This window comes from Pseudomonas sp. rhizo66 (assembly GCF_031931925.1).
GTDB lineage: Bacteria > Pseudomonadota > Gammaproteobacteria > Pseudomonadales > Pseudomonadaceae > Aquipseudomonas.
Genome location: NZ_JAUJWZ010000012.1, coordinates 1 through 113,685 on the forward strand (window position 1 = coordinate 1; position 113,685 = coordinate 113,685).

Sequence of the window (113,685 nt, forward strand, 5' to 3'; positions counted from 1 at the left end):
CATTTATCTCTACCCGTTTACTCTCGCTATTTTTACGCCGCCCGCCCCTAGATGATATCTAAACTCACTTATCCAGGTAACCTTGCACAAGTGTCCTGTCATATAGGATCCAGAAATTCTTCGCCCTCTAGTTTTTCAAAATATCGAGAATTCCGAGCGAATATGTTCTGTCAGCCTGGCCAAATCCTTGTATGCCAACGGACCAAGTAAAGGCTCGTGAATAGATAAATACACTGCGGCAGAAATATTCGATTTAAACGCGCATTCTTCCACCTCCCACAGCCTGGAGGGCGCGATCATCCAATTAATCCCAGGTAGTCCCTCGCGCGACCGCCCAACAAGAGACCATGACAACGCCCCCTTGTAGCCTTCCACTGTGGACCTCAATTTATCAATAGCATCCTCGCTAATAAACTTGAATCTGAAAGCGATAAATGGAGGAAGCCCAGAATGATCTTCACGCCGTATTTCATTACCAATCTTCACTTCAGGAAATCGCTGCTGATATTTCCGCCATTCCAAGACGCCTATATCAGCAATAACATTGAGAAGAAGCCCTTCTTGATTCTCAATCTTCATAAACTAAAGACCTTTTAAGTTATCTGAAATCTTAACACCTTCGGGATTCATCCCTTTGATGTGCTGCTCCCAATCTCCTTTTGGAATCGGGTTCGAAGACAGACGCGGATCATATACATAGCGGCCATCTGTATAAACCTGATGGTATATCTGATCTGCTTCGATTTTGCCATTTTCAAATAGCGTTAACTTCCCAGACTGCACGGGCCTAACTTCTATAATTTTCCCTTTGCCTTCAGCGGCGTCAAAGAGTTTTATCGCAATTTCCGAGCAGTCGACGCTATCGCACGCTACCATTTTTTTGATCAGTGGGCTTTCCATTGCATCAACCACAGATTGGATAGGTGGATGTTCGGGATTTACTGGCCTGAATGGTCGATCCATTCCTGGTGGAATAAATTCGTCAGGGACCTTTTCAGGAGGTGGCGGCTCAACCTCCGAAGGCTTGACGCCATCTTTAGGAGGCAGATCGCCATCCTTAGGGACTGTCGTATCTACCTTCGGAGGCGTGACGTCAGTTTTTGGCGGGGTTACCGGTTTAACCGGATCAATGATCGGTACATCTGTGTCCCGTACGACGCTTGGCAGCTTAGTGATTTGAGTTTTAACAACGTCGAGATCAAACGAAGCTCCAATTTTCTTGACCGTATTCACCGAGACGTCGATACCCATTCTCGACAAGATCAATGCACTATTTGCAGAGCTGCTGCCTCCGCCAATCAGAAGCTGGATAACAAGCGCAACGGACTGGCCCATCTGCCGTCCGAGGTTTTCAGCGTTGGCATCGCCGCCTTCGACAGTTGCCTGCTTAATCTGGTCGATTTGAGATTTGAACGCGTCGGCAACAGCCTTACCCAGAAGCGCTTGGGCTTCATCGGAGCCTGCGAATTCCTCGATAGCCTCCCAGCTTTTCATAGGATCCCGCATAAGCATGACGGCGCTATCCAGAGTTCCCAAGCCCGCTCCGGCCATGCCATCTGTGAAACCCTTCATGACTCCAGCCGTTGTCAGGAGATCTTGACGCAGTGACGTCACCCCCCACTTTTCGATGATCGCCAACTTCTTGAGCACATTAGGCTCAGCATCAATTTCTTTCTTGGCCTGCACATACTGCTGCGTCGCTAACCAGTTGTTATCGACGTTTGCCGCAGCCGCGTTGTTCGCGGTGGCGGCACCATTCGGAGTACTCATGGCCGCAATGCCGGTCACGATGCTGGTGATGATGTTGCGTTTGGCCTCTCTCGATTCAGCGGTTTCGTTCGGATCGGCGTCAGCGAACAGGCCGGCCAGCAGACTGGCGGCAGATCCGCCCAAGGCACCTGCCGCGCAGCTCTGGCTGCTTGCGGCGGCGCCGGCACAACCGAGAATTGCATGCAGCGCTGCGTGTTCAGGGCTGCCTTCCTTCAAGCCTTTTTTCACGAGGTCGCCGATGTACGCCGAGCCTTGTTGCTGGACGTAGTTGACCACCATGTTTTGCGCGAACTGAGCGCCGCTCCCAGCCACGTTGCCGCTGATACCGGCGACCAGCGCCGTTGCGATTTGCCGGTAAGTTCCACCGGCGCCCCAGTTATCGCCAATCTCCTTGATCTGCTGATTGAGCTGTAAATAATTTTCGTGGTGCGCTATTCGATCGCTGAGAGACAAACTCTCATTGTCAGCAGCGGCTTTTTCAGCGTTGGCCTGCTCCTTTTTCTGATCGATTTCCCGCGCACGACTATCGATATACTGGGAAACGTTTTGCACAAACTTGCCGACGATCTCGAAATCCACGCCGATTTCCTGGGCGTCGAAAATCGGTTTTAGTTTGTTGCTGCCGTCACGCTCACTGGAGACATCGGTATTGATCGCGGCGATGGCCTGCTCCGCCGTCTGACCGGTCAACTCCTGCTGTTTGGTGCCATTGGTAATAGTAACGGCCGCACCGCTAATGCCACTGTGGGTGGTGCTACTGGAACTGTCTCCGGCGTATAGCACCACCGGCGTGGACATACTGACGCCACCTTTATTGGGCACCTTGGGACCATTGGGGTTGGCCGTAGCGCTGGCATTACCGTTGCCGTCACGACCGATACTGCCACCATAGCCACCGCTCAGGTTGATGCTGGTTGCGTCGTACTCAGCCTTGTTCTTGATGTCAGACGTGGTCAGCGTTCCAGTACTCAGGGTGTTCTTGCCATCGGCTACCGCTTTGTCGGTGCTGGCAATGACCGCACCCACAAGGTCGGTATTGCCTTTGACCTCAACCTGGAAGCCGCCATTACCGGCCTTGATTCCTGATTGCTCGCTGACACTGGCGTACTCACTGTTCATGTTCTGCGCAGCGATGCCTCCACTGATCGTGCTCATGCCTGCACAGATCGGTGGAACGCAAATATTGACGCCGATGTTTGCGCTCAATTGTTTGGAGGTGTAGGTACTGGTGTCCTGCTGGCTCTCAATATTGAGATCACCGCCCACGTTGACCTTGACCTGATCAGCCGAAACGACGCCGCCTTTGATGTTGGTGTCGCCACCACTCTCCAGTTTGACGCTGTTGCCGCCCTTGATATACGTGTTGGTATGGGTGACATCGTCCCCATCTGCCATACCACGTCCCGCGTTGGCAGCCAGCTCAAACGAGACACCGTTTTGTGCCCCGCCAAAGCCGATGCCGATCCCGGCGCTCCAGCCAGAATTGCTGTTGGTGCTTTCCTGATGCGCGGTGTTTTGTGCCGACAGCAGGTTGATCTCACCGTCGGCTTTAAGGCTGACGTCCCCGCCACCTTCAATCCGGCTGCCGATTACGTTGATATCACTGTTGGCACCATCACCTGTGGCAACGATTTTTACATTGCCGCCTGCCACGACATCGCTGCCCACCACGTTGCGCCCACTTTGACTGCTTTCGCTGTGGCTGCGACTGTCGCTCAGGTTGACACTGATCTTGATCCCGGCGTTCGGCGAGTTCATCAACGCCTTGCCCGCATCAACCGCCTGGTTGGCACTCATTGCCGCATTCACGGCAGCCAGCGCGACCATCCGGTCATCACTGGTTTTCTGCGCAGCTTCGCCCATCTGCTGAATACCCCGCAGAGCATCAAGCAATGGAATACTCACCGACCCGCCAATCGCGGTACGGCTGGTACTGGCGGTTCTGCTCGAATTGAGGGTATCGAAACCGGCCTCAATATCGACATGCTTGGCAGTGATGCTCACATCACCCAATGGGGTGACTAACTGGCTGGCGGATTGGGTGTAATGATCGCCCGCTGTGAGGCTGACATTGCCGCCCAGCGAGGCGATCTGACTACCCGATTGCCGAGTAGAATCATACTTCTCGCCTTCTTTTTGCTTGATGACACCTGTCGCGCCCTGCCACCAAGAGCCAATTTCACCAACCTTTTTGCTGCCGGATTTGGCGCTTGAACTCTCAGTGTTTTCAGCGCTGATAATTTCCAGATTGCGACCGGCATCAATCCCGATATTTTTGTCGGCAACCAGCGTGCTGCCCTCGACAACTGTATCGCGGCCACTCTTGATCTGAATGCTGCCGCCACTGATATCGCTACCAACCATTCGCGTCGAGGTCGTTTGCCGCTCCTGAGATTTCTGCGCGGAAGTCAGGTAGCCGGTGAGATTCGCACTGGTTTTGCTGGAGCTCTTCGATTGAGCTGTTGTTTTAGTTTCCTCACTGGCGCCTACCAATATGTCGTTGGCGGCCGTAAGTTTTATCTCCTCCTTTGCACGCAATGCCGCAGCCGCCAGCGAAATATCATGGTCAGCCTTCAGTTCGATATTTTTCGCGACCAGCTCCGTACTGTTCAAACGGGATTCAGTGACTTTCGATGAGCTGGACTTGCTAGAAGTCCAACCCTTCTTGGACGAAGCACTAGCGGTACTCGCGTAGTCTTCCGCAGCATCAAGATTGATATCGTGACCCGCAGTGGCGAGCAATGTGCCATCGCTTTTCAGCTTGGCGCCGGTGGCGTTGAAATCCTCTCCGGCAGAAATCGCCAGCTTGTTGCCTGCTTGAACAACGGAGCTGACCGAAACGGCGCTTTCGCTTTCAGACATCGTCGACTTTTTCTTGCCGAACGAGCCTTTTTTGGTCTTCGAGTAGTATGAGTGATCGAGGTTATCCGCGGTTTCCAGATTTACATTGTTGCCAGCAAACAGATAAGCCTCATCCCCGGCACTGACTCGACTGGCAATCAGTTCCAGATCCTTGCCGGCATTCAACGTCATGTCACCGCCGGCAGTAATACCGGACATCACCTGTCTGACCTGATCATCCTGACGCGACATTTTCTTGTTTGCAGAACGCGAATGCTCCTCGTCAGCCGCCGAACTGATCACCAGATTCTCAGTCGCCGACATCGACACATTTCGTTTGGCATCGATCTCACTGGCAATCACACTGATGTCACGCTTGGCATCAGCCTTGAAATCACGCCCGGCATCAATATCGGCGCCGAGTTGCGTAACGCTGCTGACAGCTCCCCTCCAACCCAGCGAGGCACTGTCGTTGACCTGCACGGAGGCCACGTTGACGTCGCGACCGGCGTTCAACGCCATGTCCTGGCCGCTTTTCAGGACGCCACCGATGACGTTGATATCCTTGGCCGCGTTAACGGTCAGGTCATTGGCAGCCTCAATCCGCGCTGCGTTGTCGGCAAAGTCCTGATGCCGGGTGACGGTGCCGTACTGGTCGTCCATCGAGGTGATGGTTCGTTCGTTGATCACATCGCCGGTGCGGGTCGTCAGGCTGACGTCCTTGCCGGCAATGATGCCGCCGGCCTTGTTGACGATGTTGTTGGTGGCCAGCAAGTCCAGACGGTTGCCCGCCTCGATCGAACCGCTGTTGACCAGATCCTTGCCCGCCGTGGCGGACAGATTATTGGTGGCCTTGAGCGTCCCGACGTTATCGAGGTTTTCACCGGCGATCAGCGTCACATCATTACCGGCAATCAACGCCCCGGTCGGGCCCAAACGGCCATTGGCTTGCGCCAGATACACCACCGGCACCAGGACTTTTTCGCCATTCACTTCGTGCTCTTCGAGCCAGACGATGTCGTGGGTCAGCGCGGCGACTTGCTGCGATGTGAGGCCGACGCCGACCGACAGGTTGAGCGCGTCCTTGCTGGCGATGGCGTTGTTCATCAGGTACTTGAACATGCCCTCGTTGGAGGTCTGGCCGTCGAGGAAAGCCTGACCGGTGCGGGCGGTGACGGCTTGCTGGATCAGTCGCTGTTCATAGAGACCATCGCCCAGGCGTTTGGCGCTCTGGTCGGGGTTGTAGCCGAGTTTTTCCAGCAGGTAATCGGAACTCATGAACGACTTGAGGTCGGTGAGTACCGGGTTGGTTTCGATCAGGTATTTGTGCGGATTCGAGGGCGCAGTGGTGTCTGGCAGGCCAGTGACACGCGTGACCGGACGGGTGTCGATCGACTCTTTGATGTCGTTACCGCGGCCGGGCTTGCCCGTGCCGACAGAGCTCTCCGGCACTTTTGCATCGACGTTACTGGCGACTGCCTGAACCATGCTTGGCGTGCGGTGGAATGTATCCACGATGCGGGTGCTGTCGGACACCTGCGCAGGTGCATCGATGAACAGGTTGCGCGGTCCGCCGCTGCTGGCGGCGACCATATGGTCCTGGGCATTCACCGACTCACTGCCGACTGTCCACGTCGGTGCCGGTCCAATGTTGCCGGCAGTGACGCCACTGCTGCCCTGCCCGCTCAGACGGAACAAACCGTTCTCGCCCGTCGGCAGAGAGAAGCCAGGCAGGCTCAGCGGATTGACTTGCTGTTGCGCAAGGTCCGGCGGCAACTGGCTGTTGATGCGCACAACGACGGTGCCGCTGTTTCCGACCGAGGTATTTGCAACTTTGTTGGTGCCACCGGTTGAGCTGTAGTCCTGATGGATAACGCTGTTTTCAACTTCTCGGGTGGCGGTGATCGAGACGTTGCCGCCTGCCTGAATCACTGCGTTGCGCGAGTTGGTGGTATCGGCAGCACCGGTGCTGTTGACCGGTTTCTCGACAGCAAGGCCTTTTTCGAACGGTGCCAGTTCACTCGGTATGGCCATCAGGTTATTCGGGTCATACAGCGATGGCGTTGAGGTTTCGAAGCCCGCGGTATACCCAGACATGGCTCGGCCATATTTGCGACTACCGACGTTTTCGCCCGTCTCGGCGTCGACGATAACGATGCCATTGCCCACGGTTTTGGCGATCGCTTTACGGATCAGGCCTTCCGGCGCGATGACGTAATACACGAAAGGGAAATCAGGGTTGTTGCGCTGGTTGTACGGCAGGATCACGTTGGCCATGAATTGCGCCGTGGTGCCCGTGCCCATCTCGAAGTTGTATTGGCGCGTGACTTCGACGGTCCCGCTTTTGGCACCGATATTCTTCAGGCTATCGGCGGTGATGGTGATGTTGCCGCCCGCCGCTACCGTGCTTTTGCTGTTGAGGAACGTGCCGCCGGTGAACGTAAAATCCTTGCCGACGTTGAACATCGCCGAGGCGCTGGTATCGGTGTCAAAGAATTGGTAGGTCTCGCGAGTGGCGAGGAAGTTGTTGAAGGTGCCGCCAACACAGTCGCCACAGCTGGCTGCAATCAACCCGGAGACCAATTTGCGTTCGACCGACGCCGTCGGCCCTTCTGTGCGGTTTTCAAACACATCGGCACTCAGCGTAAACCCGCGCCCGCTCTCCATCGAGCCGGAAATGTTGTACACCCCCGCTGCCCGTGCAGCGCCGCCATACCCGCCCATCACCACATCGCCCAGACCGTAGAAATCACCGTGCTGGTTGGTCAGCGTGCTGACGCCGAGGGTCATGTTGTTGCCGCTGAAAATCAGCCCGCGATCGTTGAGCAACGAAGGCGTGTTGATGATGAGGTTCTGCGCCGCACCCAAGGTGCCGTAGTTGGCAACGCTGCCCGCGTTGATCGTCAGGTCTTCGCTGGAGGTCATGCGTCCGGCGTTGCTGAGTTGCCCGCCGATATTGACGGTCGACGTGGCGCCCACCGCGAAGCTGCCGGCCGCCGCGACGTTCATCTGCGCGACGGAAAGGTAAGCGCCGCGCTGACTGGTCAAGCGGCCGCTGCCTGCGTAGGTTCCGCCGATTTGCATATCGAGGATGCCGTCACTGGCGATCAAGCCATCGTTGGTCCAGTTGCCGCCACGGATCTGCAGAGAATCGGAAGCCAGCAATTTGCCGCTGGCGGTCTGGCTGAATTGGCCGACGTTGACGTTCAGGCGACCGGCCTGAATGACGTTGGAGTTGCTCCAGCTGTCGGCATTGAGTTCCAGCAGCCCGCCGGTGACGATGCTGCCGCCAGCGCCGATGACATTGGCGGTGGAGATGTCGAACTTGCCGCGCCCGACGTGGTTCAGTTGCCCGCCGGCATTGAGCAGACCGCCAACGGCCAGGGTCATGTCGACGTTGGCGGTTTCCAGCACGCCGTTGCGGTTGTCGAGCACACCGCCGATCTGGAACAGGGTCTTGCCGGTATTGCCCAGCGAACGCAGGCGACCGTTCTGGTTGTCGACACTTGCAGCTTTTACGCTCAGTTGGGTATCGCTCTCGATGACACCCGTGCCGTTGCGCAACGCGCCGCTGAGACCGAAATCGATGCGGTTGGCAGCGATCTGCCCGCCAGCATTTTCCAGACTTGTGCCGGTAACGCCCAGCAGTCCTTTCGAATACAGCACTCCACTGCTGTTGTCCAGCGCCGCCGTGGTAATGCTGCTGTCGGCCGACTGCGCGGAAATGCGTCCGCCATTATTGTTCATCCCAGCCAATGCAGTAAGCGTCAGGCTCTGCGCCTGAATGATGCCGCCCTGGCGATTGTTGTTCAGGTCGAAACCGTTGCGCAGCACGCCGACGGTGCGCGCTTCCAAGGCGCCTTTGATGCTGGAAAGCGTGCCGCCACGGTTATCGATGTTCGCCGCTGTGACAAATACATTGCCATTTTGCGCGATGACCTTGCCGCTCTGGTTGTCGAATTCACCGCTAACTTCAAGGGTCAACGCGCCTTCGCTCTGGATCGAACCTTTACCGTTGCGCAGGCTGGCTGCGTTCAGTTGCACGCCGGCTTTCTGGCTGTAGATCAGACCGTCGGCGCTGTTGTTGACGGCGCCCGTTGCGGTGATCTGCAATTGGTCGTTCGCCGCGACGGTGCCCTTGTTGCTGTTGTCCAGAGAATCGGTGTGCGCTTCCAGTGTTTTCTGGCTGGCGATCTGGCCGTTCTGGTTGCGCAGATCGCTCACGCCTTTAATCAACATCGCGCCGCTGCTCGCCAGTTTGCCGGCGTTGTTGTTCAGCTCTCCGCTCAGGTTGAGGTTGATCGCAGCGTTGCTGGCGATCTGGCCGCCGTTGTTGTCCAGACGAGTGGCCGTGGCCGTGAAGGCCTGTTCGGCATTGATTGAGCCGCCAGCATTGGTGAATGCCGTGCTGACGAGATCCAGCGCCGCGCCACTGAAAATCAGGCCTTGGCTGTTGTTGAGTGCGCCGCCCAGCGTCAGGATTTGCCCTGCGCCACTGCTCAGGTTGCCCTTGTTGCGGTTGTCGAGACTACCTGCCTTGACGACCAGATTGCCTTGAGCAACTACAGCCCCGGCGTCGCTGTTGAGCAGCGCATCCTTGAGGTCGACCGAGACATCGGCGAACTTGCTGGAGAGCGTGCCGCTGTTGCGGTTGTCCAGGCTGTCGGCGTTGACGGTGAGTCCTTGCCAACCGGAGATCAGGCCTTTCTGGTTGACCAGCTCGGTGCCACGCAACAGCAGTTTTTCACCGCTGATGATTTTGCCGGAGCTGTTGTTCACGGCTCGGGCAATCAGCTCGAAACCGAGGTTGCTGGAAATCTCGCCGCTCTGGTTGTTCACCTCACGCAGACGTTTGAGCGTCAATGGCCCTTGCGCCGTGAGCACGCCGCGCTGGTTGTCGAGAACACCATTGGCCAGATCAAGGGTGACGCCTTTGTCACCCACCAGGCGTCCGCCGTTCTGGGTCAGGGACGTCAGATTCAGGTCGATGTCACCGCTGGCGGATACTTCGCCGCCATCGCTGGAATTCAGCCCACTGGCGTTCAGCGTCAGGTTGCCTTGGCTGTTGATCAAACCACCGTCACGGTTGTTCAAATCGGCACTGGTGATCTCAAGGGTTTGCGCCGCACTGATCAGCCCGTGGCCGTCATTGCGTAGCAGACCGTCCACGGACAGGCCGAGGTTGTCCCGGCTGACCAGGTTGCCGCTGCTGTTGTTCAGGCTTGCGGCATGCGCGTCGATGGTCGCTGCGCCGATCATGCCTTTGACGTTATCGAGGGCAGCTGCGATGCGCAGGGTCAGGCCTTGATTGCTCAGGAGCTTGCCGTTGCTGTTGTCGAGGCTTTGCGCGGTCAGGGTCAGCGCTTCGGCACTGGAAATGGTGCCGCCCTGATTGTTGACGCCGTTCAGTTGCTTGAGCAGCAGCGTGCCCGGAGCGTTGATCAAGCCACCGATGTTGTTCAACTGGCCGTGGTTCAAATCCAGACTCAGTAGCGTGTTGCTGAACAGTTTGCCGCCCTGTTGATCGAGGCCGCTGACCGAAGCGGTCAGCGCGTTCTGACTGCCGATACTGCCATCGCCACTGTTGGTGACCTGGCCGGCAGTGAGGTTGAGTGTGTCGGCGCTGCTCAGGCGACCATTGCTGTTATCAAAGGCACCGGTGGTGACCGTGACGGCACCTTTACCGCTGAGCGTACCCTGCTGGCGGTTGTCGAGGCTGGTGCTGTTCAGTACCAGCACGCCGTCGGTGACGATCTGGCCACCCTGGTTGTCGACGCTGGCCTCGCTGTCCAGCGTCAGGTCCGCAGCACTGGACAGGCTACCTTTGACGTTGGTCAATTTCGCGTTGTTGACCGTCAGCGTGCCTTCGCTGCTGACCTTGCCCGAGGTGTTGTCAAAGGCGCCGGTGAGATGCAGCAGCATGCCTTGCTGACTTAGCAATTGGCCGCCATTGTTATCCAGCGAGCGCCCCTGCAGGTCGAACTGCGAGCCCGCATCGAGCAGACCTTTAGTGCGGTTGAGCACTTCGTCGACGGTCAGCGTCAGGGCCGTGCCAGTGAAGACTTTTCCGCCGTCGCTGTTATCGAGTTTGTTACCCGTAACGCGCAAATCGCCTTTGCTGCTGATCTCGCCGCCACGGTTGTCCAGGTCAGCGACAGTCAGTGTCATGTCTTCGCTTGAACCCAGCAGACCGTTCTGCCGGTTATCGAGTTGATCACCCTCAATCTTGAGCACACCGATGGCGATCAACTGACCCTTCTGGTTGTTGACGGTTTTTGCCTGCACGCTGGCATCGGCCTTGCCGGTGATATTGCCTTCACGGTTGTCCAGTTCGTCAGCGCTGACGGTGAGTTGGCCGTCAGCGATGACGGTACCGAGCTGGTTATCCAGGGTCTTGTCGGTGGTGAGCAACAACTCGCCGCGACTGCTGATCAGGCCTTCGTGGTTGTCCAGACTGCCACTGTGGCTGTCCAGCGAGGTGGCGGAGATGACGCCATTGAGGTTGTTCAATGCCGCCGCAATGCGCAACGTCAGACCCTGCTGGCTGAGCAGTTTGCCGTTGCTGTTGTCGAGGTCGTGCGCGGCGAGCGTGAAGGCTTGCTGGCTGGAGATTTCCCCGCCCTGGTTGCTCACGCCGTTGAGGTTTTTCAACAGCAGCGTGCCGGGCGCATTGATCAAACCGCTCTGGTTGTTCAACTGGCCGTGATTCAGATCGAGGGTCAGATCAGTCTTGCTGAACAGCTCACCGCCCTGTTGATCCAGCCCGGTGAGCGAGACATCCAGCGCTTGCTGGCTGGCGATGCGGCCAGTGGCGTTGATGACCTGCCCTGCCTTGAGCGTCAGCGCCGCGCCGCTGGTGAGTTTGCCACCCTGGCTGTTGTCGAATCCGCCGGTCTCGACCCGGCTGCTGCCTTGGCCGTAGATCACGCCTTTGCGGCTGTTATCAAGACTGCCGCTGTTGACGGTCAGCAGGCTGTCGCTGTTGATCGAACCGGCCTGATTGAGCAAAACGCCAGTGCTGGTCAGTTTCAGGTTGCCGGCACTGCCGAGGCTGCCGTTACTGTTGTCGATGCGCGCAGCATTGACGGTCAGCGTGCCGTCGCTGCTGATCGCGCCGAGCGAATTGATCAGCGCGTCATCGAGGGTAATCACCAGACCGTTGAGGCTGCTGAGATTGCCGCCGCTGTTGTCCAGCGTAGTGCCGGTAACCGTTACCGCGCCTTTGGCGGCGGCGATCAGGCCTTTGCTCTGGTTGATCAGTTTGGCGACGCTCAGACCAAGGTTACTGCCGGAGAGAATTTTGCCGCCGTCGCCGTTATCCAGACGCAAGCCCTTGACGTTCATCAGCAGGCTGCTGGAGATTTCGCCACTGCGATTGTCGACATCGTCTACTGAGAGTGTCAGCGCTTTTGTCGTGCCGACCAGCCCGCCGTTGCGGTTGTCGAGGGTCTTGCCAGTCAGGCTCAGATTGCCTTGGGCAACCAGCGCGCCGCCCTGTTGTTGCAGCAGACCGATGGTTGCCAGCAGGTCGCCCTGGCTGGAAATCCGTCCGGCCGTGTTTTGAATTTCCTCAGCCGTAAGGTTGACGGGGCCGACCGCACTGACCAGGCCACCACTGTTATCCAGCCGGGTGCCGACGTAAGTCAGGCCAGCCTTGCCGCTGATCACGCCTTTTTCGCGGTTATCCAGTTGCGCAACATTCAAGGTCAACTGCTGGTCGGCTTGAATCAGCCCGCCCCGGTTGTCGACGACATCACTGCGCACGGCCAGCGTGCTTTTACCGATGACTTTACCGTCGCTGTTGAGCAAGGTGCCGGCCTGCAGATCGATGGCGCCTTTGGCCGAGGTATCACCCTTGTTGCGGTTGTCGAGCGTGCCACTGATGCGTGCAGTCAGGCCGCCATCGCTGACCAGCGCCCCGGCTTCACGGTTGTCCAGGCTGGCAGCTTTGAGAGTCAGCGAACGCCCCGAACCGAGCACACCGTCGCGGTTATCCAGCGCACCGCCGAGATCGATATTCAGGCCCAGGTCACCGAGAATCTGCCCGCTGCGGTTATCGAGCTTGCCGCCGGTTATAGTGATGTTCTGACCGCTGAGCGTGCCGCCCTGATTGTTCAGGGTTTGCGCGGTGCTGACCGTCAGGTTGCGGCTGGCGGTGAGGCTTTTGCCGGTGTTGTCGAGGTGCTGCGCAGTGAGGCTCAGGTCGCCACTGGCATTGCGGCTGCCGTCGGCATTGACGCCGGCTTCGATGGTGCCGGCGTTGGTCAGTTGGCCGCCGGCGCTGAGGATGAGGCTGTCGCGGGCCGCGAGGGTCTGGCGGTTGGTCAGGTTGCCCTGGGTTTGCACGTTCAGCGCGGTGCCGGCGTAAACCGGGCCGCGTGCGTCGAGGCTGGCCGCCTTGACGTTGACCGCGCCGGTGGCCGAGGTATCGACCAGACTCAGTTGGCCATTGGCGTCGAGCTGAATATCGCCGCCACTGGCAATCAGTTTGCCGTCGAGTTTCACCCCGACCCCAGCCTCGGTGCCGACCAGTTTGATCGCGCCGGCGTACATGCCGCCCAGCGCCGAGGAGTCGATGGCCAGTTGCGGCTTGGCGCTACCGTCATCGGCGCGGGCGGTGGCATTCAGGGTTTGTGCGTTGACGTCGTTGCGACCGGCGACGATCGTCAGGTTTTGCGCCTGAAGTTGCGCGTTGATCTTTGCGCTGCGGGTGATGATTTCAAAGCGGTCGACGTTGGTCGCGTTAAGGCCCGCGCCTTCGATGGCCACCGAGCCCTGATCGACCTGAAAACGATCCAGCCGACCGTTGTCGAGCACCGGTTTACCGGTAGTCAACGTCACACGCGGGGTGTTGATGAAACCGCACCCGTTGCAACTGATGCCGTAAGGGTTGGCGACGATGACCCGCGCCGACTGCCCCGCCACTTCGGTGTAACCGCGCAACTGGCTCGGGTTGCCGCTGATGACTTCGTTGAGAATCGCCTGTGCCGAACCGCTGTTCTTCAGGTTCGGGTTGCCAATGACGTGCCCGCCCAACTGCGTGTTCGAACTCTGCGCCGCGCCGTTATTGAGGATGACACCCTGCGCACCGACGTTGTAATCGTGAAACTGGTTATGCGACAGCCCGCTGGCATTGGGCGTGGCGATGTTGATGATGGGCACGCCATTGCCGGCGCGATCCAGCGAGGTATTCGGGTTGGCCACCACAATGCCGTCGGCCTGCGCCCACATCGGTTGCCAGAACATGACGTTCGCCAAGAGAAACGCCAGCCCGCGTTTCGGCATGCCCAGGAAAAGTTCGCGGTTTTTTAGGGCAGCAGCAGGCTGGCTGGCCAGAGGGGCCAGTTGACGAATGTCCATTTCAGAATCTCGGGGCGGGCGGTATTAGAGGAAGAAATCCAGACGGAAGTAGATCGGCGCTTCACGCTCGGTCAGCGCATCCGGGCGTTCCAGGGAATGGGCAAAGGTCACGCTGGCGGCAACGTGCTGACCACGGGCAAACAGATCCAGCGAACTGCTCGACATACGCCCGTGCTGATCGCCGTTATAGCGGCCGTTCTGGATAACACCCTGGTCATAACCGAGGCTCGTGCCGTATTCGGAGAACACCGGTTGCAACCACTCGACAGTCACCGGACGCGACCAGCGCAGATCGTTCCGCCAGTAACCACCGCTGTCACCGGACAATGATTGGTCCTTGTAACCACGAATCGACGACGAGCCGCCAAGGCTGGTGCGCTGCGGACTGAACAGCACGTCTTCACTGCGCTGGCCGGTCATCAGGCTGCTGAAGCTGAAGGACTCGCCCCACAACTTGAACGGCTGCAGGTAACTCAGGGTGGCGGTGTATTTGCGATAGCGCGCATTCGGCTCACCGGGACCCGGATCATGGCTGCCTTGAGCGTCGAAGGCGCCAATGCCCTCTTGCATACCGGCGTCAAAGTTGACGAAGGCACTGCCAACACGGCGACCATGGTTGAAGCCAAACTGCGCTTCGCTGATGCGGTTGCTGCTCAACTTGAGCTTGCTGTCTTCGATGAAGTTATTGGTGCGCAGGTACGACAGGCCGGCGCTGAGCGAGGTTTTGCTGACGGCGTCGCGGTGGATCACCCGCTCGGCGCGCAACTGATGGTTTTCGCTGTCGCCGGTCTGCTTGAAGTTGTAGCCGTTGGCGGCGATCTGCGAGCGGTATTCGCTCTGGCTGTAGGTGTAGCTGAAGGTCCACCAGCCCCACGGCAAGCTGTAGTTGAGCATGGCGTTACGCGAGGTGTGCTGATGATCGGTCATCGCATCGTGACCGCCGCGCAGGCTCAACTGATCAGCCAGGCCGAGCGGGCTGTCCCAGTCAAACGTGGTGCCCCACTGCTGCTCACCGGTGCTGCGCTGGCCGTCGTTGTTGCGTGACAGCCCGACTCGCCATGGCTTTTGCGGGGTGTTGTTGACCAGCACTTCGCTGCCACCGACGTTCTGGCCGGGCGCCAGCTCCATTTTTGCCTGGTTCGAAGGCAGACGATTGAGTTGATCGACCATTTGCTCGATTTCGCGCAGGTTGACCAGTTCACCGGTTTTGCCGGGAAAGGCCATTGCCAGTTCGCGCTCCGAGAGCTGGCTGTTTTCCGCACCCTTCATGCCTTCGAGCTTGCCTTCGACCACCAGCACTTGCAGGTGGCCGGTGGACAGATCCTGCTGCGGCAAGTAGGCGCGGCTGGTGACCAGACCTTTCTCGATGTAGTGATCGGTGATGACTTTGAGCAGCTCGTTGAGCTGAGGCACGCCCAGGCATTCGCCGATGTAGGGTTTGAGCAGGCGGGTTTTATCACGCTCGGAAAGACTGTCGGCGCCCTTGAGCTCGATGTCTTTGATCGGGAAACAGCGGGTATCGGTGGGGGCTGTTGGCTGCGCAGGCTTGGCGTCTTTGCCGGGCAGGTCCTTGAGTTCTTCGAGACGCCGCTGCTGCTCTTCGAGCAGGCGGTTCTGGCGATCACGGATAAGGTCAGTGTCGCCGGGTGTAGGGGCCGCAACGGCAATCTGGAGTGGAGACAGGCACAGCAACGCTACGCACAACCTCGCCACGAGGGCGGGTGAGGACATGTTCGATCCCTCGATACGAAAGTGACATCAAAATAGTGGCGCGATATTAGATGGCCATCATTTTGACGTCAAACAATCGTTTCAACCTTTTGTCGGGTTTGTATCAAGGATTGAACAAACGGGGCCGTTGCAGCCCCGCAATGCTTCTGACTGGCTTACCCGCGAATACGGTGCTCATCAAAGGCATAATCTTCCTGGCAATCCGCCGAAGGACCTTTCTCCACATTGACGTAATGCACCGTGTCAGCATCAGTAAGCTTGTAGGTGTAAACATCAGGCGCAGCGACGCCATTGGTTCTCAGCACACTCTTGCCATTGGTAGCTGTCCAGGTGCCATGCTCGGTTTGCACCTTCTGTGTCTGCTTGGCGTCGCGGAAAAAGGTTATGGAGAAAGTACCGTCGGCGTTGAACTGGTTTTTCCAGGACATGAACTGGCATTTGCCGTTTTCGTCGCGCTGACCTTTCCATGAACCGACCAGCGATGGGTCAACGACCGGCTTATTAGTGGCGCAGCCAGACAATGTGGCGGCCAGAATGATAAGTGCCAGGGAGAGATTCCGTTTCACAGAGTATTTCCTTTTTTTCGATAAATTCAGTGCGCTGTGCGTGCCGACTCAACTCTTTACGAGCGTGCGCTGCCGGGGCTGAGTAACGTCATAAACATGCTGTTCGCAATGCTCACCGCTGAACTGGAACTCCACCTGGTAGACCTTGCCACGCTCAGGAGTGAAAACAGTGGTCAGCGGCCCACAGGTATAAATACCCGCCGTAACCCGGCTGTTCGAATACCCCGAAACCTCAAAGGGCTTACCGGCATCCGCTTGTGCCTCCACTTGCGGGAAGCGCTTGACCGTGGCGCTGTTGGCCACTTCATTGAGTTTGGCGATCCAGCCGAAAACGTGGCCCCGACCTGAATCGACGACGGTGCCAAGCACTTCCATTCGGCGGTCAGGGTCATCCGCACGCCGGATGGAAAACTCCACCGGATTGGTGCCACCGGAGGCTTTCATGATGACCTTGGCGTGCTGGTCATCCGTTGCCACTTTGTTCTGGCCCAGTTGAACACCATCTTTCAGCAGGCTTGGAGAGGAATCCCGAACATTGGAATGGCAGCCTGCAAGCGTGAAAATCACAGTCAGAGGCAGTAATGCGCGTTTATTCACGGACGAAGTTTCTCGATTAAGGACAGGAGCCAGGAATGACATTAAAATAGTGGCTCGATATTAGTTGGCCATCATTTTGGCGTCAAACCTTTGTTCGTCAGTGCTCAACACCCCGTCGCGTCGCGACGCCATCGGGTGCAAGCAGGCGACCATCGGCCGACATCAACTCCAGCTTGCGAATCGGCTGCCGGTTTTGCGCATCAACCATCACCGACCCCGGCTCACCCGGCGCGTACATGAATTCACCGCCCCACTGCGACAGCGCGACGATCACGGTCTGCAAGGCTTTGCCGCGCTCGGTCAACACGTATTCCTTATAGGCGCCGCCATCGGCCGCTGGCAGCGCTTGCAGGATCCCCTGCTCCACCAGCCCTTTGAGGCGCGCGCTGAGCATGTTCTTGGCGATATCCAGACTCTTCTGGAAATCATTGAAGCGGCGAATCCCGTCCAGCGCATCACGGATGATCAGCAGCGACCACCAGTCACCAATCAGGTCCAGTGTCCGGGCAACCGGACAGGCATTGCCCTGCAGACTTTTGCGTTTCACGTAAACGTACTCCCTCGATTCAGTGCGCGGCCGGGCGGCTTTGAGTTGCATCATACAACTCTGCAGCCGATCGACGATTGCAGCGACACAAAACCAGCACCTGCATACAAGTAGCCGGCGCGCTTTGCGCTGATAGTGAATGTCGCCATTTCGGCATCACGTGCGATCCCTGACGCAGGAGTTTCCATGAGCACCTTCACCACGCAAGACGGTACCGAGATTTACTACAAGGATTGGGGCAGCGGCAAACCTGTGCTGTTCAGCCACGGCTGGCCGCTGGATGCCGACATGTGGGAATACCAGATGGAATACCTGAGCAGCCGTGGCTATCGCACCATTGCGTTCGATCGTCGCGGTTTCGGCCGGTCCGATCAGCCGTGGACCGGTTATGACTACGACACCTTTGCCGATGACATCGCGCAACTGATCAACCACCTGGACCTGCGCGAAGTGACGCTGGTGGGCTTCTCCATGGGCGGCGGCGATGTCAGCCGCTACATTGCCCGGCATGGCAGCGAGCGTGTTGCCGGTCTGGTGTTGTTGGGCGCGGTGACACCGCTGTTCGGCAAGAAAGCCGACTTCCCGCAAGGCGTCGATACCTCGGTGTTCGACGGCATCAAGGCCGGTCTGCTGCAGGATCGTGCGCAGTTCATCGCCGATTTCGCCGCGCCGTTCTACGGCACCAACCAAGGCCAGAAAGTCTCTGACGGCGTGCTCACGCAGACGCTGAATATGGCCCTGCTCGCTTCGCTCAAGGGCACCGTGGATTGCGTGACCGCGTTCTCGGAAACCGACTTCCGCCCGGACATGGCCAAGATCGATGTGCCAACCCTGGTGATCCATGGCGACGGCGATCAGATCGTGCCGTTCGAAACCACCGGCAAACAGGCGGCAGCGCAGATCAAGGGCGCTGAGTTGAAGGTCTATGCAGGTGCGCCGCATGGGTTTGCGGTAACGCACGCGCAAGCGTTGAATGAGGATCTGCTGGCGTTTCTGAATCGCTGAAACCAGCGCAGTGGTGAGGGGAAGATTCTGCTCACCACTGCACGTCACGCCATCCTGTTTTTTTACCTCGCAACCCCGAACCGATGCTCTGAAAGCCCCGTTTTTCAGGAGTTTCCCGGCCCTGCATCAGAATTTTATCTTCACATCCCAGCTTAATAATATTTTACCGATAACCCCCTCCTCCCTAGTCTGACCTCAAGCCAAACGGACAAGCCAACAGCGGCCCGAATCCCACTGCCTTGCTAGGAAGGATGTAGAGATGACCCCTGAAATAATAAAAACAGACACGCTGATCGTGGGTGCCGGCCAGGCAGGCGTCGCCATGAGCGAGCACCTGAGCAAACTCGGTGTGCCGCACCTCGTGCTGGAGCGCAATCGCATTGCCGAACGCTGGCGCACCGGGCGCTGGGACTCGCTGGTGGCCAACGGCCCGGCGTGGCACGACCGCTTTCCCGGACTGGAATTCGATGACGTCGATCCCGACGGTTTCGCCCCGAAAGAACGTGTGGCCGATTACTTCGAAGCCTACGCGAAGAAATTCAATGCACCGATCCGCACCGGTGTGGAAGTGAAAAGCGTGGTACGCAATGTCGGTCGTCCGGGGTTCACCGTCCAGACCTCCGAAGGCGTGATCGAGGCCAGCCGTGTGGTCGCCGCGACCGGGCCGTTTCAGAAACCGGTGATCCCGGCGATTGCCTCGCAAGACGAACGACTGTTGCAGATCCACTCCGCTGACTACCGCAACCCGCAGCAACTGCCGGCAGGCGCAGTGCTGGTGGTCGGTGCCGGCTCTTCCGGCGTGCAGATCGCCGATGAGCTGCAACGTTCCGGCAAGCAGGTTTACCTGTCGGTCGGCGCCCATGACCGCCCGCCGCGCGCTTATCGCAACCGGGATTTCTGCTGGTGGCTGGGCGTGCTCGGCGAGTGGGATCAGGCGGCAATGAAACCCGGCCGCGAACACGTGACCATCGCGGTCAGCGGCGCCCATGGCGGTCGCACTATTGATTTTCGCGGTCTGGCCCATCGCGGCATGACCCTGGTCGGCGTGACTGAATCGTTCAAAAACGGCGTGGTGACCTTCAAGCAAGACCTGCTCGGCAATCTCACTCGCGGTGACGAAAACTACCTGGCACTGCTCGATGCTGCTGACGCCTACATCGAACGCAACGGCCTCGACCTGCCGGAAGAACCGCAAGCGCGCGAAACCTATCCGGATCCTGAGTGCGTGAAAAACCCGTTGGTCGATCTCGATCTGGCCAAGGCTGGCGTCACCTCGATCATCTGGGCCACCGGGTTTGCCGTGGATTATTCCTGGCTGCAAGTTGCGGCGTTCGATGACAAGGGCAAGCCAGTGCATCAGCGCGGCGTGTCGAGTGAGCCGGGGGTGTATTTCCTCGGTCTACCGTGGCAGTCGCGCCGTGGCTCGTCGTTTATCTGGGGCGTGTGGCACGACGCCAAACATGTCGCCGACCACATCGCCACGCAGCGCAAGTACCTCGACTACCGCGATGCCGAACAGCGCGAGGCCGAGTTGCACCAGAACAGCCACAGCAAAGCCGCCGACACCGTCGACGCTTGATAGCCCTTTTCGCCCCGGCGCCGATTGCGCCGGGCAAACCTTCTTCAGGAGCCCTTCATGAGCCAGCCCACCCACACCCGTATCCGCATGTTCAACACCAAGGACACCTACCCGAACCAGACGCTGGACAACGATCTGTGCCAAGCCGTGCGTGCCGGTAACACCGTGTATGTGCGCGGTCAGGTCGGCACTGATTTCGACGGCAATCTGGTCGGTCTGGGTGATCCGCGTGCGCAGGCTGAACAGGCCATGCGCAACGTCAAGCAACTGCTCGAAGAAGCCGGCAGCGACATGAGCCATATCGTCAAGACCACCACGTACCTGATCGACCCGCGTTATCGCGAGGCGGTGTATCAGGAAGTCGGCAAGTGGCTCAAAGGCGTGTTCCCGATCTCCACCGGGCTGGTGGTGTCGGCGCTGGGGCAGCCGCAGTGGTTGATGGAGATTGATGTGATTGCGGTGATTCCTGAGTAAGTCAGGAAACCGAGTCGCGGCGATCGCTGGCAAGCCAGCTCCCACAGGGATTTGAGTTGTTTGCAGATTTTGTGATCAACCCAATACCTGTGGGAGCTGGCTTGCCAGCGATGAGGCCCTCAAGGACAACATCTTCCTAGAAAGGAGTAAGCAGATGACCTTTTCAATCACAGCCCGCTGCGCCGAAACCGGCCAGTTCGGTGTCGCCATCAGTTCCTCCAGCATCGCCGTCGGCGCCCGTTGCCCGTGGCTGCTGCCCGGCGTTGGCGCGGTGTCGAGCCAGAACATCACCCTGCCGTCCCTCGGCCCGGAAGTCCTCGCGCTGATGGAGCAAGGCCTGGCGCCGGACGATGCGCTGGACAAAGTCCTCACGCGCAATGGCTACAGCCAGTACCGCCAGATCACCGCGATCAACCACCTCGGCCAGACCGCGCATTTCAGCGGTGCGCAAACCCTCGGCGTGCACAATGCCGTGACCGGCGAGCAGTGCGTCGCCGCCGGCAACATGCTCGCCGGGCGCTCGGTGATCGAAGCGATGGTCAGCGCCTTTGAGGACGGCGAAGGGCAACTCGCTGATCGCCTGCTCAGAGCCCTGCACGCCGCGCAAGCCCTCGGCGGTGAAGCCGGCCCGGTACATTCGGCCGCTGTCGTGGTGGTCGGCGAGCAGACCTGGCCGATCGTCAACCTGCGCGTCGACTGGGCCGATGAAGACCCGATCGGCCAGTTGCAAAAGCTCTGGGACGCCTATGCGCCGCAGCTTCAGGATTATATCGACCGCGCCCTCGATCCGGCCAAAGCGCCGGGCTATGGCGTGGCTGGGGATGATCGATGAACAGTGTCGAGTTGCTCAAGGCGCTGGTGGCGTTCGACACCACCAGTCGCGAATCCAACCTGCAACTGATCGAATTCGTCCGCGATTACCTCGAAGGTTTCGACGTACCTTGCGCGCTGATCTACAACGATGAGCGCAGCAAAGCCAACCTGTTCGCCACGATCGGCCCGGTGGATCAACCGGGCATTGTGCTGTCCGGGCATACCGATGTGGTGCCGGTCGATGGCCAGCCGTGGACGTTGCCGCCGTTCGAACTGACCGAGCGCGACGGCAAAGTGTTCGGGCGTGGCACGGCGGACATGAAGGGCTACATCGCCTGCGTGCTTGCCCTGGTGCCGTCACTGGTTAAAACGCCGCTGCGCATGCCGGTGCACATTGCCTTGTCCTATGACGAAGAAGTCGGCTGCCTCGGCGTGCGTTCATTGCTCAAGGTTTTGCAGCAACGCCCGATCAAACCGTTGTTGTGCATCATCGGCGAACCGACCGAACTGAAACCGGTGCTCGGTCATAAAGGCAAACTGGCGATGCGCTGCGATGTGCAGGGCCATCCGTGCCATTCGGCGTATGCGCCGCTCGGGGTCAATGCGATTGAATACGCCGCCGAACTGATCGCCGAACTGGGCCGCCTCGGTCAGCAACTGAAAGCGCCGGAGCATCACGATACGCGCTTCGATCCGCCCTACAGCACGGTGCAGACCGGGGTGATCAGCGGCGGCAAGGCCTTGAACATCGTGCCCGCCGATTGCCGTTTCGATTTCGAGATCCGCGCCCTGCCCTCACAGGATCCGGCCCTCGTCGCCGAAGCGCTGCAAGCCTATGCCGAACGCGAAGTGCTGCCGCGTATGCGCGCGGTCAGTGCGCAGAGTGATATTCGCTTCAGCGCCCTGTCGGCGTATCCGGGGCTGGCCACCGATGCGCAAAGCCAGGCCGCCGAGTTGATCTCTGCGTTCTGCGGTTCGAAGGATTTCGGCACCGTGGCGTTTGGCACTGAAGGCGGGTTGTTTGATGCAGTGGGCATTCCCACCGTGGTGTGCGGCCCCGGCAGCATGGATCAGGGTCACAAACCCGATGAGTTTGTCAGCCTCGATCAACTGCAGGCGTGCGATGACATGCTTCAGCGCTTGCTGGCGTTTATCAGTCTTTGACAGGCGGCTCGGCGGCACTCACGGGTGCAGTCGGGCCAGCTCTTCGCGGCAGTGATCGACAAACAACTGCGCCGGTTTGGTCAGTTGCACGCGACGCAGCCAAGCCGCCGACAATCCCGAACCGGTGACGTCTTCCGCCAGCGGCACACAGACGACTTGCTGACCATCGTAGGTGTAGTCACTGAACGGTTTGGTCACCAGAATCGAAAAGCCGAAACCGTTGCCGACCATGCCGCGCACCATCTCGATCGACGGTGAGCTGAAGACAATGTTCGGCGTCAGCCCGCGCTCTTCGAAGATGCTCACGAAATAGGTTCGGCTCGGCACCACGTCGAGCAGGATCATCGGTTCCAGCACCAGATCATCCAGCGAGACCTTGGCCTGTTGCGCGAAGCGATGGCTGGCCGGCAGCAATGCGTAAGGCTGTTGCGGCGGCATCAGTGGTGTGGTTTCGATGGTGCTGTCCAGGTCGTGTTCGAACATCATCGCCACGTCAATGCTGCCGGCGGTGAGGGCCTGCACCAGTTCTTGTTGTTCGCCATCACGAATGCGGATTTCCACCCCCGGCCAGCGCGCCTTGAAACCGGCGATCAGGCGCGGCAGGTACAGCGGCGCGACGGTTTCGAAACAGCCGATATCGATCTGCCCCGCGACCACATCGTTATCGGCCAGCGCGTTCTGCTCGAACTCGTGGGCCACCCGCAGCAGCTCCAACGCCTTGCGATAGAACCGCGAGCCACTGGGCGTCAGCGAGACGCCCTGGGCGTGGTGGCGGATAAACAGCTGCACACCGAAACTTTCTTCCAGGTGCTTGATGGCGGTGGAGACCGACGGTTGCGCGATGTAGAGCTTGCGCGAGGCTTCGGCGACGCTGCCGCAGTCGGCGGTGGTGACGAAGTATTTGAGCTGGCGCAGGTTGTAGGCGGCCATGTGAGTCTCCCAAAGAGCGCGGGTGTTCGCCCTGTTTCCCTGGCGCACGATCAAGCTTGAACATACCGGAGGCTGGCGCCAGCCCAAGCATATTTTTTTTAAGGTCTGTAGCAACAAACTTACTAATTTATCTATCCCGACGCTTTGCACATGATCACTTCAACAAGAAATGCGCCGCCCGTGCCGGCGCTTGCCGAAGTACGTCCACGTACTCATCCTTGCCTTGGAGTTCGTCATGGCTACCCCTGCAGCATCCTCCGCTCCGCTGATTGAAAAACACACGATAGGCTACGTGCCCCCCGAAGATCGCCATGGAAAGGTCAGGGATCTGTTCACCCTCTGGTTCGGCGGCAACATCGCGCCGTTGCCCATCGTCACCGGTGCGCTGGGCGTGCAGTTGTTTCACTTGAATCTGCTCTGGGGCATCGTCGCGATTCTGGTCGGCCATCTGGTCGGTGGTGTGCTGATGGCACTGCATTCGGCACAGGGCCCACAGATGGGCATCCCGCAGATGATCCAGAGCCGCGCGCAATTCGGCTCCCTCGGCGCGTTGCTGGTGGTGCTGATTGCCGGCGTCATGTACATCGGTTTCTTCGCCTCCAACATCGTGCTGGCCGGCAAGTCGCTGCATGGCGTGGTCGACAGCGTTCCAGTGCCGGTCGGCATCGTCATCGGCGCGGTTGGCTCGGGGATCATCGGCATCATCGGCTACCGCTTTATCCACGTGCTCAACCGCATCGGCACCTGGGTGCTGGGGATCGGCATCGTTGTCGGCTTCGGCTACATCTTCACCCACATTCAGACTGACGACTTCCTCACCCGGGGCAGCTTCAACCTCTCCGGTTGGCTGGCCACCGTGTCGCTCGCCGCGTTGTGGCAGATCGCGTTTGCGCCGTACGTGTCCGACTATTCGCGCTACTTGCCGGCGGACGTGAAAGTCTCGTCGACATTCTGGACCACGTATCTGGGCTCGGCGCTGGGTTCAAGTCTGGCGTTCATCTTCGGTGCCGTCGCGGTGCTGGCCACGCCCGTGGGCATGGACACCATGGACGCGGTGAAACTCGCCACCGGTTCCATTGGCCCGCTGATGCTGGTGCTGTTCCTGCTCAGCGTGATCAGCCACAACGCCCTCAACCTCTACGGCGCGGTGCTGTCGTTGATCACGCTGGTGCAAACCTTCGCCTACCGCTGGATCCCCACCGCCAAAAGCCGCGCAGTGATCTCGATCATCGTGTTGCTGGCCTGCTGCTTTGCCGCCGTCGGTGCCTCGAAGGACTTCATCGGCCACTTCGTCGACATGGTGCTGGTATTGCTGGTGGTGTTGGTGCCGTGGACGGCGATCAACCTGATCGACTTCTACGCGATCCACAAAGGCCAGTACGACATCCAGTCGATCTTCCAGGTCGACGGCGGCATCTACGGGCGCTACAACCCGCAGGCGTTGCTGGCCTATGCGATCGGCATCGCCGTGCAGATCCCGTTCATGAACACGCCGCTGTACGTCGGCCCGGTGTCGGCGCATATCAACGGTGCGGATCTGTCCTGGCTGGTGGGACTGCTGGTGACCTCGCCGTTGTATTTCTGGCTGGCCAACCGCGACACGTCCTATCGCCGGCGGATGATGGGCGGGAAACTGGCGAGCAGTCTGTGAGATTGATGCGCTGAAAAACGAAGGCCCGCACTGTGCGGGCCTTCTCTGTTGCGGTGTGGTATTTCTTTACACCTGACAACGATTGGGTAAGGGACATCCAATGCTGCGAATACTCGGTAAAGCCTCATCGATCAACGTGCGCAAGGTCTTGTGGACATGCGCTGAATTGCACATTCCTTTCGAGCGTGAAGACTGGGGATCGGGGTTCAGATCGACCAACGATGCGGAATTTCTCGCGCTCAATCCCTGCGCCATGGTGCCGGTGATTCAGGACGGCGATTTCACGTTATGGGAATCGAACACGATCATTCGTTATCTGGCGTCGCGCTATGACGGTTCGCAGCTCTATCCGAGCGAACCGCAAGCCCGGGCGCGGGTTGATCAGTGGATCGACTGGCAAGCGTCGGAGCTGAATCGCTCGTGGTCGTATGCGTTTCTGTCACTGGTGCGCCAATCACCGGAGCATCAGGACAACGCCGCACTGGCAGCCGGTTGCCGCGACTGGGCGCGGAACATGGCCATCCTCAACCGGCAACTGGACAAGACCGGTGCCTACGTCAGCGGCGCAGAGTTTTCCCTGGCGGACATTCCCATCGGGCTGTCGGTAAACCGCTGGTTCGAAACGCCATTGGCTCACCCGGACTTTGCCGCGGTGACAGCCTATTACGAACGCTTGAGCCTGCATCCCGGCTACAGGCTGCACGGTCGAAACGGCACGCCGTGATCAAGGTTACTTGCTTTTGAACGCCTCACGCCGCGCCTGCCGTTCGGCGGCGTAGGCTGCCTGTGGCTGGCTGATCAGGTCTTCCCGACGCAACGGTTCGCCGCAGTGTTCGCACAGTGGCCCGAGGCCGGCGCCGTGGTTGCAGCTTTTGTGGGTCATGTTCACCGCCAGCCCCTCCTCCGGTGATTTGCACCAGGTCTCTCCCCACGCACGCAACGCAATGATCACCGGGTAGAACGCCTCGCCTTTCGCGGTGAGGTGGTACTCGTAGCGTTTCGGCCGCTCGTTGTATAACCGGCGTTCAACCAGCCCATCCGCTTCCAGACATTTCAGACGCGCGGCGACCATTTGCGGCGTACCGCCGGTCTGCGCCTGGATCTCGTCATAGCGATGATTGGCCATGAACAACTCGCGCAAAACCAGCACGGTCCAGCGGTCGCCGACGATCGTCTCGGCCCGTGAGATCGGGCACAGCGTGTCGGGAAGACTATCGTTTACTGCCATCAGGGCTTGCCTCTTTTACAGTTACTATGATTATCATATCTACAGGATGCCGGGACAAGCCCTGTGCACCGATAATCCCATTGCCGGAGCAAGCCGCCATGTCGAATACCCCCTATCCGCTGGACAGAACCGCCTACCTGTTGGTCGATCCGTACAACGATTTTCTTTCGGACGGTGGCAAGATTTTCCCTCTGATCAAACCGATGGCCGAGCAGAACGGCCTGCTCGACAACCTGCGCAAACTCGACCGCACCGTTCGCGACTTGAACATTCGGGTGGTCATCGTACCCCATCACCGCTGGGAAAAAGGCGACTACGAAACCTGGGACCACCCGACCCCGACCCAATGCAAAATCATGCACATGCATCATTTTGCCCGTGGCGAATGGGGCGGCGAATGGCACCCGGATTTCGCCCCGAAGGATGGCGATATCGTGGTGCAGGAACACTGGGGGTCCAGTGGTTTCGCCAACACCGACCTGGATTTTCGCCTAAAACAGCAAGGTGTCACCCACGTGATCGTCGTCGGCCTGCTGGCCAACACCTGCATCGAAGCCACCGCCCGCTATGCCTCGGAACTGGGCTACCACGTCACCCTCGTCCGCGATGCAACAGCAGCCTTCAAAGCGGAAATGATGCACGCCGCCCACGAACTCAACGGCCCGACATTCGCCCACGTCATTGCCAGCACCGACGAACTGATTGCCAACCTCAAATCACAAGGTGAAGCGCAATGAATCTGACCGGCCATTTGCTGATCGGCGAGACGGATGTCGCCGCCACCGAAGGCACGATGAAAGCGCTGAATCCGGCCACTGATCAATTGATCGAACCGGACTTCGCCTTCGGCGGTGCCGCACAGGTTGATCAGGCTGCAACACTCGCCGATACAGCGTTCGACCACTACAGCCACACCTCACTGGCCGAACGTGCCGCATTTCTCGAAACCATCGCTGACAACCTTGATGAGGTGCGCAGCGAACTGGCCGTACGCGCTGCGCTGGAAACCGGACTGCCCGAAGCTCAGCTTGAGGGCGAAGCGTTGAGAGCCGCCACCCAGTTCCGCCAGTTCGCGGATGTCGTGCGCAAGGGCCGCTTCCTGCAACTGGCGATCGACCCGGCGCAGCCCGAGCGTCAGCCGCGCCCACGGATGGATCATCGTCTGCAAAAAATCGCCATCGGCCCGGTGGCGATTTTCGGCGCGAGCAACTTCCCGATTGCCTACTCGGTGGCGGGTGGCGATACCGCGTCTGCACTGGCGGCCGGCGCCACCGTGATTCTCAAGGCCCACAACACACATCCCGGCGCCTCGGAAATCCAGGCGCGGGCCATTCGTAAAGCCGTGCAGGCCCATGGCTTGCACGAAGGTGTTTTTTCGATGGTGCGTGGCGGCGGTAATGCCATAGGCGAAGCGCTGGTCGATCATACGCTGATCAAGGCGGTGACCTTCACCGGCTCCGAACCCGGTGGCATGGCGCTGTATCGCCGCGCGCAATTGCGCCCCGAGCCGATCCCGGTGTTCACCGAGATGACCAGCGTCAACCCGACCTTCATCCTGCCCGATGCGCTGGCGGCTCGCGGCGCCGAGATCGGTGACGGCTTTATCGAGCGCATGCTGGTCAACGTTGGTCAGGCCTGTTTGTGTCCTTCGATCCTGATCGCCATTCGCGGTGCGGGGTTTGAGGCGTTGCGCAGCACCATGCGCAAACGGGTCGGCGAAGCACCGGCGCGGACAATGCTGACGCTGGGTATTCATGGCGCCTACGTCGAGGGTCTGATGGCCTTGGAACGTGCCGGCGCGCAGGTGATCGCGGCAGGCACGCCGGCCGAAGCCACGCTCGCCGGACGTGCTGCGTTGCTGGAAGTCGAGGGACAGCAATTGCTCAGCGAACCGGCATTGGCCCATGAAGTGTTTGGCCCGTCGGCGCTATTGGTTGCGGTCAACGATGAAGCCGAGTTGCTGGCCGTCGCCCGTTCGTTCAAGGGTCAGCTCAGCGCGGCGATTCACCTTGAAAGTGTCGATCTGGAATTGGCGCGGTGCCTGCTGCCAATCCTCGAACGCCGCACCGGACGCATCGTGGTTAACGCCTTCGCCCACCCACAGGAAGTGACCTTCGCCACCGTACACGGCGGGCCGTTTCCGGCTACATCGGACAGCCGTTTCACCTCGGTCGGCATGACCTCGATCGAACGCTTCTTGCGTCCCGTGGCGTATCAAGGGTTTCCCGATGAGTTGCTGCCAGAGGTGTTGCGCGAAGGGAATCCGCTGAATCTGCCGCGCAGTATTGACGGGGCGTTTTTTACTGCCCTCATCCACGCCTATAAGTAAACCCATGCATCAACTCCAGACTTTACTGGAAAAACGTGCCGGGAATCTCGTCCGCCGGGTTGCCGCTGATGTGAATGATCGGGTAATGGGTTTAAAGCGGGTAGCGAGCACCGTGGGATAGATGATCTCGACCATCTCCTATTTATAGCCCGGCAGATTGTCGAGGAATGACTTTGCAACTCGCGGCCACGATTGGATAGTTGCACAGCGCGATCCTGCAAAGTGCCGTAGGAAAACAACACGGCGTGTAATGTCAGGGTGGTCATGGCGCATCGTTACTTGGCCAACCGCGTTCATATTTTTTACGAAAAAACAACTGTCACTTATGACAGTTACGAATAGAAAATCCTTTGTTAATCTGTGGTCCGGGTAAATACCCATTACAGAACATTTTTCATTTAATCAATCAAGGAATTTAAAAATGAAAACTTCCGACCAGAAATTAGAGTTTGCTGCTAGCAATCCGACCCATAAAAAACACCCCAACGACTCATTCACGGCAACTTTAACGCCTCCACGAAGATACACAGGCGAACACTTTGAAGCCGACTGGATTCAATGCATCCCCTCTACTCAAGACGGGACCTTCCTTATCACGGGTCGCTACGATGAAGGAGGTGGTGATGCTTATGTAGGCATCCAAATTATCTTCCAGAAAGACCTACCAGACGGTGAACATGAAGTGGGACCAAAGGGAAGCGCCGTCAGTGGAAACCTCGCCTTCCTGTCATCATGGTCTATCAATACCGAAATCCTCAGGGCAAAAAAAGGAAAATTTCATTTACAGAGAATCGCCCATAACTCTATTAACGCAACCATCGATATGGAGTTCGAGTACAACAACGAAACCATTAAAGTTTCAAATGGGAAGGTATTCGTTACAATCGACACTCCAGTTTAATTTTAGTTGATAGTTATGCAGCCCAGGTGGTTTGAAATAAACGTGCTGCCAGTCGCGATTTTAAGTATTCACCGCGACTGGTACGCACGTTGCTAATCGAAAATTTTTCCACCACAGAAACACTCAAAAACCTGCCTCATTCCTCAGCCCGCACCACCCCGCGCTCTTCGAGCAAACGCACAAACATGCTCAGGCTGCGCGACACCGTGCCCCGCCGCCACACCAGCCATGTAGTCAAATAGCGAAAATCCGCCGCCAATGGCCAGACGCTGACGGTCGCACTGCCGGGCATGCTCTGGAGCATTTTGCGCGGCATCAGCGCCAGGCCGGCACCGGCGCTGACGCAGGCGAGCATGCCGTGGTACGACTCCATTTCGAAAATCTTGCCCGGTACGGCCGCGTCGGTGCTGAACCATTTTTCGAAGTGATGACGATAGGAGCAGTTGGAACGGAAGGCATAAATGTTCTCGCCGTTTACGTCCGCCGCGCGCTTGACAGGCGCGTGGTTGATCGGGGCGATGATGACCATTTCCTCCTCGAATGCCGGCACGCCCTCCAGCGTCGGATGCAACACCGGACCATCGACAAACGCTGCGGCGAGGCGCCCAGAGAGCACGCCGTCGATCATGGTGCCGGACGGTCCGGTGGACAGGTCCAGATCGACTTTCGGGTGCAATTGGTTGTACGCCGCCAGCAACTCGGGAATGCGCACCGCTGCCGTACTTTCCAGTGAACCCAGCGGAAACGCGCCCTGCGGTTCCTCGCCCGCCACCGTTGCCCGGGCCTCTTGCACGAGGTCGAGAATCCGCCGCGCGTATTCAAGAAAACTCCACCCGGCCGGCGACAAACGCAAACGACTTTTCTCACGGATAAACAGATCAACGCCCAGATCCTGCTCAAGTTGCTTGATCCGCGTGGTCAGGTTCGACGGCACGCGATGGATCTGCGAGGCGGCGGCGCTGATGCTGCCGTGCTCGGCAACGGCTTTGAAGATTTCCAGTTGCACCAGATCCACAGTCATTCTCCAATCGTGAAAGAAACGATCTTTATTATTCAGTTTCCAGAAAACAAACACCACCCTACTCTAGGCTCATCCGACGAACCTGCAGGACGATGCCATGAGCCAGATTTCCAGCCAGACCCACGCCATCTCGATCAACCCCGCCACTGGCGAGCAGATCGGTCACTACGCGTTTGAATCCGCGCAAGCGCTCGACGCCGCACTGACCCGCGCCGCTTATGGCTTCGGCAAATGGAAGCGCAAGCCGTTGCAGGATCGCTCGCGTTTGTTGACCACCCTCGCCGGTGCGCTGCGCGAAACCAGCGAAGCCATGGCCACCATGATCACCCTGGAAATGGGCAAGCCAATCGCCCAGGCCCGTGGTGAAATCGAGAAATGCGCCAAGCTCTGCGAGTGGTACGCCGAACACGGCCCGGCCATGCTTGACGCTGAACCGACCCAGGTTGAAGGCGGCAAGGCGCGCATCGAGTACCGTCCGCTCGGCCCGATCCTCGCGGTGATGCCGTGGAACTTCCCGATCTGGCAAGTGCTGCGCGGTGCCGTTCCGGCGCTGATCGCCGGCAACACTTACGTTCTCAAACATGCGCCGAACGTGATGGGCAGCGCCTACCTGTTGCGCGATGCCTTCACCCGCGCCGGTTTCGCCGAGGGTGTTTTTGAGGTGATCAACGTCACCCCGGAAGGGGTTTCCACCGCGATCGCCGATCCGCGCATTGCCGCTGTGACCCTGACCGGTAGCGTGCGTGCCGGTATGGCGATCGGCGCTCAGGCCGGTGCCGCGTTGAAGAAATGCGTGCTGGAACTGGGCGGCTCCGATCCGTTTATCGTCCTCAACGACGCCGATCTGGATGAAGCGGTACAAGCGGCAGTCATCGGTCGCTACCAGAACTCCGGTCAGGTCTGCGCCGCAGCCAAGCGCCTGATCATCGAAGCAGGCGTGGTCGAAGAATTCACCCGCAAGTTCGTCGAGGCCACGCGCAAGTTGAAGGTCGGTGATCCGCTGTCTGCCGAGACCTACATCGGCCCGATGGCACGTTTCGACCTGCGTGAAGAACTCGACCAGCAAGTGCGCGACACCCTGGAAGAAGGCGCAACGTTGTTGCTCGGCGGCGGTAAATCCGAAGGCACGGGCAACTACTACGAGCCGACGGTGCTGGCCGATGTCACCGACCGCATGACCTCGTTCAAACAGGAACTGTTCGGCCCGGTCGCGTCGATCATCACCGCCCGCGATTGCGCGCATGCCGTGGCCTTGGCCAACGACAGCGAGTTCGGCCTGACCGCCACGATCTACACCGCCAACGTGGCACTGGCCCAGCAACTGACCAGCGAACTGGACACCGGCGGCGTGTTCATCAACGGCTACTCCGCCAGCGACCCGCGCGTGACCTTTGGCGGCGTGAAGAAGAGCGGTTTCGGTCGTGAACTGTCGCACTTCGGCGTACGTGAGTTCTGCAATGCACAGACCGTGTGGCTGGATCGCAAATAATCCAGACACCGGAAAACCCTGTAGGAGTGGGCCTGCTCGCGATAGCGGTGCATCAAGCGATGAAGATGCTGAATGCACCGGCCCCATCGCTGGCAAGCCAGCTCCCACAATGACTGCGGTGTAACCACTGATGCTGCAGACGCCTTTGGACCCTGTGGGAGCTGGCTTGCCAGCGATAGCGGCGCATCAGTCAACACTTATGCCGACTGATACTCCGCTTTCGCCAGCAGGTTCGCTCCCACATTGGGTTTATGCGGCAGTCTGTTGTGGCTCGGCGACGCTGCGATCTTTGCTCAACAATCCCAGCACCACCGCCGCCGACACCAATGTGATCACCGTCAGAATGTGCAGCAGATACTGAAACGCCGACGCATAACCTTGCACCAAACGCTCGTTGGCCAGCCCCGGAACGCTGTTGATCGCATGGGCCATATCGCCCGTGGTCACCCGGTGCGCGGTCTCGGCGATCAGCGACGCCTCGGCACTGCCTGTCACCACGTGCACGGCACTCGACAAATCAGCGTGCAGCAATGACGCCAGCACTGCCGCGACAATCGCCAAGGCAATCCCCTCACCCGCCACGCGCACGGTGCTAAAGATACCCGCCGCCATGCCAGCGCGTTCTTTCGGCACGACACTGACCGACAAACCATCCATCAGTCCCCAAGGCAAACCGGCGCCCATACCGATCAGCAACATCGGCACCAGCAGCGCGAACTTCGGCTCACCGACGTTGTACAGACTCAGCCAATGCAAGCCCACGGCGGCAATCAGGAACCCGGCACCGGACAAGATACCGGCGGAAACCAAGCGCGCCAGCGACGCGGCCAGCATCGGCACCACCAGCATCGGCGCCGACAACGCCAGCAACAGCAGACCGGCATCGATCTCGCTCAGACCCTCAACGCCGATGAAGCGCAGCGGCAACATCACCACCAGCACGATGTAGCAGAAACAGGTGCCGATCGGCAGCATCTGCACGCCAATGAAGCGCGGATAACGAAACAAGGTCAGGTCCAGCATCGGCCGTTCGACACGCATTTCGACGATCACGAACGCTGCCAGCAACACGGCCGAAGCGCCCAATAGACCGAGCACCAGCGGACTGTCCCAACCACTGTCCGGCGCCTGGATCAGGCCAAACGTGAACAGCGCCAGCATTGCGCTGAACACCAGCGTGCCCGGCCAGTCCAGCCCTTTGGCCTGCGGGTCGCGGGTTTCGCGCATGCGCGGCACCCCGAAAACCAGCGCGATGATTCCAATCAACGCGGTGAAGATAAAAATCGCCCGCCAGTTGAAGACCTCGATCAGCGCGCCGGCGACCAGCGGACCGAAGGCCAGACCAATGCCAAACGTAGTGCCGAGCACGCTGTACGCCCGGGTCCGGGCATGCCCTTCGAACTCTTGCGCCAACGCCGCCGAACCGCTGGCCAGCGCCGCCGCCCCCGCGACACCTTGAACCGCGCGCAACACGTCCAGCCAGAACACCGAAGGCGCCAGACTTTGCGCGATCGACGCAACGGTGAACAGCAGCATGCCGAAGGTGAACAGGCGTTTACGTCCGTATACATCAGCCAACGCCCCGGCGGCCATCAGCAAACTGCCGAACGACAACATAAACGCATTGGTGATCCAGGTCAGCGCCACCGGGCTGCCGCCCAAGGCCCGGCCGATGGCCGGTGTCGCCACCGCACCGCCAGTAAAACTTAACGGCAGGACCAGTGCCGAGAGACACACTGCGGCCAGTATGAGCAACTTGTCTCGCGCTCCGTGCGGCTGAGTCATAGAAATCATTCGTTCCATCCTTTGAGAAATCACAAAGCTGCGTTGCGCAGCGAATAAGGCGCGAAATACACAGAAAAATCCACCGAAGTTTGCGCACGAAAAAGATGAGAGCGAGCAGCCTCGCTCTCACAGCTCCGGCGTTCAGTTGGCGAAATCGGTAGACAGCGCCAGCTCATTCCACTCGGCCAGTTCTTGCGCCACCCACCGATTCTTCGCCTCGATCCGCGCAACCGTGTCACTGCCCAGCGCCAGGCGCAGCGGCGGATTCGGCGCATTGACCAGCACCAGCATCGCCTCGGCCAACTTCAACGGATCACCCGGCTGCGCATGGTTGGCCGCCTCGGCGAAAGCACGCATCTTGCCAACGGTTTCGTCATAGTCCGCCAGCTCAAGCCGGGTTTTGATCAGCGACTGTTCATCAAGGAAATCCGTGCGGAAGAAGCCCGGCTCGACCACCGTGGCTTGAATGCCCAGCGGCGCCAGTTCCTGATGCAATGCCTCGGTAATGCCCTCGACGGCAAATTTGGTCGAGCCATACACGCCCCAGCCCATATAAGCCTGGTAGCCGCCGATCGACGAGATGTTGATCACCCGACCACTGCGTTGCGCCCGCATATGCGGCAACACCGCGCGGGTGACGTTGAGCAGGCCGAACACGTTGGTGGCAAACAGACGCTCGGTCTCGCTGGCACTGGTTTCTTCGACGGCGCCGAGCACACCAAAACCGGCGTTGTTGATCAGCACATCGATACGGCCAAAACGCTTGATGCCTTCGGCAACCGCTTGGTGCGTTTGCTCCTCACGGGTGACGTCGAGACGCACCGCCAGCAGGTTCGGCTGATCGCCGAGGCGGTCGGTGATGTCTTGCGGGTTGCGCGCGGTAGCGATGACCGCGTCACCGGCACGCAAGGCCTGTTCAGCGATGAGGATGCCAAAACCACGGGAAGCGCCAGTAATGAACCAGGTACGCATATCAACTCCTCCGGTCTGCAAGCCCGGCAACGGTGCCGGGTCTTGTTAATGAGTTGATGCGACTTTAAGGCCGTGCTACTGATGCGATAATCCCAACAAATTTGCATGACTTTGTGAAAGGCATTCACAGATGAAATCACCTTCAGCGGCAGATCTGTCCGTGTTCCTGTGCACCGCGCAGCACTTGAATTTCAGCAAAGCGGCCATCGAACTGGGCCTCACGCCCTCCGCTTTGAGCCATTCGGTAAAGGCCCTGGAAAACCGCCTCGGCGTGCGCCTGTTCAATCGCACCACCCGCAGCGTGGCGTTGACCGAGGCTGGCGAGCGTCTGTATGCGCGGCTGAAACCGGCGTTTCGCGACATCGACGACGCCTTGGAAGACCTCAACCATTTCCGCGATAAACCCTCGGGCAACCTGCGCATCACCTGCGGGCGGCAAGCCTGCGAACTGGTGTTGCTGCCGATTGCCAGCGAGTTTTTGCAGGCATATCCGGACGTTCATCTGGAAGTGGTCGAGAGCGATGCACTGTTGGATATCGTCGCCAGCGGGTTCGATGCCGGCGTGCGCTTCGGCGATCGCCTCGAAGCCGATATGGTGTCGTTGCCGATTGGCCCGACAATGCGTTCGGTGGTGGTCGGCTCACCCGCGTTTTTCCAACGCCATGCGGCACCGCAAAAACCTGCGGACCTGCACGGTTTGCCGTGTATCCGCCACCGTTTCCCGAGCGGCTCGCTGTATCGCTGGGAACTCGAACGTGGTGGCGTCGCCCAGGAAATAGAAGTCAACGGGCCGCTGACCCTCGGCGATGTCAGCCTGATGGTCGGGCCCGCACTGCAGGGGCTGGGACTGGCTTATGTGTTCGAAGACATGGTCAGCGAACACCTCGCCAGCGAGCGGCTGGTGCAAGTGCTGGCAGACTGGTGCCCGTACTATCCGGGTCTGCACCTGTACTACCCGAGCCGGCGCCATGTACCGGCGCCGCTGAAGGCGTTTATCGACTTCGTGCGCAACCGGCGGTAGGCATCTACAGATATTTCAACCAGGCCATGTCGCGGCGCCGGGCCTTCAACGCCGAGAACCAGCGCACGGCCGGGAACAGCGCAACCGCCAGAATCACCGACGCCAACCAGATCGCCGCCACCGACGAAAAGCCGAAATAGCTGCCTTGATTCAGCCCGAACAGGGCCACACCGATCAGGTACAACACCTTCAACGTGTACAGATGCAGCAGATAGAAAAACATCGGCGCCGAACCGAACACGGTCAGCCAACGAATCCAGCGACGATCCTGTACACGCTCGAACGCCAGTAGCAGTAACAGCCCGGCGCTCACGGTCAGCGCGATAAACAACAACGACGGTGGGTACTTGGTGATGTTGAAAAAGCTCATCAGGGTTTTCACCGACGTGTCGCCCACGGCCCATGGTTTTTCGCCATAGCCGTTGATCAGCCGTAGCCCGACAAAACCCAGCAGCCCCGCGCTACCCGCGATCAGCAGGTGGCACTGACGCAAACCCGCTTCAAAGCCGCGAGCAAACCATGGCCCCAGCGCATAACCCAGACCGATCACACCGATCCATGGCAGCAACGGATAGGAAGTGCGCAGGCGCAGATTTTCGCTGATTTCGATCCAGCCGCGATCATGCAAAATCGCCCATGGCACGTGCAGCGCCGACTCCACTGGAAAATGCACCGCGTCGAGCAGGTTGTGTCCAGCGATGATCGCCAGGCTCAACGCCAGCAACAGCCAGCGCGGCAGCCAGACCAGCAGCGACAGGGCGATCATGCTCAAGCCGATCGCCCAGATCACTTGCAGATAAATCACGCTCGGCGGCAGCTGGAACGTCCAGGCGAAGTTCACCAGCGTGAACTCCAGCACCACCAGAAACAGGCCGCGCTTGAACAGAAACGCACTGACATCGGCCTTGCCCGCGTACTTTTCGCCGAACAACCACGCCGACAATCCCGTCAGCAGCACGAATACCGGCGCACACAGATGCGCCAGGGTGCGACTGAAGAACAGCGCCGGCTCGGTGCTGGCAATGTCCATCGGATCAGCGACCTGGCGATGCAGCAAAAAGGTTTCACGCACGTGGTCCAGCAGCATGAACAGAATGACCAGGCCTCTGAGGGCATCGATGGACAGCAACCGGCCAGTCAACGGGGCAGAACGGGGAAGCACAATCGTCATAAGCGTTTCGCAATCGAAGGGATAACAGCGGGCGCCGACAAGGACTGCCCTGAAAAATTTGCGTTACCTTATAACACCAAAAAGCAAATTCCCAAGCCCAATCGATAGCAGTTCTCAGAAAACCCTGCCGATCACGCCGCCCGGGTTGCCCTCCGGCCTCAGGCTTCTATAGTGATCAGGTCCCCCTGCCCTTGCGGCGTGCTGTCGAGCGTTGTCCATGGTCAACACCGAACACCTGATCATCTGCGAGCACTGCGACTGCGTGTACGAAAAAGCCGTGCTGGGCAAACACCAGAAAACCTCGTGCGTGCGTTGCGGCGGCGTACTCCAGCGTTTCAACGGTTTGACCGTCGAACAGCGTCTGGCCCTGACCTTCACGGCGGCGATGCTGTGGCTGTTCGCCAACTTTTATCCGGTGATGAGCATCAGCCTCAAAGGCCTGAAAAACAGCGCGACGCTTTGGGATTCGGTGCTGGCGCTGAGTCAGGGGCCGATCACGTTCATGGCGATGGTCGCGGCGATCTCGATCATCATTGCCCCGGCGTTTCAACTGGTGCTGCTGGTCTGGGTGTTGAGCTTTGCCTTGGGTGAAAGGCGCGCACCGGGCTTCAAGTTGTGCATGCGCTGGCTGGAAACCCTGCGGCCGTGGAGCATGCTCGAAGTGTGCCTGCTGGGGGCGATGGTGGCGGTGTTCAAACTGGCCGGATTGCTCGACGTGTTGCCCGGTATCGGCCTGTTCGCGCTAGCCGTGCTGAGCTTGATGATGATCAGGATCGCCGGCCGCGACATCCGCGACCTCTGGGACATTCCATGAAACGGCCACCGACTGCCAGCGAACTCAATCTGTGCCTGTGCCACAGCTGCGGACTGGCTTGCGACATGACCGACGAGCCGCACGAGTGCCCGCGCTGCGATGCGCCGCTGCACCGGCGCAAGACGAACTCGCTGACGCGCACCTGGGCCTACATGCTCGCGGCACTGGCGTTTTACGTGCCGGCCAATCTGCTGCCGGTGATGAACACCACCATGCTCGGCAGCGGCGCCGACAGCACGATCATGAGCGGCGTGCTGGAGTTCTGGCAGCACGGCGCGTGGGACATCGCGCTGATCATTTTCATCGCCAGCATCGCCGTGCCGGGCGTCAAGTTCGTCGCCCTGTCGCTGTTGTTGATCACCGTGCAACGCGACAGTGGCTGGGCACGCCGGGAGCGCTCGAAAATGTTCCGCTTCGTCGAGCTGATCGGCTACTGGTCAATGCTCGATGTGCTGGTGGTCGCACTGGTTGCAGCGCTGGTGAAATTCCAGACACTGGGCGATATCGAACCGCGGCCGGGCATCCTGTTCTTCGGCATGGTCGTGGTGCTGACCATGCTCTCGGCAATGAGCTTCGACCCCCGGCTGATCTGGGACAACGCTCCAGACGATGAACCACTCAGCGACGCAGAACCGCCAGCAGCACCTGTAACGGATGACGCAGTGCCTGATCCGACTGGCGCTTGACCTGACTGCGGCAGGAATAACCGGTCGCCAGTGCTTCGCCCTGCTCCGCCGGCGCGTCGACCTGACGGGCCCACGACTGCTCGTAGATCACCGCCGAGGTTTCACGATTGCGCGCTTCGTGGCCGTAAGTGCCGGACATGCCGCAGCAACCGGTGGCTTGCGTGGCCAGTTTCAACCCTGCGCGCTCAAACACCTGTTCCCACTGGCGGGTGGCGGCCGGGGCGTTGGTTTTCTCGGTGCAATGGGCGAGCAGTCGGAACGATGCAGTTTTATCCTGCGCCGCCTGCTCTGGCATCACCTTCAGCAACCATTCCTGCACCAGCGCGACTTCCGGGCATTGCTCCATGCCGGGGACTTTCAGGTATTCCTGGCGATACACCAGCGTCATCGCCGGATCGAGGCCCAGCAACGGCACTCCCACATCGGCCAATTCGCGCAACTGCCGAGCATTGCGCAACGCCGCGCGGTTGAACGCCGAGAGGAAGCCCTGCACGTGCAGCGGCTTGCCGTTGGCGCTGAACGGCGCCAGATAGACCTGATAGCCCAGACGTGAAATCAGCTCGACCAGATCGGCCAACAGCGGCGCTTCGAAGTAGCGGGTGAAGGCATCCTGCACGATGACCACACTGCGTTCGCGTTGCGCTGGAGTCAGCGCCGCCAAGGTCGACACCGTCGCCGGTTGCACCTGCCAGCGGCGCATCGCCGCGTGGAAATCGAAGCGACTGAGCAACGGCACGTCGATCATGCCGCCGACGCGCTCCAGCAGACGACGAACCCACGCAGCGCCCATCAACCCGTTGTACAGCGCCGGAATCCGCGCCATGTACGGGATGCTGTATTCCAGCGAGGCGATCAGGTAATCCCGCGCCGGGCGCAGATAACGGCTGTGATACAGCTCGAGAAACCGCGAGCGAAACTCCGGCACATTGACCTTGACCGGGCACTGCCCCGCGCAGGATTTGCACGCCAGGCAACCGGCCATTGCGTCGTAGACTTCGTGGGAAAAGTCTTCGGCCTGCGCGCGGCTGTTGCGCCAGCGCTGCCACAACGTGCTGAAAAACGCTGGCTTGCGAATCGCATCCGACAACACATCGACACCCGCCTCGCCCTGCAAACGCAGCCACTCGCGAATCAACGAGGCGCGACCCTTGGGCGATTGCGCACGCTCACGGGTGGCTTTCCACGACGGGCACATTGCATCGTCGGGGTCGAAGTTGTAGCAGGCGCCGTTGCCGTTGCAGTGCATGGCCGCGCCGTAGCTCTGCCAGACTTTTTCGTCTATCTGCCGATCCAGTTCACCGCGCAAAGTCACTTCGTCGATTTTCAGCAGCGCAGCGCCAGTGTTGGCCGGGGTGGCGATTTTGCCGGGGTTGAACTGATTGAACGGGTCGAACGCGGCCTTCAAGGCTTGCAGCGCGGGGTACAGTTCACCGAAGAAGGCCGGTGCGTATTCGGAGCGCAAGCCTTTGCCGTGCTCACCCCACAACAGGCCACCGTAACGCTGGGTCAGCGCAGCGACGCCATCGGACACCGGACGCACCAACGCGGCTTGCTGCGGGTCTTTCATGTCGAGAATCGGCCGCACGTGCAGCACGCCTGCATCGACATGGCCGAACATGCCGTACTGCAAACCGTGGCTGTCGAGCAAGTCGCGCAACTCGGCGATATATTCGGCCAGGTGTTGCGGCGGCACCGCGGTGTCTTCCACAAACGGCTGCGGCCGCGCTTCACCGGCGACGTTGCCGAGCAGGCCCACCGCACGTTTGCGCATGCCGTAGACCTTGTTTACCGCGGCGTGCCCGACCGCCAGCGTGTGGCCCAAACGCTCGACCGTGCGGTCGCTGCTCAAGTGCTCGACAAACGCCTCGACCCGGCGTTGCAACTCTTCGGGATCGTCGCCGCAGAACTCCACCAGGTTGATGCCAAGCGTCGGCCGCTCGGCGCTTTCCGGGAAATACTCGGCGACGCCATGCCAGACGATGTCCTGCATCGCCAGCAGCAAGACTTTCGAGTCAACGGTTTCGATCGACAAGGGTTTGAGCGCCATCAAGGCGCGGGCGTCGCGCAGTGCGTCCATGAACCCGGCGTAGCGGATATTCACCAACATGGTGTGCTTGGGGATCGGCAAGACATTCAGCCGCGCTTCGACGACAAACCCCAGCGAGCCTTCGGCACCGCAGAGCACGCTGTTGAGGTTGAAACGGTTGTCCGCCTCACGCAGGTGCGCCAGGTCATAACCGGTCAGGCAGCGGTTGAGGTCGGGGAAACGCTCTTTGATCAGCTCACCCTGCTCATCAATGATTTGCCGGGCGCAGCGATAGACTTCGCCGACGCGATCTTCGCGGGCGCACAGGGCTTCGAGTTCGCTCTCCTCAAGCGGCAGCCCGTGCAGGCGCTCGCCACCACGCAGGACCATATCGAGCTCAAGCACATGGTCGCGGGTCTTGCCGTAGGTGCAACTGCCCTGACCGCTGGCGTCGGTGTTGATCATGCCGCCGACGGTGGCGCGGTTGGAGGTCGACAGCTCCGGGGCGAAAAACAGCCCGGCGGATTTCAATGCGGCGTTGAGCTGATCCTTGACCACCCCGGCCTGCACGCGCACCCAGCGTTCTTCAACGTTGATTTCCAGAATGCGGTTCATGTGCCGCGACAGGTCGACGACGATGCCATCGGTCAGCGATTGGCCGTTGGTGCCGGTGCCACCACCGCGCGGTGTGATCACCACTTGCTGGTACGCCGGTTCGGCGATCAGCCGCGCCACCCGCGCCACGTCCTCGGCGTCCCGCGGAAACACCACCGCTTGCGGCAGACGCTGATAGATCGAATTGTCCGTCGCCAGCACCACGCGGCTGGCGTAATCGGCGCTGATTTCACCGCGAAAACCGCTGGCTTTCAGGGCTGTCAGGAACTGCTGGTAATCGCTGGTCAGGGCTTTGGCGGGGGACAGCTGGGCAATCATCGGTCAGGTTATCTCGGTCAAATCGGGCCGCGTGGCGGTAAACAGTTGTACGCAACGAATGATTGCGTCAGGCTCCGCCATCTCATGGTGCCCATGTTCATTGCTGGCGAACGTCGGGACAACCGTAAATTCGACCCGCTATTGATGACTTTTACGAATGAATCCGCGCACGCTCACCCCTTCCATGTCGTTATTGCTGGCTTTCGAAGCAGCCGCACGCCACGAAAGCTATACCCGCGCCGCCCATGAACTGTCGCTGACGCAGAGCGCAGTCAGCCGTCAGGTGCAGATTCTCGAGAAGATGCTCGGCATGCGCCTGTTCACGCGCGAAGGCCGGCAAGTGGTGCTGACCGACGTCGGGCGCATGTACCAGCGTGAACTCGCCGAAGCGTTGGGGCAGATTCGCAGCGCGACGTTGCAGGCGATGGCGTTTGGTTCGGGCATTCACAGCCTGCGCCTGGCGACGCTGCCGACCTTCGGTTCGAAATGGTTGCTGCCACGGCTGAAGGATTTCTACACCGCGCATCCGGGCATGACCGTGCACTTGCATTCGCGAATCGAAGCAATCGACTTCGACACCAGCGAAATCGACGCAGCGATCTGCGTCGGCGGCGGTGACTGGCCGGGATTGACCGCCCTGCCCCTGCACACCGAAGAACTGGTGGTGATCGCCAGTGCGCAGTTGTCCGACGCTGAACGCGATGACGCCAAACAGCACATCGCCGGGCAACTGCTGCTCAACGTCAGCAGCAATGCCCAGGCCTGGGCGGAATGGTTCAGCCATCACGGCTTGCCGCACCGCAGCATGCGCATCGGGCCGAGCTTTGAAATGACCTCGCACTTGATTCAGGCAGTGCGGGCCAATATTGGCGTGGGATTGGTGCCGCGGATTCTGGTTGAGGATGAGTTGTTGAAAGGTGAGCTGTTGCAACTGGGCGAGCCGATTACCAGTCGTCGCAGCTATTACCTGGTGTATCCGCCGCGTAATGAAAATCTGCCGTCGCTGAAAGCGTTTCGGGATTGGTTGGTGCATACACTCTGAAAGAATGAGTTGCTGCCATTCGCGAGCAGGCTCGCTCCCACACCTTGGAATGCATTTCCCCTGTGTGCGAGCCTGCTCGCGAAGAGGCCGGCAATGGCAACCTCAAAATCTCGGTTTAACCGCTTTCCAGTCAGGCTTGTAGCGCTGCATCTGCCGCACATCATCGCGCTGACGAATTCCGCAGGTCAGGTACTGATCATGCAGCTTGCCCAACTGATCATGATCCAGCTCCAGCCCAAGCCCCGGCGCACGGGTGATTTTCACGCAGCCATCGACAATCGGCAGCTTGCCACCCTTGATCACCTCTTCATCCGGCTCCTGCCACGGGTAATGCGTGTCGCAGGCGTAATCCAGATTCGGCACGGCCGCCGCCACATGCGCCATCGCCATCAGGCTGATGCCCAGGTGTGAATTGGAATGCATTGACACGCCGAGACCGAACACATCGCACATTTTCGCCAAGGTCTGGGTGTCGCGCAGACCGCCCCAGTAATGGTGATCGGCAAGCACGATCTGCACGCTGTTCTGCGCGACGCTGCGACGGAACTCGTCGAAATCGGTAACCACCATGTTGGTCGCCAGCGGCAGACCCGTGCGCTTGTGCAGTTCGGCCATGCCGTCGAGGCCCGGCGTCGGGTCTTCGTAATACTGCAGATCATCACCAAGCAATTCGGCCATGCGAATCGAGGTTTCCAGCGACCAGTTGCCGTTCGGATCGATGCGCAACGGGTAACCGGGAAAAGCCTTTTTCAGCGCCTTGATGCACGCCACTTCATGCTCCGGCGGCAACGTGCCGGCCTTGAGCTTGATGCTCTTGAAACCGTACGCCTCGATCATCCGCGCAGCTTGCGCCACGATCTGCTGCTCACTGAGCGCCTCGCCCCAGTTGTCTGGCTTGTAGGGTGAATCGACATGCTGCGCATACTTGAAGAACAGGTACGCACTGAACGGCACTTCATCCCGGATGGCTCCACCCAGCAGATCCACCAGCGGTACGTTCAGGTAATGCGCCTGCAAATCGAGGAACGCCACTTCGAATGCCGAGTAGGCATTGCTCACCGCTTTGCTGGCGTGGGAACCGGGCGCCAGTTCGGCACCGGCAAGGCTCGCCGGTTTGTTCGCGGCAACAGTGGCCTGGACGATGGCGCGCAACTGGTTGAGGTTGAACGGGTCGAGGCCGATCAACTGCGCCTGCAACTGCTGCTGGATCGCCAGTGCCGGGGCATCGCCGTAGCTTTCGCCGAGGCCGATGTAGCCATTGTCGCTTTCGATCTCGATGATCGAGCGCAGGGCAAAGGGTTCGTGGATGCCACTGGCGTTGAGCAGCGGCGGATCGCGGAAGGCAATCGGAGTCACAGTTACGCGGGTGATTTTCAAGATAACGCTCCTGACAGATCGACAATCAATTCAATGGCTCGCGGCCGGGCTGGCCGTCGCAACGACGGCGGTCTTGTCATGGGGCTTTGCCGGGGTCTGACCTTTGCCGGCCGGCGCTGTGCGAGCGAAGAAGATCACCACCGCCGCAACCAGCGACGTGCCCGCCAAGCCATACAACCCGCCCTCGATCGAGCCGGTGGTTTGCTCAAGAAAACCGAACGCGGTCGGCGCGACGAAACCGCCGAGGTTGCCGATGGAGTTGATCAGGGCAATCACCGCTGCAGCGATGCGCGCATCCAGGTAGCTTTGCGGAATAGGCCAGAACAGCGCCGAAGCAGCCTTGAAACCGATAGCGGCGAAGCAAATCGCGACAAAGGCGAAGATCGGCCCGCCGGTGGTCGACATGAACATGCCGATCGCCGCGATCACCAGCGTCAGCGCGACCCAGGCCTGCTGGAATTTCCACTTGCCAGCCATCGCCGCAAAGCCATACATGGCGACAATCGAAATGATCCACGGGATCGAGTTGAGCAGGCCAACCTGGAAGTCACCGAGGTTGCCCATTTTCTTGATCATGCTCGGCAGCCAGAACGTCGCGCCGTAGATGGTCAGGGCAATGGAAAAGTAGATGAAGCAGAACAGCGCAATCTGCCGATCTGCCAACAGTTTGAACATCGACGGCTTGGCCACCTGCACCGCCTCACGGGCACGCTGCTCTTCGGCAATCGCCGCCACCAGCGCATCACGTTCCTCTTCGCTCAACCACTTGGCCTGACGCGGATGCGATTGCAGCCAGAACCAGACGAAGGCGCAAAGCACCACCGAGGCGGCGCCCTCGATCAAGAACATCCATTGCCAGCCATGCAAACCCAGGCCACTGATGTGCAGCAGTGCGCCGGACACCGGGCCGGAGATCACCGAGGCAATCGCCGAACCGCTGAGGAACACCGCCATGGTCTTGCCACGCTCGGAGGCTGGCAGCCATTGGGTGAAGTAATAAATGATCCCCGGAAAGAACCCTGCCTCGGCCGCACCAAGAATAAAGCGCAGCACATAAAAACTGGTTTCACCTCGGACGAACGCCATGGCCATCGCGGCCGCGCCCCAAGTGAACATGATCCGCGTCAGCCAGACCCGTGCGCCGTAGCGTTGCAGGAGCATGTTGGACGGCACTTCGAACAGCGCGTAGCCCACAAAGAACAAACCGGCACCGAGGCCGTAAGCCGCCGCGCCAATGCCCAGATCGGTTTCCAGGTGACTGCGTACAAACCCGATGTTGACCCGATCAATGTAATTGACGATGAACATCACCACGAACAGCGGCAGCACGTGGCGCTTGACCTTGGCGGCGGCACGGGCAAGAACCGTGACATCCAGCGGACTCTGGAGGGTTTTCAAGGGCGACTCCCGATCTTGTTTTTTTAGGGATGGCGTGAAGCATTGGGCCGATCATGGACGGGGGCATTGATCCCGTCTAATCTAACTTGGCATTCGATTGATACCCGGATTAGATCAATGTTCGAACTGACCCAACTGCGTTGCTTCACCACGGTCGCCACCGAACTCAACTTTCGCCGCGCCGCCGAGCGACTGAACATGACTCAGCCGCCGCTGAGCCGGCAGATTCAGTTGCTCGAGCATCACCTCGGTGTCGAATTGTTTACCCGCAGTACCCGCAGCGTTGCGCTGACGGCGGCCGGGCGCGCGTTTTTCATCGAAGCACAGAACCTGCTGGAGCGCGCACAGCAAGCGGCAGTCACCGCCAGGCGGTTTGCCGAGGGTGATATCGGTTCGGTGAACATCAGTTTTGTCGGCAGCGCGGTGTATGAGTTTCTGCCCAAAGTCATCGCTGAGGCACGCCTGAAACAGCCGCAGGTGAGAATCGATCTGTCGGAGATGAACACTTACCAGCAACACGAGGCCCTGCGCGCGCGACGGATTGATCTGGGCATTGCCCGCGCACCGTTACTGGAGCCGGGGTATGCCACCGAATGCCTGGTACGCGAGCCGTTTGTACTGGCGGTGCCGAGTGGACATCCATTGGCAACGGCGGCTGAGGTGGCGGTCAGAGACCTGGATAAACAACCGTTTCTGATGTATTCCCACGCTGCGTATCCGCCGTTCAACGAACTGCTGACCGGGATGCTGCGCTCAGCTCGGGTCGCACCGGATTACGTGCAGTGGCTGGGTTCGTCGCTGACGATTCTGGCGCTGGTCAACGCCGGCATGGGCCTGGCACTGGTTCCGCGTTGCGCCACCAGTGTGGTGTTCAAGAATGTGGTATTTCGCGACATTGATCTGGGTGAAGGCGTGCAGAGCGAGCTGCATCTGATCTGGCGTGAGAACAACGACAACCCGGCGTTCGCGATGTTGCTGGAAGCTATTCGCCGGGCGGTGGCTGAGGGTTGGGGGTGAAGAAATACTAATTCTTCAGCGGTGGTGGAGCACTGGGTGCCTTGGGCTGCGCATTTGCCACTGGCTTGCCATCTTTCGTGTAGCGACGCGCTACCCATTCCGGCATTGGTTGCGGTGCTCTGGCTGTCATAACGAAACCTCCAATTTCGGGCCGAATTCGACCCACTTGACCTTGCCGGAATCTATCAGCAAAAACTCGGCACCAAAAGGCACTTCCACCCCTTCGGCATCCAGCCAACAGGGATTTTGCATGACGAACTGGCCACTGCTGGACTCCGGCGGCCACTCCACCGGCCAGCCAAAAACGCGCCTTTCATCGTTCAAATGCAGTGTGACCAGACGATGGTGCTGGGCAAAAACGCTGAACCATTCGCTGGGGTAGGAAGTTTGTTTCGTGACATTTCGACTGCGTAACCAGCCATGCAATTTGTCATTCGTGGCCAGATAGCAGGAAAGCAACCCGAGCGTCACCGACACAACGAATGCCCATATCGTTTCGGCCTTGGCATCCCAACGTCCTACAGAAAATCCTTTCGAACCCACCCACAGACAAATTGCCCCAATCCCCAATACCGCGCCCTGAATCACAAACGTAAAAATCAACGCCTGCACAATCTGCCCAAACGTATCGGGTCGCTTGAATGCCGTCAGCGAATAAAAAATCCACGCCGACAAAAAACCGGGAATCAGGTACTGCAACAACGGAATAACTTCTTTGACCAGATCATCCATGATCCGCGACTCCTTGAAAGACCGGCCGACCTGACTATCGACCGCCCCGCAAAAGCCTAGTGCACACGGAGAAAACCCTTCGTGCGCAACTGTCACCGCTCATTTCGCCAATCAGACCGACACCTTGCAGCCTCCAGGCAGCCAAAAAAAAACAGAAACCGACGATACGGTTTCTGCTTTTTTTGTCTCTGCGAGCGTCGTTACAGGCAATCACGCACCGATTGACGCAACGACCCGGACTTGGCCCACGGTGGCCCCTGATACAACGAAACCCGGCTGCCATCCTTGTATTTGACGATATCGAGGATCTCGTCAGCCGTGATGATGCTTGGCGCCGTGATGCGGTAGCCGTTGGAAATCGATGTCTGCGAAGTCTTGGCCACATCCTTCTGCCACAACGGTAATAAACACGCAGCATAGTCCTTGGGCGACTTGGCGCTGGTCTTGCTGATATTCGGCTCACCCGGCACCAGCGATGCCGGCAACGAGCAACCCGCCAACAGGGTCAACGCCAGACTCCCGATCCATATCCGCATGGGGTATTCCTGATCTGAAAAAAGGTGAATGTAGCGTGTAAGCGGCTCTACATCCATCGTGGCACCGCGCCTTTGGCATATTCTGCACAAGTTTTCACAACCGTTCAGCGTGCTGACGAACAGGCTTTGCCCATCGACGAAAAATGCGACTACTCTTTTCTACCGAGAATGTTCTGGAGGTGATCATGCGGCTTAATGAATACGAACACGAACTTCAACGCGACCTGCAAAGCGTTGCATCGGACTTGAGATGGTCGGCCGTCGACCTGAAACGTATCGCCGAACAACTGCGCAAATCCGGCAACGAAGCAGACGCGCAAAGCGTGCTGAGATCCTGTGAGGTGCTGCAAAGCGATGAAGAACGGCTGCAACTCTATGCCCGGGAAGTGAAAGCCCGCGCCATCAGCCGGACCAAGGTCCACTGAGACACCTCCCCCAAAACAGAAGCCCCGACAATCGCCGGGGCTCTTTCATTACAGCCTGCCTGTCAGTGCATTTTGTGACTTTGCGCGCGCGCCGAGCGTTTTTTGTAGCCAGGCAGTGCGGCCGCATAGGCCAGCGCCTCCTCCCGGCTGCCAAACGACGCCAGCCGATCGCCCTGGGTGCAAACCCGCCAGGGGCCATTGTTCACCCTAAGCACGTCATAGCCGTTCATGTGCATCTTGTTCAACATCGGCATGCTCATGGACACCTCCATTTTTGCTAACGGTCAGATCCAGTTTCACGCTTTTACCTTACACCCTCATCCGCCCGAAATGCCGACCGGATGTCGCAAGCCGCGACCGTCATGGCTTTGGCACTTTTCGCCGCAGCGAACGCTCCAAACTCCAATGAAACCTTTGCCGCAGGCTTCGGCTCAAATATTGCAGTTTTATTTCTAATTTGTGACAGACAGTAAACAGGTAACAGATGAAAGTACGCGCAACCGTTATATGCGAGCAGGATCGCCACGTTCTCCTGGTACGCAAACCCCGCTGCCGCTGGACATTGCCCGGCGGCAAGGTCGAGCCCGGGGAAACCCGAGCGCAGGCTGCCGTACGTGAACTGCAAGAAGAAACCGGCCTGGACGCCGACGATGTGTTGTATTTAATGGAATTGCAGAGCGGCAGCACGCAGCATCATGTCTACGAGGCATCCGTGCTGGACTTCGAGCAAGTGCGGCCGCAGAACGAGATCATCGATTGCATCTGGCATCCGCTGGACGCAGTACGCAATCTGCACACCAGTGAGGCGACGTTGCGCATTGTTGAAGCGTTTCAACGACGTTTATGAGGCGTCAACCAGCAAAGGCCCGGCGCCCGGCGCTCATTTCGGTGCGTAACTCACCGATGAAGTTGGAAATGTCACGGATCGTGACGAGATGTTCCGGGGAAACGCCATTCAACAACAATTCAACGCGCCCGCTGTCAGCCTCATAAACCTTGATTTGCAGCAGGCCCTGCGTGTCTTGAATGCACTCGCACTTGAACGCAGGAAAGCCGGATTCGACAATCCGGCAAATATCGTCAATGGCAAGCATGATTGAACGCCTCGCAGGCGATGGGTCGGTCGACTCGTTGAGCATAGACGAGCAATTTGTGGCTCACCCGATACAAAATGCCAACCCGATCACAGCATTTCATCCCCGCCCTCAGTGCGCGTCGTGGTCCCAAATCCAGTTCCACATTCCCGGCAAATTCACCGGCTCCGAGCTTTTTTCCACGGTACGCGCCAGTGCGGCTTTCTCCAGTTCGGCGTGATCATCATAGAAAGGCTTGTCCGCCAGCTTCACGCCCGTCGAGGCGGCGCTATCGAGCAAAATCTGCAGGTATTCGCGCGTGTGCCGCGCGGTATAACGGTTGAGATCATGAAACGTCACCACCACCGGAATGACCCCGTCCACGGTCGGCAATTCGCCGAGGGCAACACGCTCACGAACCTCCGATAACTGCCGCAGCAGGTTGGCCCGACGTCGCGGGCTGGCATTGAAGCCCCAGATCTTGCCGTCGTTGGCACTTAAATCCGTAAGCAACACATGCAAGCCATGCTGTTGATAAGCGGCAAAAGTGCGTTTGTCGTAATTCCAGAACGGCGGGCGCAGCAACTTCGGCGGCGCCCCGGTGATGGCAGCGATATCGGCGGTACCGTTAGTCAGCGATTCTTCAAGTTGTTGCGGGTCGAGCGAGCGGTGATTGGTGTGCCAGTGAGTCGCCGTGTGAAACGCCAGTATGTGCCCCTCCTCATGCTCACGCCGCATGATGCTGCGACCGATGTCACTGTTGCCCGCTCGCGGTGCACGGGTCTGCACGAAGAACACCGCTTTGATATTCGGCTGCAGCGGGTTGTCCTTGAGGCTGTCGAGCACCGTCGCCGACGGATTCCACAAACCGGATGCACTGGGGCCGTCATCGAACGTCAACAGAAAGCGCACCGGCGCCTGGGTTTTCAGGCGCGTTTCAGTTTGCGCGGTCATTTCTATCGGGGCGGCAATACAACCGGCCAACCCGAGGGCGATGAGCGCTGCACAGAGAAGCTTGAATCCGGATGTCATGTTTTGCCTTGGGCACGGCGACTGCCGTCATGTGGTCGATTGGCAAAACTCCCTCGCCCTTATCCATCCCTGCGCTGCGATACGCGAGCGGTGGTTGGATAAGGTACACAGGGTTTGGTTCCGGCGCTCGCTCAGTGAGCCAATGCCTGTTGAAAAGACGTGTCGATAATCCCGGCGGTGGCCAACGGTGCCGGCAGCGCTTTGACTTTGAACAGGAAGTCGGCGGTGCTTTGCAGGTCCGTTGCCGCTTGCGTGTCGACGGGGCCGACAGTCATGTGCGCCTGACGCAACCAGTGGCGAGACCTGCTGATCGAGATTGGCTTTCTTCGCCCACAGATCGGCGTATTCATCCGTGTGGCTGTCGACCCATTCCCGCGACTGCTTCAAGCGCCCGAGAACACGATCTGTTGGGAATTCGATGAATGCATAAGCTCATCACTGTCGATTACCACTGTGCGTACAACAACAGTGGCAATCCAGAGTGTTGCCCCAACAACAGTAGAAATTCTCCATCACGCCTTTAAACCCTTACAAACCGGTACTTTCAGGCACATGGCACAGAGCCTGCAATATTCCATTCATGCAGGAAGCATTCGATAAAAATATCTTTTTGGACATAAGAAACCTGTGCCTTTGTCGGAGTGCCCATGACATCGTTCTTTCCCGGATTCAAAACCCTGCTGGCGGCCAGCGCCATGGTGCTGAGCCTGCAACCGCTCGCCCACGCGGCTGAAACTGCGTCGGCGGAAATTCATCTCGACTACGCCTATTACTCGCCAGTCAGTCTGGTGCTCAAGCACTTCGGCTTCCTCGAAAAAGCCTTGCCGCAAACCAAAGTCAGCTGGGTGCTAAGTCAGGGCAGTAACCGCTCGCTGGAATACCTCAACAGTGGCGGTGTTGATTTCGCCTCCAGCGCCAGCCTTGCTGCGGTGCTGAGCCGCGCCAACGGCAGCCCGATCAAATCCGTCTATGTCTATAGCCGCGCCGAATGGACAGCCCTGGTGGTGCGCAAGGATTCGCCATATCAAAGCGTCGCCGACCTCAAGGGCAAAAAGATCGCCGCCACCAAGGGCACCGACCCGTATCTGTTCACCCTGCGCAGCCTGCAGCAGGCCGGGCTGAAAAAAGACGAGGTGGAACTGGTCCACCTGCAACATCCGGATGGCCGCACCGCCCTGGAAAAAGGTGATGTCGACGCCTGGGCCGGGCTCGATCCGCACATGGCCGCCAGTCAGGTGCAGGCCGGCTCGCGCTTGCTCTACCGCAACCCGGCGTTCAACAGTTACGGCGTGGTCAGCGTCACCGAGCAATACGCCAAAGAACATCCGCAGACCATCGACACCGTGATCAAAGCCTACGAACAGGCCCGCGAATGGGCGCTGAAAAACCCTGATGAATTCGCCGCCCTGCTCGCCAAGGAGTCCGGCTTGCCGCTGGACGTGGCCAAGTTGCAACTGTCGCGCACTGACCTGAGCAGCCCGCAACTCACCCAGCAGGACATCAGCGCCTCCAAGGCTGCGGCGCCGATTCTGGTCTCCGAAGAACTGGTGCGCCGTGGGGTGAACGTCGATCAAGTCATTGACCAACTGCTCGACAGCGGTGTGCAGCAAGCCGTCGCCCGCCAGTAACCGATCAGTCTCACGACCAATCCGCGCCCGTCGCGGATTTGTTGTGAGCGGAGCCAAAAACCATGACCACTCACAGCAAAGACCTGCCCGCGCCACTGGTCGTCGCGCGACAGCAACCGACGAGCCACAATCCGACGTGGCGGCGCCGCTGCAAAAGCCTGGCCCTGCCGCTGCTGATCATCGTCGCGCTGGAAATAATCGTACGCATAGGTTGGCTGCCGTCCTACCAGATGCCGGCACCGAGCGAGATCGCCCTGACCCTCACAGACCTCGCCGAAGGCGCACTGTGGAAACACATCGGCGCCAGCCTGATTCGCGTGCTGCTGGGATTTGCCATTGGCGCCAGTCTGGCGCTGGTGTTTGCCGCCTGGGTTGGCTTGAGTCGCGAAGTCGAGGCTTATCTGGAACCGACTTTCGCCGCGTTGCGCTCAATCCCGAGCCTGGCCTGGGTGCCGCTGCTGCTGTTATGGCTGGGCATCGACGAGACCTCGAAAATCGTCTTGATCGCCATCGGCGCGTTCTTTCCGGTGTACGTCAATGTCGTCGCAGCGATTCGCAACATTGATCGCAAACTGGTGGAGGTCGGCCGCATCTATGGCTTCAGCCGCTTGCAACTGGTACGGCGGATATTGCTGCCGGCCGCCCTGCCCGGCCTGTTCACCGGACTACGCAGCGGCATGAGTCTGGCGTGGATGTTTCTGGTGGCGGCGGAACTGATCGCGGCCACCAAAGGTTTGGGGTATCTGCTCAGTGACGGCCGGGAAACTTCGCGGCCGGACATCGTGCTGGCCGCAATCATCGTGCTCGCCTTGCTCGGTAAACTCAGCGACGGCTTGCTGGCCATGCTCGAACGCCGCTGGCTGAGCTGGCGTGACACTTTCACCGGTCAAGGCGCCAGCGACTAAGCTGAAAGCTCCAACCGGAGATTCAGCCATGTGCGGAAGACTCTCGCAGTACCGCGGCATTCACGACTTCGTCGCCGTGCTGAGCATTCCCGACGCGTTGATCAATCACGTCGGCGATGCACCGCTCGACCGCTACAACGCGGCGCCGACCACCGCGCTGGCCGTCCTGCATCAACAAGGGCAACACCTGCAGGCCGACAATCTGCGCTGGGGCTGGCGCCCGCACTGGGCCAAGGATCGCCCGCCACCGATCAACGCCCGCGTAGAGAAAGTCGCCCACGGACCGTTCTTCCGGGCGATCTGGCGACATCGCTTGATTGTGCCCGTGGACAACTGGTTTGAATGGGTCGATAGCGAAGACAAAACCCGACAACCCTGGTTGATTCGTCGGGCAGATCATGGCGCGGTTTTCTGCGCTGCCATCGGACAATTTCCGACGGCCGAAACGCCGGCCCGGGACGACGACGGTTTCGTGATCATCACCGCCGATGCTGTCGGCGGCTTGCTCGATGTCCATGATCGCCGACCGGTGGTGTTTCGCGCAGAGTTGGTGCGCGAATGGCTCGACCCCGCGACGCCGGTTGAGCGCGCCGAGCAAATGTTGCTGTTCGAAGGTGAAGGCAGTGAAGTGTTCGAATGGTACAAAGTCGGCAAAGCGGTTGGTAACGCACGTAATCAGGGGGCCAGTTTGATTATCGAGCAGCGTTAAACATTTACCGCCTTGAAGCGTTTATCAAATATAGGAGCTGCATGATCGTTACAACGACTGTTTCATCCTTGAAACGCTGCAGATAAAACACACGTTCGAATGAACTAACCGCCTGTCTGACATTTCAACCGTCATACATACATTTAGATGCACTACGGCTAGCATGCGCGCCGCCTTTCCGATTGGTATACCGGTTGACCAAAGAGTCAACAAACCAGGAATCCCCCACAACGTCTACAAGCCTTGCAGAGAAATAAGTTGCGCGACGATTTTGCAATCAAACAGGTCAGCGGCCTGGAGTGTATTTATCTGTCCATGACAGAACGCTTTGAACTCGACTGTTTTATCGGCCACTACATCAAGACTCGAAACCTGCGTGGCGTTGCCGATATCGAACGCACCCTGCGCACCACCCTCGAAGGGTATCCCGGCCACGCGCCGGTGATGGTCAACGAGCTGAATGCGTGGATTGATCGAACCTTGGGATATCGGGCCGCACACCCCGATTTCACGCAGCTGGACGATCTCTGAACCGAAAAAGCCCCGCATGCGCGCGGGGCTTTTTCGTAAAAATCATTCAAAACTTGCGGTCAGGATCCGAAAGCTCTCTGCCGTCATCGTGCTTCCAGGTTTGTTCCTTGTGTTTCTCCCGCTCTATTTCTTCTTGCGTCGGCTCATCCGCGCCTTCGTCATCCGTCTCTGGCTGCTTTTGCTCAGTCGTCATGGACACCTCCCGTCATCAGTTACCCGTCATCCTTGAAGCGTAGATCAGTTTCAAACGGACAACTTACAACCACCACCGCAGCAAAAAGAAGAACGCCATGCTCAACAACATGCTGAGCAATGTACTGCGCGTGTATATCACCAAAGCGATCGCCACCAGCGAACTCAGCAGATAAGGATTATCCCACTGCAGATTCAGCTGTTTGTCCGGCATGAAGACAATCGGCCCGCAGATGGCCGTGAGCATCCCCGGCACCGCAAAACCGAGAAACTGCCGCGCATTGCTACTCAAACGCACCGGCAACCGCGGTTCGAGAAACACGTAGCGATTGAGAAACACCAGAATCCCCATACCGAAAATCACTGCCCAAATCATCATGTGCGCCCCCGATACAGCTTGTTGCAGATAAACCCTGCGGTCATTCCGGCCAGCCCCGACAACACCAGGGCCGAGCCCCATTGCCAGTAACTGAACAACACCGAACAAAACAGCGACACTGCCACGCAAACCACCGTCGGCACGTTGCGTACCACCGGTGTGATCAAAGCGATGAAGGTAGCGGCAATCGAGAAGTCCAGCCCCAGATGCTCAAGCCCCGGAATGCTGCTGCCGAGGACAATGCCAGCCAACGTGAACAGATTCCACGCGATGTAAAACGTCAGACCGACACCCAGCGCATACCAGCGGTTGAACTGCTGACGGTCATGCTGGCTGGTCAGGGCAAACAATTCATCGGTGAGCAGAAAACCCAGACCGATGCGCCAGCGCCCCGGCAGTGGCGAAATCACCGAACGCATGCTCATGCCATAGAGCAAGTGCTGCGAAGTCAGCAGCAGCGTGGTCAGCAGAATCGAGAAAATCCCCGCGCCACCCTTGAGCATGCCGATCGCCACCAGTTGCGCCGCACCGGCAAACACGATGCTCGACAGGCCCTGGCCTTGCAGCGGCGTGAGATTGGCTTCGATCGCCATGGAGCCGGCCAGCAGCCCCCAGGGCGCGGTGGCCAGAGACAACGGCATGATCGCCGCAGCGCCGCGAAGGAACGCACTGCGCGGCATAAGTGAGTCAGACATATCGCTCTTCAACAGTGGAAACAGCAACAGACTCTGCCAGCAAATCCCCTTGCCCGGCTTGAACAATCTTGCGCAATTGCGCCAAATCGCGCCGACTGTGGACAGCCAACGGCGTACCATGTGAGCCATTCACAATCGCGTCAGGGAGACGACATGCTGTACCGAATCGCAGCCGACGGGCTGGTGCTGTTTCATTTGTCCTTCATTCTGTTTGTGCTGTTTGGCGGGCTGCTGGTGCTCAAATGGCCACGCTTGATGTGGCTGCATTTGCCGGCGGCCGCCTGGGGCGTGGCGGTCGAGGTGCTGCATCTGACCTGTCCGCTGACCTACTGGGAAAACCTCATGCGCCACGCCGCCGGGCAGACTGAATACGCCGGCGGCTTCATCGAGCATTACATCTGGCCGATCATCTACCCGGCCGGGCTAACCCCGCAGATTCAACTGGCGCTCGGCAGCGTGGTGCTGGCGGTCAACCTGCTGGTTTACGGTCGTTTAATCCGTTCGTGGAAAATGCGTCGAGCCGTGTAATCAACGCGAAGTCTTCAAGGTTTCCAGCCAGACCGGATCCAGGCGCGTCTGTTCGGTATCGAGTGCCAGCGCCTGCATCCGCTCCTTATGCGTTTCAACTTCTCGCCACAGTTGCCCGTGATCGCTGGAGTTGCCGTCCAGTTCGTGCATTTGCATCAATCCCAGATGGTAGAAGCGCAGAACCTTCATCGCCGTCGGATCGTTCTGTTCTACCGCCGCCGTTACCTGATGCATCACATTGGTGATGCTCATCAGGCTGCGCTTGAGCCGCCAGCTGTACACCGCTGGCGCCATCCAGCTCTGATTCCAGAAGCGCCCGCGCAGTAACGCTGCGGTCAGCAGAAATGCCACAAACACCCCGCCGACATTGAAGCGCAGGTTATCGCCACCCGGCTCGCCGAACAGCGCCACCGCTACGCTGGAAAACAGCATCGCCAGCACCAGGAACAGCACGGCGATGATGATCGTGCTGCGTCGCGTCTGCTGGCGAAAAGTGGCGGCATCCATCGGCTGAATCTCGAACATCACAAATGACTTCCTTGAGCGACAAAAGGGGTAACTGAAAAAACCGGCCGGCGCATTATCGCCTCTACCGCGGATTTAGCTATGCTGGGGCTCCTTTTCATCTTTTCAGCGTCCAACGGGGACATGGCGGTACAGCGCAGATCGTGCCATCTTCATTCATGGATACACACTATTCGGATGCCATCGCCTAGTCTTGAGATGACATCGTTTTAAGGATCATTGCATGACCCAACGACACGTAATCAATGCCTCGGTCAGCCCGAAAGGCAGCCTGGAAACCCTTTCTCAACGTGAAGTTCAGCAACTGAGCGAAGCCGGATCCGGCAGCACCTACACCCTCTTCCGCCAGTGCGCCCTGGCCATCCTCAACACCGGCGCCCATGTCGATAACGCGAAAACCATTCTGGAAGCTTACAAGGACTTCGAAATCCGCATTCACCAGCAAGATCGCGGCGTACGCCTGGAGCTGCTGAACGCTCCGGCCGACGCGTTCGTCGACGGCGAAATGATCGCCAGCACCCGCGAAATGTTGTTCAGCGCCCTGCGCGACATCGTCTACACCGAAAACGAACTCGACAGCCAACGCATCGACCTCAGCACCTCGCAAGGCATCAGTGACTACGTTTTCCACCTGCTGCGCAATGCGCGCACGTTGCGTCCGGGCGTCGAGCCGAAGATCGTCGTGTGCTGGGGCGGCCACTCAATCAACACCGAAGAATACAAATACACCAAGAAAGTCGGCCACGAACTGGGCCTGCGCAGCCTCGACATCTGCACCGGCTGCGGTCCAGGTGTGATGAAAGGCCCGATGAAAGGCGCAACCATCGCTCACGCCAAGCAACGCATTCACGGCGGGCGTTATCTGGGTTTGACCGAACCGGGCATCATCGCCGCCGAAGCACCGAACCCGATCGTCAACGAGCTGGTGATCCTGCCGGACATCGAGAAACGTCTGGAAGCCTTCGTCCGCGTTGGCCACGGCATCATCATTTTCCCGGGCGGCGCCGGTACGGCTGAGGAATTCCTCTACCTGCTGGGCATCCTGATGCACCCGGACAACAAAGGTCTGCCGTTCCCGGTGATCCTGACCGGGCCGAAACATGCCGCGCCGTATCTGGAGCAGCTTGACGCGTTCGTCACCGCGACCCTCGGTGAAGCGGCCAAGCAGCACTACGAGATCATCATCGACGACCCGGCCGAAGTGGCTCGGCAGATGACTCAGGGCCTGAAAGCCGTGAAGCAGTTCCGCCGCGAGCGCAACGACGCGTTCCACTTCAACTGGCTGTTGAAAATCGACGAGGGCTTCCAGCGCCCGTTCGATCCAACCCACGAAAACATGGCCAACCTCAAACTGCATCGCGACCAGCCACCGCACGAACTGGCGGCCAACCTGCGCCGGGCGTTCTCGGGCATCGTCGCCGGCAACGTCAAGGACAAGGGCATTCGTCTGATCGAAGAACACGGGCCGTACCAGATCCGTGGTGATGCGGCGATCATGCAACCGCTCGACGCACTGCTCAAAGCTTTCGTCGCCCAGCACCGGATGAAACTGCCGGGCGGCGCCGCGTATGTGCCGTGCTATCGCGTGGTGGCGTAATCCACAAGCATGAAGATCCGAAGATGATGCTTCGGGTCTTCATGACGGCTCGACCTACTCAATCTGGTTTGAAACGTATTTCCCGATAGCGCGGTACCGACAGATGCCAGCCGATGTTGCCAAGCCATTGCACTCTGAACGCCTCGGCGCATCGCAATGCTTGCTCGCGCACGTCGGTTTCACACCCAATTTGATCAAGCCCGTCGGGTAGTCGCGCCTGCAGTTCGAGAAACTGTCGCATCCACACCTCAATTCTCTGATTCACTTCAGCCGCTGCCTGATCCGGACTCAGTCCATGATGATGTCGAAGGTGAGTCAGGAGGTTGTAAACGTCCTCATCAGGATTAATTAAGATGCAGAACGACAGCACATCGTTGACTGCTTTCATTAAATTCAGTGATAGCCTGCGCAATTCCTGCCATAGCGAACAGTAATAAACCGTTGCGGGAAGATTTATCTGATGGGCAAAGTACGTAAACTCAAAGCACACCTGAAAACCTCCGGCATTGCGCCACACACTTTCATAATCGGCCAGTCCAGGCTGGGTTCCGCCGAGGCGATGCGTCGAAGCACTGACGCAGCAAAACAGATAGCTGCTGTATTGATCCAGTGTTCGTCGTACCCACTGCTCAGGCATTGACGCCCCCGCCCGACGAATAATGTCTCTCAATCCCCCAGGCAGTCCTGCGCACTGACCTGCGCCACGCTCGCTCGCAACTTCGTGCACTTGTCGCAACGCCCTTTCCAAAGCATCAGGAGAACAACTCAGATCTTCATCGGCCAAATCATCCTGACAACTGAACCACCCGGTCAGATCAGAGAGAACATTCAGCGTCTGCGCATTTGCATGGGGCCACATGAAGGCAGCGTATTTGCCTGGTAGATAAATATTCAACTGGTGTATCGCCCGTTCGGAATCTGTCAGCCCCAGACTTTCAAGCCAGGCACGCGTCTGTTGTTCGGCCTGATCGGCCATAGGACTGGGTGCAACATCAATCAATTGCAAGGCCGGTGGCAGTGAGTAACTCATGCGGCAACTCCATGATTATCGGGTGAAATATCCCGCAGCATGCTGAAGAAGACCGGAGTAAACATAACTTTACTTAGAGAACCAACATTGCTCCAGGCGCAGCGAACTCAGACAGTCACACCAACCTTAGTTCAGCAAAACAAGGTTTCAACTCTCCGCGCTACCGTCCATCGACTATCACGGCCAACCTGATATAGAACGCAATCGCGAAAACTCTATAATTAATAATTCCTAAAAAAGTCAAACACCCAACGATCTTCACGCTACTTTGTAGAGACGCTGATTGCGACACTCTGGCAAGTAGACAATGAAACGCAGCGCTGATTGACACGGGGAGTTATCTGTCATGTTCCGTTCAAACCCTCAGCAGCATTCGGCTGCCAAAAAAAGCTGGTTGGGTGCGTTCGAATATCAGGAGCAGCATGCGGGCAAGAAAGTCAGAACAGACCTGACACAGGCATTGGCCAGTGTATATCGACTTCCTTCCGACAAAACCCGAATAATTTGCGACTGTGTCGAACGCTTCAACACTGCCTCTCTGATACACGATGACATCATTGACCAGGACCGGATTCGTCGTGGAGCAGACTCCGTGTGGGTCAGATACGGAGTGGCCGCAGCGCTGATTTCAGGCATGTATGGTTACACTCAAGGGCTGAAATCACTCAGTGAATCAGGAAGCATGACATTGGTTCAAGCAGGCCTCGATAGCCTGGAGGAATTGCACAGCGGCCAGCAAATCGACACCTTGCTCAGCGAGGGAACGGACTTACCCACCATGGAGCAATACCGCTATGTTGCTCAACTGAATACCGGGTGTTTTTTCATATTCATCCTGAAAGCCTGTCAACAACTTAAGCCTCTGCCCGAACAATGTTACAGCTCTCTGAAATCAATGCTTCTTGAACTTTCCGTCTACTATCGTTTTATTAACGACTACTGCGACATCAATCACATCCCGCATTATGCAAAAAAAGGATTTGCGCCAGACCTTGAAGGAGGCCCCAAATCATTCCTGATGATTATTGCAAATCAGCCATTGCAGAAACGCAATAGAAACGAAATGCAGAAACGACAGATAATAATTAATTGGGGAAACGCTGATGTATTCTTCAAAGCTTTATCGATCATGGAAGGCAGCTATGCAAACCTGCTAGGCTTTTTCCAACTCGCACAGCAACAGTGCAATGAGCTGGATTTCAGTCAACTTGAGAGTTTTCTCAACGACCTGCACTTCCAACAAAATCCGGAGGATAATTTCTATGAATCCCTTCGGTTGAATACTTGAAAGAATCGTTTTTTCGAAAAAACCATCTCTCCGTGCACTGCAAGCAGAATCGCCTCAACCACGGCCCGACAGTCGCACAGCCAACGCTTTCGCCTGCAACGCCACATCCGTCACCGCCGTGCTCTCCCACCACATCCCGCGCAATGGCGGCCCCATGGCAAATAACCGGTCAGCCGCACATCCCTCGGCATCCAGCACCGCGCCATCCACCGCCGCTGCGATTCCCAACGCCAACGGTCCCGGTTGCACCAAACCGCGCGCCAGTACCTGCTGCGGCAACGGCCTTGCCACCCGGCGCCAGTCGTATTCGATACCAGTGGAGTTAATCAGTGCAGCGCCCTGCACCAGGCAAGTTTCAGACTCACCGCGATGTCGAATGCGAATGCCGACACCACCTCCCGGACTCGGCTCAAGCCCTTTGAAAGACGCCGCCTGAATACGCAACCGCCCTTCTGCATGCAACCGTTCAACCAGCGCCGCACTCAACGGCGGCGAACGGTGATGATGACTTTCCCACCACGGCCGTACATGCCGTACGAATTGTCGACGCTGCGTGTCAGTCGCCTGACTCCACAACCGGGCGATGTGCACGCGAACCGTGTCCAGCGGCGCCTGCCAATCGATGCCTTGTGCAATGGCTGCCTGGCATTGCCGACGCAATTCGCGCAACAGTTGTCGTGGCGTTCGAATGCTGTGATCGCTGCCAAGAAAATCCATCCAGGCCGGCGGTTGTCGGCGCACGTGGGGCAACAAGCCGTGCCGGGAAAACACTTCGATTGGCCCGCGATGCCCGGCCTGCTCCAGCGACACCACGGCATCGACCATGGTCAGGCCGGAGCCGATGATCAGCACCGTCGCTTGCGGGTCGAGTTGATGCATCGCCGCGACATCCCACGGATCGAGCGCGGCGGCGTTGAGGCCACTGGAGGTTTTCTGCGGGGTTCGCGCGGCCGGGAACATTCCGGTCGCCAGTACTGCGCGGCTTCCGCGCAATGACTGACCATCGCTCAACGTCAGCTGCACCGAATCGGCCTCGACTTGCAGGTCAACGACCTCAGCGCGAATGTGGTCAACGCATGAGCCATTTTGCGCCCCGACTCTGCGCGCTTCGGCCAGGCGCTGCCGCACATAGACCCCGAACAATCCACGCGGCGGAAACAGTTCGCTGACCGGCACATTCTGCTCGGCAGACTCCGGCCAGCCCCCAGCGGTAATGTGCTCGGTGAGCCATTGCGTCAGATCATCAGGATTGTCCGGATCGACGCTCATGCGCGCGGCGTTGCCGTTGAGCGTGTGACCCAACTCGACCGCGCTATAGGCCTCGCCGCGTCCCAGTTCCGCACGCGGCTCAATGATCAGGACCTTGCGCCGGCCAGGCAGACGCAACAATTGCACTGCCAGCATCGTACCGCTAAGCCCACCGCCGATAATCAAGATGTCTGCACACTGACTCATTCAAATCACCACGTTCCGAACAAACCGCGCCGGCACATCTCCGTCATTGCGATAGGAATGCGGCTGGTTGCTGGCAAACATGAAGAACTCGCCGGTGCCGATGCGCTGCGGCTGATCGCCGAGCATCAAGGTGAGGCAACCCTCAAACACGAAAATCTGCTCGCTCCAGCCATCGGCATCCGCTTGCGAGGGGTAGACCTCACCCGGTTGCAGACACCATTCCCACTGCTCGACTTCGCGGGTCGCGCTGGCTTTCGACAGCAATACCGCTTTGCTGCCGGGAATCACGCCGGCCCAGGCCAGCTCGTTGATGCGGCTCGGATCACGGGCATCGGGGGCCTGAATCAAGTCGCTGAAGGCAACGTCGAGCGCTTCGGCCACGCGATCAAGGGTGGTCAGGCTGACATTCTTTTCTCCCGCCTCGATCGCTACGAGCATGCGTCGACTGACTCCGGATTTTTCCGCCAGCGCGGTCTGGCTCAGGTCGGCGGCATGCCGCAGACGCCGGACGTTCTGGCTGACGTGTTGCAGGACGGAGGCCCGTTGCGTTGAATCTTTGTGCACTATATTGCTCACTCGGTGAGGTTGGGCAGTATACTGCGCAACGTTGGGCGCATTGTGCGGCCTCCTTTTTATAGTGCGCAAGGTCATGACGTCGCAGAACAGCTCCCCCACTCCCGTCCGCTTGTCCCGTTTCAGTAAAGCCGAGTGCGTGCTGGTGCTGATCACCATGATCTGGGGCGGCACGTTCCTGCTGGTGCAGCACGCGATGACCGTCAGCGGCCCGATGTTCTTCGTCGGCCTGCGCTTCGCCGCTGCGGCAGGCATCGTCGCGCTGTTCTCATGGCGTCATCTGCGTGAACTGACGCTCTTCGAATTGAAGGCGGGCGCTTTTATTGGCGTGGCGATCATGCTCGGTTACGGCTTGCAGACAGTCGGTTTGCAAACGATTCCGAGCAGTCAATCGGCGTTTATCACCGCGTTGTACGTGCCGTTTGTGCCGTTGCTGCAATGGCTGGTGTTGGGGCGACGGCCGGGACTGATGCCGAGCATCGGTATCATGTTGGCGTTTACCGGTTTGATGTTGTTGTCAGGGCCATCCGGCGCGGCACTGAATTTCAGTCCCGGTGAAATTGCCACGTTGATCAGTGCCATTGCCATAGCCGCCGAGATCATTCTGATCAGCACCTATGCCGGGCAAGTGGATGTGCGTCGGGTGACCGTCGTGCAACTGGCAACTACCTCCGTGCTGTCGTTTCTGCTGGTGGTCCCGACTGGGGAAATGATTCCCGACTTTTCCTGGACCCTGCTGGTGACCGCGCTGGGGTTGGGCGCGGCGAGTGCGGCGATTCAGGTGGCGATGAACTGGGCGCAGAAGAGTGTGTCGCCAACCCGGGCGACGTTGATCTATGCCGGCGAGCCGGTGTGGGCCGGGATTGTCGGGCGGATTGCCGGGGAGCGCTTGCCGGCGATCGCGCTGGTGGGCGCGGGGTTGATTGTGGCGGCGGTGATTGTCAGTGAGCTGAAGACCAAGGGGAAGGTTGCAGAAGCCGAAGCAGAGCTGGAGCAGGAAACCCAGGGTTAACCCGCATCACCTTCAGCGTCTGACCCAACGCTTTCGCGAGCAGGCTCGCTCCCACATTTTGAAATACATTCCAATGTGGGAGCGAGCCTGCTCGCGAAAGGGCCACCTGCCACAACATCGCTGCCCCTGAAACAATGCCAAACAGAAAATCCCAGACTACTTTGTAGGATTCTGAGACATCCTGGCGTTTGGTGATCGGGGAGCTGGCACGTATGATGCTTCACAAACTTCCGCAGATTAGAAGCCTATGTCCCTGATAGTTCTACTGCTTCTGCCATTCATTGGCAGCTGTCTGGCAGCGGTGCTGCCACACAATGCGCGTAATACCGAATCCCTGCTGGCAGGTCTGGTCGCTTTGATCGGCACCGTCCAGGTCGCGATGTTGTACCCGCAGATTGCCCATGGCGGCGTGATTCGCGAAGAATTCATGTGGCTGCCCAGCCTCGGTCTGAACTTCGTCCTGCGCATGGACGGCTTCGCCTGGCTGTTCTCGATGCTGGTACTCGGCATCGGCACGCTGGTTTCTCTGTATGCCCGTTATTACATGTCGCCGGACGATCCGGTGCCGCGTTTCTTCGCGTTTTTTCTGGCGTTCATGGGCGCCATGCTCGGTCTGGTCATCTCCGGCAACCTGATTCAGATCGTGTTTTTCTGGGAGCTGACCAGCCTCTTCTCGTTCCTGTTGATCGGTTACTGGCACCACCGCGCCGACGCCCGTCGCGGCGCTTATATGGCGTTGATGGTCACCGGTGCCGGCGGGTTATGCCTGCTGGCGGGGGTCATGATTCTCGGCCATGTCGTCGGCAGCTATGACCTCGACAAGGTCCTGGCCGCCGGCGACATGATTCGTGCACACGCCCTCTACCCTATTCTTTTACCCCTCATTCTTGTTGGCGCACTTAGCAAAAGTGCGCAGTTCCCCTTCCACTTCTGGCTGCCCCACGCAATGGCGGCGCCGACACCGGTTTCGGCTTATCTGCACTCGGCCACCATGGTCAAGGCCGGGGTATTCCTGCTTGCGCGGCTGTGGCCGTCGCTGTCCGGCAGTGAAGAATGGTTCTACATCGTCAGTGGGGCCGGCGCCTGTACGCTGTTGCTCGGCGCCTATTGCGCGATGTTCCAGAACGATCTCAAAGGTCTGCTCGCGTACTCGACCATCAGCCACCTCGGCCTGATCACCCTGCTGCTGGGTCTCAACAGTCCGCTGGCGGCAGTGGCGGCGGTGTTCCACATTCTCAACCATGCGACGTTCAAAGCCTCGCTGTTCATGGCCGCCGGCATCATCGACCACGAAAGCGGCACCCGTGACATCCGCAAACTCAGCGGCCTGATCAAACTGATTCCGTTCACCGCAACGCTGGCCATGGTGGCCAGTGCCTCGATGGCGGGTGTGCCGCTGCTTAACGGCTTCCTGTCGAAAGAAATGTTCTTCGCCGAAACCGTGTTCATCAATGCCACGGCGTGGGTCGAAGCAGCACTGCCGATTGTTGCGACCATCGCCGGTACATTCAGCGTTGCCTATTCCCTGCGTTTCACCGTCGATGTGTTCTTCGGCCCGCCGGCCACCGACCTGCCACACACCCCGCACGAACCGCCGCGCTGGATGCGTGCGCCGGTCGAGTTGCTGGTGTTCACTTGTTTGCTGGTGGGGATTTTCCCGGCGCAGATCGTCGGTCCACTGCTTGCGGCAGCGGCATTGCCAGTGGTTGGCGGCACGCTACCGGAATACAGCCTGGCAATCTGGCACGGCCTGAATGCGCCGATGATCATGAGCCTGATCGCCATGTCCGGCGGCATCATCGTCTATCTGTTGCTACGCAATCAGCTCAAGCGCGGGCGCTTCAAGTATCCGCCACTGGTGGGCCGCTTCAACGGCAAGCGCCTGTTCGAGCGCAGTCTGGTGGTGATGATGCGCCTGGCCCGACGCCTGGAGCGGCGACTCGGCACCAAGCGTCTGCAGATGCAATTGTTCCTGATGGTATTGGCGGCAGTGCTCGCCGGACTGATCCCGATGTTGCACAGCAGCCTGAGCTGGGGCGACCGGCCGAAGATTCCCGGCTCGATCGTCTTCGTGACCCTGTGGTTGCTGGCCATCGCCTGCGCCCTCGGCGCCGCGTGGCAGGCCAAATACCACCGTCTCGCCGCCCTGACCATGGTCAGCGTCTGCGGATTGATGACCTGCGTAACCTTCGTCTGGTTCTCCGCTCCCGATCTGGCCCTGACGCAACTGGCGGTCGAAGTCGTCACCACCGTGCTGATCCTGCTCGGTCTGCGTTGGCTGCCACGCCGTATCGAAGAAGTCTCGCCACTGCCAAGCAGCCTGCGCAAGGCACGCATTCGCCGTCTGCGCGACTTGCTGCTGTCGATTGCCGTCGGCGGCGGCATGGCGCTACTGTCCTACGCGATGCTGACGCGGCAAACGCCGAACGACATCTCCTCGTTCTACCTGAGCCGCGCCATGCCTGAGGGCGGCGGCAGCAACGTGGTCAACGTAATGCTGGTGGATTTCCGTGGCTTCGACACCCTTGGCGAAATCACCGTGCTGGTCGCGGTGGCGCTGACTGTGTTCGCCCTGCTGCGCCGCTTCCGCCCACCGAAAGAAAGCCTGCAACTGCCAGCCCAGCAACGCCTGCTGGCGCCGGACGTGGTCACCGATCTGGTCAACCCGCGTTCGGCCAGCGACACCGCGCTCGGCTTCATGATGGTGCCGGCAGTGCTGGTGCGCTTGTTGCTGCCGGTAGCGCTGGTGGTGTCGTGCTACCTGTTCATGCGCGGGCACAACCAACCGGGTGGCGGTTTCGTCGCCGGTCTGGTGATGTCGGTAGCGTTCATCCTGCAATACATGGTCGCCGGCACCCAGTGGGTCGAGGCGCAAATGAACCTGCGCCCATTGCGCTGGATGGGCACCGGTTTGCTGTTTGCGACCGCCACCGGCCTGGGCGCGATGCTGGTCGGTTATCCGTTCCTGACCACGCACACCTGGCATTTCACCTTGCCGCTGCTGGGTGACATCCATGTCGCCAGCGCGTTGTTCTTCGATATCGGCGTGTACGGTGTGGTGGTCGGTTCGACACTGTTGATCCTCACCGCCCTCGCCCACCAATCGGTGCGGGGTCACAAGACCGCATCGCTGCCCAAGTCCGTCGCCAGCAAAGGAGCCGTCTGATGGAAGAAGTCATCGCAATCGCCATCGGCGTGCTCGCCGCGTCGGGCGTCTGGCTAATCCTGCGGCCACGGACGTTCCAGGTGGTCATGGGCCTGTGCCTGCTGTCGTATGGCGTCAATCTGTTCATCTTCAGCATGGGCAGCCTGTTCATCGGCAAGGAGCCGGTGATCAAGGACGGCGTGACCCAGGATTTGCTGCATTACACCGACCCGCTGCCACAGGCATTGGTGCTGACCGCAATTGTCATCAGCTTCGCCATGACCGCGCTGTTCCTCGTCGTGTTGCTCGCCTCGCGCGGTTTGACCGGCACCGACCACGTTGACGGCCGGGAGCCTAAAGAATGATGGCGATGACTCACCTGATCGCCGCACCGATTCTGCTGCCGCTGCTGACTGCCGCGATCATGCTGATGCTCGGCGAACGGCACCGACCGCTCAAGGCGAAAATCAACCTGTTCTCCAGCCTCGTCGGCCTGTTCATTTCGGTGCTGTTGCTGCAGTGGACGCAAACCACCGGCGTGCCCGGGTCCATCGGCGTTTACCTGCCGGGCAACTGGCAGGCGCCGTTCGGCATCGTGCTGGTGGTCGATCGTCTGTCGGCACTGATGCTGGTGCTGACCGGGATCATCGGTGTCAGCGCCCTGCTGTTTGCCATGGCCCGTTGGGACGGCGCCGGTTCAAGCTTCCATGCGTTATTCCAGATTCAGTTGATGGGCCTGTATGGCGCATTCCTGACGGCGGACCTGTTCAACCTGTTCGTGTTCTTTGAAGTGTTGCTCGCCGCCTCTTATGGCCTGTTGTTGCATGGTTCGGGGCGGGCGCGGGTCTCGTCAGGGCTGCATTACATCTCGATCAACCTGCTCGCCTCGTCGTTGTTCCTGATTGGCGCGGCGCTGATCTATGGTGTCACCGGCACGCTGAACATGGCCGATCTGGCGCTGAAGATTCCGCTGGTGCCGGAAGCCGACCGTGGTTTGTTGCACGCCGGCGCGGGGATTCTCGCGGTAGCGTTCCTGGCCAAGGCCGGCATGTGGCCGCTGAACTTCTGGCTGGTGCCGGCCTATTCCTCGGCCAGTGCGCCGGTCGCGGCGATGTTCGCGATCATGACCAAGGTCGGCGTGTACACCTTGCTGCGCCTGTGGACGCTGCTGTTTTCCGGGCAGGCCGGAGCCTCGGCATTCTTTGGTGGCGACTGGCTGATCTACGGCGGCATGGCGACCATGGCCTGCGCCGCGCTGGCAGTTCTTGCCGCACAACGACTGGAGCGCATGGCCAGCCTGAGCATTCTGGTGTCGGCGGGAATTCTGCTGTCCGCCGTCGGTTTCGCCCAGCCGAACCTGATCGGCGCGGCGCTGTTCTATCTGGTCAGCTCGACCCTGGCGCTGAGTGCGCTGTTCCTGCTGGCCGAGTTGATCGAACGCTCGCGTTCGGCCAACGAGATCCCGCTCGAAGACGAAAGCGAACTGCTGCCGCGCCCGCAGGAGTCCCTGCAACCGCCCAAAGGCATCAACCTCGATGACGAGCAGAAAGCCGTGGTCGGTCAGGTCATCCCGTGGACCATGGCGTTCCTCGGTTTGAGCTTCATCGCCTGTGCACTGCTGATCATCGGCATGCCGCCGCTGTCAGGTTTTATCGGCAAACTCAGCCTGATCGGCGCCTTGCTCAATCCGCTGAGCCTGGGCACTGGCGCGCCAATATCCAACGCGGCGTGGGCGTTGCTGGCGCTGCTGATCCTCACCGGGCTGACGTCGTTGATGGCGTTCTCGCGCCTCGGCATCCAGCGCTTCTGGACACCTGAGGAGCGCCCTTCGCCGCTGCTGCGCAAACTCGAATGCGCACCGATCTTTCTGCTGCTGGGGCTGAGCATTGTTCTGACCTTCAAGGCTGAGCCGCTGCTGCGTTACACCCAGGCCACCGCCGAGGCGCTGAACAATCCGCAGCAATATGTGATGGCGGTGCTCGGCACTCGCGCCGTGCCAAGTCCGGAAGCCAAATCGGCCATGCTGGAGGTGCAGCCATGAAGCGAGTGTTTCCTGCACCGTTATTGTCGCTGGCGCTGTGTGCTTTGTGGCTGACCCTGAACCTGTCGATCAGCCCGGGCAATCTGCTGCTCGGCGCGATATTGGGTTTTGCAGCGCCATTGATGATGCGCAAGCTGCGCCCGAAACAAGTACGCATTCGCCGGCCGGGGACGATTCTGCGCCTGTTCCTGGTCGTCGGTCGTGACGTGGTGATGTCCAACCTGATCGTCGCGTGGGGCGTACTTAACGCCGCCCGCCGCCCTCCGCGCTCGGGCTTCGTCAAAGTCCCGCTGGACTTGCGCGATGCCCACGGCCTCGCAACGCTGGCGATGATCTGCACGGTGGTCCCCGGTACGGTGTGGTCAGAGCTGGCGCTGGACCGCAGCATTCTGTTGCTGCACGTCTGGGATCTGGATGACGAAGCGCAATTCATCGAGCACTTCAAGAGCACCTACGAGCGGCCGTTGATGGAGATCTTCGAATGAGCCCATTACTGTCGAACGCGATCCTGCTGACGCTGTTCCTGTTCTCGCTGGCCATGGTGCTGACCCTGGTGCGCCTGTTCAAAGGCCCATCGGCGCAGGATCGGGTCCTGGCGCTGGACTATCTGTACATCGTCGCCATGCTGATGATGCTGACCCTGGGCATTCGCTACTCCAGTGACACTTACTTCGAAGCGGCGCTGCTGATCGCGCTGTTCGGCTTCGTCGGCTCGTTTGCCCTGGCGAAATTCCTGCTGCGTGGCGAGGTGATCGAATGAATGCTGAATTGTCGCTATGGATCGAGATTCCGGTGGCGATCCTGCTGGTGCTCAGCGGCCTTTTTGCGCTGATCGGCGCGATCGGTTTGTTGCGCATGAAGGATTACTTCCAGCGCATGCACCCACCGGCGCTGGCTTCGACGCTGGGCGCCTGGTGTGTGGCGCTGGCGTCGATCATCTGCTTTTCGGCGCTGAAGTCCGGGCCGGTCATACATGCTTGGCTGATTCCGATTTTGCTGGCGATCACAGTGCCCGTGACTACCTTGTTGCTTGCGCGGGCAGCATTGTTCCGCAAGCGCATGGCCGGGGATGATGTGCCGGCAGAAGTCAGTAGCAGGCGGACTGAAAGCGGTAGCTAGTCCAGCGCTTTCGGTGTCTGGACTGGCCCTTTCGCGAGCAGGCTCGCTCCCACAGGAGAACGCATTCCAACTGTGGGAGCGAGCCTGCTCGCGAAAGCGACCTCAAGATCGCCTCAAAACCTGAAACCAAAACCTCAAACCCAAGCCACCGCCAACAACCCCGCCCCCAACACCGCACACAACGGCGAATACACCCAGGTGTCGAGCCGCGCAAACCGCGAATCCTTCACCTCCTTGAAGAACCCGACCAGATTCGAATCACCAATCGCCCGGGCGAACATCAACAGCGCAATCGCGCTGATCACCCATTGCAGCGCCTTGTGCGTCACCGCTGGCATTCCCCAGCCAACCCGCATGCACACCAACGCCGCAATCACCAGCAACGCCGCCGCCACGATCAACGTTAGCCATCCCGACGGGTTGAACGCCGGCCTCACCGTTGCGACAAAACCGCGCACGGGCACCTGCGGCACCACCACCGCAGCCGCCCACTGCCCACCCAGCGCCCAATACACGTGCATCAAGGCGATCACCGCGAACGTTGTCACCAGCCATTGAGCCAACACAAAGGTCATGGTTGAAATCCTTGGAAAGGGATTTGAACAAATCATCCTAGTCGCATTTTTTTCAAGTGCACGACCGATCAGCGGTACGGTAAAGTGCCGCCCCATGAAATTCTCCCGTTCCGATCGCTCACTGCTGGCCTGGATGCTCTATTGCTGCGTCCTGTTCAACGTGTTCGCCTGCAGCATCGGTCACGGACAAATGGTCGGCATGCAGCTCAACGGTATCGGCGGCCAGTTCTGTACCGTCGACCCGGCCACCCAAGCGCCGCTTGCCAGCAATCCCGGCGAAGAACAACTGCCCACCCTGTCCAAGGCATTTGGCTGCCCGCTGTGCTCGGTCGGCGGCGGCATGGGGCCGGCGTTCAACTCCAGCCTGACCCTGGCGATCCTGCCGGAACAACACAGCCCGCCACTGGCGCCCATCGTCAGCGCCGACCTCCCTGCCCGCTTCACCTGGCCTTCGGCCAACCCTCGCGCCCCACCGCTCGCCTGAGTGTCTCTGCCTTTTTGATTTGTCAGCCCACTGCGCCAACGCGCGGCGTTCGCCTGTGCGCTGACTCCTAGACAAGCATTCAGGATTCAATGATGAAACAACTCACTCTGCTGGCGAGCCTGTGCGGCTGCCTGTCCGTTAACGTCTGGGCGCAATCCACCGTGGATCTGGCGCCGATCACCATCGATGGCGAGTCCGGTGCCGAACCGGGCCTGAGCCTCGACCAATCCAGCGGCATGGCCTCGCGCCTCGGCTTGAGCGTGCGCGACACGCCGGCGTCGGTGGCCATCGCCAATCGCAATGACATCGAACGCCATGGCGCGCAGAACTTCCAGGACGCCGCCAACACCCTGCCCGGGGTCAACGCCAGCGCACCGCCGGGGTTCGGCGGGTTCGTTTCCTATCGCGGTTTCACCAGCAGCCAGATCACCCAGATGTTCAATGGCATCAACGTTTCCGGCGGCCTCGCGCGGCCGGTTGATTCGTGGATCTATGATCGGGTGGAACTGCTCGGTGGCCCGTCATCGCTGATCAACGGCGCAGGCTCGGTGGGCGGTTCGCTGAACTACGTGACCAAACTGGCCACCCGCGATGAGCAAGCGGTTGAAGGCCGGGTCAGCTACGGCACCTACGACACCAGCGAAACCGCATTCGGCCTCAACCACGCCCTCACCGACCCGAGCGCCGACGTGCAGCACTACGCGCGCCTCGACGTCAGTCACAACACCAGCAACGGTTACATCGACCGTCAGGAGCGCGATGCCTGGAGCGTGGCGTTCTCGCTGCTCAGCGACCTCACGCCCGACCTGTCGCACACGCTGGCCCTGGAATATCAGGACGAACACGAAGACAGTCCGTACTGGGGCACGCCCGTGCTCAATCCCAAGGCCGGAGAATTGAAGATCGATAAACACAATCGCTTCAACAACTACAACGTTGAGGACGGTCGCTACGAACAGCGGACGATCTGGGTTCGCTCGATCATCGACTACCGGATCAACGACAACACCACCCTGCGCAACACGCTGTATCACCTCGACAGCCAGCGCGATTACCGCAACCTCGAGACCTACCAGTACACCGCCGACAACACTGCGGTGAATCGCTCCACTGCGTATCAGGTGCGCCATCAGGGTGAGCAGAACGGCAACCAGTTCGAACTGCGTCACGACAACACACTGTTCGGCCTCGACACGACGTGGTCGGGGGGCTTCGAATACAAGGTCAACCAGACCACCAATTCGCCGCTGAACGTCAAAGGTGCGAGCACGGTGGACCCAAACAATTATCGTCCGGGGCATTTCTACGATATCCCCGGCACCAACCCCAAACTGATCAGCGACAAGACCAACGAGGTCACCACCAAGGCGTTGTTCGTAGAAAACCGTCTGGCGTTGACCGACAAACTGTCGCTGCTCACAGGTCTGCGTTACGACGATATCGACCTCGACGTGACCAACCATCGCACCGTCACCGCTGCCAACCCGAAACACCTCAAGCGCAGTTGGGAGCCGGTTACCGGTCGCGCCGGCCTGACGTACCAATTCATTCCATCGGCCAACGTTTACGTGCAATACAGCACCGCCGCCGAACAACCAAACGGCACACAGAACTTCGACGTCTCCACCGGCAAGCAATGGGAGATTGGCAGCAAATTTGATTATCTGAACGGGCGCGGCTCGGCGACGATTGCCGCCTACACCATCGAGCGAAAAGACTTCGCTGTGACCGATCCGCTGGACCCGACCAGCAGCATTCCGGTCGGTCAGCAGACGTCGAAAGGTGTAGAGATTGCCAGTTCTTTGCGGATCACCGACAAGCTGTTGGCCGAAGGCAACTTCGCCTGGGTCGATGCGCAATACGATGATTTCACCGAAAAGAATGCCGCCGGCGTGGTGGTGTCACGCAAGGGCAACACGCCGACCAACGTACCGGATCGGGTTGGCAATCTGTGGCTGACGTATGATTTTTCGCCGCAATGGCAAGGTGGGGTGGATGCACGGTATGTGGCGTCGGTGTATGCCGACACGGCCAACACCATGACGGTTCCGTCGTACACATTGTTCGGCAGTTTCCTCAGCTACAAGGTTGATTCGCACACCACCGTGACCGGGCGCGTGCGCAACCTGACCAATGAGGTGTATGCCGAGTTTGCGCATGTTTCGCCGGCGTATTACCTGGGTACACCGCGCACCTTCGAACTGGCGGTGCAGACGAAGTTTTAAAAGCATCGCGGGCAAGCCCGCTCCCACAGTGTTTGGTGTCGTACATAGAATTTGCATTCGACAACAATACCTGTGGGAGCGGGCTTGCCCGCGATGAGGCCGGGCGCTACAGCCTCTATTTCAGATCAGCGGAAACCTTCTCCGCCACATCCTTCGGCAACCAGGCTTGCCACACATCCGGGTGCGCCTTCATGAATGCCACCGCCGCGTCACGCGGCGCCGCGTGTTTCTCGCTCATGTCTGCCAACGCCTTGTTCAACGGTTCGATGGGAAAATCGACTTTGCTGAAGAACTCGGCAATCTGCGGATATTGCTTCTGGAACGGCGTAGACACACCAATCGACAGCTTCGACGCCAGCGACCGGGTTGGTTTTGGATTGGGATTATCGGCGTCGGTCAGGGTCTTCCACGCCTCGGCATCAAACGGCGGCTCTTCCAGCTGCACCAGTTTGAACTTGCCCAGCAGCGGTGTCGGTGACCAGTAGTAAAACAGCACAGGTTTGCCGCGACGAATCGAGGAGCTGATCTCAGCGTCCAGCGCCGCCCCCGAGCCACTGCGGAAATTGGTGTAGTCATCCTGCAGCCCGTAAGCCGTCAACTTCTGCTTGTTGACCACTTCCGAGGTCCAGCCAATCGGGCTGTTGAGGAAGCGTCCCTTGCTCGGGGCTTCCGGATCCTTGAACACGTCCTTGTACTTTTTCAGATCACTGACGCTGCGCAGATCCGGCGCCAGCGGCTTGATGCCCTTGGCCGGGTCGCCCTTGATCACGTACTCCGGCACCCACCAGCCCTCGGTAGCACCTTTGACGGTATCGCCCAGACTGACGACTTTGCCTTCCGCCTCGGCCTTGACCCACACCGGACTGCGCCCGGCCCACTCCTCGCCAATGACCTGAATGTCATTGTTGGCCAGGGCGGTTTCCAGCGTGATGGTGGTGCCAGGCAAGGTGTCGGTCGGCAAGCCATAGCCCTTCTCGACGATGATCCGCAGAACATCGGTAATCAGGCTGCCGCTTTCCCAGTTCAGATCGGCAAAGTGAATCGGCGCCTGGGCGGCCATCACCGATGGCGCTGACGTCAGCAAACCGAACGTCGCCACGCTGGCGGCCAATAACCGTCGAAATCCGTTCATGCATGCACCTCGTGCTGTTCACAGCAATGGCAGGATGGCCTGACAGAAGACCGCAAGCCTCTGAATACTCAGTCAACTGACTGTAGCCGAGGTTCCTGCTTTTTCCGGGCCATGCTGCGGACGAGGTTATGAATCAGACTTTTCCTGCAAGCTTTGCAGCTCGCGTCTGACCATGCTGGCGTATTCCGCGGGGCGCAACTGATAGATCTGCGCAGCCACCCAACTCAGCCATGCGCCCTGCAGTTCCGCCTTGGCGGCGAACAAACGCAAGGCTTCCTCGCGTGCAGTGTCGAGGTTCTGCGCATGGAAATCCGCGCGGTTCACTCGCTGGCCTTGAACGTCACCAGTTCGCCTTTGCGCCACTTGGCGGCTTTGGCGGTCACGGCTTTCAGGGTCTTGGTCAGGCCTTCTTGCAATTGCTCATGGGCGGCGAACACCGTCACCACGCTATGGCCTTCCTTGAACAGGATCGCGTGGCCGTCAGCGGTTTCGACGAAAGCGTAATCGCCCAGCCCATAGACCGTGAGTTTGATTTCGCGAAAACGGATATCCATCTTGCCGCCTTCGCGGCTAGGCAAGACCGATGCACTGAAATGATCGCCGACCTTGAGCTTGAGCCCCGGTTTGTCATCGACCACCAAGGCACTTTCGGTGTCGATCTCGGCCACGTAAATGCCTTCGGCGTTCTGCTCGGTGATGTAAACAAAACGCGACTGAAACAGCTTGACCAGCTTTGCACGCAAATCACCCAACACGAACAAAGCATGCATATCGAGATTACTGACTGCCAAAGAAACATCCCCACATCTGAAAAAACCGCACACGGAAAACGCGCACGGCAAAAAAACGGCCAGGCCGATGTCACTGCAAACAAATCAATAAAGCCCGAATCGAGCAGAGTGCTCATTCAACGCGAGGTTGGTAAGACTACTGGATTGTCACCCGGGAAACTCATCCCGATGTCGCCAAAACCTGAAGGAAAATTCCTCAGCGTCAGCAAGAGCAGTCTGACTACGAACTTTAGGGAAAATTCTCACGAAAAAAAGCACTTCTCCGACATATCGCTGGCGAAAAATTGCTTTAGATAAGCCCTGTCGTCAACAGGTACTGGCGATTCTAGAGCAGCGATGCTCATTCCGACTACCCGAAACGGCCGGTAAATCCCGGTCAACTGATGAAAAGGACTTCATATGTGCACTCGGACTCACTTTGCCATGGCCGTTGACGCCCGGATCGAATCGCCGCTGATACTGCGTGCCACCACGATCAACGACGATTATCCGCGTTTCCAGGTCGTACCCGCCGGCAACGCCTTTTTCCATATAAAGGAAACATCGACCGGGCGCGTAAGAGGTTTCCGCGAGGATCACAACGAAGCCTGCGCCCTCGCCCGCTCACTTGAGTCAAAGATCGAACTCCTGGCGAGCGGTTGCCTCAGATAAAGAGAGCGACCCACCGCGCCATACCGGCGCCTACCGAAGGAGTACACGATGGAACTTCCAGCCTACGATCTGAAAACCCTGTTCGATCAACTGGGGTTGCCTTCAGAAGGTACTGCAATCGACGATTTCATCGAGGCACATCCGCTGGATGCCAACACCAAACTGATTGACGCCGATTTCTGGACGCCACAACAGGCGCAATTGCTCAAGGAATGGCTAAGGGCCGATGGCGAAGAAGCGGTGATGGTCGATGAGCTGAATGTGCGCCTGCACGACGGCAAGTAATCAGAAGTCAGTGAAGGCTGTCACCCGGCTCGGCGTGCAACTGCGCGAGCCACGCAGCCTTGCACTCCTCGGCCTCGTCGCGACTGGCAAACGCAGTTCCGCGACGCTCGCCATTGAGCAAAACCACCCAGCACACGCTCCGCCCCAACGCGCGCAAACCGGCCGGCACGCCACTGCCGATCATCACAGCAACATCAACTCTGCACTGCATGCAGCCCCCGAAATCATTAGCAACCTAACTAAGCAGGCAGATTAATGGTTTCTTTCGAGCGGAAACAGCAAGCTCCGTGCACAGATTCATTGCACCGCAAGTAACAATCCCTCAGCGCGGTTTTTCCGGCTTATAGCCCAGACGCAATCCACCCCAGTGCCGCCCCTTGACCATGATCGGCACCGACAAGTCATGCATCAGCTCACCGGTGTCGCGAGTGTAGGTCTGCAATAACACCGGTTGTTGATGACTGCCGCAGCGAATGCCTGTGCGGTCGGCAAACTTGCGTTTGGTGCGATTGTTCACCGCATCGACCTGCGCATCACCAGTCAGCGGCTGACTGAAAAGCTGATTGTGCGTCGGCACATAACCTTGCTGCGTGCAGGCAATGGCGAACACCAGTCCCTCGTGACGCGGCAACAAAGGCTCCTGAATCGCCGGCAGCACCTGATCGGTGTAACGGTCGAAACGGGTTTGAAACTTCGCCGGTTGGGTATTCGGAATCGGCTGATACTGGCGATCGAACAGATCCTCGAGGCTTATCTTTCCCTGCTCGACATCCGCTTCGAAACGCGCGGCAATCTGGCTCGCCCCGTCGCGGGCCAGATCGTAGATGCGCTGGTGATAGTCATCCAGACCGACTTCGGCCAGACGCTCGCTGATGGTTTCCGCCTGCCCTTCCATTTGCACTGCGGCTTCGGCGAGGCGGCGGGTCTGTTGATCGCTGATCGCCAGGTCGCTACGCATCTGTTCGATGGCCTTGAACAGGCTGTCGAGTTGCTCGCGATTGGTTTCTGCACCCTGAGCGATTTCTCCGACCTGGCTTTCCACCCCGGCAGCCAGTCGCGCGATGTTCTCCAGATGTTGACCGGTATGTTCGACCTGCTCGACACCGGTCTGCAGATCGCTGGACAGTTCGCGAATCTGCTCCACGACCTGCGCCGTGCGTTGTTGTATATCAGCGACCATCTCACCGACTTCACCGGTCGCCGACGCTGTGCGCGCCGCCAACCCGCGCACCTCATCCGCCACCACGGCAAAACCGCGCCCATGCTCACCGGCCCGCGCCGCCTCGATCGCTGCGTTCAACGCGAGCAGATTGGTCTGGCTGGCAATCGACTGAATCACCAGGGTCACGCGCTGAATATCATCGCTGCGCAGGCTCAAGGCTTCGATCAATTCACGGCTGGCATTGGCGCGCTGACTGAGTTGGTGCATGCGCGCGATCGAGTCCACCAGTTCCGTGCGCCCCGCCGCGCTGCTGTGATGCGCCTCGCTGGCAGCGGCCAGCGCTTCACGGCTGAGCTGCGATGTGGCTTGTTCGGTGGCGATCATCACCTCGGCGTTGCTGACGATCTGCGCCGCCGCATCGAGTTGCGATTCGAGTTTGCTCGCCAGTTCCTTGACCGAAAACGCCACACCGGCCGCCGACAAGGCGTTATGACTGGTGGTGTAGGAAAGGTCTCGGGTCAACTCAGAAATGGCGCTGCCGCTGTCGGCAGGCTGAACATCGGGGATGGCGCGGGAGCGCAGGCGCGGCAGCCAGACAATCAGCACCGCCAGCGGCATGCCGATGTACAGCGACCATTCGACCAAGGACATACCGGCCAGCAACAACATCAGGGCGATGCTTTGCAGGGTCGGCGCGATCCAGCGGTTTTTCGGCAAAAGCACTGGTGCAGGCAAAGCCCCAACCAGAGATCCGTCTCTCGTCATATCAACACCCCACGCTTGTTCTCATTATTGTGACTGCATTAAACGCCACTACAACGCCATTATCCATGGTCCGTTAGTCGTGGGGTCTGTGGCAGGTCAATGGAACAGCTTGAGATTATGAAAGACGAGCAAAAACAAAGATCGCAGCCTTCAGCAACGCCCGTGTAGGAGTTGCCGAAGGCTGCGATCTTTTCAAGGCGCCCCTGTTGAAAGGGTCACCCCACAGAATCAGGCCTGACGCTGGTGCTTGTCGATCTGCTCGTGACGCTCTTGAGCTTCGATGCAGTACTTGGTGGTTGGGCTGATCAGCAGGCGCTTCAGGCCAATGGCCTCGCCGCTGTCGTCGCACCAGCCAAAGCTGTCTTCCTTGATGCGCTCAAGGGCTTGTTCCAGTTGCGGCAGCATGCGCTGGTCGCGATCGATCGCGTTCACCAGCCAAGTGCGCTCTTCTTCAACCGAAGCCGCGTCCGCCGGGTCAGCCGGGGTGTCCAGGCTTTCGATGGCGATACGATTTTGCTCAATGCGCTCGTGGGTTTCGACTTTCATGTTCTGCAACAGCTCAGTGAAGAAAGCGTGCTGCTCTGCATTCATGTAGTCATCTGCCGGCATGGCCAGCAACTTGTCCTTTGTCATTGATATCTCTATAAAAAAACGTGCATTAAGGCGAATTAGGGAGCGTTTCGGCGAACCGCGTGCGGTCGGCGAAAAGGCATCGTTTATTGCAAATGCCACCCGGCACTCAATTTACGAGGGGCGGCAGTCTAAGGCCCGATCGAGGCCTCAGCAACTGTAAATACAGGGAATTTGTCCGACAACGCCGGGAAACTGCTCTGACACAGGGTTCACACGGCCATCGGAGTGCGTTTATAGCAAGAAATTCAGTCGAGCGGCTGTATATAGAAGACAAACGGCTAACCACGCAGCGCTCAGACGCAATTTTTTACCACGCACTGCATCGTTTCAGCAAAGCAGAACCGCAAAAGCCCCCCTACTATCAGGCTCACCGTGTGATCAATCAGCCTGAAGGATGACCTATGCCCCGCCCCGATCTGCCGGCCACCGACGAGGTTTCACTCGCCAGCCCCCCGATCAATGCCGAGCGCCTGCTGCAACTGATCACCGATGAATACGACGCCCTGCCGCGCCAACTCAAACGCATCGCCAGCTACATCAGCCAGCAGAGCGACCGGATCATGGTCGACCGCATCAGCGACATCGCCCGCGAGTGCGAAGTCCACCCGTCCGCCATCGTCCGCTTCTCGCAGCGCTTCGGTTTCAGCGGCTTCAGCGAAATGCAGGCGCTGTTCCGCAGCGCCTACACCCACAAAGCCTCGCCGGTGCAAAACTACCAGCAACGCATCCGCAGCATGATCGCCAACCAGTCGCAGCAAGCCAGCGCCGGCGACCTCGCCCGCGAATGCATTGACGCCACGCGCTCAGGCATCGAACGCCTGGGCCACGAACTCGACGACGCCGCGTTCGAAAAAGCCGTCGAGCTGATCGTCAACGCCGACAATATTTATGTCGTCGGCGTGCGCCGTTCCTTCGCCGTCGCCGACTACCTCGTTTACAACTTGCAACACACTCAGAAGCGCATTCACCTGGTTTCGGGGCTGGGCGGTAGCTATCGCGAGCAAATGCGCAGCGTGCGCGCCAACGATCTGGTCATCGCCATCAGCTTCGTGCCCTACGCCAAGGAAACCCAACACTGCCTGCGCTTCGCCCGACAACAGCAGGCCAACACCCTGATCCTCACCGACAGCCACCTCTCGCCACTGGCGAAACTCGCCGACAGCGTATTGCTGGTCAACGAAGGCAGCGCCCTCGCCTTTCGTTCGCTGAGTGCGACGTTGTGTTTGTGTCAGGCCTTGTTTGTCGCGGTGGCGTATCGGCTGGAACTGAATGTTGATGAGATTCACGAACAGGCGGGGTTTGATGACTGACAACCCAATACAGCGACGACCTGCCCGAGCAGATCGACGCTGTGATTTGCTGCCACTTACTCGAGATTGACCTTGATGATCTGTTTCAACGGAAAGGTATCAATATTCGACGCTTCGACGACTTTGCGATCCTTGATCAACGTGTCGATATCAATGTTGATGCCCGAATAACCGATAGCCACCGGTGTATCGAAAACTTGACGCAACGTCAGACTCGTCGCGGAGGACTTCACCACTGAACCGGTCACACCCGGCATCGCAGGTGTTACGGACTCAACACGTTTACGGATATCAGCGTTGACCTGTGCCAGTTCCGCCTCTTTCTGTTTAACAAGCGCCTGATTGGTCGCCGGCACGACGGCCGCTGGCTTGTCGGCAGCCGCCTTGGTATCGCCTGCCTTGGCCACTGCGGACTTCCCGTCTGCCGCGCCATCCCCCTTGGCAGTTGGCTTTAGCGCGCGAATCTGGTTCTCAATAGCCGTTTTGCGCTCATCCAGATCTGTCAGTGCCCGTGTAACCGCAGCCAATTGCGCACCGTTGCTTTCGGTCGAGGAAACCACCACATCCAACGAGCGCGCCAGATAGACCTGGGTTACCAGTACAAGCACAGACGTCGTGTCATTCTTGTCGTTGACCTTCGCATCGTTTTTCAGCGAAACCACCGCATTTGTCAGCTTGTTGCGTTGAGCGTCGGTGTATTTGCTTAAATATTTGTCGACCGCAAGATGGGCATCGCTATACAGCACCCCATATGTTTCCGCCAATGGCACCGAGTACGCCACCGAATATCCCGACTTGCGCGCGCCCCCAAAAAATGCGCCGATCGCGCTATTGCTGACCCCTAGCCCGATATCACTCTCAGCCAGTGAGGCAAAGGTGAAACCGGGAAAGGCCACCAGTGCATTCATTTTCACGTTGGTGTTCGGTACAAAAAGGTCCGGAACACTGGTCGCCGTCACAAGTCCGGACTTGTCCACCGGAGTTTTCTGCGCGGTGATGTAAGGCGCGGCCTTCTTCAGTTCCTCATCCAGCCTCATCCGATCAAACCAGACCGAACTCATGTAGTAATCAGCGTTTTTCATCTTGTTACCGGCCTTCGCGGCTCTTACCACATAAAAATCGCCTACTTCAAAGTTGCCACGCGGCGGAAATATCGGTTTGAAGTTCAACTGCTCCGTATTCGCCGACCACTGCTGCACGACCGCCCCGCGCTCCGGGCGGCTACTGCAAGCGACCAACCCAATACACAACGCACAAATCGTCAAACGATGAAAATTGTTCATGACATGCCCCTCGGACCCTTTTATGTGACCGACGGCGCGCACTCTTACTGCGCGCACGGCAGTGCCTCATCGCTCTAGGGTTGATGGACTGCAAGGGAGTAATACAAACGAGTACTGAATCAGAGGGCCTGAGCTCGCTTAACTTTTCCATCCCTGGACGGTGCTGGCACTTTGACTATAGATCCGCCAAAACACCTCGCAAGGTCAATGAAAGCCTTTATTTTCGGATGTTTCATCGATGTAACAGTTTCTGTTTCACGGCTATTACAGAAGGCCAAAACTTTTTTCCCGGTAGTCAACCAACAGCTTTTCCCGCTACATTCGATCCCCATCGTCAGGTCGTGATTTGCCAAAGGAATTGCACATGAAGCTGATTGGAATGCTCGATTCACCTTACGTACGCCGCGTGGCGATCTCCGCCAAACGCCTTGGCATCGACCTCGAACACGAGTCGGTCTCGGTGTTCCGCCACTTCGAGCAATTCCAGCAGATCAACCCGGTGGTCAAAGCCCCCACGCTGATCCTCGACGACGGTGTGGTCCTGATGGACTCGACCCTCATCCTCGACTACCTCGAAACCAGCTCCGGCAAAAGCCTGCTGCCAACCGACCTGAAACAACGCGCCCACGCCCTGCGCCTGATCGGCCTCAGCCTCGCCGCCTGCGAAAAAGCCGTGCAGCTCTACTACGAACGCAACCTGCGCCCGGCCGACATTCAATACCAGCCGTGGGTCGAACGCGTCGAAGGCCAACTCGCCGCCGCGTTCACCGCCCTCGAGCAAGAACTGGAAAAAACCGGCCTGCCCACCGACGGCACCCTCACCCAGGCCGGCATCAGCCTCGCCGTCGCCTGGAGCTTCACCGACCTCGTCGTCCCCGACCAGATCGACACCCGCCGCTACCCCCACATCGCCCAATACACCGCCTACGCCGAAACCCTCGAAGCGTTCGTCAGCACCCCGATGACCTGACCATGAGCACCACCGACACCGCCGCCCCGGCGTTAAAGGAAATCTTCAACGCCGAGCGCCTGCAGCACATCGCCCGCGAAATGAGCGCCGTGTACCCGGCGTTCAAGGCCAAGGCGTTTCTCAAGCACGCCCAGGATGGACTCGCTGAATTATCAGTGATGCAACGCATGGCGCGTGTCAGCGAAAGCCTGCACGCCGTGTTGCCGCTGGACTACGAAGACTCCCTCGAAGTGCTTTTCGAACTCGCCCCAAGACTGAACAGCGGATTCGTCAGCATGTGCCTGCCGCACTACGTCGCGAGCTATGGCGGACACGCTTTCGACACCTCCATGGACGCCCTGAAGTACTTCACCACCTTCGGCTCCTCCGAATTCGCCATCCGCCATTTTCTGCGCAGCGACCTGGAGCGCTCGCTGGAATTGATGCACGACTGGACCCGAGACGAAAACCACCACGTTCGCCGACTCGCCAGCGAAGGCAGCCGACCTCGCCTGCCTTGGTCGTTTCGGTTGGAAGCGGTTCAGGCCGATCCGCAGTTGGCCGCCGGGATACTCGATCGGTTGAAGGCGGATGAGAGTTTGTACGTGCGCAAGTCCGTGGCGAATCATTTGAATGATGTGACGAAGGTGCATCCGGAGTGGGTGCTGGACACGATTGAAGGTTGGTCGTTGGAGAACAAACACACGGCCTGGATTGCGAAGCATGCGTTGCGGAGTTTGATCAAGCAGGGGGATTTAAGAGCGCTAACGGTGATTGGTGCCGGGGCGAAGGCTGAGGTTGAGTTGTTGGAAGTTCGGGTAGAGCCGGCGGTGGTTAGGTTGGGGGAAGCGATTACGTTGTCGTTTGTGGTGAAGTCGACCGTGGCGCATGAGCAGCGGTTGGTGATTGATTATGCGATTGACTATGTGAAGGCGAATGGCGGGGTTTCTAGGAAGGTTTTTAAGTTGAAGACGGTTGTGTTGGCGGGGTTGGGGGAGGTTGTTGTGGGGAGGCGGCAGGTGATTAAGGATTTTACGACGCGGAAGCATTTTGTGGGGCGGCATGGGGTTCGGGTTATGGTTAATGGGGAGGTTTTGGGGAGTGCCAAATTCGACATCGTCGCTGATTGATACCGCTAATGGATTCCGCTGATCTGGCAGTACTCGGACTGATAGGGAATTACGGATGGGGCAGCTTTCGGCCAATAGCGGCCGTTCTGGAATGGTAGGAAACGACCGATAACTGTCTTCGATACGCAACTTTCGCCCGGAAGCGGCTCGATTGTAAGAATATGGCGGAGAGCTGCAAAACCGCCTACGCTTATAGAATGATTCCTCGAACGCCTTGCCCATCTGGTGGTATAGAGCCGAGAGATCTGACTTCCTTTGACCGTCCGCTTAACACCCACCCGGGCCAACCCTCGCCTATCACCAGCAACTGGCCCCTGAGTCCGGTCCACACGACCAGCAGTACGGCGCAACGGGTAAAAGCCAGACCCAGTCCCCCCACCTGCCGTTCAAACGCGACCGATGCCGCAGCACCTCTGGAAACGGGGGCGCTGTTCACGTTCTGCCATGAGGTCAATCCGTATGTATCGGCCGAGCACGATTCCTTACCAGCAGCATCGAGGGTTCAGCCGAACCTTCACTCAGGGGCATTTGAGCCTTGGATTGTTCTTTCCCATGGAGGCCTTCGACGGGGACACTCCGAGCATGCTCAACCAGGTCACACTGGCTAAACAAGCCGAGGCGCTGGGCTTCTGCGCGCTCTGGTTTCGCGACGTGCCGCTTCGCGACCCTGGCTTCGGGGATGTCGGCCAAGTCTTCGACCCCTGGGTTTACCTGGGTTATATGGCCGCCCATACCTCGGAGATTGCACTTGGCACCGCCTCCATCGCCATCCCGCTGCACCATCCCCTGCACACGGCCAAGGCGTCAGCCAGCGTCGATCAGTTGAGCACTGGTCGCTTGATTCTGGGGGTTGCTTCGGGAGATCGGCCAGTGGAGTTTTCGGCGTTTGGCGTCGATCCCGAAAGGCGTGGAGAGATCTTTCGAGAACACTACGAAGTGATTCGCCGTGCCCACAGCACCAGTTTTGAGCCCATCCACTGGAGCACTGGTGAAATGCAAGGCGCAGACCTGATTCCGAAACCTACCACCCAATTCATTCCAATGCTCGTGACCGGCAACAGTCGCCAGTCACTGGATTGGATCGCGCGTGAGAGCAACGGATGGATCAACTATCCACGCATTCCGAACATGCAGCGGCTGGTCGTGGAAGATTGGCGACTGGAGGTCACGAAACAATGTGGTTCTGTGTATAAGCCCTTTACTCAGTCGCTGTACATCGATCTCGATGAGAATCCGTCAACGCCACCCACACGTATCCATTTGGGGTTCAGACTTGGACGTTACCATCTACGATTTTTGCTGGAGTCGCTTGAGGAAATCGGCGTGGACCACGTCATTCTCAATCTCAAATACGGCAAGCGCCCTGCGGTGGAAGTTATTGAGGAATTGGGTACGCACATCGTTGCGCAGTTCGGAGTGCAGCCGCGTCAGGCAGCTCATTGAACATCGGTCACTGCTACGCCGACGAATGCTCACTTGACGAAACCATTAGGTGTCACGGCGCGGATGACCTACGGTTCTATATCAATGATGGAGATCTTCGCGCCATGAGCGACCGGTGCCCGGCAAACAATCTACCCTACCCATCCTAAACACGTGATGAGCACATTGCCTTGCAGATTCTGTGCGGCTTCCACGCCGTCCATGGACACGATTTGCGCGCATATCCTTTCACTTATACCGAACGCGCAAGCATGGCATGAATCCTGGACACAGCACTTTAGCCATGACATTTATCTTCAATACAAGTGTTTTAATTGATCACCGCCCGGGACAGCGGCAGGCCCAGGCGATCCTGATTTTCATACAAGACATCGTGAGCTTCCCCGAACTGAATGAAACTTCCTGTTGGATTTGCTTAACCGGGCAGCTTGGCTGCAAGGACGTCAACCTTCTCGATTGATGGCGGTTCGGCAAACAGCTCGGCAGCGTTTGCCATAAGCGCCGCCGCGACCTTGCCCGAAAGATGAGCCTGCCGGCCCGCTTCATCCGGGAATGCGTCAAAGATGCCAAAGGTGGACGGCCCCAAGCGGATTCCAAACCAGGCTGTAGTGGCTGGCTCCTCCTCCACTAACGGAAGGCCGCCCAAAAGAAAGCTTTCTACATCCTTTTCTTTCCCGGGTTTTGCTTCCAGGCGAACGAACAACGCTACTTTGACCATGATGTGGCTCCTGTTGTTACGATGCGGCTGGCGCTATCAGATCGCGATAGCTAAGAGGGGTATCCGAGACTCTTAACTATGGTCGACGATACCAGGATTACAAACCCAAATAGATCAAGGGTAGCGGCGAGTAGCGCACGGGCAGTGAGAACGACGTAGTGGGCAGCATATAACCGCAAGTCAGCCGCTTGCTCACTTGGTCCCACCCTCTGGTCTGATAATAATGATTCAACGATATCTGAAATTTAGAAAAACATAAGAGATCATGGTTGCTGTCAGGCCGACCAATATGTACTCGACGCGGGGTAAAAACACGACTAACCCGCCCAAAGAAAACACTATCAACGTGTTTTGTAGTATGTATTTCCTTATTCTACTCACGGCTATGAAATAGCCATATTGCTTACCTAGGAAAAACAAGGCCATGCCGGTGATCGACATAATCTGGAAATCGCGTATCGCAATGTCGTTCAGGATCGCATGCCTAATCAAATTTGCCAGAAGTGCCAGCCCCATAAAAAGAAAAAGGTGCGAGTAGATTAAGGCGTGCCCACTCATACTGCTTTGATGTTTGTTCAATAAGTAAAAACTATCAAAATAGATCCACCAGATACTGCAAATCATGATAAATCCGGTGATGGCCGCCATCACATTATAATAACCCCATTGAATGTTAGACAAGCCTCCGGAAAGGCTAATAATTGACTCCCCCAATAAGATTAGGGTGAGTAGGCCTATGCGCTCAACCAAATGTTCCGTGTGTGCTGGCAACGGCTTTAGTTTAGTCCAGAAAAATACAGGAAACAGAATATCAAGAACAATCCCAATATAAGCAACAAGGTAACGCAAGGGCGGGTCAAAAATAACGGATGAAAGACTAATAACTGCGCTAACTAATAGGGCGAAACCAAGCCTTGAGGAAAGTTCGCCGCGAGAATCGAGTTTACTAATGGATGAAATGTACATAACACTGATGATCGCTCGTATACCAAAATAGCAGGCAATAATAAGCGGGTAGTTCACTTCCAGGTCTTCCCCAATCCGTGCCGATAGCACAATGAGCAGGAGCATTATGAATAATGTTGCCAAACGGTGAAGATTACTGTCTGTATCGAACCTGTTGGAGTAAATCGTGTGACTGGACCAGATCCACCACAACGGTACAAAAAGCAGTAAGAATGTCCATAATTGCTTATGTTCAAAGTGGCCGTCATGAACATGTCCGAGAGTGTGCGTAACCTGGCCTATCGTAACAACGAAAGTCAGGTCAAAAAACAACTCCAACCATGTGGCGTGTCGATTTTCTTCATAATACTTCAAAGATTTCATTAGTTGCCGGCTCCGTGTCCACCTCTTTAATGTAAAAGGAAGCTAACGTTGGTTTTTCCTCGGCTCCGATGTGGGTGATGTTAAGCCGATTTGGCTCTCTAGCGATTTCGTCCACGCACTAACAAAAGTTCAATCATCTGACTCATCCCGATGAACTCTGGAACTCCGTCATAGCGAAGCCCGTCAATGTAAAACGCTGGGGTGCCATTCACGCCGCTGCGTACACCGCCATTGAAATCGGCTTGTATTTTGGGAATGTAAGTATCCTCTTGCATTGCAAGATCGAATTCCTCCTTGGGAAGGCCGTGTTTGAGAACGATGGCGCGATACAGCGGCAGGCCCAATCGATCCTGATTTTCGTACAATTCGTCGTGGGCCTCCCAGAAGAATCCTCGACTCCCGGCATACTCAGCGGTGACCGCTGCACCCAATGCATGGGGGTGAGCGGTGGTCAGAGGGAAGTTACGGAACACAAACAGCAAGTCATCGCGAAAATGCTGTTGCAGATTCTTGACCATCCAATAAGCTTCACCGCAATAGGGACATTCATAGTCGCCAAATTCCACCAAGGTGACCTTGGCATGCGCACTTCCCTGGCGATGGTCGTTGGCACTTACCGGGACTTTGAGAGTGGCCATGTAATCACCTGTTAATTTTTGGTTGGCGTGCTTTGTGGCGAATTCACCAGAGCATCCAGCGCATCCAGAATGCCGTCCGCCCCAGGGTTGATTGCCATTGGTGAGACGTAGCTCCAGGCGACCACCCCCTCCTTGTCAATCACGAACAGTGCCCTCTTACAAACTCCGAGCTGGGACTCGTACGCTCCATACTGTCGTGCCACCGCCCCTTTGGGCTCGAAATCGGCCAGCAGGCTGAAGTGGAAATTTCGATCTTTGGCAAAGGCCTGATGACACCAGGCGCTGTCAACCGAGATACCCAATAGCACCGCACCATATTCTCTGAAGGTGGGTAACAACTGGTTGTACAAGGTCAGTTGGTCACCACACACCGAAGTCCAGTCAGCGGGATAAAACGCCAGTATCACGGGATTTCCCTTTAGCTCACGCCGCGACAACTGTTGATCAGGGGTTGCGTGAAGAGTGAAGTCGGGCGCGACAGTGCCGGCCGGCAGCGGACCCTGAACCAGGTCGCCATTGGTTTTTTGTGCATCATCTAACTCTGAAGTATTCATTGCTTGAACCTTGATAGATGGGTGGTTGGGACGTGCTCAGTGGGATACGACGTGCCCGGCGGGATAACTCCATCCACCATCAAGGGGAAAAAAAAGACAACGCTGCCTCGATCTCAGCCTGAGCCTGAGTAATTTCGGCAGCGAAACGTTTACGTTCCGCATCAAGGAACACAAGAAGATCCGCCGTGTAATCGCGGAATTGGATTAGGCCAGGTTGGCAGGGGAATGGTCGGATTCGCTCTGGCTCACCAATGACTATAGTCGTTGATGACGCTTACCGTAGTAACTGAACGAATTTTCGGTACCCTCCAGTGCCAACAACAGTCACGCGCTTAATGCGTCCACGGCCAGGCGTGTTGAGCAGAGCTTGGGTCTAAAGCGCTCAGTTTCCCAAACGCTTCTGGACCCGGCAAAAGATCTGAAGCGCTCAACAGGAACGCTCCAGGACCGAAGTGGCAACTGAAGTGTGGTTCAGGGCAACCGGACTCGTTCGAATCTGAAGATTCGCCTTTTCAAACTTCGGAACAGACAAGATCGGGCGTCAGGGACCGGGACGCGCGAAGGCTTAGGAAGGCTTCGAGGTCAGCATAGGGCATCGGTTTAGCAAAGTAATACCCCTGAAAAACATCGCAGCGACCGCCCTTGAGAAAATCCACTTGAGACTTGGTTTCCACACCTTCGGCGACCACCGTCAGGCTGAGGTGATGGGCCATGGAAATAATGCCTTGGGTGATCGCGGCATCGTGATGGTCGGTAGCGATATCCCGGATGAAAGAACGGTCAATCTTGATTTTGTCGATGGGTAAGCGCTTGAGGTAGCTGAGGCTGGAATAACCGGTGCCGAAATCATCGAGCGCAATGCGTACACCTAGAGCCTTGAGCTGGTGCAACGTGTCGATCGCCTGCTCAACGTTATGTAACAGGAGCGACTCGGTAATCTCCAGTTCCAACTGCCCGGCGCTAAGTTCGTACCTGTTCAGCACTGCCTGTATACACTCGACGAACTGCCCACGCTGGAAATGCATCGGCGAAATATTCACGGCCATCGAGATGCCTGTGATGCCCTGCTCGCCCAGTTGACGCAACTGCGCGCAGGCCGTATCGAGTACCCAAAGGCTCAGCGGGATGATCTGACCACTGTCTTCAGCCACTGTTACAAACACCGCTGGTGAGATAAATCCTTTTTCCGGATGCTCCCAGCGCAGCAAGGCTTCGATCCCGACCACCTGCCCCGTGCGTGCGTCTATCTGCGGTTGATAATGCAGCTGGAGGGATTGAGTTTCGATAGCCTTTTGCAAGTCATTGCGCAGGCTCGCGTGCTCGCAAACACGTTGATTGAGCTCGCTGGTGTACCACTGAAAGTTGTTGCGCCCTTGCTGCTTGGCTTTGTACATGGCCATGTCAGCCTGCTGGATCAGTTGCATCGGCTGCTCAATGTGACCATCGCTCAGGGTGATGCCGACACTTGCACTCACATGCAGGTCAATGCCCTGGATGCAGTAGGGTCTGGCAATGCTGGCCATCAAGCGCTCGGCGACTGGCACTGCGTCCTCGTCACGCAGCAGGTCCGGCAGCAGCACAATGAATTCGTCACCGCCCATGCGCACGATGGTGTCACCGGGACGAACTTGCTGGGTCATGCGTTGCGACACTTCGATCAGCACCTGATCGCCGAAGTAATGCCCGATCGAATCGTTGATGGATTTGAATCCATCCAGATCAATGCACATTACCGCCAGACGCCGATTACGCCGACGACTGATGTGGCAATCCCGAACAAGTCGCTCTTCAAGCGAAACACGGTTAAGCAAACCGGTCAGCCGGTCATGGCTGGCATTGAAGCTCAATTCGCGTTCGAAATTTTTCTGTGCGCTGATGTCCCGGGCAATGCCGAATACTCCCACAATCTCTCCGTTGACCATGATGGGCAGGTTGGAGATATCCATGGTCAACAGTTGCTCACTTTCGTCGCGAAGCTGTGCCTCGAAGCGCTGAGGCGATCCGGCACGGGCTGCGCAAAAATGCTGACTGACCCGTTGCAGATCCTCATCGAGTACAAGATGGGAAAAATGATGACCAATGAAATTGACGGCCGTCTGCGGTTTCAGCTTCAGGCCCGCAGGATTGACGCTCTGGACGTTGCCGGCCAGATCGAGGGCGAACACCGGGTTGGGGTTATAGGTGAACAATGAACGAAAACGTTGTTCGCTCTCCTCCAATCGCCGACCGTCACGCTCATGACGGATCGCAATGACTGCCAGTTGCGCGGCAAACACCAGCTGTTGAATCTGCACCTCGTCCGGCGCATGGATACTCTTTTGGTACAGGGCAAATGTCCCCAACACCGTTCCTTCATGGGAGAGCAAAGGGACTGACCAGCAGGAACGCAGGTCATGCCCCAGCGCCAGGCTGCGGAAACGTTCCCAGTTCGGGTCCCGTGCGATGTCTTCGGTGACTACAAGCTCGCGCCGGAACGCTGCTGTGCCGCAGGTCCCTTCCTGCGGACCAATGGCCATTCCATCTATCGCCTCGCTGTACTCGGCCGGCAGACCTGGTGCCGCGCCGTTGAGTAAGTGCTTGCCCTCTGCATCCGCCAGCAGGATAGAGCAGTAGGTTTCGGGAGTCTGTGTGTCGAGCATCTGGCAGATGGCGCAGAGTACATCGCCCAGATGCTGATCGGTCGCGATCATGCCGAGAATGTCACGTTGCGATTGGGGGAAGGTCTTGCTCTGAAAGCTTGGACGAGTATTCATGGTGATTCCTGAAGACTCTCGATTCGTCCGGTCTTCAGAGAGCCAGAAACAGTAGCGGGCCGATCACTGTCCACTTGTGCGTCGGATATACACTCTATAGAGCGTCGCCCCGTTAAAAACAGACTCAGATCTAACAAAAAAAGCAGGATCACATTGTTGCCGTCTGGCTGACTTCGCTGTCTCGACTTTTGGAAATCCGCCCTTTTACGGACGTTCACGACACCGCAGGTGGCCACATCGAACGCTGCGATTTTCAAGCCTGATTGTTCACCCGTGGCTACGGCGTGGGCGACGCCAAGACGACGCCGCACCCTAGCGATTTCGTCCGCGCCCTACAGACCGCTCTACTGGAGTCCCGTCATACTCCCTATGGCCGAAAGCAGTCATTTGTGGACGGCAGCTATCGGCCAATAGCTGCCATTCCGGACAGGCGGCAATCGACCCAAAGCGGACAGTCGCGACTTGCAGTAGTTAACCAAAAGCGGACTTTGCGAATACTTTAAATAAATCTGTGCCCTTATCGCTGTTTCGACATCGACGCTCGAACGGTTAGCAAACTGCCTAGGGCGCACCTGCTCGTCGTGTTTACGCAGCGCCTCGGTATCGAGCTTAGCCGTCCGGGCATTGACACGTTGATTTGCCTCCATCTGCTCAGCTACGTGATATAGCCACCGACGGCATTCCTGCCCCGACGAGCATCGCCCTCTCCAGGTAACGATATTCCCAGCCTTGCAATGAACTCTCGAAGGCCTGTCACTAGATCTGGCTTCATCCCATCACCTTCTCCATGGCAAAAGTGAATTCGCGTCCTTCACGCATTATTCGTTTTTTTGAGAGTTCGACTAGACAACCAGCATTCACCCATCTAGCTTCTAGGTAGTGGCTTTTTGCCAAAAAAACAAAATTTGCTACAAAGTCATTTTATCAATCGAATTAAGTGCCTCAATTTCAGATGATAGAGGCATTTCACCAAGCTGGATTTTTTTGTATTTGAGGAGCGAAGATTGAAGAAAATTGACCTCCATATGCATACCATCTCCACAATCAGCGACTCATACTTCGAATTCTCACTAGAGAAACTTAAAGAATATGTTGAGATAGCAGAGTTAGATGCTATCGCCATAACGAATCATGATGTTTTTGATCTTGCTCAGTTTAATGAAATTTGTGAAGCACTAAACTGCGCTGTTTTTCCCGGCATTGAGATAAACTTAGACGCCGGGCACCTCCTTCTAATTTCAGAAAACCATGACCTTGAAGGCTTTCAACTTAAGGCTAATGAAGTAGCCAAGAACGTGGTAGCAATCGGCGACTCAATCAATGTCGATGATTTGATACGAATTTTTGGTGACCTTAACAATTATTTGCTGATCCCCCATTATGAAAAGAAGCCAAGTCTTCACGCAGAAACTATTAAAAGACTTAAGGATGTAATCTCTGCAGGTGAGGTCGACAGTCCTAAAAAATTTGTTCGCATGTCAAAAGATGAAACTGAACTTACACCAGTAATCTTTAGCGACATGCGATTTTACGTGGGGATGACTAAATTCCCAACAAGGCAGACTTACATAGATTGCGGGGATATATCATTAAAATCGTTGAAGTTTGCCTTGCGCGACAGGAGCAAGGTGTCTCTTTCAAAGCTTGATGGCAATTCAACTTTCCAAGTATTTGAGGATGGGCAATGTCTTTCAACTGGCCTAAATGTAATTCTTGGCGCTAGATCTTCGGGAAAAACCGAAACCTTAACCCAGATAAACAATAGCTGCGAAAACGTAAAATACATCCCTCAATTCTCTCTTGTACAAAGAGACGATGCCAACTATGAAAAAGAATTCAATGCAGATGTAACGCGCAAGAAAAGTATTTTTTCAGACAAGCACCTAGCTCCCTTCAAAACGGTATTAGACGATGTATTGAGTATCGATACTGAAACCAACAAACGAAGAGTCGCAGATTACTTAGATACTCTAATGAAATCGGCCGAAGAGGCACAGAAATTTGATTCATTTTCCAAAGCTTCGCTATTCAATGAAACCTTGTTCGATTTAGGTGAACACACATCGCTCAACGAACTTGTCGGCTCAGTAAGGCAGCTGATAGAAAATATTGAATTTAGAGATGTCATAGACAGGTATATCGATACAAAAGCCCTAAAGTCACTGGCCTGCGAATTAATAGTCATCTTGTGGTCCAGAGCCTACGAGAGAAAAAAGAAAAGCTTGGTGAATGACATTATTCGCGAGATTAAAAGCAAACTCCAACTAAAGACCTCAGCAACTCAAATCAAAGATGTTGACCTTTATCGAGTCATGTTCGAACACAAGAAACTTCTGAAATTTAGCGAAATCGCCAAGCTGCTTCAGGAAGAGAAAACAATATATCAAGAAAGCTTTCAAGGGTTTAAGATCGTCTGTAAACAACGTGCGTTTCAAGGTCCAGGTGAAATCAAAAATGTTAGCGGCCAAAAGGTTGCTTTTAGTGATGCATTTAGAGATTACGCACATCCGGCAAAATACCTCTCCAGCTTGAAAGCAAACGAAGCATTCACTCCTTCAGAATTTTATAAATATTTTGCATGCATTGAGTATGAAATTTTGAATAAAGATGGCTTTAAGGTTTCTGGCGGAGAGCGTTCTGAATTTAGACTATTGCAAGAAATAAAGGATGCTCAAAACTTTGACTATTTACTTATCGACGAGCCAGAGTCTTCATTTGACAATCTCTTCCTAAAAAGTGAAGTCAATCAGATGCTCAAGGAAATATCAAAAAGCATGCCGGTAGTTATTGTAACCCACAATAGTGTCGTAGGTGCATCCATCAAAGCCGACTACATAATCTATACTGCCAAAGAACTTGAAGAGGAAAAGATAATATACAGAAGATATTCTGGGCATCCTTCGAGCAGAGAATTAATTTCAACCGACGGTAAAAAAATTAATAACTTTAAAGTCACCATGGACTCTCTGGAAGCAGGCGAATCCGCTTACATGGAAAGAAAGGCAGGATATGAAAATATTAAAAATTGAAAAAAGCCAAGGATACTATCTAGACGCCGAAGGAAGTTACGAAACCATTGATAAAATTGATAAGTCTGTCTTATTGTCACTCGTCAACCTAGCTCTTTCCGACGATTTTGAAATTGATGAGTACAATGAAGAAAATCTAAAAAACCAAGCCCACCAAATAATTTACAAAAGCATTAGCAGCAAACTAATAGATTTGCATCGAAGGCGAAATCAATTTCGCGACGAGTCCGAGCGACTATATCTAGAAGAGTACGAAAAATACAAGGCTTGACCGCGCCAGACTTGTCTCATTGCAAAGTTATTTTTTACAAAGCGCGGCGCTATGCGCCGCGACTCCAATAGAGGCATTGCAGTAAAATTACAGATTTGTATCTTCTGGCTATAAAGAACAAGCTCCATGTTTAGGACTTATTTTGGTTCTTCGCCTATATCTTGGCCCACCCGCTGCCTCGCCAACTCATGCAATACCTCACCAAGGGGTTTCTGAATCGCACCGAAGATAGCCCTCTTGCGCCTCTTCGGAATGAAGACGACGTGACACTTACTGTCCCACTTCGTGTAAGCAAGGCTCCATTTCGTTTAACCGATCTCTTAGTAGTGACAGAAGGTTTCCGATGACCGCATCACACGATCAAATCTCAAGAAGTACCCCGGCTTAGCGGGGGGATTTTTATGAGTTTGCAGTTCGCTTCTGGCCGATTGCTGCTGCAACTGACCATCAGCAAAAGGGCGGCGTCCGACTCTCGTCTCTTCCCTCGCACACGGTATTTTTTCATTGCGTCGCTAGAGAATGTCTTCTTCAGTGTCCGCATCTCAGTGGCGACCAAGTCTCACATTCTGTCAGTTGAATATCACCACGTTTAAGAATTCTGCCTTACAGATGGCAGTTAATTTGCTCTATGCGGAAAAGTGCACTACAAAGGAAGGGGACGCATTCCGAGAATGATCATACGGCCGCGATGGCGCTGAAATTAATATTTTCGAATATGAAACACTATAAGAGTCATAGGTATGGATCACAGTTACGATGGACTGCATGCAGCAATTCGCAATCATGGCTATGTTTCTTTAAATGCTAGACCTTCCATGTCAGTTTCACAGACTATGCAGGAGCTCGCTTTGTATATGGGAGGTTCGGTTGTAGCCGGGCGAAATAGAAAGGTTTTAGAAACGTTGAAGACGCTGAGAGCCGATGAAGCTCCTCTAAGCTCGTTAAGTCGCTTTTCTGGAGCAGGTGCTCAGCCTTGGCATGTTGATGGATCACATCTGCCGATACCACCACGGTATTTGATTTTAGGCTGTCACTCAATTAACGGAGGTGGAGCACCCCCAACGCAGCTTTTGAAAGTCAAAGATGCAGGGTTTCCACTTCTCGCAAGTCGCCGCGAAACTTTCACAGTAAAGAATGGACGTTCAAGCTTTTATTCCACGATAGCCAATACGGATCGAACGTGGATTCGTTTCGATCCGGCTTGTATGACTGCACATACAGAAGAGGGGAGTACTATATTCGAGGAATTAGAGTCACATTCACTTCAACCGTCTTTGAATCTGGAGTGGACAGCCGGTGTAATTCTTATAGTTGACAATTGGACGGTACTTCACCGCCGGGGTAATGCCTCTGGTATCGGTCATCGCACCCTTTTGCGCATCTCATTGAAGGATTGGATATGAATACAACTAGACGTGGAGCGACACGAACGATTCCGCCTGCACTTTCAGATGATGCGCTTTATGGCAAAGCAGCGCTGTACGCCCGGCGCGCGCTTGAGGCTAAGGAAGTTGACGCGGAGGATGCATACCAACTATGGGCAACTTTGGCTCTTGAGTTGCTTGGTAAGTTCGCACTGGCAAGGATCCACCCGAGCCTGGTCGTGGACCCTAAAAACTCTAATAGCATGTTGGAAGCATGCGGTATATCGACGGCTACGGCTGTTCGAACCATTGATGCCAATGAAGTGTTCCTGCGCCTTAAACATGTCATTCCAGGATTCAACTCCTTAGCTTATAACTCATGCAAAGATTTGGCCGATCGCCGCAATGCCGAACTTCATTCAGGGCACGCTGCATATATTGGGATTAGCTTGGAAGTGTGGGAGGGGAAGTTGTGGCATGCAGTGCGATTAATTTTGCAGGCAGCGAATAAAGATCTTGAAGATTTCATTGGCGGTGCGGCTGCAGAGAAAGAAGAACTTATAAATCATTTGTCTCATCTCAAGTGTCAATCCGCATTGCAAAAAATTGAGCATGCGCGAGACAATTTTAGCAAAGACGCCGATGGCAAGAGGCGGGCTCCAAAAACATTGGAAGATCAAAGATCTCAATCCGGGGAGCGCTCTTGGTGGCATCTTTATCGCCTAACAAGTGGAAGGTACGCTCGATATTGGACTCGCCAATGTCCAGCTTGCCAATGCACTGCAGTGTTGGGCGGGGACAAAGACTATGAAGAGCTGACGGATGATCAGGAGGAAGTGAGTCCTGGTTATGAAGAGGTTGAGACAACTTATTCTCCAGTTGAATTCATTTGTGATCAATGCAATTTGCACCTTGTGGGCACTGATGAGCTTTCAGCTGCCGGTTTGAGTGAGGAAATTGTTGAAGTTGACGAGCGTGAGATTAGCTACGAACCAGACTATGGAAATGACTGACGCTTGTCTCCTGCGTCTACTGTTTGCGGGCGGGAGCGGTAACCATGAACGGCTGCTTTTGGCCGAGAGCGGACGTTTTGGGTTACCCCTCGCTCCGCTAAATACCTGCATGAGACGCTTCGACCTCAGCAGACCTAATCCTGCACTGCGGCGTAACTCACTTGTAATGGACACGCTCAGTGCGAATCGAGTAGTGTTTCAGAAGACTTAGCTTAATCGTTATGGGCAATTTGATTCCGGAAAAGGAGTGAAGAAATTAGAAATTGGTATATCTATATTTTGAAGCTTGAGCTGAACTCATGGTATGTGGGTACAGCTAAAGGGTTGAGATCAAGGCTGCGAAGCCATGGTAAAAAAAGCCCTTACTCTACATTAAATAAAAATGGCGCCATCAAATATATAGAGAGCGGCCTCACGGGAAAGAGAAAAGCAACTCACTTACATGCGGCCTTTAGATCAGTTGGCGATTGTTTCTGGGTGACAGAGATTGAAAATACTATCACTGTAGCTCTGGGACAAAAGTATGGCTTCGATAAAGTTAGGGGTGGCTCTATAATTCACCCTTGGAATCACAAGCTAAGTGATATTAAAGTGGAGAACCTAATTCGACGATTTAGTTGTAGTGATATTAGACTTAAATACAAGCTAAACGAAATAAATTTAACTCAAGAAAAGCCATTTGTCTTCCCGCTTACTCGGCGAAGGAATACATAGCAAGGCATTCAAGCCCGCTCGCCGGACGCGCTTTCAGCGCGCCAGCCCAGTCCCAGTGAGACTGTCCGCTTTTGGCCGAAAGCGGACCTTCGTTGAGCTCAGCATTGACGCGGTGGCTGTCAAAGGTGATTCACTCCAGAAAACGCCACTGAAAGCAGGCAAGAGAAATGACTCCTACCTCTTTCCTACCAACTTCCATACGGAATGCCGAACTTGTGGATATACCTCTTGGCTTTTTCACTCACCGGATAGGCGTAGTGTCCACCGCGCTTCCCTTGCTCCGGGCCTAGCGGTTCAATCTCGCCTTGAGAATGAGCGACTTGGACCGGGCGATGGCATGAGTCTCTGACCCAAGCTTGTAATACGCCACCTGGGGCCAGACCCACGTACAGCGACGCCATGTATCGTGCAGCTCTTTCAGGAGTTTCCGGGCAACGTTGGTGCGTTGAGTCAACCATCAATTGCCTGGCTGATTCTGGGATTTCAATGAAACCCTTGTAGGTCTTCTGCTCTGATATGGACTGCCAACGGACGAAGATGAGTTTGGGAAGATCGGCACCGATTACCGGCATACCGGAACCACTGACAGTACCCCAACCTCGGGCAGACTCTGTGCCATCTTCTGATTCACCTCCGGCAGCGGTTCTCCCGCCTGCCTTGAAAAACGTCCTGTTTTTGATGTCCAGAACTGTGCTGTCTTCTACCCAAACCTTCATGTAAGCCGGTTCAGTGAAGGCCAGTCCCCACCAATCGGATCTCGGATCGTTCTCGGCTGAAAATGGGTCGGTAGCCTGGCATCCAGCTACCAGTAAAACACTCCAAATTAATATGATTTGCTTCATTGGCGGACGGTTACCAACTCCCGTAAGGGATGCCAAATTTCTCGATATACCGCTTGGACTTTTCGCTGACGGGATACGCGTAGCGTCCTTGGTTTTTGCCTTGACTAGGCCCTAGCGGTTCGATCTCCGCCTGTGCTCTGGCGACATTGACAGGATGGTGGCATGAGTCTCTGACCCAGACTTGCACGACACCACCGGGCGCCAGGCCCAAGTGGATAGACGCGTTATAACGCCCCTTTTGTTCAGGTGTTTTTGCACAGCGCTGGTTGACGGACTCAAGCATGAGCTGTCTGGCTTCCTCTGGAATATCGATCCAGACCTTATACGTTTGCGGTTCAGCAATGGATTGCCAACGGACATAGATCCGTTTGGGAAGATCAGCACCAACAACAGCTTTTCCGGTGCTTCCCACGCCATGCCAACCACGGGCAGAGTCAGTGCCGTCTTCCGGTTGGCCGCCTGAGGCGGATCCTCCGCCAGTGCGCAAAAAGGTCTTTCCCTTGATGTCTTCTACTGCGGTGTCCTCGACCCAAACCTTCATGTAATTAGGCTCGGTGAACGCGAGTTCCCACCATGGAGACCTAGGATCATTTTTTGTGGAAAGCGGATCAGTTGACTGGCAACCGGTAATCAACAGAGCAACAAACATCGTTATCAGCTGTTTCAACGGATGACGACTACCAACTCCCATAGGGAATGCCGTACTTGTCGATATACCGCTTGGCCTTTTCACTGATGGGATAAGCATACTGACCACCATTCTTACCCAACTCGGGCCCCAGCGGCTCCAACTCAGCCTGGGCACGAGCGACTTTGACTGGGCGACGGCATAAATCTCTTACCCACACTTGCACCACACCACCCGGGGCGAGTCCCAAATAGACGGAGGCCATGAAGCGTGCTGTTTTCTCGGGAGTTTCCGGGCAGCGCTGATGGGTAGACGTCACCATCACTTGCCTGGCTTCTTCAGGGATATCTACCCACGCCCGGTAAGTTTTTTGCTCTGGAATCGATTGCCAGCGGACAAAGATCCGCTTAGGTAGCCCTGCCCCAATAACCGGTTTGCCTGTACCACCAACACCTATCCAACCGCGCGCCGATTCTTTGTCGTCATTCGGCTCTGCACCGCTGGCGTTCCCTCCCCCGGCTCGCAGAAAGGTCTTACCGTCAATGTCTTCCACAGAGCTGTCTTCAACCCACACATTCATGAAATTGGGTTTGATAAACGCCAGCTCCCACCAAGGGTATTTGGGATCGTTTTCACCTGAGGTGGAGCTTGTCGCGTGACAGCCGGTGAAGACCAAAACGCCCAATAGAGCTACGAGTATTCTCATTACCAAAGCTTCCAATCAGCTACGTGAGGATGCTGCACGCGAATGCCATCGTCCGTGGGTGCATTGATGTAAACGGCTCTCAAACCGCTGCCGTCACGTCTCCCTTGCGGGTGATTCCAGTTGGCAGAGGTGTGGATGTATTTCAGTTTCAGCAATTGCTCTTCTTCTGCGGTGGTGCTGTAGTCGCCGGCGATGAACCTGTCACAGAGCGATTGCAGTTCCTGAGGAACGGCATACTCGGTTCGTCCAGGAATGTCGGTGAACGGGACACCTTTTTCTTTGGCCAACTGATACATCACTCTCAAGTAAACCGTTGAGAGTTTGCCACTAACCGGGCGTTTGAGTTGTAGCCCAGCGTATACGCGTTTTTGCTTAGGCCCGAAACGATCTTGCGGATCGGCCGGCAAAGCAAGCGCAGTGGGCGTTACGATTTCCAAAAGATGAGCAGGCCAGCCTTTGGCTACCCACTGACTTTTTACCCGAGCGGCATCCTGATAGATCGAGGTTGTTTTCACGTCAGTGTTGCTCCAAACATCAAGCGTTTGCATAGGACTGACCAAAACACACTCTTCGACTTCATCGAGGTAGCTGCCCCCGATATCCGAGTGGACACCTGGAAATGCGTATTCTGGATAGTCGGGTTTGACGTTACTGAGGGCGAAGTTGGCCCGACATTCGTCGCGCGCAACCAAGTGGACGACGTCCTTGAAAAAACGCGGATCAAGGTACAGTTTTACGCCCGGTGCTATGGGGCTTTTCACCCTGCCAAAATTCGTGAAGCCTGCAATTGACGGCACTGTATCGAACAGCCCAATGAAGCCCATTCGGATGCTGCCACCGTACTGGTCGACAAAGGTCCGGGAGAAATTATTGGCGTAAGTGGCCAATAGATCCCTAAGCGGCCCCTGCTTGCCTCTTACGATTTCATTTGAGAAATGGCGAGCTGCCGCTGCGCCTCGACTGAATCCGAAAGTATCAAAGGTGATAGATGTAATTTCACTGCCGGGATTCTCTTGAAGGGCATCCTCAAGGACTTGTTTGATGAAGGTAAACGAAGTCTGAACACGCCCTGCGACTCCTGTCTCTCCACGCCCCATGCCTTGACCGACCAAACTGTCTTCTTCATTGGATTGAGTACCAATGCCTTCAATGTACAAAGGGCGGGATACCTGCTTTATCGGTCCCTCTCCTTCAGCAATCGGAGCTTCGTAATATAGGTCGGCAAGCTTTTTTATGTTGGTCGCGCCAGCGCCATAACTGCTGTCCGGATCCCCCATATAGGGCTGACAACTGGCGGGGATATCCTCGGGAGCTATGGGATGCTGCGCCCCACACAGCAATCCCGCCGCCGTGTTGTTCGCATTATTCCCAGTGCCATCAAAGAAAACCCCAATCCTCAACGCAATCCCGATTTTCTCAGGTTCGCGCGCAGGTTCTTTCCCGTGTTTCTCATATTCCGCCCAACGCTGGGCGTGAATATCGACGGGTTTGGCTTCTTCGTAGCGGTAGTTTTTCGGGGGGTTGGGTACGTAGCCACTCATCCGTGATTCCTGGTTCTGATCCTTGAGAACGGCCCGAAGGGTGACAGCCGTGGCTGGGGGGCGCAAGCCGTGGCCGTGTGCCAGCCGGGGTGTGACAGCGGGGTTCGACGAGGGTTTCCCCTCGTCGAGGTGGGGGTTAACTGGCGATTTCGACGTTATCCAGCGCTTGGTTGACGGCGATTTCGCCGAGCATCACGACTTGGGCGATGCCCAGTGCGGTTTTGCGGTGCGGGGTGTCGAGCATGGCGGCGAAGTTGAGGAGCATTTCGCTGGCGGAGCCGAGGGTTTCGCTGGCGTTGGCGAGCAGGGATTCGCTGTTGTACTTGGGGTTGGCGAGGTACATGCGTTCGGGTTGTTGGGTGCTGGCCATGATTTGGCTGGCGGGTTTGAGGTAGTGGTCGAGGGCGCGTTCGGCGGCTTCGTGGAATCGCTTGGAATCGGGGGATTCGTAGGGGGATGTGGGGTCGGTTTCGGGTGGGTTGGGTGTTGGTTTGATCATTGATGAAGCTCCTACGTCAAAAAAAGGAGCCATCACTCTCGCTACCAAACGAGGGTGGCGGCCATGCGCAGGTTGGTAGACCGGGACGTAGAAAACCGGCGCGCCCGAAGACGCCCTGTGCATGACCACCATAAAGCCGTGTCGAACAGACACTGCGAATCATGATGCTTATGCAATCTACGAAAACTCAGGGCTACCAAACCCGATCACTGTTTTTCAGCGACCGACAAACGATAGAACCCGCGACCTAGACGCACAAGCCGGCGGATTCTGGCTTAGTCGTAGGTAACGGCGCAAGGCGTTGTAGGGTTTCGGTGTTTACTTGAGGCTTCATTTAAACAGTTGTGGTTTTACTGTTTATTTCGGTCAGTGGTTGATGGGGTGGCTGGGCTGGCGTCTTCGCGAGCAGGCTCGCTCCCACAGGTTTTGTGTTGGGCTTCTGGGTTCGCGGCGGCCGGGCTGACGTCATCGCGGGCAAGCCCGGCTCCCACAGGGATTGGGGGATGGCTATGGTCGGTGGCGTGTCATGTTGATGAGGGCGGATCGTCCACCATTTGGCGCCGGGCGCTCTTCGATGGAAAACGGCACGAAACCAAGTTTCGGATAGAGCAGCAGGCCAGCGGTGTTTTCGTTGAAACAGGAGAGTTGCACTTCCTTGGCCTGGTATTTTTCGAAACCCAGCGCGGTCATGGTTTCGACGATGTACCGCGCCACACCCTGGCCACGGGCATATGGCGCGACGATGACGTTGCCAATACAGCAGATGCCATCGTGCTCAGCGCGGTAGAAATTGGCGAAGCCGACGAACTCGCCGTTGGCCAGAAAAGCCGTGGAGTCGAAGCGCTGGCTGATTGCGCTGTGCATCTGCTCTTCGGTCAGCGGGAAGTTCGCTTTCGGGAACATGAAGAACAACTCTTGTTCGCCCTGGGGAAAGCTGCAGAGGGTGTTGACGTCGTCGGCCGTCACTGGCCGGTGGGAGAAATTCATCGCTGCCCTGCCCTCACTTTTTACCCGCCAGATGATGCGCAACCAAGGCGTTGGCATGACCGTGGCCCATGCCGTGTTCGTCTTTAAGCATGGCCACCAGTTCCATGTGTTTCTTGTCGGTGATACCGGCGAGCAGGTTCAGCCAGTGATTGATGGGCTGGCCGTATTTTTTCTCGATGGAGGGGAAGTACGACGCCGGGCCTTTTACCTTGTTGTCTTCGCTCATGCTGCAAGCTCCCTGTGGTCACGACGGAGGGTCGGCGGACGCTCCTTGTCGGCAGGTCATAGAGTGGACGCGAAGTGCGGTTCCGGCAACTGCCCCGCTCTGCCAGACACCACAAAAAACTGTGGGAGCGAGCCTGCTCGCGAAGGGGCCTTGTCAGCCAAAATCATCGTAGGCTGACACACCGCTTTCGCGAGCAGGCTCGCTCCCACAGGGGGTGTAGTGGATCAGGGTTATTCGGTGCGGCCGGGCAGCATCCGCACCAGCGTGTTATCCCGCACCCAATAATGGTGGAACAACCCCGCCAGCGCATGCAGCCCGATCAGCCAGTAACCCGCGCTGCCAATCAGTTCATGCCAGTACTTCAGTTGCTTGGCGAAGTCCGGGTCGATGGCCACGGGTGCCGGGACGTGGAAGCCGAAGTACGGGAAGGGTTTGTCGCCCGCCGCGAGCATCAGCCAGGCGAGGATTGGGGTGGCGATCATCAGCCCGTACAGTGCCAGGTGCATCAGGTGCGAAATGCCGGTCTGCCACGCCGGTGGCTTGGGGGTGATCGGTGGGCGCGGGGTGAGGCGGCCGAGCAGGCGGATCCACACGAGGGCGAAGATGCTCGCGCCGAACAGGCCGTGGAAGCCCATCAGCAAGCCGCGCGCTTCGCTGCCCTTGGGCAGGTAGCCCTTGATTTCGACGCACGCGTAGACGCCGACAAACAGCGCCAGCATCAGCCAGTGCAGGGTGATTGAGAGTTTTCCGTAACGGGTTACGGCGATGTCGCGGGACATAAGCTGCGCCTCTTGATTGTCATGAGTGACGGCCAATTCGTTCGACCGCCTCGCTCCGGTTGTTGGGCGAACCGACGGCGTTACCCTGCCCGCCCAGTCTTAAGAGAGTCTGAAGACAGACCCTCAGGTTAACCTTTTTTTACCTTCAGACTTCGTTAAGAAATGGCTTGGATACTCCGCTCAAACCTATTGAGGGAGGCGTTCTGCCCATGCCCGATTTTGACTGGAACATCCCCCTGCCCCTGCGCTTCGGTCAAGCCGAAACACCGCAGATGACACTGACCGGCGCGCTGCCCGACGACACTCTGCGAGCGTCGTTTGAGAGCTTTATCCAGCAACGCTTTCGCAAGGCCCATGGCGCCGATATCCGCCACTTCATGCCCGAGCTGTTCGGCATGCACAACGGCGAAGGCGAGTTGTGCGCCGTGGCCGGGGTGCGTCGCGCGCATCTGGAATCACTGTTTCTCGAGCGCTATCTGGATGAGCCGATCGAGCCGTTGATCAGCGCGGCGGCAGATCGTCCGGTCGAGCGCAGCGCCATCGTCGAAGTCGGCAACCTCGCCGCCAGCGACACCGGCAGCGCGCGCCTGAGCATCATCGCCATCACCTATCTGCTGGCCATGGGCGGCCTGGAATGGGTGACGTTCACCGGCAACATCGGCTTGGTCAACAGCTTCCATCGCCTGGGTTTGAAGCCAGTGACATTGTGCGCCGCTGACCCGGAACGATTGGGTGACGAGCGTCAACACTGGGGCAGTTATTACGAAAGCAAACCTTGGGTGCACGTCGGCAACATCCGCGCCGGGTTCGTCCATTTGCGCGATATCGGTCTGTTTGCCCGCCTGGGTTTGCCGGGCTCGATTGAAGGAGCCTGTCATGTCGCTTGAACTGCAACGCTTCCAGGAAACCTTGCGCGACCATGCCCGGCGCAATGACAACGCGACGGCCCTGTGGGGCGACACGCTGAAACTCGATTACGCCACGATGTACGCCGAGGTGCTGTATCGCCAGGAGCGTTTGCGCGATGAGCAAGCGCAGGTGATTGCACTGGCGTTGGACAATGGCGTCGACGCGATGCTGTGGGATCTGGCCGTGCTGTTCGAGGGCCTGACCTGCGTGACGCTGCCGCCGTTTTTCAGTGCGGCGCAACGTGCTCATTGTCTGCAACAGAGCCAGGCCGAACGGGTAATCGCCGAGCCGGAACTGGGCGCCGAACTGCTCGCAGCTGGCTATGAACAACGTGGCGAGTTCTGGTGCCGCGCGTTCAGTGGCCCGAATCGCATGCCGGCCGGCACCGCGAAACTCACCTTCACGTCCGGCACCACCGGCACGCCGAAAGGTGTATGCCTGAGCGCCGACAGCCTGCTGCGGGTGGCCCGGGAGCTGCATCAGGCCAGCGAAGTGACCGGCCCGCAGCATCATCTGGCGCTGTTGCCGCTGGCGATTCTGCTGGAGAACCTTGGCTGTTACGCCGCGCTGTATGCCGGCGCGACGCTCAGTGTACCGAGCCAGAAAACCCTCGGCATTCAAGGCGCCAGCGGCGTCGACATTCCGCGCTTGCTCGGTTATCTGGCCAGCCGTGCGCCGGAGAGTCTGATCCTGGTGCCGCAGTTGCTGCTGTTACTGGTCAGCGCCGCCGAACAGAAAGCCTTCGACCCGCAAACCCTGCGCTTTGCCGCTGTCGGCGGTGCGCGAGTGTCGGAGGATCTGCTGCACCGTGCGCAACGGGTCGGGCTGCCGGTTTACGAAGGCTACGGCTTGTCCGAATGCGCCTCGGTGGTGTGCCTGAATCGCCCCGGCGCGCGCCGCCCCGGCAGCGTCGGCCGGCCGTTGCCGCATGTCGAAGTGCGCCTGGCCGAGGACGGCGAAGTGCTGATCAAGGGCTCGACGTTGCTCGGTTATCTGGGCGACGCGCCGTACGCCGAGGAATGGTGGCCGAGCGGCGATCTGGGCGAGTTCGACCCGGAAGGTTTTCTCTATCTCAAGGGCCGCAAGAAGCACCAGTTCGTCACCAGTTTCGGGCGCAACGTCAACCCGGAATGGGTCGAGTCCGAGCTGACCCAGCGCCGCCACATCGCTCAGGCGTTCGTCTACGGCGAGGCCTTGCCGCATAACCACGCCCTGCTCTGGCCACATCGTCCGGACTGCACCGATGCCGAACTGGCCGCTGCCGTCGCCGAAGCCAACGAGGCTTTGCCCGATTACGCCCAGGTGCATCAGTGGACGCGCCTGCCGCACCCCTTCACCGCCGCCAATGGCTTGCTCACCGCCAATGGCCGCCCGCGCCGCGACGCCATCGTCGCGCAGTACCACACCCAATTGACCGAATCCGCTGTTTCCGAGGAGTCCGCATCATGAGTTTTTTTGACACCCTGCAAGAAGCCACGCAACAGGAACGCCACGAACTGTTCAACCTGCCGATCATCGTCGATGCCCTGCAAGGCAAGGTCAGCCTCGACAGTTATCGGGCGTTTCTGGCGCAGGCGTATTACCACGTGCGCCACACCGTGCCGCTGATGATGGCTTGCGGCGCACGCCTGCCGACGCGTCTGGAATGGCTGCGCAAAGCGGTGGCCGAGTACATCGAAGACGAATACGGCCACGAGCACTGGGTACTCAACGACATCGCCGCGTGTGGCGGTGACCGTGATGCGGTGCGCGACGGTCAGCCGTCGTTGTCGATCGAACTGATGGTCAGCTTCCTTTACGACCTGATCGCCCGGGGCAATCCGGTGGGTCTGTTCGGCATGGTCAACGTGCTCGAAGGCACCAGCATCGCCCTGGCCACCCACGCGGCGGGCAGCATTCGCGAGCGTCTGGCGTTGCCGGAAACGGCGTTCAGTTACCTGAGTTCCCACGGTTCGCTCGACATCGAGCACATGCAAACCTATCGGCGCCTGATGAATCAGCTGGAAGATCCTGACGATCAAGCCGCCGTGATCCATGCCTCGAAGGTCGTCTATCGCCTGTACACCGACATGTTCCGTGGCTTGCCGCGTGACGCGGAGGCTCAACATGCAGCTGCGTGACGCGCGGGTGGTACTGACCGGTGCCAGTGGCGGCATCGGTCTGGCCATCGCCGAAACCTTGTGCGCTGCCGGCGCCCGCGTGCTGGCCGTGGCGCGGCATCAGGAGGCACTGCTGCCGTTGCTCAAGCGCTACCCCGACTCGTTGTGCTGGGTCGCCGCTGACCTGACCTTCCTCAGCGACCGGCGCAAAGTGCTGGTCGCCGCCGAAGCCATCGGCGGTATCAACCTGTTGATCAATGCCGCCGGGGTCAATCACTTCGCCATGCTTGAACAGCTGGATGACAGCGACATCAACGCGATGCTGGCGGTGAACATCAGTGCGCCGATGTGCCTGACCAAACTGCTGTTGCCGCTGCTCAAGCAGGCCGACAGCGCGATGGTGGTCAACGTCGGTTCGACCTATGGCTCGATCGGCTACCCCGGTTACGCCAGTTACTGCGCGACCAAATTCGCTTTGCGCGGGTTTTCCGAGGCGCTGCGCCGGGAGCTGGCCGACACCCGCGTCAGCGTGCTGTACGTCGCGCCCCGCGCCACGCGCACCTCGATGAACAGCGCCGCCGCGCAAGCGTTGAACGACGCGCTCAAGGCCAACGTCGACGACCCGCAAACCGTGGCCTCGGCGGTGATCCATGCGATTGCCGGTGATCGTCGCGATCTCTACCTGGGCTGGCCGGAACGCTTCTTCGTGCGCCTGAACAATTTGCTCCCGCATCTGGTGGATCGCGGCCTGCGCAAGCAGTTGCCGTTGATCCGCCGCCTCAGTGAAAAACCTGACAACGAGTCGCCAAAACCATGAAAAAACTATCCGCATGCCTGTTACTCGCTGCCCTGAGTCAAAGCGTCTGGGCACTGGAACCCGCCGACCAGCAACGTCTCGAGGGCATCCAGCAGAATTGGGCGCACATCCAATATGAAGTGGCGGAAAAACAACGCGCCGCCGCGTTCGAACAATTGGCCAGCGAGGCCAACGCGTTCACCACGCAGCGCCCGGCGGTGGCCGAAGCGTGGATCTGGAAAGGCATCGTCACCAGCAGTTGGGCCGGTGCCGAGGGTGGCCTCGGAGCCTTGGGCAAAGCCAAGGATGCCAAGGCCGATCTGGAGAAATCCCTGACCCTCGACCCCAAAGCCCTGCAAGGCTCGGCCTACACCAGCCTCGCCGCGCTGTATGACCGCGTGCCCGGCTGGCCCATCGGTTTCGGCGACAGCGACAAGGCCGAGCAACTGCTCAAGCAAGCCTTGCAACTCAACCCCAATGGCATCGACAGTCTGTACTTCTGGGGCGATCACCTCTACCGTCAGAAGCGCTACGCTGAAGCCAAAGCAGCGCTGCTCAAAGCCCAGCAAGCCGCGCCGCGCCCGGGCCGGGAAAGTGCCGATGCCGGGCGCCGCAAAGAAATCGCCAGCCTGCTGCTGGACGTGAACAAGAAACTCGACTGACAGGAGTCCGCGTGCGTTTATTACTGGTTGAGGATGACGTGGCGCTGGGTGAAGGCATTCATCAGGCGCTGGGCCGCGAGGGTTACACCGTCGACTGGCTCAAGGACGGCAGCAGTGCGTTGCATGCGCTGCTCAGTGAAACCTTCGATGTCGCCGTGCTGGACCTCGGTCTGCCGCGCATGGACGGCCTGCAAGTGCTGCGCCGCCTGCGCGACAGCGGTTCGAATCTGCCGGTGCTGATTCTGACTGCCCGTGACGCTACTGAAGATCGCATCGCCGGGCTCGACGCCGGGGCCGACGACTACCTGATCAAACCGTTCGACCTGGACGAACTCAAGGCACGCTTGCGCGCCTTGTTGCGGCGCAGTGCCGGGCGCGCCCAGGCGTTGATCGAACATGCCGGCATCAGCCTCAACCCCGGCACCCAGCAAGTCAGCTATCAGGGCCAACCCGTGGCCCTGACGCCCAAGGAATATCAGTTGCTGCACGAACTGCTGTCGCCACCGGGCCGGGTGATGACCCGCGATCAACTGATGCAACTGCTCTACGGCTGGAATGAAGAAGCCGAAAGCAACACCCTCGAAGTGCACATCCACCATCTGCGCAAGAAATTTTCCACCGACCTGATCCGCACCATCCGTGGTGTGGGTTATCTGGTGGAGGAGCGTCGATGACCTCGATCCGCCGCCGCACGCTGACCCTGATCATCGGCCTGTTGCTGGCCGGTCTCGCCGTTCTTAGTACCTTCAACCTGCACGACAGCAACCACGAAATCGCCGAGGTGTACGACGCGCAATTGGCGCAGAACGCTCGCTTGTTGCAAGGCGTGATGCGCATGCCCTTGGCAGGCAAGCAGCACGCTGAACTTTATCAAGCGTTCAATTCTGCGCTGGGCGAAGCGGTGCCACGCGGCGAAGGTCATCCCTACGAACGGAAAATCGCCTTTCAGGTATGGGATCCTGCCGGGGATGTGTTGGTGCACACCGCCAGCGCCCCGTCCTTCAGTGCACCGCCAACGCAGCCGGGCTTCAGCGATGTGGTGGATCTGAACAACCGTCACTGGCGCGCCTTTCTTCTCGAAGACCCGCAGAACAACCTGCGCATCTGGGTCGGTGAGCGCGACGATGTGCGCGCTGATCTGGTCGACCGCATCGTCCGTCACACCCTGTGGCCGAACATGGTCGGCAGCTTGCTGCTGGCGGCGATGGTCTGGCTGGCGATCGGCTGGGGCCTCAAGCCGTTGGCGAACATGGCCGAGACCCTGCGCGCCCGCCACAGCGGTTCGCTGGAACCGTTGCAACTGGCGCCGCTGCCCAGTGAGCTGGAACCGATGCAGGCAGCGCTCAACCGCATGCTCGCGCAGATTCAGGAAGTGCTCGGCCGCGAACGGCGTTTTATCGCCGATGCCGCCCACGAAATGCGCACGCCGCTGGCGGTGCTGCGGGTGCATGCGCAGAACCTTCAGGAGGCCGGCACCGAACAGGAACGCCGCGAATCGCTGGCGTTTCTGATCGCCGGGGTCGACCGCACAAGTCGCCTGGTCAACCAGTTATTGACCATGGCGCGCCTGGAACCGAAACCCAACCCGCCGCCGCTGCAACCCATCGACCTCAGCGAAACCGTGCGCAACAGCCTGGTGCAACTGACGCCGTGGTTGCTGAGCAAACACCTTGAGCTGGCCTTTGAAGACAGCGCCCAGCCGTTCAACATCATGGCCAGCCCCGGCACGATCGACATTGCCCTGAACAACCTGATCACCAACGCTGCCAACTTCTCCCCCGAACACGGCGTGATCACCGTACTGCTCAGCCAGGCCGAGGGTTTCTACCACTTGAGCGTTGAAGATCAGGGACCGGGCATTGATGAAGCAGATCGGGCGCGCTTGTTCGAACGCTTCTACAGTCGCGGCAATGCCCACGGCGCGGGGCTGGGGCTGACGATCGTCAACACCATCGCCACGCAGTTGGGCGGGCGAATCACGTTGGTCAACCGCGCCGAAGGTGGTTTACGCGCGACCTTGTCGATTCCCGACGGGCATCCGCGCTCCGCTGCGCAACGCAGCACCCGTGAGCCGCCGCCGGCCTGAGCCTGATTGCGGCGCCAGAAGCGCCATCGGCCGGTAAAAACAGTGGCCTCGCGCCGGAATCTGATCCAGATCAGATCCCGGCGTTGCCACCGGCGTAGAACAGACCTCAGCGCACTGCCCGGCGCGTTGCTCGTTCAGCCGATGGAGGCTCACCTCATGCTCACTGTCAAAGACCACAATGACCGCGCGGCGACGATCTATGCCGCACATCAAGGTGAATACTGGATCGAGTCGCTCAAGGACGGCCGCCACGTCTTGATCCGACCACTGGCCGCCAAGGATCGCGAACGCGAATACGCGTTCATCAAGCGCTTGTCGCCCGAGTCCCGGCACCTGCGGTTTCTCGCGCAGATCAGTGAGCCGGGCACCGCGTTGCTCGATCAGTTGATGGACGTCGATTACAAACAACGCGCGGCCTACGTCGCACTGGTTCATGAAAATGGCGAATTGATCGAGATCGGCATCAGCCGCTACGCCGCCACGGGCGAACAGGATTGTGAATGCGCCGTGACGGTCGCCGATGAGTGGATGCACCTTGGCCTGGCCACGTTGCTGATGCAACACTTGATCAAGGCCGCCCGGCACCACGGTTTCAAGCATCTGTATTCGGTGGATTCAGCCAGCAACACGGCCATGCGCGACCTCGCCCGTTCACTGGGCTTTGAAACCCACAGCGATCCTGATGATCCGCACCAAGTCATTCATCGCCTGAGTCTATAGCGATCCCCGCGCCCCGCACCCGCCAACGGTACGGGGCGCGTTGCCGTTACGGCGTGATCGCCACCTTCATCACCCCATCGCGCTGATGCGCGAACAGTTCATACGCGGCTTCGATATCGTCCAGTTTGAAGTGGTGTGTCACCAACGGCGACAGATCGACGCCACCGCTTTGCACCACCGCCATCAACCGGCGCATGCGTTCCTTGCCGCCGGGGCACAGGGTGCTGACGATGCTGTAATCACCCAGCCCTGCCGCGAAGGCATCGTAGGGAATACGCAGGTCCGACGCGTAAACCCCCAGGCTCGACAAGCGTCCGCCCGGGCGTAACACCCGCAACGCAGACTCGAATGTGCCTTGGGTGCCCAAGGCTTCGATGGATACATCCACGCCGCGCCCGTCGGTCAACGCCATGATTTGCTCGACCACGTCGCCGTCCTTGAAGTTGACCACATGGGTCGCGCCCAACTGCCGCGCAACGCTCATGCGCTCGGCCACCGCGTCGATGCCAATGATCACGCTCGCGCCCTTGAGCCGCGCCCCGGCTACCGCACACAGACCGATCGGCCCCAACGCGAACACCGCAACGCTGTCGCCGATACTGACTTCGCCGCGTTCGGCGCCGGAGAACCCGGTGGACATGATGTCCGGGCACATCAGCACTTGTTCGTCGCTCAATCCGTCGGGGATCGGACACAGGTTGGCCAAGGCATCGGGCACCAGAACGTACTCCGCCTGACAGCCATCGATGATATTGCCGAATTTCCAGCCACCGGTGGCGCGAAAGCCGTGGCGAGTGTCCGGCCCGTCCTGGGAACCGCAGCCGCACAGGCAGGCGTAGCTTTGACCGCTGGGGGTGATGGCGCCGGCGATCACTCGCTGGCCTTCGAAAAATCCGCGCACCTGTGAGCCGAGTTTCTCGATCACGCCCACCGGTTCGTGACCGACGGTCAAGCCTTTGGCCACCGGATACTCGCCGCGCAGGATATGCACGTCGGTGCCGCAGATCGTCGTGGTGGTGATGCGCACCAGCGCGTCCAGCGGACCAACCTCGGGGATCGGTTTGTCATCCAGCACGATGCGATTCTTTTCGACGAATATCGCCGCTTTCATCATGGCCATGATCAAGACTCCTGTGCAGGTGTTTGCAGTGAGTTCAGCACCTTTCCAAGGCTGCGCCGAATTGATCGACACAAGGTTGATAACGATCAACCCCTGCAGGATTGCACGCGCCGTTACCGCCCGTCGGGCGCGGGCGTTGCTCGGCTGCGTCATTGACAAAGATCAAGCCGCGCCACGCAGCCCGGAGCAGCATGAACTGACGCCGCTGGTGCCGTTGCGCCCGCCGTGCAATGCCGCTACCCACAGGAGATTCGTCATGTCCGAGCAAGCACGTTTCATGCTGGTAGCTTCACCGCTGATGAAGCACAGCCCTGCGTTCGATCGGGCCGCGGCACTGGCCAAGGCATCGGGCGCGGCGCTGCATATCGTGGCGTTCGATTTCCTCGAAGGGTTGGCGACCGCCGGACTGGTCAACGAACAGGCCCTGGAACAGATGCGCCTGGGTTATGTCGACCGCCACCACCAATGGCTGGAGGATCAGGCCAGACCGATGCGCCACCTCGGCGTGACCGTGACCACGGAAGTGGTGTGGGTCGACAATCCGTTGCGCGAGATCCAGATTCACCTCAAGGAGCAGCCGATGGCCCTGTTGATCAAGGATCTGCAGCACGCCTCGTTCATGTCACGGCTGATGTTCACCCCGCTCGATGTTCATTTGCTGCGCGAATGCCGGGTGCCGCTGCACTTCGTCAGCCATGTTCAGCATGCGCGGCCACGGCGGATTGTGGCGGCGATCGATCCGTTTCATCGCGACGATCAATACGCGGATTTCAACGACCGCATCCTGCGCGAGGCCGCGAAACTGGCCAGCCTTTGTGCCGCCGAACTGGACGTGGTCTACGCCTATGACCTGTCATCGATCAGCGCCGACGAGTTCGGTTTTGGCAACGCCTCGACGTTTTTCACCCCGGGCAAGGCGAAAACCCTGTTCGATGCGCAAGGTGATGCGTTCCGCGAATTGGCCGAGCGCAACGGCATCGCGCCGGAACGCCAGCACATGATCATGGGCAATCCGGCCAAAGTGCTGTGCAGCTACGCCGATGCCTATGACATCGACGTGATCGTCATGGGCCGGATCGGCCATCGTGGCCTGGGTCGGTTGATCGGCAGCACGGTGGAACAGTTGCTGTACAAAATGCCCTGCAGCGTCTGGGTGGTGTCACCGCAAGTAATGGTCGACTGAACGCAGCCGTCCCTCGCCGAGGGACGGCCTCAGATCGAGCGCTGGTTGACCCGCGCCATCAATTGCTCGGCGCTTTCCTTGCGCTCGGAATAGCGGTCGACCAGATGCGCCTGTTGATCGCGCAGCAGCACGGTGAACTTCACCAGCTCTTCCATCACGTCCACCACACGGTCGTAGAACGGCGACGCCTTCATCCGCCCGGCGTCGTCGAATTCCATGTAGGCCTTCGGCACCGAGGATTGATTGGGGATGGTGAACATGCGCATCCAGCGACCCAATACGCGCAACTGATTGACCACATTGAACGACTGCGAACCGCCGCAAACCTGCATCACCGCCAGGGTCTTGCCCTGGGTCGGGCGCACGGCGCCGAGTTCCAGCGGGATCCAGTCGATCTGCGCCTTGAACACGGCGGACATCGCGCCATGACGTTCCGGCGAACACCAGACCTGACCCTCCGACCACAGCACCAGCTCGCGCAGTTCCTGCACTTTGGGATGGTCGACCGGAACGTCGTCAGGCAGTGGCAGACCGGATGGGTTGAAGATCCGCGTTTCGGCGCCGAAGTGTTCGAGCAGACGTGCGGCCTCCTCTACCAGCAAACGGCTGAAGGAGCGTTCGCGGGTCGAGCCGTAGAGCAGCAGGATGCGGGGTTTCTGCTCGCCCAAAGGGGATGCTCCTTCGAACAGCGAATGATCAAGATGGGGCAGGTGTTCTGACATGTGTCCTCCAGCTCAGAGAGAGCCGATACGATCCAGCTCACGCTGGAGATCAGCGCGGCTGAGTGCTTTAAATGGCAGGCCGAGAAAGGTCGCGCAGCGCCGTTCGATGATCGCCAGCGTGGCAGCAAACGCCGCGTCCACGGCGGCATCGTCGCCGATCACATCCGAGGGATCTTCGAGGCCCCAATGGGCTTTGAGCGCGGGACCGAAGTACACCGGGCAGCTCTCACCGGCGGCCTTGTCACAGACGGTGATGACAATGTCTGGCGGATTGTCTTCGAACGCGTCATTGCCCTTGCTGGATAAACCATCGATGGCAATGCCAGCCTTTTGCAGCGTCGACAGGCTGCGTGGCATCACTTGGCCTTTGGGGAAACTTCCGGAGCTCACGGCCTCGAATCCGGGGCGCGCCAGATGATTGAACATGGCTTCGGACAGGATGCTGCGGCAGCTATTGGCCGTGCACATAAACAGGACTCGCATGTTTTCTCTTTCCTCAGCAGCAGGCAGCTTCGCGAACCGGACGACCGTCCATGTTCTGCAGACGGGCGGCGTTGTCCTTGAGCCAATCGGCGTTGGCTTTGGACGTCA

The 113,685-nt window shown here is 58.0% G+C and carries 106 protein-coding genes and 2 pseudogenes (1 of these 108 only partly in view); 54 read left to right on the forward strand and 54 right to left on the reverse strand.

The window, feature by feature from the left end; translation table 11 throughout:
• Positions 1-135 precede the first annotated feature (135 nt).
• From QZR14_RS15440 to QZR14_RS15465, 6 genes are all read right to left on the reverse strand, one after another.
• The gene (locus tag QZR14_RS15440; RefSeq protein WP_311997021.1) at positions 136-579 is read right to left on the reverse strand and encodes a hypothetical protein; all 444 of its coding nucleotides are present in this window, start codon (positions 577-579) and stop codon (positions 136-138) included.
• Positions 580-582: 3 nt separating this feature from the next.
• Entirely contained in the window at positions 583-13,971 is a 13,389-nt protein-coding gene (locus tag QZR14_RS15445; protein WP_311997022.1) for a hemagglutinin repeat-containing protein, read from the reverse strand.
• Positions 13,972-13,995: 24 nt separating this feature from the next.
• Positions 13,996-15,702, reverse strand: a complete 1,707-nt coding sequence (locus QZR14_RS15450) for a ShlB/FhaC/HecB family hemolysin secretion/activation protein (protein ID WP_311997023.1) — start codon at positions 15,700-15,702, stop codon at positions 13,996-13,998.
• A 155-nt stretch (positions 15,703-15,857) separates the two neighbouring features.
• Positions 15,858-16,268 (reverse strand): lipocalin family protein, encoded by a 411-nt coding sequence (locus tag QZR14_RS15455; RefSeq protein WP_095050056.1) that lies wholly within the window; start codon positions 16,266-16,268, stop codon positions 15,858-15,860.
• A gap of 48 nt (positions 16,269-16,316) precedes the next feature.
• Positions 16,317-16,865 carry a hypothetical protein gene (locus tag QZR14_RS15460; RefSeq protein ID WP_311997024.1) on the reverse strand — a complete coding sequence of 183 codons (549 nt, stop codon included), beginning with the start codon at positions 16,863-16,865 and terminating at the stop codon, positions 16,317-16,319.
• A 97-nt stretch (positions 16,866-16,962) separates the two neighbouring features.
• On the reverse strand, positions 16,963-17,412 hold the full coding sequence (locus QZR14_RS15465; RefSeq protein ID WP_311997025.1) for a winged helix-turn-helix transcriptional regulator: 450 nt from the start codon (positions 17,410-17,412) through the stop codon (positions 16,963-16,965).
• Between the two features lie 186 nt (positions 17,413-17,598).
• Here QZR14_RS15465 and QZR14_RS15470 point away from each other — a divergent pair, with 186 nt between their 5' ends.
• From QZR14_RS15470 to argE, 5 genes are all read left to right on the forward strand, one after another.
• Positions 17,599-18,417, forward strand: a complete 819-nt coding sequence (locus QZR14_RS15470) for an alpha/beta fold hydrolase (RefSeq protein WP_250606678.1) — start codon at positions 17,599-17,601, stop codon at positions 18,415-18,417.
• A gap of 259 nt (positions 18,418-18,676) precedes the next feature.
• Positions 18,677-19,996, forward strand: a complete 1,320-nt coding sequence (locus QZR14_RS15475; RefSeq protein ID WP_250606679.1) for a flavin-containing monooxygenase — start codon at positions 18,677-18,679, stop codon at positions 19,994-19,996.
• 57 nt (positions 19,997-20,053) lie between these two features.
• A complete protein-coding gene (locus QZR14_RS15480; protein ID WP_039763092.1) occupies positions 20,054-20,470 on the forward strand; it encodes a RidA family protein in 417 nt (138 codons plus the stop codon).
• A 154-nt stretch (positions 20,471-20,624) separates the two neighbouring features.
• On the forward strand, positions 20,625-21,302 hold the full coding sequence (locus QZR14_RS15485; RefSeq protein WP_250606680.1) for a DUF1028 domain-containing protein: 678 nt from the start codon (positions 20,625-20,627) through the stop codon (positions 21,300-21,302).
• Positions 21,299-22,447: an acetylornithine deacetylase gene (argE, locus tag QZR14_RS15490; protein WP_311997026.1), complete on the forward strand. Its 1,149-nt coding sequence runs from the start codon at positions 21,299-21,301 to the stop codon at positions 22,445-22,447. The genes QZR14_RS15485 and argE overlap by 4 nt, the downstream gene beginning before the upstream one ends.
• 18 nt (positions 22,448-22,465) lie before the next feature.
• On the opposite strand, the gene QZR14_RS15495 is transcribed toward argE, so the two are convergent.
• The gene (locus QZR14_RS15495) at positions 22,466-23,377 is read right to left on the reverse strand and encodes a LysR family transcriptional regulator (protein ID WP_250606682.1); all 912 of its coding nucleotides are present in this window, start codon (positions 23,375-23,377) and stop codon (positions 22,466-22,468) included.
• A 235-nt stretch (positions 23,378-23,612) separates the two neighbouring features.
• Here QZR14_RS15495 and QZR14_RS15500 point away from each other — a divergent pair, with 235 nt between their 5' ends.
• Both QZR14_RS15500 and QZR14_RS15505 read left to right on the forward strand, forming a co-directional pair.
• A complete protein-coding gene (locus tag QZR14_RS15500) occupies positions 23,613-25,028 on the forward strand; it encodes a purine-cytosine permease family protein (protein WP_007910838.1) in 1,416 nt (471 codons plus the stop codon).
• 100 nt (positions 25,029-25,128) lie between these two features.
• Positions 25,129-25,752, forward strand: coding sequence for a glutathione S-transferase family protein (locus QZR14_RS15505; RefSeq protein ID WP_311997027.1), 624 nt, complete (start codon positions 25,129-25,131; stop codon positions 25,750-25,752).
• A 6-nt stretch (positions 25,753-25,758) separates the two neighbouring features.
• Here QZR14_RS15505 and QZR14_RS15510 read toward each other — a convergent pair whose 3' ends face one another.
• Positions 25,759-26,256, reverse strand: a complete 498-nt coding sequence (locus QZR14_RS15510; protein ID WP_311997028.1) for a winged helix-turn-helix transcriptional regulator — start codon at positions 26,254-26,256, stop codon at positions 25,759-25,761.
• 98 nt (positions 26,257-26,354) lie between these two features.
• On the opposite strand from QZR14_RS15510, the gene QZR14_RS15515 reads away from it, so the two are divergent.
• The 3 genes from QZR14_RS15515 (at position 26,355) to QZR14_RS15525 (ending at position 29,486) form a co-directional block, all read left to right on the forward strand.
• Positions 26,355-26,993: an isochorismatase family cysteine hydrolase gene (locus QZR14_RS15515; RefSeq protein ID WP_250606686.1), complete on the forward strand. Its 639-nt coding sequence runs from the start codon at positions 26,355-26,357 to the stop codon at positions 26,991-26,993.
• Positions 26,990-28,585 (forward strand): aldehyde dehydrogenase (NADP(+)), encoded by a 1,596-nt coding sequence (locus QZR14_RS15520; protein ID WP_311997029.1) that lies wholly within the window; start codon positions 26,990-26,992, stop codon positions 28,583-28,585. Before QZR14_RS15515 ends, QZR14_RS15520 begins: the two co-directional genes overlap by 4 nt.
• A gap of 421 nt (positions 28,586-29,006) precedes the next feature.
• On the forward strand, positions 29,007-29,486 hold the full coding sequence (locus QZR14_RS15525; RefSeq protein WP_311997030.1) for a hypothetical protein: 480 nt from the start codon (positions 29,007-29,009) through the stop codon (positions 29,484-29,486).
• Between the two features lie 136 nt (positions 29,487-29,622).
• Here the strand turns inward: QZR14_RS15525 and ptrR are convergent, their stop codons facing one another.
• Positions 29,623-30,501, reverse strand: a complete 879-nt coding sequence (gene ptrR / locus QZR14_RS15530; protein WP_311997115.1) for a putrescine utilization regulator PtrR — start codon at positions 30,499-30,501, stop codon at positions 29,623-29,625.
• Positions 30,502-30,604: 103 nt separating this feature from the next.
• Between ptrR and QZR14_RS15535 the strand changes: the two genes are divergently transcribed.
• Entirely contained in the window at positions 30,605-31,996 is a 1,392-nt protein-coding gene (locus QZR14_RS15535; RefSeq protein ID WP_311997031.1) for an aldehyde dehydrogenase family protein, read from the forward strand.
• 249 nt (positions 31,997-32,245) lie between these two features.
• Here the strand turns inward: QZR14_RS15535 and QZR14_RS15540 are convergent, their stop codons facing one another.
• Both QZR14_RS15540 and QZR14_RS15545 read right to left on the reverse strand, forming a co-directional pair.
• Complete coding sequence (locus QZR14_RS15540) at positions 32,246-33,790, reverse strand: MFS transporter (protein WP_311997032.1); 1,545 nt, start codon at positions 33,788-33,790, stop codon at positions 32,246-32,248.
• 132 nt (positions 33,791-33,922) lie between these two features.
• A complete protein-coding gene (locus QZR14_RS15545) occupies positions 33,923-34,753 on the reverse strand; it encodes an oxidoreductase (RefSeq protein ID WP_311997033.1) in 831 nt (276 codons plus the stop codon).
• A gap of 130 nt (positions 34,754-34,883) precedes the next feature.
• On the opposite strand from QZR14_RS15545, the gene QZR14_RS15550 reads away from it, so the two are divergent.
• On the forward strand, positions 34,884-35,774 hold the full coding sequence (locus QZR14_RS15550; RefSeq protein ID WP_250606692.1) for a LysR family transcriptional regulator: 891 nt from the start codon (positions 34,884-34,886) through the stop codon (positions 35,772-35,774).
• Between the two features lie 4 nt (positions 35,775-35,778).
• Here QZR14_RS15550 and QZR14_RS15555 read toward each other — a convergent pair whose 3' ends face one another.
• The gene (locus tag QZR14_RS15555) at positions 35,779-36,945 is read right to left on the reverse strand and encodes a DUF1624 domain-containing protein (protein ID WP_311997034.1); all 1,167 of its coding nucleotides are present in this window, start codon (positions 36,943-36,945) and stop codon (positions 35,779-35,781) included.
• A 217-nt stretch (positions 36,946-37,162) separates the two neighbouring features.
• Between QZR14_RS15555 and QZR14_RS15560 the strand changes: the two genes are divergently transcribed.
• Positions 37,163-37,759, forward strand: coding sequence for a paraquat-inducible protein A (locus QZR14_RS15560; protein WP_250606694.1), 597 nt, complete (start codon positions 37,163-37,165; stop codon positions 37,757-37,759).
• The gene (locus tag QZR14_RS15565; protein WP_311997035.1) at positions 37,756-38,445 is read left to right on the forward strand and encodes a paraquat-inducible protein A; all 690 of its coding nucleotides are present in this window, start codon (positions 37,756-37,758) and stop codon (positions 38,443-38,445) included. The genes QZR14_RS15560 and QZR14_RS15565 overlap by 4 nt, the downstream gene beginning before the upstream one ends.
• Here QZR14_RS15565 and ydiJ read toward each other — a convergent pair.
• Positions 38,378-41,404, reverse strand: coding sequence for a D-2-hydroxyglutarate dehydrogenase YdiJ (ydiJ, locus tag QZR14_RS15570; protein ID WP_311997036.1), 3,027 nt, complete (start codon positions 41,402-41,404; stop codon positions 38,378-38,380). The genes QZR14_RS15565 and ydiJ overlap by 68 nt on opposite strands.
• A gap of 157 nt (positions 41,405-41,561) precedes the next feature.
• On the opposite strand from ydiJ, the gene QZR14_RS15575 reads away from it, so the two are divergent.
• Complete coding sequence (locus QZR14_RS15575; RefSeq protein ID WP_250606697.1) at positions 41,562-42,446, forward strand: LysR substrate-binding domain-containing protein; 885 nt, start codon at positions 41,562-41,564, stop codon at positions 42,444-42,446.
• A gap of 102 nt (positions 42,447-42,548) precedes the next feature.
• Here QZR14_RS15575 and QZR14_RS15580 read toward each other — a convergent pair whose 3' ends face one another.
• Complete coding sequence (locus QZR14_RS15580) at positions 42,549-43,823, reverse strand: glucarate dehydratase family protein (protein ID WP_123448950.1); 1,275 nt, start codon at positions 43,821-43,823, stop codon at positions 42,549-42,551.
• 30 nt (positions 43,824-43,853) lie between these two features.
• Positions 43,854-45,221, reverse strand: a complete 1,368-nt coding sequence (locus QZR14_RS15585) for an MFS transporter (RefSeq protein WP_311997037.1) — start codon at positions 45,219-45,221, stop codon at positions 43,854-43,856.
• A gap of 117 nt (positions 45,222-45,338) precedes the next feature.
• Here QZR14_RS15585 and QZR14_RS15590 point away from each other — a divergent pair, with 117 nt between their 5' ends.
• Positions 45,339-46,238, forward strand: coding sequence for a LysR substrate-binding domain-containing protein (locus QZR14_RS15590; protein WP_311997038.1), 900 nt, complete (start codon positions 45,339-45,341; stop codon positions 46,236-46,238).
• Positions 46,239-46,364: 126 nt separating this feature from the next.
• On the opposite strand, the gene QZR14_RS15595 is transcribed toward QZR14_RS15590, so the two are convergent.
• On the reverse strand, positions 46,365-46,970 hold the full coding sequence (locus QZR14_RS15595; RefSeq protein ID WP_250606700.1) for a DUF6338 family protein: 606 nt from the start codon (positions 46,968-46,970) through the stop codon (positions 46,365-46,367).
• Positions 46,971-47,170: 200 nt separating this feature from the next.
• Positions 47,171-47,506, reverse strand: a complete 336-nt coding sequence (locus tag QZR14_RS15600) for a hypothetical protein (protein ID WP_186623575.1) — start codon at positions 47,504-47,506, stop codon at positions 47,171-47,173.
• A gap of 185 nt (positions 47,507-47,691) precedes the next feature.
• On the opposite strand from QZR14_RS15600, the gene QZR14_RS15605 reads away from it, so the two are divergent.
• Entirely contained in the window at positions 47,692-47,931 is a 240-nt protein-coding gene (locus QZR14_RS15605; protein ID WP_007910805.1) for a hypothetical protein, read from the forward strand.
• A gap of 62 nt (positions 47,932-47,993) precedes the next feature.
• Here QZR14_RS15605 and QZR14_RS15610 read toward each other — a convergent pair whose 3' ends face one another.
• Positions 47,994-48,191, reverse strand: a complete 198-nt coding sequence (locus QZR14_RS15610) for a DUF2188 domain-containing protein (RefSeq protein ID WP_250606701.1) — start codon at positions 48,189-48,191, stop codon at positions 47,994-47,996.
• Between the two features lie 224 nt (positions 48,192-48,415).
• Between QZR14_RS15610 and QZR14_RS15615 the strand changes: the two genes are divergently transcribed.
• Complete coding sequence (locus tag QZR14_RS15615; RefSeq protein ID WP_311997039.1) at positions 48,416-48,778, forward strand: NUDIX hydrolase; 363 nt, start codon at positions 48,416-48,418, stop codon at positions 48,776-48,778.
• A 4-nt stretch (positions 48,779-48,782) separates the two neighbouring features.
• Here QZR14_RS15615 and QZR14_RS15620 read toward each other — a convergent pair whose 3' ends face one another.
• From QZR14_RS15620 to QZR14_RS15630, 3 genes and pseudogenes are all read right to left on the reverse strand, one after another.
• Positions 48,783-49,025, reverse strand: coding sequence for a DUF1652 domain-containing protein (locus tag QZR14_RS15620; RefSeq protein ID WP_250606703.1), 243 nt, complete (start codon positions 49,023-49,025; stop codon positions 48,783-48,785).
• Positions 49,026-49,136: 111 nt separating this feature from the next.
• Complete coding sequence (locus QZR14_RS15625) at positions 49,137-50,036, reverse strand: polysaccharide deacetylase family protein (RefSeq protein ID WP_311997040.1); 900 nt, start codon at positions 50,034-50,036, stop codon at positions 49,137-49,139.
• Positions 50,037-50,167: 131 nt separating this feature from the next.
• Positions 50,168-50,432 (reverse strand): annotated as a pseudogene (locus QZR14_RS15630) (ABC transporter substrate-binding protein); the annotation flags it as partial.
• Positions 50,433-50,683: 251 nt separating this feature from the next.
• On the opposite strand from QZR14_RS15630, the gene QZR14_RS15635 reads away from it, so the two are divergent.
• From QZR14_RS15635 to QZR14_RS15650, 4 genes are all read left to right on the forward strand, one after another.
• Positions 50,684-51,664 (forward strand): aliphatic sulfonate ABC transporter substrate-binding protein, encoded by a 981-nt coding sequence (locus QZR14_RS15635; protein WP_311997041.1) that lies wholly within the window; start codon positions 50,684-50,686, stop codon positions 51,662-51,664.
• Positions 51,665-51,726: 62 nt separating this feature from the next.
• Positions 51,727-52,569, forward strand: a complete 843-nt coding sequence (locus QZR14_RS15640; RefSeq protein WP_311997042.1) for an ABC transporter permease — start codon at positions 51,727-51,729, stop codon at positions 52,567-52,569.
• Between the two features lie 28 nt (positions 52,570-52,597).
• Positions 52,598-53,278, forward strand: coding sequence for an SOS response-associated peptidase (locus QZR14_RS15645; RefSeq protein ID WP_311997043.1), 681 nt, complete (start codon positions 52,598-52,600; stop codon positions 53,276-53,278).
• A gap of 258 nt (positions 53,279-53,536) precedes the next feature.
• Positions 53,537-53,809, forward strand: coding sequence for a hypothetical protein (locus QZR14_RS15650; protein WP_250606708.1), 273 nt, complete (start codon positions 53,537-53,539; stop codon positions 53,807-53,809).
• 46 nt (positions 53,810-53,855) lie between these two features.
• Here QZR14_RS15650 and QZR14_RS15655 read toward each other — a convergent pair whose 3' ends face one another.
• The 3 genes from QZR14_RS15655 to QZR14_RS15665 all read right to left on the reverse strand — a co-directional run bounded on the left by QZR14_RS15655 (position 53,856) and on the right by QZR14_RS15665 (position 55,075).
• Complete coding sequence (locus tag QZR14_RS15655) at positions 53,856-54,002, reverse strand: hypothetical protein (RefSeq protein ID WP_250606709.1); 147 nt, start codon at positions 54,000-54,002, stop codon at positions 53,856-53,858.
• Between the two features lie 63 nt (positions 54,003-54,065).
• Positions 54,066-54,377: an AzlD domain-containing protein gene (locus QZR14_RS15660; protein ID WP_185036735.1), complete on the reverse strand. Its 312-nt coding sequence runs from the start codon at positions 54,375-54,377 to the stop codon at positions 54,066-54,068.
• On the reverse strand, positions 54,377-55,075 hold the full coding sequence (locus tag QZR14_RS15665) for an AzlC family ABC transporter permease (RefSeq protein WP_108591938.1): 699 nt from the start codon (positions 55,073-55,075) through the stop codon (positions 54,377-54,379). Before QZR14_RS15665 ends, QZR14_RS15660 begins: the two co-directional genes overlap by 1 nt.
• Positions 55,076-55,228: 153 nt before the next feature.
• Here QZR14_RS15665 and QZR14_RS15670 point away from each other — a divergent pair, with 153 nt between their 5' ends.
• Entirely contained in the window at positions 55,229-55,603 is a 375-nt protein-coding gene (locus QZR14_RS15670) for a DUF2784 domain-containing protein (protein WP_250606711.1), read from the forward strand.
• Here QZR14_RS15670 and QZR14_RS15675 read toward each other — a convergent pair whose 3' ends face one another.
• Complete coding sequence (locus QZR14_RS15675; protein WP_311997044.1) at positions 55,604-56,128, reverse strand: DUF3087 domain-containing protein; 525 nt, start codon at positions 56,126-56,128, stop codon at positions 55,604-55,606.
• A gap of 223 nt (positions 56,129-56,351) precedes the next feature.
• On the opposite strand from QZR14_RS15675, the gene ppnN reads away from it, so the two are divergent.
• Positions 56,352-57,725 (forward strand): nucleotide 5'-monophosphate nucleosidase PpnN, encoded by a 1,374-nt coding sequence (gene ppnN / locus QZR14_RS15680; protein ID WP_034152412.1) that lies wholly within the window; start codon positions 56,352-56,354, stop codon positions 57,723-57,725.
• Between the two features lie 58 nt (positions 57,726-57,783).
• Here ppnN and QZR14_RS15685 read toward each other — a convergent pair whose 3' ends face one another.
• Positions 57,784-58,755, reverse strand: coding sequence for a terpene synthase family protein (locus tag QZR14_RS15685; protein ID WP_311997045.1), 972 nt, complete (start codon positions 58,753-58,755; stop codon positions 57,784-57,786).
• Positions 58,756-59,101: 346 nt separating this feature from the next.
• Here QZR14_RS15685 and QZR14_RS15690 point away from each other — a divergent pair, with 346 nt between their 5' ends.
• Positions 59,102-60,043 (forward strand): polyprenyl synthetase family protein, encoded by a 942-nt coding sequence (locus QZR14_RS15690; protein WP_311997046.1) that lies wholly within the window; start codon positions 59,102-59,104, stop codon positions 60,041-60,043.
• 54 nt (positions 60,044-60,097) lie between these two features.
• Here the strand turns inward: QZR14_RS15690 and QZR14_RS15695 are convergent, their stop codons facing one another.
• Both QZR14_RS15695 and QZR14_RS15700 read right to left on the reverse strand, forming a co-directional pair.
• Positions 60,098-61,498, reverse strand: a complete 1,401-nt coding sequence (locus QZR14_RS15695) for an FAD/NAD(P)-binding protein (protein ID WP_311997047.1) — start codon at positions 61,496-61,498, stop codon at positions 60,098-60,100.
• A complete protein-coding gene (locus QZR14_RS15700; RefSeq protein ID WP_250606717.1) occupies positions 61,499-62,062 on the reverse strand; it encodes a helix-turn-helix domain-containing protein in 564 nt (187 codons plus the stop codon).
• 85 nt (positions 62,063-62,147) lie between these two features.
• On the opposite strand from QZR14_RS15700, the gene QZR14_RS15705 reads away from it, so the two are divergent.
• The 7 genes from QZR14_RS15705 (at position 62,148) to QZR14_RS15735 (ending at position 69,388) form a co-directional block, all read left to right on the forward strand.
• Positions 62,148-63,083, forward strand: coding sequence for a DMT family transporter (locus tag QZR14_RS15705; protein WP_250606718.1), 936 nt, complete (start codon positions 62,148-62,150; stop codon positions 63,081-63,083).
• Between the two features lie 247 nt (positions 63,084-63,330).
• Positions 63,331-66,249 (forward strand): monovalent cation/H+ antiporter subunit A, encoded by a 2,919-nt coding sequence (locus tag QZR14_RS15710; protein WP_311997048.1) that lies wholly within the window; start codon positions 63,331-63,333, stop codon positions 66,247-66,249.
• Positions 66,249-66,593, forward strand: a complete 345-nt coding sequence (locus QZR14_RS15715; protein WP_007910763.1) for a Na+/H+ antiporter subunit C — start codon at positions 66,249-66,251, stop codon at positions 66,591-66,593. Before QZR14_RS15710 ends, QZR14_RS15715 begins: the two co-directional genes overlap by 1 nt.
• Entirely contained in the window at positions 66,590-68,269 is a 1,680-nt protein-coding gene (locus QZR14_RS15720; RefSeq protein ID WP_250606720.1) for a monovalent cation/H+ antiporter subunit D, read from the forward strand. The genes QZR14_RS15715 and QZR14_RS15720 overlap by 4 nt, the downstream gene beginning before the upstream one ends.
• Positions 68,266-68,754, forward strand: a complete 489-nt coding sequence (locus tag QZR14_RS15725; protein ID WP_311997049.1) for a Na+/H+ antiporter subunit E — start codon at positions 68,266-68,268, stop codon at positions 68,752-68,754. Before QZR14_RS15720 ends, QZR14_RS15725 begins: the two co-directional genes overlap by 4 nt.
• Complete coding sequence (locus QZR14_RS15730; protein ID WP_007910754.1) at positions 68,751-69,029, forward strand: K+/H+ antiporter subunit F; 279 nt, start codon at positions 68,751-68,753, stop codon at positions 69,027-69,029. The genes QZR14_RS15725 and QZR14_RS15730 overlap by 4 nt, the downstream gene beginning before the upstream one ends.
• Positions 69,026-69,388 (forward strand): Na+/H+ antiporter subunit G, encoded by a 363-nt coding sequence (locus tag QZR14_RS15735; RefSeq protein ID WP_007910752.1) that lies wholly within the window; start codon positions 69,026-69,028, stop codon positions 69,386-69,388. Before QZR14_RS15730 ends, QZR14_RS15735 begins: the two co-directional genes overlap by 4 nt.
• A gap of 134 nt (positions 69,389-69,522) precedes the next feature.
• Here QZR14_RS15735 and QZR14_RS15740 read toward each other — a convergent pair whose 3' ends face one another.
• A complete protein-coding gene (locus QZR14_RS15740) occupies positions 69,523-69,963 on the reverse strand; it encodes a DUF3995 domain-containing protein (RefSeq protein WP_123374948.1) in 441 nt (146 codons plus the stop codon).
• Positions 69,964-70,057: 94 nt separating this feature from the next.
• On the opposite strand from QZR14_RS15740, the gene QZR14_RS15745 reads away from it, so the two are divergent.
• Both QZR14_RS15745 and QZR14_RS15750 read left to right on the forward strand, forming a co-directional pair.
• A complete protein-coding gene (locus tag QZR14_RS15745) occupies positions 70,058-70,447 on the forward strand; it encodes a DUF2946 domain-containing protein (protein ID WP_250606722.1) in 390 nt (129 codons plus the stop codon).
• A gap of 92 nt (positions 70,448-70,539) precedes the next feature.
• Complete coding sequence (locus QZR14_RS15750) at positions 70,540-72,672, forward strand: TonB-dependent receptor (protein ID WP_311997050.1); 2,133 nt, start codon at positions 70,540-70,542, stop codon at positions 72,670-72,672.
• A gap of 115 nt (positions 72,673-72,787) precedes the next feature.
• Here the strand turns inward: QZR14_RS15750 and QZR14_RS15755 are convergent, their stop codons facing one another.
• From QZR14_RS15755 to QZR14_RS15765, 3 genes are all read right to left on the reverse strand, one after another.
• Positions 72,788-73,804 carry an ABC transporter substrate-binding protein gene (locus tag QZR14_RS15755; protein ID WP_311997051.1) on the reverse strand — a complete coding sequence of 339 codons (1,017 nt, stop codon included), beginning with the start codon at positions 73,802-73,804 and terminating at the stop codon, positions 72,788-72,790.
• A gap of 126 nt (positions 73,805-73,930) precedes the next feature.
• Positions 73,931-74,128: a hypothetical protein gene (locus QZR14_RS15760; protein WP_250606725.1), complete on the reverse strand. Its 198-nt coding sequence runs from the start codon at positions 74,126-74,128 to the stop codon at positions 73,931-73,933.
• On the reverse strand, positions 74,125-74,574 hold the full coding sequence (locus tag QZR14_RS15765) for a hypothetical protein (protein ID WP_250606873.1): 450 nt from the start codon (positions 74,572-74,574) through the stop codon (positions 74,125-74,127). Before QZR14_RS15765 ends, QZR14_RS15760 begins: the two co-directional genes overlap by 4 nt.
• On the opposite strand from QZR14_RS15765, the gene QZR14_RS15770 reads away from it, so the two are divergent.
• The 3 genes from QZR14_RS15770 (at position 74,569) to QZR14_RS15780 (ending at position 75,531) form a co-directional block, all read left to right on the forward strand.
• Positions 74,569-74,892, forward strand: coding sequence for a hypothetical protein (locus QZR14_RS15770; RefSeq protein ID WP_311997052.1), 324 nt, complete (start codon positions 74,569-74,571; stop codon positions 74,890-74,892). The genes QZR14_RS15765 and QZR14_RS15770 overlap by 6 nt on opposite strands.
• Positions 74,893-74,994: 102 nt before the next feature.
• Complete coding sequence (locus QZR14_RS15775; protein WP_250606726.1) at positions 74,995-75,246, forward strand: hypothetical protein; 252 nt, start codon at positions 74,995-74,997, stop codon at positions 75,244-75,246.
• 48 nt (positions 75,247-75,294) lie between these two features.
• Entirely contained in the window at positions 75,295-75,531 is a 237-nt protein-coding gene (locus QZR14_RS15780; protein ID WP_250606727.1) for a DUF2789 family protein, read from the forward strand.
• A 7-nt stretch (positions 75,532-75,538) separates the two neighbouring features.
• Here the strand turns inward: QZR14_RS15780 and QZR14_RS15785 are convergent, their stop codons facing one another.
• The 3 genes from QZR14_RS15785 to QZR14_RS15795 all read right to left on the reverse strand — a co-directional run bounded on the left by QZR14_RS15785 (position 75,539) and on the right by QZR14_RS15795 (position 78,091).
• Positions 75,539-75,742 (reverse strand): hypothetical protein, encoded by a 204-nt coding sequence (locus QZR14_RS15785; RefSeq protein WP_250606728.1) that lies wholly within the window; start codon positions 75,740-75,742, stop codon positions 75,539-75,541.
• Between the two features lie 111 nt (positions 75,743-75,853).
• Positions 75,854-77,458: a methyl-accepting chemotaxis protein gene (locus tag QZR14_RS15790; protein WP_311997053.1), complete on the reverse strand. Its 1,605-nt coding sequence runs from the start codon at positions 77,456-77,458 to the stop codon at positions 75,854-75,856.
• Positions 77,459-77,686: 228 nt separating this feature from the next.
• Positions 77,687-78,091 (reverse strand): TraR/DksA family transcriptional regulator, encoded by a 405-nt coding sequence (locus QZR14_RS15795; protein WP_003225981.1) that lies wholly within the window; start codon positions 78,089-78,091, stop codon positions 77,687-77,689.
• Positions 78,092-78,492: 401 nt separating this feature from the next.
• On the opposite strand from QZR14_RS15795, the gene QZR14_RS15800 reads away from it, so the two are divergent.
• Complete coding sequence (locus tag QZR14_RS15800; RefSeq protein ID WP_311997054.1) at positions 78,493-79,401, forward strand: MurR/RpiR family transcriptional regulator; 909 nt, start codon at positions 78,493-78,495, stop codon at positions 79,399-79,401.
• Between the two features lie 56 nt (positions 79,402-79,457).
• Here QZR14_RS15800 and QZR14_RS15805 read toward each other — a convergent pair whose 3' ends face one another.
• A complete protein-coding gene (locus tag QZR14_RS15805; RefSeq protein ID WP_311997055.1) occupies positions 79,458-80,684 on the reverse strand; it encodes a hypothetical protein in 1,227 nt (408 codons plus the stop codon).
• A 364-nt stretch (positions 80,685-81,048) separates the two neighbouring features.
• Between QZR14_RS15805 and QZR14_RS15810 the strand changes: the two genes are divergently transcribed.
• From QZR14_RS15810 to QZR14_RS15820, 3 genes are all read left to right on the forward strand, one after another.
• Positions 81,049-81,654 (forward strand): glutathione S-transferase, encoded by a 606-nt coding sequence (locus QZR14_RS15810; protein WP_311997056.1) that lies wholly within the window; start codon positions 81,049-81,051, stop codon positions 81,652-81,654.
• A gap of 2 nt (positions 81,655-81,656) precedes the next feature.
• Complete coding sequence (locus QZR14_RS15815) at positions 81,657-82,763, forward strand: DNA alkylation repair protein (protein ID WP_311997057.1); 1,107 nt, start codon at positions 81,657-81,659, stop codon at positions 82,761-82,763.
• A gap of 459 nt (positions 82,764-83,222) precedes the next feature.
• Entirely contained in the window at positions 83,223-84,206 is a 984-nt protein-coding gene (locus tag QZR14_RS15820; RefSeq protein ID WP_043862986.1) for an LLM class oxidoreductase, read from the forward strand.
• 415 nt (positions 84,207-84,621) lie between these two features.
• Here the strand turns inward: QZR14_RS15820 and QZR14_RS15825 are convergent, their stop codons facing one another.
• The 5 genes from QZR14_RS15825 to QZR14_RS15850 form a co-directional block, all read right to left on the reverse strand.
• On the reverse strand, positions 84,622-84,924 hold the full coding sequence (locus tag QZR14_RS15825) for a putative quinol monooxygenase (RefSeq protein ID WP_023047152.1): 303 nt from the start codon (positions 84,922-84,924) through the stop codon (positions 84,622-84,624).
• A gap of 228 nt (positions 84,925-85,152) precedes the next feature.
• The gene (locus QZR14_RS15830; protein WP_064493025.1) at positions 85,153-86,253 is read right to left on the reverse strand and encodes a low temperature requirement protein A; all 1,101 of its coding nucleotides are present in this window, start codon (positions 86,251-86,253) and stop codon (positions 85,153-85,155) included.
• Between the two features lie 98 nt (positions 86,254-86,351).
• Positions 86,352-86,891 carry a DsbA family protein gene (locus tag QZR14_RS15835; protein ID WP_078047886.1) on the reverse strand — a complete coding sequence of 180 codons (540 nt, stop codon included), beginning with the start codon at positions 86,889-86,891 and terminating at the stop codon, positions 86,352-86,354.
• 11 nt (positions 86,892-86,902) lie between these two features.
• Positions 86,903-87,445, reverse strand: a complete 543-nt coding sequence (locus QZR14_RS15840) for a redoxin domain-containing protein (RefSeq protein WP_311997058.1) — start codon at positions 87,443-87,445, stop codon at positions 86,903-86,905.
• A 512-nt stretch (positions 87,446-87,957) separates the two neighbouring features.
• Positions 87,958-90,198 carry a putative bifunctional diguanylate cyclase/phosphodiesterase gene (locus QZR14_RS15850; RefSeq protein ID WP_311997059.1) on the reverse strand — a complete coding sequence of 747 codons (2,241 nt, stop codon included), beginning with the start codon at positions 90,196-90,198 and terminating at the stop codon, positions 87,958-87,960.
• 1,004 nt (positions 90,199-91,202) lie between these two features.
• Here QZR14_RS15850 and QZR14_RS15855 point away from each other — a divergent pair.
• On the forward strand, positions 91,203-93,227 hold the full coding sequence (locus QZR14_RS15855; RefSeq protein WP_311997060.1) for a phosphotransferase: 2,025 nt from the start codon (positions 91,203-91,205) through the stop codon (positions 93,225-93,227).
• The gene (locus QZR14_RS15860) at positions 93,208-93,498 is read left to right on the forward strand and encodes a hypothetical protein (RefSeq protein ID WP_025109713.1); all 291 of its coding nucleotides are present in this window, start codon (positions 93,208-93,210) and stop codon (positions 93,496-93,498) included. Before QZR14_RS15855 ends, QZR14_RS15860 begins: the two co-directional genes overlap by 20 nt.
• Positions 93,499-93,668: 170 nt before the next feature.
• Here the strand turns inward: QZR14_RS15860 and QZR14_RS15865 are convergent.
• Positions 93,669-93,797 (reverse strand): annotated as a pseudogene (locus tag QZR14_RS15865) (IS200/IS605 family transposase); the annotation flags it as partial.
• A 441-nt stretch (positions 93,798-94,238) separates the two neighbouring features.
• Between QZR14_RS15865 and QZR14_RS15870 the strand changes: the two are divergent.
• Positions 94,239-94,901 carry a TauD/TfdA family dioxygenase gene (locus QZR14_RS15870; RefSeq protein ID WP_081794851.1) on the forward strand — a complete coding sequence of 221 codons (663 nt, stop codon included), beginning with the start codon at positions 94,239-94,241 and terminating at the stop codon, positions 94,899-94,901.
• Positions 94,898-95,875, forward strand: a complete 978-nt coding sequence (locus QZR14_RS15875; RefSeq protein ID WP_025109714.1) for a hypothetical protein — start codon at positions 94,898-94,900, stop codon at positions 95,873-95,875. Before QZR14_RS15870 ends, QZR14_RS15875 begins: the two co-directional genes overlap by 4 nt.
• Before the next feature lie 899 nt (positions 95,876-96,774).
• Here the strand turns inward: QZR14_RS15875 and QZR14_RS15880 are convergent.
• From QZR14_RS15880 to QZR14_RS15915, 8 genes are all read right to left on the reverse strand, one after another.
• Positions 96,775-97,431, reverse strand: a complete 657-nt coding sequence (locus tag QZR14_RS15880) for a DUF2931 family protein (protein WP_311997061.1) — start codon at positions 97,429-97,431, stop codon at positions 96,775-96,777.
• A 10-nt stretch (positions 97,432-97,441) separates the two neighbouring features.
• Positions 97,442-98,080 (reverse strand): DUF2931 family protein, encoded by a 639-nt coding sequence (locus QZR14_RS15885; protein WP_311997062.1) that lies wholly within the window; start codon positions 98,078-98,080, stop codon positions 97,442-97,444.
• A 28-nt stretch (positions 98,081-98,108) separates the two neighbouring features.
• The gene (locus tag QZR14_RS15890) at positions 98,109-98,765 is read right to left on the reverse strand and encodes a DUF2931 family protein (protein ID WP_311997063.1); all 657 of its coding nucleotides are present in this window, start codon (positions 98,763-98,765) and stop codon (positions 98,109-98,111) included.
• Entirely contained in the window at positions 98,765-100,306 is a 1,542-nt protein-coding gene (locus QZR14_RS15895) for a DUF2235 domain-containing protein (protein WP_311997064.1), read from the reverse strand. Before QZR14_RS15895 ends, QZR14_RS15890 begins: the two co-directional genes overlap by 1 nt.
• A 136-nt stretch (positions 100,307-100,442) precedes the next feature.
• Positions 100,443-100,805, reverse strand: coding sequence for a DUF6124 family protein (locus QZR14_RS15900; RefSeq protein WP_016982978.1), 363 nt, complete (start codon positions 100,803-100,805; stop codon positions 100,443-100,445).
• A gap of 507 nt (positions 100,806-101,312) precedes the next feature.
• Positions 101,313-101,792: a GNAT family N-acetyltransferase gene (locus tag QZR14_RS15905; protein WP_311997065.1), complete on the reverse strand. Its 480-nt coding sequence runs from the start codon at positions 101,790-101,792 to the stop codon at positions 101,313-101,315.
• 13 nt (positions 101,793-101,805) lie between these two features.
• On the reverse strand, positions 101,806-102,018 hold the full coding sequence (locus QZR14_RS15910) for a DUF4287 domain-containing protein (RefSeq protein ID WP_311997066.1): 213 nt from the start codon (positions 102,016-102,018) through the stop codon (positions 101,806-101,808).
• 230 nt (positions 102,019-102,248) lie between these two features.
• Entirely contained in the window at positions 102,249-102,797 is a 549-nt protein-coding gene (locus QZR14_RS15915; protein ID WP_311997067.1) for a cytochrome b, read from the reverse strand.
• Positions 102,798-103,006: 209 nt separating this feature from the next.
• Between QZR14_RS15915 and QZR14_RS15920 the strand changes: the two genes are divergently transcribed.
• The 8 genes from QZR14_RS15920 to QZR14_RS15955 all read left to right on the forward strand — a co-directional run bounded on the left by QZR14_RS15920 (position 103,007) and on the right by QZR14_RS15955 (position 110,069).
• Positions 103,007-103,684: a thermostable hemolysin gene (locus QZR14_RS15920; protein ID WP_250606745.1), complete on the forward strand. Its 678-nt coding sequence runs from the start codon at positions 103,007-103,009 to the stop codon at positions 103,682-103,684.
• Complete coding sequence (locus tag QZR14_RS15925; RefSeq protein ID WP_311997068.1) at positions 103,674-105,155, forward strand: AMP-binding protein; 1,482 nt, start codon at positions 103,674-103,676, stop codon at positions 105,153-105,155. Before QZR14_RS15920 ends, QZR14_RS15925 begins: the two co-directional genes overlap by 11 nt.
• Positions 105,152-105,826: a TenA family transcriptional regulator gene (locus QZR14_RS15930; protein WP_311997069.1), complete on the forward strand. Its 675-nt coding sequence runs from the start codon at positions 105,152-105,154 to the stop codon at positions 105,824-105,826. The genes QZR14_RS15925 and QZR14_RS15930 overlap by 4 nt, the downstream gene beginning before the upstream one ends.
• On the forward strand, positions 105,813-106,622 hold the full coding sequence (locus tag QZR14_RS15935) for an SDR family oxidoreductase (RefSeq protein ID WP_123448905.1): 810 nt from the start codon (positions 105,813-105,815) through the stop codon (positions 106,620-106,622). Before QZR14_RS15930 ends, QZR14_RS15935 begins: the two co-directional genes overlap by 14 nt.
• Positions 106,619-107,263, forward strand: a complete 645-nt coding sequence (locus tag QZR14_RS15940) for a tetratricopeptide repeat protein (RefSeq protein WP_250606747.1) — start codon at positions 106,619-106,621, stop codon at positions 107,261-107,263. Before QZR14_RS15935 ends, QZR14_RS15940 begins: the two co-directional genes overlap by 4 nt.
• An 11-nt stretch (positions 107,264-107,274) precedes the next feature.
• Complete coding sequence (locus QZR14_RS15945) at positions 107,275-107,937, forward strand: response regulator (protein WP_007910671.1); 663 nt, start codon at positions 107,275-107,277, stop codon at positions 107,935-107,937.
• On the forward strand, positions 107,934-109,349 hold the full coding sequence (locus QZR14_RS15950) for an ATP-binding protein (protein ID WP_311997070.1): 1,416 nt from the start codon (positions 107,934-107,936) through the stop codon (positions 109,347-109,349). Before QZR14_RS15945 ends, QZR14_RS15950 begins: the two co-directional genes overlap by 4 nt.
• 156 nt (positions 109,350-109,505) lie before the next feature.
• A complete protein-coding gene (locus QZR14_RS15955; RefSeq protein ID WP_311997071.1) occupies positions 109,506-110,069 on the forward strand; it encodes a GNAT family N-acetyltransferase in 564 nt (187 codons plus the stop codon).
• Between the two features lie 46 nt (positions 110,070-110,115).
• Here the strand turns inward: QZR14_RS15955 and QZR14_RS15960 are convergent, their stop codons facing one another.
• Complete coding sequence (locus QZR14_RS15960) at positions 110,116-111,189, reverse strand: NAD(P)-dependent alcohol dehydrogenase (RefSeq protein WP_311997072.1); 1,074 nt, start codon at positions 111,187-111,189, stop codon at positions 110,116-110,118.
• Positions 111,190-111,445: 256 nt separating this feature from the next.
• Here QZR14_RS15960 and QZR14_RS15965 point away from each other — a divergent pair, with 256 nt between their 5' ends.
• A complete protein-coding gene (locus QZR14_RS15965; RefSeq protein WP_311997116.1) occupies positions 111,446-112,372 on the forward strand; it encodes a universal stress protein in 927 nt (308 codons plus the stop codon).
• Positions 112,373-112,401: 29 nt separating this feature from the next.
• Here the strand turns inward: QZR14_RS15965 and arsH are convergent, their stop codons facing one another.
• The 3 genes in view from arsH to QZR14_RS15980 are tightly spaced (at most 13 nt apart) and all read right to left on the reverse strand, a layout consistent with a single transcriptional unit that may run on beyond the window.
• A complete protein-coding gene (gene arsH / locus QZR14_RS15970) occupies positions 112,402-113,094 on the reverse strand; it encodes an arsenical resistance protein ArsH (protein ID WP_311997073.1) in 693 nt (230 codons plus the stop codon).
• A 12-nt stretch (positions 113,095-113,106) separates the two neighbouring features.
• A complete protein-coding gene (locus QZR14_RS15975; protein ID WP_311997074.1) occupies positions 113,107-113,577 on the reverse strand; it encodes an arsenate reductase ArsC in 471 nt (156 codons plus the stop codon).
• A 13-nt stretch (positions 113,578-113,590) separates the two neighbouring features.
• Positions 113,591-113,685, reverse strand: partial view of a metalloregulator ArsR/SmtB family transcription factor gene (locus QZR14_RS15980; RefSeq protein WP_311997075.1) — the 3' end only. 253 nt of this gene lie beyond the right edge of the window; only the last 95 of its 348 coding nucleotides appear in the window; its start codon lies beyond the right edge, outside the window; the stop codon is at positions 113,591-113,593.

What these genes read in the sequence shown, in the direction of transcription:
- QZR14_RS15560 (WP_250606694.1), top strand. Translation starts at nt 37,163, where the DNA reads ATGGTCAACACCGAACACCTGATCATCTGCGAGCACTGCGACTGCGTG.
- QZR14_RS15960 (WP_311997072.1), bottom strand. Translation starts at nt 111,189, where the DNA reads ATGGCCATGATGAAAGCGGCGATATTCGTCGAAAAGAATCGCATCGTG.
- QZR14_RS15615 (WP_311997039.1), top strand. Translation starts at nt 48,416, where the DNA reads ATGAAAGTACGCGCAACCGTTATATGCGAGCAGGATCGCCACGTTCTC.
- QZR14_RS15840 (WP_311997058.1), bottom strand. Translation starts at nt 87,445, where the DNA reads ATGAATACTTCAGAGTTAGATGATGCACAAAAAACCAATGGCGACCTG.
- QZR14_RS15880 (WP_311997061.1), bottom strand. Translation starts at nt 97,431, where the DNA reads ATGAAGCAAATCATATTAATTTGGAGTGTTTTACTGGTAGCTGGATGC.
- QZR14_RS15655 (WP_250606709.1), bottom strand. Translation starts at nt 54,002, where the DNA reads ATGACGACTGAGCAAAAGCAGCCAGAGACGGATGACGAAGGCGCGGAT.
- QZR14_RS15850 (WP_311997059.1), bottom strand. Translation starts at nt 90,198, where the DNA reads ATGAATACTCGTCCAAGCTTTCAGAGCAAGACCTTCCCCCAATCGCAA.
- QZR14_RS15605 (WP_007910805.1), top strand. Translation starts at nt 47,692, where the DNA reads ATGCGGCTTAATGAATACGAACACGAACTTCAACGCGACCTGCAAAGC.
- QZR14_RS15785 (WP_250606728.1), bottom strand. Translation starts at nt 75,742, where the DNA reads ATGCAGTGCAGAGTTGATGTTGCTGTGATGATCGGCAGTGGCGTGCCG.
- QZR14_RS15975 (WP_311997074.1), bottom strand. Translation starts at nt 113,577, where the DNA reads ATGCGAGTCCTGTTTATGTGCACGGCCAATAGCTGCCGCAGCATCCTG.
- QZR14_RS15795 (WP_003225981.1), bottom strand. Translation starts at nt 78,091, where the DNA reads ATGACAAAGGACAAGTTGCTGGCCATGCCGGCAGATGACTACATGAAT.
- QZR14_RS15860 (WP_025109713.1), top strand. Translation starts at nt 93,208, where the DNA reads ATGAAAATATTAAAAATTGAAAAAAGCCAAGGATACTATCTAGACGCC.
- QZR14_RS15445 (WP_311997022.1), bottom strand. Translation starts at nt 13,971, where the DNA reads ATGGACATTCGTCAACTGGCCCCTCTGGCCAGCCAGCCTGCTGCTGCC.
- QZR14_RS15885 (WP_311997062.1), bottom strand. Translation starts at nt 98,080, where the DNA reads ATGTTTGTTGCTCTGTTGATTACCGGTTGCCAGTCAACTGATCCGCTT.
- QZR14_RS15565 (WP_311997035.1), top strand. Translation starts at nt 37,756, where the DNA reads ATGAAACGGCCACCGACTGCCAGCGAACTCAATCTGTGCCTGTGCCAC.
- arsH (WP_311997073.1), bottom strand. Translation starts at nt 113,094, where the DNA reads ATGTCAGAACACCTGCCCCATCTTGATCATTCGCTGTTCGAAGGAGCA.
- QZR14_RS15935 (WP_123448905.1), top strand. Translation starts at nt 105,813, where the DNA reads ATGCAGCTGCGTGACGCGCGGGTGGTACTGACCGGTGCCAGTGGCGGC.
- QZR14_RS15525 (WP_311997030.1), top strand. Translation starts at nt 29,007, where the DNA reads ATGAAAACTTCCGACCAGAAATTAGAGTTTGCTGCTAGCAATCCGACC.
- QZR14_RS15440 (WP_311997021.1), bottom strand. Translation starts at nt 579, where the DNA reads ATGAAGATTGAGAATCAAGAAGGGCTTCTTCTCAATGTTATTGCTGAT.
- QZR14_RS15715 (WP_007910763.1), top strand. Translation starts at nt 66,249, where the DNA reads ATGGAAGAAGTCATCGCAATCGCCATCGGCGTGCTCGCCGCGTCGGGC.
- QZR14_RS15965 (WP_311997116.1), top strand. Translation starts at nt 111,446, where the DNA reads ATGTCCGAGCAAGCACGTTTCATGCTGGTAGCTTCACCGCTGATGAAG.
- QZR14_RS15870 (WP_081794851.1), top strand. Translation starts at nt 94,239, where the DNA reads ATGGATCACAGTTACGATGGACTGCATGCAGCAATTCGCAATCATGGC.
- QZR14_RS15625 (WP_311997040.1), bottom strand. Translation starts at nt 50,036, where the DNA reads ATGACATCCGGATTCAAGCTTCTCTGTGCAGCGCTCATCGCCCTCGGG.
- QZR14_RS15830 (WP_064493025.1), bottom strand. Translation starts at nt 86,253, where the DNA reads ATGAAATCTTTGAAGTATTATGAAGAAAATCGACACGCCACATGGTTG.
- QZR14_RS15775 (WP_250606726.1), top strand. Translation starts at nt 74,995, where the DNA reads ATGTGCACTCGGACTCACTTTGCCATGGCCGTTGACGCCCGGATCGAA.
- QZR14_RS15725 (WP_311997049.1), top strand. Translation starts at nt 68,266, where the DNA reads ATGAAGCGAGTGTTTCCTGCACCGTTATTGTCGCTGGCGCTGTGTGCT.
- QZR14_RS15595 (WP_250606700.1), bottom strand. Translation starts at nt 46,970, where the DNA reads ATGGATGATCTGGTCAAAGAAGTTATTCCGTTGTTGCAGTACCTGATT.
- QZR14_RS15675 (WP_311997044.1), bottom strand. Translation starts at nt 56,128, where the DNA reads ATGTTCGAGATTCAGCCGATGGATGCCGCCACTTTTCGCCAGCAGACG.
- argE (WP_311997026.1), top strand. Translation starts at nt 21,299, where the DNA reads ATGAACAGTGTCGAGTTGCTCAAGGCGCTGGTGGCGTTCGACACCACC.
- QZR14_RS15590 (WP_311997038.1), top strand. Translation starts at nt 45,339, where the DNA reads ATGTTCGAACTGACCCAACTGCGTTGCTTCACCACGGTCGCCACCGAA.
- QZR14_RS15695 (WP_311997047.1), bottom strand. Translation starts at nt 61,498, where the DNA reads ATGAGTCAGTGTGCAGACATCTTGATTATCGGCGGTGGGCTTAGCGGT.
- QZR14_RS15815 (WP_311997057.1), top strand. Translation starts at nt 81,657, where the DNA reads ATGAGCACCACCGACACCGCCGCCCCGGCGTTAAAGGAAATCTTCAAC.
- QZR14_RS15610 (WP_250606701.1), bottom strand. Translation starts at nt 48,191, where the DNA reads ATGAGCATGCCGATGTTGAACAAGATGCACATGAACGGCTATGACGTG.
- QZR14_RS15720 (WP_250606720.1), top strand. Translation starts at nt 66,590, where the DNA reads ATGATGGCGATGACTCACCTGATCGCCGCACCGATTCTGCTGCCGCTG.
- QZR14_RS15705 (WP_250606718.1), top strand. Translation starts at nt 62,148, where the DNA reads ATGACGTCGCAGAACAGCTCCCCCACTCCCGTCCGCTTGTCCCGTTTC.
- ydiJ (WP_311997036.1), bottom strand. Translation starts at nt 41,404, where the DNA reads ATGATTGCCCAGCTGTCCCCCGCCAAAGCCCTGACCAGCGATTACCAG.
- QZR14_RS15485 (WP_250606680.1), top strand. Translation starts at nt 20,625, where the DNA reads ATGACCTTTTCAATCACAGCCCGCTGCGCCGAAACCGGCCAGTTCGGT.
- QZR14_RS15745 (WP_250606722.1), top strand. Translation starts at nt 70,058, where the DNA reads ATGAAATTCTCCCGTTCCGATCGCTCACTGCTGGCCTGGATGCTCTAT.
- QZR14_RS15535 (WP_311997031.1), top strand. Translation starts at nt 30,605, where the DNA reads ATGAGCCAGATTTCCAGCCAGACCCACGCCATCTCGATCAACCCCGCC.
- QZR14_RS15495 (WP_250606682.1), bottom strand. Translation starts at nt 23,377, where the DNA reads ATGGCCGCCTACAACCTGCGCCAGCTCAAATACTTCGTCACCACCGCC.
- QZR14_RS15665 (WP_108591938.1), bottom strand. Translation starts at nt 55,075, where the DNA reads ATGTCTGACTCACTTATGCCGCGCAGTGCGTTCCTTCGCGGCGCTGCG.
- QZR14_RS15765 (WP_250606873.1), bottom strand. Translation starts at nt 74,574, where the DNA reads ATGCATGCTTTGTTCGTGTTGGGTGATTTGCGTGCAAAGCTGGTCAAG.
- QZR14_RS15500 (WP_007910838.1), top strand. Translation starts at nt 23,613, where the DNA reads ATGGCTACCCCTGCAGCATCCTCCGCTCCGCTGATTGAAAAACACACG.
- QZR14_RS15905 (WP_311997065.1), bottom strand. Translation starts at nt 101,792, where the DNA reads ATGAATTTCTCCCACCGGCCAGTGACGGCCGACGACGTCAACACCCTC.
- QZR14_RS15925 (WP_311997068.1), top strand. Translation starts at nt 103,674, where the DNA reads ATGTCGCTTGAACTGCAACGCTTCCAGGAAACCTTGCGCGACCATGCC.
- QZR14_RS15950 (WP_311997070.1), top strand. Translation starts at nt 107,934, where the DNA reads ATGACCTCGATCCGCCGCCGCACGCTGACCCTGATCATCGGCCTGTTG.
- QZR14_RS15475 (WP_250606679.1), top strand. Translation starts at nt 18,677, where the DNA reads ATGACCCCTGAAATAATAAAAACAGACACGCTGATCGTGGGTGCCGGC.
- QZR14_RS15505 (WP_311997027.1), top strand. Translation starts at nt 25,129, where the DNA reads ATGCTGCGAATACTCGGTAAAGCCTCATCGATCAACGTGCGCAAGGTC.
- QZR14_RS15515 (WP_250606686.1), top strand. Translation starts at nt 26,355, where the DNA reads ATGTCGAATACCCCCTATCCGCTGGACAGAACCGCCTACCTGTTGGTC.
- QZR14_RS15635 (WP_311997041.1), top strand. Translation starts at nt 50,684, where the DNA reads ATGACATCGTTCTTTCCCGGATTCAAAACCCTGCTGGCGGCCAGCGCC.
- QZR14_RS15780 (WP_250606727.1), top strand. Translation starts at nt 75,295, where the DNA reads ATGGAACTTCCAGCCTACGATCTGAAAACCCTGTTCGATCAACTGGGG.
- QZR14_RS15750 (WP_311997050.1), top strand. Translation starts at nt 70,540, where the DNA reads ATGAAACAACTCACTCTGCTGGCGAGCCTGTGCGGCTGCCTGTCCGTT.
- QZR14_RS15825 (WP_023047152.1), bottom strand. Translation starts at nt 84,924, where the DNA reads ATGGTCAAAGTAGCGTTGTTCGTTCGCCTGGAAGCAAAACCCGGGAAA.
- QZR14_RS15545 (WP_311997033.1), bottom strand. Translation starts at nt 34,753, where the DNA reads ATGCGTACCTGGTTCATTACTGGCGCTTCCCGTGGTTTTGGCATCCTC.
- QZR14_RS15740 (WP_123374948.1), bottom strand. Translation starts at nt 69,963, where the DNA reads ATGACCTTTGTGTTGGCTCAATGGCTGGTGACAACGTTCGCGGTGATC.
- QZR14_RS15470 (WP_250606678.1), top strand. Translation starts at nt 17,599, where the DNA reads ATGAGCACCTTCACCACGCAAGACGGTACCGAGATTTACTACAAGGAT.
- QZR14_RS15600 (WP_186623575.1), bottom strand. Translation starts at nt 47,506, where the DNA reads ATGCGGATATGGATCGGGAGTCTGGCGTTGACCCTGTTGGCGGGTTGC.
- QZR14_RS15755 (WP_311997051.1), bottom strand. Translation starts at nt 73,804, where the DNA reads ATGAACGGATTTCGACGGTTATTGGCCGCCAGCGTGGCGACGTTCGGT.
- QZR14_RS15835 (WP_078047886.1), bottom strand. Translation starts at nt 86,891, where the DNA reads ATGGCCACTCTCAAAGTCCCGGTAAGTGCCAACGACCATCGCCAGGGA.
- QZR14_RS15915 (WP_311997067.1), bottom strand. Translation starts at nt 102,797, where the DNA reads ATGTCCCGCGACATCGCCGTAACCCGTTACGGAAAACTCTCAATCACC.
- QZR14_RS15710 (WP_311997048.1), top strand. Translation starts at nt 63,331, where the DNA reads ATGTCCCTGATAGTTCTACTGCTTCTGCCATTCATTGGCAGCTGTCTG.
- QZR14_RS15890 (WP_311997063.1), bottom strand. Translation starts at nt 98,765, where the DNA reads ATGAGAATACTCGTAGCTCTATTGGGCGTTTTGGTCTTCACCGGCTGT.
- QZR14_RS15895 (WP_311997064.1), bottom strand. Translation starts at nt 100,306, where the DNA reads ATGAGTGGCTACGTACCCAACCCCCCGAAAAACTACCGCTACGAAGAA.
- QZR14_RS15550 (WP_250606692.1), top strand. Translation starts at nt 34,884, where the DNA reads ATGAAATCACCTTCAGCGGCAGATCTGTCCGTGTTCCTGTGCACCGCG.
- QZR14_RS15940 (WP_250606747.1), top strand. Translation starts at nt 106,619, where the DNA reads ATGAAAAAACTATCCGCATGCCTGTTACTCGCTGCCCTGAGTCAAAGC.
- QZR14_RS15690 (WP_311997046.1), top strand. Translation starts at nt 59,102, where the DNA reads ATGTTCCGTTCAAACCCTCAGCAGCATTCGGCTGCCAAAAAAAGCTGG.
- QZR14_RS15480 (WP_039763092.1), top strand. Translation starts at nt 20,054, where the DNA reads ATGAGCCAGCCCACCCACACCCGTATCCGCATGTTCAACACCAAGGAC.
- QZR14_RS15955 (WP_311997071.1), top strand. Translation starts at nt 109,506, where the DNA reads ATGCTCACTGTCAAAGACCACAATGACCGCGCGGCGACGATCTATGCC.
- QZR14_RS15875 (WP_025109714.1), top strand. Translation starts at nt 94,898, where the DNA reads ATGAATACAACTAGACGTGGAGCGACACGAACGATTCCGCCTGCACTT.
- QZR14_RS15685 (WP_311997045.1), bottom strand. Translation starts at nt 58,755, where the DNA reads ATGAGTTACTCACTGCCACCGGCCTTGCAATTGATTGATGTTGCACCC.
- QZR14_RS15920 (WP_250606745.1), top strand. Translation starts at nt 103,007, where the DNA reads ATGCCCGATTTTGACTGGAACATCCCCCTGCCCCTGCGCTTCGGTCAA.
- QZR14_RS15575 (WP_250606697.1), top strand. Translation starts at nt 41,562, where the DNA reads ATGAATCCGCGCACGCTCACCCCTTCCATGTCGTTATTGCTGGCTTTC.
- QZR14_RS15555 (WP_311997034.1), bottom strand. Translation starts at nt 36,945, where the DNA reads ATGACGATTGTGCTTCCCCGTTCTGCCCCGTTGACTGGCCGGTTGCTG.
- QZR14_RS15640 (WP_311997042.1), top strand. Translation starts at nt 51,727, where the DNA reads ATGACCACTCACAGCAAAGACCTGCCCGCGCCACTGGTCGTCGCGCGA.
- QZR14_RS15790 (WP_311997053.1), bottom strand. Translation starts at nt 77,458, where the DNA reads ATGACGAGAGACGGATCTCTGGTTGGGGCTTTGCCTGCACCAGTGCTT.
- QZR14_RS15645 (WP_311997043.1), top strand. Translation starts at nt 52,598, where the DNA reads ATGTGCGGAAGACTCTCGCAGTACCGCGGCATTCACGACTTCGTCGCC.
- QZR14_RS15810 (WP_311997056.1), top strand. Translation starts at nt 81,049, where the DNA reads ATGAAGCTGATTGGAATGCTCGATTCACCTTACGTACGCCGCGTGGCG.
- QZR14_RS15670 (WP_250606711.1), top strand. Translation starts at nt 55,229, where the DNA reads ATGCTGTACCGAATCGCAGCCGACGGGCTGGTGCTGTTTCATTTGTCC.
- QZR14_RS15735 (WP_007910752.1), top strand. Translation starts at nt 69,026, where the DNA reads ATGAATGCTGAATTGTCGCTATGGATCGAGATTCCGGTGGCGATCCTG.
- QZR14_RS15820 (WP_043862986.1), top strand. Translation starts at nt 83,223, where the DNA reads ATGTATCGGCCGAGCACGATTCCTTACCAGCAGCATCGAGGGTTCAGC.
- QZR14_RS15660 (WP_185036735.1), bottom strand. Translation starts at nt 54,377, where the DNA reads ATGATTTGGGCAGTGATTTTCGGTATGGGGATTCTGGTGTTTCTCAAT.
- QZR14_RS15930 (WP_311997069.1), top strand. Translation starts at nt 105,152, where the DNA reads ATGAGTTTTTTTGACACCCTGCAAGAAGCCACGCAACAGGAACGCCAC.
- QZR14_RS15910 (WP_311997066.1), bottom strand. Translation starts at nt 102,018, where the DNA reads ATGAGCGAAGACAACAAGGTAAAAGGCCCGGCGTCGTACTTCCCCTCC.
- ppnN (WP_034152412.1), top strand. Translation starts at nt 56,352, where the DNA reads ATGACCCAACGACACGTAATCAATGCCTCGGTCAGCCCGAAAGGCAGC.
- QZR14_RS15770 (WP_311997052.1), top strand. Translation starts at nt 74,569, where the DNA reads ATGCATATCGAGATTACTGACTGCCAAAGAAACATCCCCACATCTGAA.
- QZR14_RS15520 (WP_311997029.1), top strand. Translation starts at nt 26,990, where the DNA reads ATGAATCTGACCGGCCATTTGCTGATCGGCGAGACGGATGTCGCCGCC.
- QZR14_RS15805 (WP_311997055.1), bottom strand. Translation starts at nt 80,684, where the DNA reads ATGAACAATTTTCATCGTTTGACGATTTGTGCGTTGTGTATTGGGTTG.
- QZR14_RS15900 (WP_016982978.1), bottom strand. Translation starts at nt 100,805, where the DNA reads ATGATCAAACCAACACCCAACCCACCCGAAACCGACCCCACATCCCCC.
- QZR14_RS15730 (WP_007910754.1), top strand. Translation starts at nt 68,751, where the DNA reads ATGAGCCCATTACTGTCGAACGCGATCCTGCTGACGCTGTTCCTGTTC.
- QZR14_RS15510 (WP_311997028.1), bottom strand. Translation starts at nt 26,256, where the DNA reads ATGGCAGTAAACGATAGTCTTCCCGACACGCTGTGCCCGATCTCACGG.
- QZR14_RS15540 (WP_311997032.1), bottom strand. Translation starts at nt 33,790, where the DNA reads ATGATTTCTATGACTCAGCCGCACGGAGCGCGAGACAAGTTGCTCATA.
- QZR14_RS15450 (WP_311997023.1), bottom strand. Translation starts at nt 15,702, where the DNA reads ATGTCCTCACCCGCCCTCGTGGCGAGGTTGTGCGTAGCGTTGCTGTGC.
- QZR14_RS15800 (WP_311997054.1), top strand. Translation starts at nt 78,493, where the DNA reads ATGCCCCGCCCCGATCTGCCGGCCACCGACGAGGTTTCACTCGCCAGC.
- QZR14_RS15620 (WP_250606703.1), bottom strand. Translation starts at nt 49,025, where the DNA reads ATGCTTGCCATTGACGATATTTGCCGGATTGTCGAATCCGGCTTTCCT.